The sequence below is a fragment of the Rathayibacter sp. AY1B7 genome, from assembly GCF_002932735.1.
Taxonomy (GTDB): Bacteria; Actinomycetota; Actinomycetes; order Actinomycetales; family Microbacteriaceae; genus Rathayibacter.
In genome coordinates, this window is record NZ_PSWK01000016.1 from 1 (window position 1) to 86,160 (window position 86,160).

Consider the following 86,160-nt stretch of genomic DNA (forward strand, 5'->3'; position numbering starts at 1 on the left):
GCCTCCCCGGCGAGCCGGAGCGGACCGCCGACCGCCCCCGCCGGTCCCTCCTCCGCATCGCCCTCATCTGGACGACGACCGCTCTGCTGGCCGTCCTGGTCGCGGCGGCGCTCCTGTTCCACGCGTCCGGCGGACGCTGGTTCATCGTGCAGACGCCCTCCATGGGCACGGCCGCCCCGGTCGGCACCCTCGTCCTCACCGAGCCGACGGCCCTCGAGGACGTCCGGGTCGGCGACGCGGTCAGCTTCCACCCCACCACCACGCCCGACGAGACCTACACCCACCGGGTCGTCGAGATCGCCGACGACGGCACGCTCCGCACCCAGGGCGACATCAACGGAGCCGTCGATCCGTGGGCCACCGGCCAGGACCAGCTCATCGGAGTCGTCACCACGGCGCTGCCGGTGCTCGGCTGGCTCGTGCGCGGCCTGCCGCTGCTGATCATCGGCGCCGTCCTCGTGCAGCTGCTCACCCGCTTCATCGCCTCGCCCACCCAGCGGGCGTCGATGCGGATCCTCGGCCTCTCGCTCGTCGCGTCCGTCACCGTCTTCGTGCTCCGCCCGCTGGTCGGCATCGTCGTCCTCGAGGCCACGGTCGACAGCGGCACGACGAACGCCACGCTCGTCTCGACGGGCGTCCTCCCCATCCGCGTGAGCGCCGAGGGCGCCGACCCTGTCGACCTGGTCTCCGGACAGGTCGGCCGCCTGCAGATCCCGGCGCACGACGGAGACGCCTACGCCCTCTCCTCCGCTCTGCACCTGCCGTTCTGGGGCTGGGTCCTCTTCGTCCTGCTCTGCGCGATCCCGGTGCTCTACACGGTCTTCGTCGGCCTCCCCGGCGAGCCGGAGCGGACCGCCGAGCGCGGCCGCCGCGCCGCCCGCGAGGAGGAGACGGCATGAGCCGGCACCGCCTCTCCGCCGCCTCACCGGCCGCGCGGCTGCGCACCCTCCTCGCCCGTCCGAGGTCTGCCGCCGCCGCTCTCGCCGCCGCCGCCCTGGCCGCCGTGCTGCTCACCGCCCCCGCCACCTCCGGCGCGTACACCGCCTCGATCCTGAACTCGACCAACACGGTCGGCAGCGCCGCCGCGTTCTTCACCTGCGACGGCGCCCTCGCCGCCGACCGCGGGGCCGCGCTCTTCTCCTACACGCTCGCGCAGCCGAGCGGATCGACGACCGCGCCCGACACGGACTCCGGCCAGTACCCGGGCACCTACCGCTCCACCAGCCTCTTCCCGACCGCGATGGTCAGCTCCGCCGCGACGCCCAAGGCCTGCCCGCGCGACGCGGGCGGCTCGTGGACGCCGAACGGCACCAACCAGTACCTGAGCACGCCGCTGGAGATCAGGAACCCCGGCACCTTCAGCACCGAGATCTGGTTCAAGACCACGAACGCCGGCGGCAAGCTCTTCAGCTTCAGCGCGGGCGCCACCGCTCCCGGCGGCCAGTACGACCGCCACACCTACATCGGCGCCGACGGCAAGCTCGTCTTCGGCGTCTACAACGGCGCCGCGCAGACCATCACGAGCACCCGAGCCGTCAACGACGGGCTCTGGCACCACGTCGTCTCCACGCTCTCGCCGACGGCGGGCATCGCGCTCTGGGTCGACGGCGTGAAGGTCGCCTCGAACAGCACGTACCGCACGGCCGAGAACACGACGGGCACCTGGAAGATCGGATACGACAGCCTGGGCGGCCAGTGGCCGAACGTCGGCTCCTCGTACTTCGGCGGGAGCCTGCGCTACGCCGCGGTGTACTCGACGGTCCTCACGCCGGAGCAGATCCAGACGCACTACACGGCAGGACGCTGAGCGAACGGCCCGGTCGGCGGCGCCTCCGCAGCCCTAGGGTGAGCGGATGACCGCCCCCGCCCTCTCGCGCCGCGCCCGCTTCCACCAGCGGTTCCTCGTGGAGGAGCGCGTGATGGCCCCGGAGGCGCGCCGCGGCCTCGACCGGGCCGGCTTCGGCCTCATCGGCGTCGGCGTCGTCCTCTTCGCGGCCTTCACCGCGCAGGTCGCGAGCGGCACCGGCCTCACCGTCCTCGATCCGGTCGTCGCCGAGTGGTTCCGCGAGAAGCGCTCCGCCGAGGGCACGGTCGTGATGGACGCGCTCGCCACCGTCTTCGGGCCGGTCTACCTGCCGGTCATCATCCTGGCGGTGCTCGTGCTCTGGTTCGTCCTCGCGCGGCACCTCTGGCGGCCGATCCTCCTGGCCGGCGGCATGCTCGTCGGGATGCTCAGCGTGCAGCTGGCCGCTCACCTCGTGATGCGGATGCGCCCGCCGGTCGAGTACATGCTGCTCGGGCCCGACGGAACCTTCTCGTTCCCCTCCGGCCACGTCACCGGCGTGAGCGACTTCTTCCTGATCACCACGTTCCTCCTCGCCTCCCGCCGCTCCTCCCGGAGCTGGATGATCGGGGGCTTCGCGCTCTCGCTCGGGATGATCGCCGGCCAGATCGTCGCCCGGCTCTACCTCGGCTACCACTGGCTGACCGACACGCTCGCCTCGGTGTCGCTCGCCCTGATCGTGCTCGGCTCGGTGATCGTGATCGACACCCGCCGGACCGCGGTCGTGCGGGGCCACGCGGACTGACCGGCGCGGCGCCTCCCTCTGCGGCGAGGAGCCGACCGCGGGAGCAGGCCCTGTCGTCAGCCCCGGTCGGCCGGATCCTCCTCGGTGACGATCGGCACCGGCTCCGTCACGCCGATCGTGCTGACGATCGGGACGATCCCGGTGCGGTTGAACGGCTCCTCGGCGGCCGGCGTCGGCTCGTCGGGCAGCGGTGCGGGGTCGACCGCGGCCGACGCCGACGGGTCGGACGCCGTGAGGCCGGATCCGCTGCCCGACGCCGTGGCGTCCTGTGCGGTGTCCGCCTGCCCGGCCTCGGCGCCGTCGGGGTAGAGGACGTCGGCGGCGAGGGCCTGCTCGATCCCGCGGTCCCGGCGGGTCCGGGCGCGGACCGGCGCCACCGCCCGCACGATCGGGGTGCGCAGGCGGCGGTAGGCGATCCGGCCGAGCGTGACTCCGCCGGCGAGGCCCAGCGCGATCATGCCCGCCTGGAGCAGGAGCTCGATCCCGGCGCTCGGGCCGGCGTTCGAGGTGAGGCCGAGGACGCCGCGGTAGAGGGTGAGGCCGGGCAGGAGGGGGACGATCGCGCACGCGGTCGTCACCACGGCGGGCACCCGCATCCGCTCGGCCAGCATCTCGCCGAGCAGGCCGATCGCCAGCGCCGGGAGGGCGTTGGCCATGAGCGGCGCGAAGCCCGAGGTGGTCAGCGAGTCGGAGACGAGGAACGCACCGGCGCCGGTGAGGGCGGCGATGAGCGCGGGCCGCGGAGGGGTGTGCGACGAGAGCGCCCAGGCGCCCGCCGCGACCCCGGCACCGAGCACCTGCACGGCGGCCGGCCAGGGGCGGGCGTAGGAGTCGACCAGCACCAGCTCGACCCCGAGCGAGCGCGCGCCGTCGAGCACCACGGCGATGCCGACGACGATGCCCAGCGTCAGCAGCCCGACCTCGAGCAGCCGGCCGCCCGCCGTGATCGGGAACCCGTTGATCGCGTCGTCCGCCGCTCCCACGAACGAGAGCCCGGCGAGGAGCACGACCACCCCCGACGCGACGACGAGCGCGGGCGGCAGCACCGCCAGCTCCACGGGCAGCCGCGGCACGACCGCGAGCAGCACCACCGCCACTCCGGTCGCCACCGCGGCACCGGCGATCTGCTGGAAGAAGGCGGGCAGGCCCCAGCGGGCGAGCAGCTGGTTGACCAGGTCGATCGCGGCGGCCGTCGCGGCGGCGAGGAGCACGACGAGGGGTCCGCCCCCGAGCAGGAGCGCGACGCCCGCCGCCATCAGCGCGAGCGTGAGGGTGACGACCCCGCGGCGGTAGCGGTGCGGCTGGACGAGGATCGCGTCGAGCCGGTCGTGCGCGGCCTCGAACTGGTGCCGGGCCTCCTCGCGGGCCTCGGCGGAGTCGACGGCATCGGCGACCCGCACCTCCGGCGAGCCCTCGGTGATGGCGGTGACGAGCGCCGTCACGCGAGCGAGCCGCTCGTAGTCGGCGCTGCGGGAGGGGACGACGCGCAGCACGCTCACGCTGGGGGAGTCGTCGCCTCCGTCGTGCACGACCAGGATCGACGTGAAGGTGAGGTCGACCTGGCACTCGATGCCGTAGGCGCGGCACACCCGCTGGATCGTCTCGGTCACCTCGGCGGCCGCGGACCCCAGCGAGAGCAGCGTCTCGCCCAGCCGCACGGCCAGCTCGAGCACTCCGCGGACCGTCTGCTCGGCGAGGAGCGCGCGCTGCGCTCGACGGCTCACCGGGGCCGCGGGCCGCTGCCCGCCGAGCTTGCCGACGACCTGCTGCAGAAGACGAGGAGAGCGCACCGTTCAGGGTAGGCACGCGGGGGCCGGTCCGGGGACGGGTTGCGGCGGCGGCTTCTGCGCGGATGCCCGGGCAGTAGTCCTCAGAAGCAGGCGAGCACCCGGGTCGTCAGCCAGAGGGCGGCCTCGAGCTCGGTATGCAGCTCCCGGCCGAGGGCGAGCCAGCGCTCCTCCGCCTCGGCGCTCCTCCAGCCCTCGAACACGTCGCATCCGGACGCCCAGAGCTCCTGCCAGCGGAGCAGCGGTCCGTGTAGGGCCTCCGGGACGCCGATCGCACCCGGATCGTCGATCGGGCCGTCGACCGCCCAGAGCGGATACTCCGCGCAGTGGTCCGGGTACAGGCGGAGGTCGGCGAGCCGCCCCTCCCGATCGGCCCGCGCGCGGGCGAGGGTGTCCTCCTCGGTCGCGAACGGCGGGACGATCCACTCGATCTGCGTGACGGGATCGACGACTCGGCGTTCCACGGCTCCTCCTCCGCTCCTCGATGCGCGCACGACGGTAGCAGGGCCGTTCCGCGCCGCATCGGAGGGGGCCTGCCTACACTGGCGAGCGACTGCGTCGGCGAACGGGCGGGCGGGGCGAGGGGTGGGAGCGCATGAGGGTTCACGAGCGCGCGGTGCGGCACGGGCGGCTCCGGCGGCGGTCCGGGGTGCGGACAGTGGTGGTCGGGATCGCGGCGGTGGTCGGCGTCCTCGCCGTCAGCGCCACCTCGCTCGTGGCGATCGCGACGGTGAGCATCAGCCGGAACGTCGCCGACAACGCGGTCGACCTGGGCGTCGCTCCTCCCACCGCCGGGAACGTGCAGATGGGCGCGGTCGAGGGCGGCTTCGACGTCCTGGTGGTCGGCACCGACAACGACGCCACGCAGGGCGACTCCTTCGGCGTCCGCGACGACACGCTCAACGACGTCAACATCCTGCTCCACGTCTCGGCCGACCACCGCAGCGCGACGGTGATCAGCTTCCCGCGCGACCTGATCCTGGACCGTCCCGCGTGCACCGACCCCGAGACGGGCGTCGTCACCGAGGCCGCCGCCGGCGTCCCGCTCAACTCCGCGTTCCAGTACGGCGGGCTCGCCTGCGTCAACGACACCCTGCAGCAGTTCACCGGCCTGACGGTGCCCTACGCCGGCTGGGTGTCCTTCAACGGCGTCATCGAGATGAGCAACGCCGTCGGCGGCGTCCCGATCTGCCTCACGGGTCCGATCCTCGACACCGACTCGGGACTCGACCTGCCCGCCGGCACCTCCACCGTCTCCGGGTCCATGGCCCTCTCGTTCCTCCGCAGCCGCCACGGCGTCGGCGACCAGAGCGACCTCAGCCGCATCTCGTCGCAGCAGCAGTACCTGGCCTCGCTGATGCGCACCGTCCGCTCGGCCGACACCCTCTCGAACATCCCCGCCCTCTACGGACTCGCGCAGGCGACCTCGTCGAACGTGCACCTGTCGACGTCGCTCACGAGCCCGGCGACGATGATCTCGCTCGCCCTCGCGCTGAAGGACGTCGACCTCTCGAAGATGGTGTTCGTGCAGTACCCGGCGCTCGACGACCCGGACTACCCGGGCAAGGTCGTGCCCAACGCCGAGGTCGGGGCCGAGCTCATGAACCGCGTCCTCAACGACCAGCCGGTGACCCTCGCATCCGACGCTCCGGCGGAGGAGGCGCCCGCGGCGGAGGCGCCCGCGGACGGCGGCGCGGCTCCGACGGATCCCGCTCCCGTCGCCGTCGACGCTCCGGGCCAGACCGCGGCGGAGGAGACCTGCGCGGTGCCGTCCGACTGACCCGACGGGTCTCGCGACGGCGAAGGCGCCCGGGCGGTGTGCCCGGGCACCTTCGTCGTCCGCGGTGCGTGGCCGTCTACGCGCGGCGGCGGCGCACCGTCAGGGCGAGACCGCCGAGGATGCCGAAGGCGGCCAGGGCGAGCGGCGCGGTCGTCGAGACGCCGGTCGAGGCGAGGACGGGGCGGTGGCCGCCCGTCTGCGCCGCGGGTCCGGAGCCGGCCGGGTGCCCTGCGGGCCCGGCGCCGACAGGGTGCGCCGTGACCGCGGCGACCGCGGCGGAGCAGTCGGCCTCTCCGGCGATCGGGTCCTCCTCCGTCAGCGTGTAGTCGTAGGAGGTGCTCGCCACGAGACCGCTCGACGTGCCGCGGGCGATGACGCAGTAGATCTCGCTCGCCGGGTCCTGCAGCGGGTACTCGCCGAGGGAGATCAGGCTCCAGCCCAGCGCGTCGACGCCGACCTCGCGGCTCGAGCCGCCGCCCGTGAGCGTCTGGCGCGCACCCGAGGTCGAGAAGACGCCGATCGAGACGGTCTCGTCCGCGCCGAAGCCGAGGAGTGCGCCACCGCTGGTGGGCTGTCCGTCCGCCGGGGCGGGCTCGGGCGAAGCCCCCTGGGGCCAGATCCGGATCGCGGTGCGCGAGGGGACCTGCTCGAGCGACGACGTCACGGAGCGTCCGCTGGTCTCTCCCGTGGCGGTGACGGTGAAGGTGCCCAGCTGGTCCGCCATGGTGTCGGCGTCGAGCAGGACGAAGGCCTCGCCCGAGAGCGGGGTCGGCGCGGGGGGCACGAGGGCGGAGGTGCTGCCGTCGGGCGCTGTGAGCGTGACGGACACGTCCTCGCCGCGGTCGAATCCGCGGAACGAGGCGACGACGCCGTGGATCCGGAACTCTCCGACCTGGATGTCCGCACCGGCCGGGAGCACCCCGCCGTCCTCCCGGTTCTGGAAGACGACGCTCGTGTCGGGCTGCGTCACGGTCAGCTCGACGGCGTCGGAGGCGACACGGGCGCCCGAGGCGTCGAGTCCCTCCGCGACGACGGAGATCGTCTCGCCGGGGAGCGGGAGGTGGGGGTCCACCGCGACGCCGTCCGCGTCGGTGGGGAGCCAGTCCTGGAGGCGGAGCTCGCCGGAGGCGGTGATCACGCTGGTGGTGACGGCCTCCTCCGAGTCGCCGTCGCGGAGCACGACGACGGCGACGGTGCCGGGCTGGAAACCGGTCCCGGACACGTCCAGGCCGCCGGCCCAGCCCTCCGCCGACGGGATCGCGGAGAACGCCGAGCCCGCTTCGTAGGTGGTGCGGTCGAGGGCGATCGCCAGGGGCGACTGCGCGCTCTCGACGGGCGTGATGGTCGCAGCCGGAGTGGGCGCCGGAGTCGAGGCCGGCTGCGGCGTCGCCGTGGGCTCCGGAGTCGCGGTCGGCTCCGCGGCGGGAGCCGGCTCGGCCGGTGCAGGACTCGAGGCGGCGTCCGGGACGACCTCGGTGGCCAGAGCGACGGACGGGAACGCGAGCGCCCCCAGCAGTGCCGCAGTGGTGATGACGGTGACGCCGTGGCGTCGTCGCGCAGAGCGCACGATTCCTGCTTCCTCCGAGCCGCTGATCGCGGTCGGCTTCCCCATGAGCGGGGGACGCTCGCCCCCTGTCGCTGAGTGTGTCCTATGCGGAACCTCAGCCGGTGCCGGATCCTGTAACGATCCGATCACGCCGCTCGGCGCGAAGTGACGGTCCGGTCACGGGCGCGCGCGGCGACCCGGACAGACTGGTGGGCGACGCTCCCCGGGGTCCTCAGACCGGCGGCACGACCAGCAGCACCACGCCGATCGCGGCGCTCATCGCGGCGACCACGCACCAGCGCTCCGCTCGGGTTCCCGCGGGTCCGCGCGTCCGCGCCACGGCGCCGAGACCGATCGCGAGCACGGCGATGCCGACCTGCAGCGCCACGGTGGTGCGGATCAGCGTCCAGGCCTCGAAGACGCTCGCTCCAGCCGATCCCGAGGCGAGCAGCGGCACTCCGCCGACGCCCACCGGTACCAGCAGCAGGCCGGATCCGATCGCGAGCGCCGCGACCAGGTGGGCGAGCACGTCGTCCAGCGCGGTCTGTGGGGGCGCGCCGACCGGCCCGAGAGCGGCGGCGCCAGGCCTCATCGCGACAGTGCGGAGATGCATGGGGCGAGCGTAGGCCCGGACCGCACCCGGGCGGACCCCCTGTGGAGGCCCCTGTCCGGTGGGCATTCCGGAGGAGGATCGGCGCTGGGCGAGTAGTCGAGGGCCCCGCCCTCCGGTCGCTCGTCGACGCCGTCCGGGCGGCTCGCTTCACGCCCGTCAGTCGCTGCTCCCGGTCCAGGTCCCTTCGATCACCTGGATCAGGTCGTGCCGCTCATCGGGGCCCAGATCCGGTTCGAACTCGGCGACGAGCCGGTCCGACCGGTAGACGTCCCTCGTGTTGTACACCGTCGCCTGGCGCGCGAGATCGAGGGAGTGGTAGCGGTGGATCGACGCCCCGGGCCCGTCGACGCCCTCCACGCACCCACGACGATCTCCGCAGGCCTCCCTGCTCGGAGCGGCAGCGCGCTCGAGTCCGTCCAGCTCCGCGCGGGTGACGTCCCGGATCGTGATCCTCGATCTCGAGTCGTCGAGGAGGAGCCCCGCTCCGAAGACGGCGGCTCCGCCGACGACGGCCCCGACGACGAGACCCGCAGCCCCGAAGACGACGGCGGTCCGGCCGACCGTTCCCGTGGCTCTGCTCGTCGCTGTCATGGAGGTCCTCTCTTCGGCCGGCTGCTCGGGCGGACGGCGGAGTGCCACCGCATCCGGAGAACCTCCCAGCGCTCATCGGCGGAGCCAAGAGCGCACACCTCGATGGCAGGAGATGTGGCGCGATCGTCGACGCAGAGGGTGCAGCAGCAGGCTCCGCATCCGCCCGGCGCCTCCGCCTCAGGCGCCGTCTCCGGCAGGATCAGGGGATGCGCCTGCAGACCCTCACCACCGGATCCGGACCGCGACACGTCGGGCTGGTGCACGGGCTCGGTGCGTCGGCGGCGACCTGGGGGCCGTTCGTCGAGCGGCTCGTCGCGACCGGCCGCTACACGGTCACGGCCGTCGATCTGCGCGGGCACGGCGCGAGCGCCCGGGCGGAGTCCTACCGGATCGACGACATGGCCGCCGATCTGGTCGAGTCGCTGCCGGCGGGACTCGACAGCGTGGTCGGCCACTCGCTCGGCGGCGCGGTGCTGCAGCGCGCCGTCGCAGGACTCGCGCCCGGCCGGGCCGTCTACCTCGATCCCGGGTTCGCCCTCGCGCTCCCGACGAGCGGCCTCGCCGGACGGCTGTTCTGGGCGGCGCCGCTACTGTCGCTGGGCCTCGCCCAGCTCGGACAGGCGCGGGCGAGCGCCGCGGTCCGCGCCGCCTACAGCCCGGAGACCCGCGCGCTCCTCGACGACGCGAAGAAGCGGTTCGACGTGCGGATGGCCGTCGGCGTGTTCCGGGACGTCGCCTTCCACCCGGTCCCGGTCGAGGCGCCGGCGGTCCCGTCGACGGTCGTGCTCTCCGACCAGTCGCCGGCGGTGCTGCCTGACGCCCTGGCCGCGCGGCTCGAGCAGCGGGGCTGGCAGGTGCGCCGGCTCCCGGGCGTGCACCACGACATGCAGCTCGAGGACCCTGACCGGACCTTCGCCGCGATCGCCGACGTGCTCTAGCCGGGCGCCCCCTCCGCGGGTCGGGCGCCGGTGAACGGGGATTCCGGGTGCATCCGTACCTCGTGGATCGAGACGGCGGGCGATCCCGGAGGCCCGCCCGCCGTCCTCCTGCGCCCGCCGTCAGCGGACGGTCGTCGCGGCGGTGTCGGCGTTGCTGCGCATCGACGGGTCCGGTGTCCTGACCGAGAACGCGGCGGCGAAGGCGGTCGCGGTGCCGGTGCGCGTGGCCGTGACGGTGATCCTCTCGGTGACGGTCTGCCCGTTCGCGAGACTCGAGCGCGGGAAGATCACGATGCTCCCGATGCGGCTGTACGAGCCCGTGGCGGAGACGAACTGCACGGTCGGGGGGAGGACCACCTTCGAGAAGACGGACGCCGACGTGGAGGGTCCGGCGTTCTTCGTGATGAGCGTGTACGTGAACGTCCTCCCCTTCACCGCGGTGGTCGGAGCGGAGACGTCGACGCGCAGGTCGGCCCTCGTGGTCGCCTTCTGCGGAGAGACGGTCAGCGTGCTCGCCGCCTCGACGGTGCCCGCCGGGTTCACCGCGCGGAGGGTGAAGCCGTACGTCCCCGCGGTGGTCGGGGTGCCGGTGAGGCGGCCTGAGCCGTCGAGGGCGAGCCCGGGAGGCAAAGTGCCCGACGCGACGGTGACGACCGGCGCCGGGGATCCGGTCGCCGTGTACGTGAAGTCGTAGGCGGAGCCGACCACGCCGGCCGCGGCCGTCCCCGAGAGGGTCGGAGCGGTCGCCGCCGGTCCGACGGTGAGGGTGTGCGGCGCGCCGGTGGTGGTGCCGAAGGTGGTGCGGGCGGACACGGTGAAGCAGGACGCCCCCTCGACGGTCGGGGTGCCGGAGAGGACGCCCGCGGAGGTGAGGGTCAGGCCGGCCGGGAGGGACCCGGACGCGAGCTCGAACGTCGACGCGCCGCCGGTGGCGAACGTGTAGGAGAAGGGCGTTCCGAGAGGCGCCGTCGCCGGAGGGGCGTCGGCCGTGAAGACGGGCCGAGCGCCGAGGGCGAGGCTGTGGAAGCTGCCGCCGGACACGGCGGTGGCGCCGGTGAGTCCCGCCGGCACGGAGGCCTCGCCGAAGCCGTCGTAGCCCCAGGCGGTGACGGTGCCGTCGCGGCGCACAGCGAGGCTGTGGTACCCGCCGGCGGCGACGGCGGTGACGTCCGCGAGGCCGTCGGGGACGTCGGACTGGCCGTCGCTGTCGCTGCCCCAAGCGACGACGGTCCCGTCCGAGCGCAGCGCGAGGCTGTGGGAGGCTCCGGCGGAGAGGGCGGTGACGCCGGTGAGTCCCGCGGGCACGTCGGTCTGCCCGAAGGCGTCGTCTCCCCAGGCGGTGACGGTGCCGTCGCGGTGCAGCGCGAGGTCGTGGAAGCGGCCGGCGGCGATGGCGACGACTCCGCTGAGCCTGTCCGGAACGGTCGCCTGGCCGTAGAAGTCGTATCCCCAGGCGGTGACGGTCCCGTCCCCGTGCAGGGCGAGGTTGTGGTAGCCGCCGGCAGCGATGGCGGTGACGTCGGCGAGCCCGTCCGGCACCGTGGCCTGCCCGTCGCCGTCGTCGCCCCAGGCGGTGACGGTCCCGTCCCTCCGCAGGGCGAGGCTGTGGTTCACGCCGGCGTCGACGGCGACGACGTCGTCCAGACCGGTCGGCACGGTGGCCTGCCCGCTGCTGTCCTCGCCCCAGGCGGCGACGGTGCCGTCGCTGCGCAGGGCGAGGCTGTGGGAGCCGCCCGCGGCGATCGCCGTCGCGTCGGTGAGCCCAGCAGGCGCAGCGACCTGCCCGCTGGAGTCGTCACCCCAGCCGACGACACCGGTCGCAGCGGGAGCCGCGGCGACCGCGGACAGGGGAGCCGTGGTCCCGAGGAGGAGCGCGACGGTCGCCGTCAGCGCGAGCAGGCCGAGCGCCGGCCGAGGCCTCGTCCTCTGCTCAGGGGTCGAGTGGGCCGTGCCGGCGTCCGGGTCGGTCGGGCGGGAGGCGGAGGGAGAGCGCATGCTGGAGCCTTCGATCGGGTCGACCGTGGGCGGCCGTCTCCGAACAGTGGCACCCGGTCCCACCGCCGACAACAGCCTCTAGCGGACATGTCCGCAACAGGGCAGGGGCCGGTGCGCGGAGGACGCGGTGGCCTCGTCTCGTCCCCCGCGGAGCATCCCCCACCGGTGCCCGGGGGCGGTCCCGCCGGATCGCGCGCAGGCGTCTCGCGCGGACCGATCGCGGCGAGACGTTCTCCTCCCGGCCACCCGTGCCGGACGGCCCGGCCCCTACCGTGGCCGCATGACAGCAGCGGAGTCAGGACGTCCCGGAGCCCGAGAGCGGAGCTCGAGCCGGATCCTCGTGGCCGGCGCCCTGCTGCTCGCCTCGGCCGGGCTGCAGCAGCTCGCGGCCGTCCAGCGCTGGGCCGTCGCCGGACCGATCCTGGGCGAGCAGGCGATCGAGGACCACCGGTACGACTACTCGTGGCCCGCCGATCCGTGGGAGAACGTCGGATCGGCAGCGCAGCTGCTCGGGATCGGGCACCTCCTCGTCGCTCTCGCCGTCCTCGCCGCGGTCGGTCCGGGACGGCGGCGCCCGGTCGCGGTGATGCGGACCGTGGTCGCCGCGGCGTTCGGCTGCCTCGGCCTGCACGCGGTCCTGTCCGGGATCCTCGGCGCACCGACGATCCTGCAGGCGATGCTCCCGGCGGTCGTGCTGGGACTGGTCGCGCCCACCGCTCTTCTCGCGCTCGCGGTCCTCGTGGCGAGGACGTCGCCCCTCCGCGCAGCGTCGTTCGTCCTCCTGATCGGATCGACGCTGCCCGGCTACCTCGTCGCGACGTTCGCGATCGCTCCCGCGCTCGTCGGCTCTCAGTCGTACGACACCACGCCCTGGACGGAGTCGGTCGTCGCCGCCTCGGTGGCGCTCGCCGGGGCGCCGCTCCTGCTCGAAGCGCTGATCCGCTCGATCGTGCATCGCGCGGGGGCCGTGCCGCGTCGCGAGTCGCCGGGAGCCGACGCGTCCTGATCGAACGGCGGGCTCACCCGGCCCGCTCGGTTGTGCCGATCCCCCCGGACGCGAGGAAGGGCCGCCCCGAGGGACGGCCCTTCCTGCGACTCCGTCGGCCCGCGCTCCTCCAGAGGAGCCGGGCCGACGAGTGCTCAGTGCTGGCGGATCTTGTCGATCAGCTTCCCGCCGAGGTCCTTGACCTTGTCGGTGATGGGGGTGCTCGACTTCGGGCGCTCGGTGACGGTGAACGGCAGGGTGATCGCCTTGCCGGTCTGGTCGCCGGTCACCGTGACGCTGTAGTCGCCGGGCGTGGTGGGCGCCTTCGCCGTGACGGTGAGGCCGCCGCCGGCGAGGTCGCGGGTCGCGGTGCGGTCCGTGAAGAGGGGCGCGGAGCCGATCAGCTGCGTGTCCCCGTTGAAGCCCTTCGCGGTGAGGGTGACGTCGGCTCCGGGGGTGAACGACGAGCCGGAGAGCTCGGCGGTGGCTCCGAAGCTCATCGAGCGGATGTCGCGGTCCACTCCGAGCGCGTTCGTGATGGTGAAGAACGTGTCGGTCTGGTCGGTGAGCCCGGCGACGTTCGCCGCGCCCGGCCCGTAGGCGGCGATGCGCAGCTGCGTTCCGGTGTGCTGCTGCGATCCGCCCTCGGCGGCCGTGCCGTACGACACCTTCATGGTGCTGCCGTCGGCGGTCTTCAGCGCGGTGCTGAGCGAGGTCGGCGGGGTCGAGTCGACGATCTGGCTGGAGTGGGCGTGGTCGGCGGTGACGATGACGAGGGTGTTCCCGTCCGCCTCGGCGAACGCGAGCGCGGCCTGGACGGCCTCGTCGAGGTCGACGGTCTCGCCGATCTGGCCGCACGCGTTCGCGGCGTGGTCCTGCTTGTCGATGCTCGCGCCCTCGACCTGGAGGAAGAAGCCCTTGTCGCCGGTGTCGAGGAGGTCGATCGCCTTCTCGGTCATGGAGCGGAGCGTCGGCTGCTCGGCCGGACGGTCGGGGTTCGCGGCGCAGGTCTGCGGGGCGGCGTCCGCTCCGCCGACCGTCGCCGGGGTGGGCGCGTAGCGGACGGGCAGGTTGCCGGAGTTGAACAGTCCGAGCACGGGCGCGTCCTGGTCGGCGACGGTCAGCGCGTCGAGCTGCGCGGCGGTGGCGGGAGTCGTGGCGTCCCCGAGCACCTGGAAGCCGCGCTCCGCGGCCTGCTGGAACAGCGGCTCACCGCTCCAGTCGCCGGCGCGCGCGACCTGCGCGAAGCTGGCCGACCCTCCGCCGAGGGTCAGGTCGGCGCGGGTGTCGAGGATCTGCTCGCTGATCGAGCCGAGTCCGCCGTTCTCCAGCGCGTCGTCGCCGCAGCTCGCGCTGTCGGGTCCGTAGCAGCTGCGGGCGTCGACGTGGGCGGCCTGCACGGCCGGGGTGGCGTCCTGGATCTCGGCGGTGGTGACGTTGCCGGTCTTCAGGCCGTTCGCCTTCGCGATCTCGAGGAGGGTGTCCTTGCGCTGCTGGTCGATGTCGACCGAGATGGCGTTGTCGTAGGTCTTGGTGCCGGTGGCCCAGGCGCTGCCGGTGGCGGCGGAGTCGGGCACGTAGTCCGGGGCGCCCTTGACGGCGCCCGTCGCCGGGTCGTCCGCGCGGTAAAGCGAGTAGGTCGTGTACTGGCCGGTGATCGGCAGGGCGTCGATCCCGGGGAAGCGGCCGGCCGCTCCGTACTGGTAGTTGCGAGCGACGGTGATCTCCGAATCGCCCATGCCGTCCCCGATGAGGAGGATGACGTTCTTCGCGTCCTGCTCCTTCACCGCTGCGCGCAGCGAGTCGGAGAGGTCGGCGTCGACCGGGGAGATGCGGGCCGCTCCGCCGGTGGCGGAGAGGTCGGCGGCACCGACGGCAGTGGCGGCGCCGGGTGCGGCCAGGGCGGCGGCGCAGACCAGAGCAGCGGCCGAGAGGGCCAGAGCGGAGCGTCCGCGGTTCGCGGAGCGGAACAGTCGTGTCACGTCGTGGACTCCTTGAGAGGTGAGACCCCGGAAAGGGGCACGCTCATCTCACTCCTGATCGCCGCGTCGGTGGGTGAACGGTGATGCATAGCTGAGTGAACTTTCCGACGAGTGCTCTCGGTCGCGGCGGCCCGCCGGAGCGTCCTGCCGACCGGCGTCCTGCCGACCGGCGCTCACCGGGAGCGTCGGTCGGCAGGGGCGCGGTCGCCGGGAGCCTTTCGGGTCAGCGCTGGACGAGCGGGACGGCGATGTCCGTGACGTTCGCGCCGATGGCGCCGAGCGGAGTCGCCGTGCCGTTCAGCAGTCCGATCTCGTAGAGCGACCCGTTGACGGCGGCGAGGCCGACCGAGCCGATGGAGCTGCCGTTGCGGAGGACGGAGTAGATGTCGAAGCCGGTCGCACCCGCTGCGTCGAGGCCGAGCTTCCCGGTCGGCGCCAGGGTGCCGGCGTTGGCCGGGGACTGGATGGCGATCTGGTCGAGGGCCGTGTCGAGGACGAACAGGGTGGTCGCGCTGTTCGCGTCGAGGTCGTTGTTCGTGTACGCGGCCCCGGCGACACCGGTGGCCACGGCGGGCGCGGCGTAGCTGAGCGTGCCGTCGGCGACCGTCGCGGCGCCCGCGGTGGCGAACGGCTGACGGAGGTTCTGGCCCGTGTCGCTGACCACGCGGAGCGCGTTCGCGGCGGGGTTGAAGTCGACGCCGAAGGAGGTGCCGCTCAGCGCCACGGTGAGACGGGTCACCTGGGTGGCCGCGCCGGTGGACGGGTTGATGGAGTAGACGCCGGCGCTCGCCGCGTTGTCCCCGACGCCGTAGAGGGCGCCGTCCTGGACCCGGTAGTCGATGCCGATGAGCGCGGTGTCGCCGCCGGTGAGGCCGGTGACGGCGACGCGGTTCGTGACCTTGCCGGGCTTGGTCGGGTTGAACTGCACGAGCTTCGTGCCGCCGTCGGAGAGTCCGACGACCCGCAGCTTCGCCGCCACGGAGCGGACCGCGTTGATCAGGTTCCTGTCCGACGCGCTGCTGGAGTCGCTGGTCGCCGCGGCCGGAGCGACGCTGCTCGCACCGGCGAGCACGGGTGCCACCGCCATCACGCCCGCGACGGCGACAGCTGCGATACCGACTCTGATGTTCCTGGTCATCGTGCACTCCTCGAGACTTGCGGTCGCCGGAGATCGGCGGCTCGGAGGGGGATACCGTCCGGAGCGCGCGAGCGTTCATCCGATCCGGAGATCCGTGCCCCGTCACTCCGGCGAGCCGTCGGCGAACCGTCGGAGCGCGGCGGCGTAGCGGTCCGGGTCCCGGTGGTCGCTGTCGGTCAGGATCAGCACCGAGCCGGAGACGGCGCGGGTGTACTCGCTGCGGCAGGGGAGGGTGACCACCGTCCTCAGTCCGGCCTCCCAGGCGGGGACGAGGGAGCCGAGGCAGCGCCGCTCGGGGGCGGCGTCCAGCGGGACGTCCCGCGCGTCCATCCGGGTGGATCGCAGCTCGCCGTGCCAGGCGCTGAAAGGCGCTCCGAGGGAGTCGTCGCCGAAGCGCTCCCGCCAGCCGGGGCCGCGCGCGAGGTCGAGGAGGCGTGCGCGCTCGGGGGATCCGTCGGCGGTGCTGGAGAGCTGCCGGAGGAGCGGGCCGGTCTCGACCGCCAGATGCTCGACGCAGTCCTGCCACAGCTGAGGCCAGGCGCGCTGCTCGTCGGCGCCGGGCTCCGCCGACCCGACCCGCTCCGGGGACCGCTCGAGCGGCGGAGGCCCGTCGACCGCCGGAGTGAAGCCCCACGCTTCGCGGATCCAGAGGAGCTCGAGCAGCGCCGAGGGGTTGTCCTCGACCGTGATGACCATCTGCGACGGCCAGGGGTCGCCGGGAAGAGGACGGGATGCGCGCATGGGAGGGGCTCCTTCCGAGGGGATGAGGTCGGATCGTGCCGGAGAAGGCTCCAGGGAGGCTGGGCTCGCGTCGGCCGACGCGCCACTCCTCCCGGCGACCGGCGGCATCGCCGATGATCGTCCCCGCCGGCGATCGAGGACGGCGCCGAGCGCCTCCCGAATGTCGGTGCCCCCGACCTACACTCGGACGCGTTCGAACACATGTTCGATGCGACGAGGAGGGAGCCGACCATGGGCGTGACCGTCGTGGAGCGCATCGCGACCCCGGCCTCGGACGCCGTCGCCGTCACCTTCCTCGTCACCAGCGAGGCCGTGGCGGCGGGGTTCCCGTCGCCGGCGCAGGACTACTTCGACGGGTCCCTCGACCTCAACGACCACCTGATCCGCGACAGGACGTCGACGTTCATCGTCCGTGTCTCGGGCGAGAGCATGGTCGGCGCGGGCATCAGCGACGGCGACGAGCTCGTGGTCGACCGGTCGATCACGCCGACGCACGGGAGCGTGGTCATCGCGATCCTCGACGGCGAGCTGACCGTGAAGCGCCTCGAGCTGCACCCCGGGGGAGTGGTGCTGCGGGCCGAGAACCCGGAGTACCCGCCGATCCACGTCGCCGAGCTGAGCGACCTCCAGGTGTGGGGCGTCGTCACCGTCTGCCTCCACCGGCTGCACCGTGCGCTCTGAGCGGCGCATCGCCCTGGTCGACGTGAACTCGTTCTACGTCTCCTGCGAGCGGCTGTTCGATCCGAGGCTCGCGGGCCGGCCCGTCGTCGTCCTCTCGAACAACGACGGCTGCGTGGTCGCCCGCTCCGACGAGGTGAAGAGGCTCGGGATCGAGAACGGCACGCCCTGGTTCCAGATCGAGCCGCTCATCCGCTCCGGTCGCCTCCCGGAGGTGATCGCCCGATCGAGCAACTACGAGCTGTACGGCGAGCTGTCCGCGCGCGTGATGGAGCTGCTGGGCCGCTACTCCGCCTGGCAGGAGGTGTACTCGATCGACGAGTCCTTCCTCGGTGTCGACGGCGACGTGGCGGAGCGGGCGAAGGTCGGCCGGGCGATGCGGGCGGCCGTCGCGAAGAACGTCGGGCTGCCCGTCTGCGTCGGCTTCGGACCGAGCAAGACTCTCGCGAAGTTCGTCAACAAGGGCGGAGCGAAGAAGCACCCGCGCCTGGGGGGCGTCTGCGACACGGACTGGTACACGCCCGAGCAGCTCGACGCGCTCATGGCCTCGCAGCACGTCACCGAGCTGTGGGGAGTCGCCGGCCGCACAGGGAAGCGCCTCGCGGAGCTGTCCATCCACACCGTCCGCGACCTCCGCGACGCGGACCCCGCGCTGATCCGCAAGAAGTTCTCGGTCGTCCTGCAGCGCTCCGTCTACGAGCTGCGCGGCGTCGACTGCATCCCGCTCGAGGCCGCCCGCACCGTCCGCGACCAGCTGATCTTCTCCCGGTCGTTCGCCACTCCCGTGACGACGATCAGCGACATGGAGCAGGTGCTCTCCGTCTACGCGCAGCGCGCCGCCCACCGCCTCCGCGCGCAGGAGTCGGTCACCAGGACGATGAGCGTGTTCGCGTCGACGTCGCCGTTCGCGGACGCGCCCTACGAGTCCGCCGGCGGCCTGGCCGGCTTCCCCGTCCCCACGGACGACCCGGTGGCGATGGTGAGGGCCGCGATCGGCACCCTGCGCCCGCGGCTGCGGGAGGGCGCGCGCTACGTGCGGGCCGGCGTCATCCTCACGAACCTGTCGCCCCGGAACTCCCACGCGCTGCTCGAGATCTTCGACACCGCCTTCGACACGAAGGGCCTCGGCGCCACCATCGACGCCGTGACCAAGCGCCACGGCCGGTCCGCGGTCGGCCTCGGGCTGGCAGGCATCCGCACGGGGCCGGTGTGGACGATGAAGCGCGACGCCCTCTCGCTCCGGGCGACGACGCACTGGGGCGAGCTGGCGACGGCTCACGCGCGGTGAGCCCGCCGGCGGGGAGATCGGGTCATCCGACGCGTAGGCGCCCGGGGCGCTCTCGGGCAGGCTCGTCGCCATCGACGAGTGTCGGTGCGGGGACGGCGGGAGGACCCATGGCCGAGAGCTGGCAGGACGCATCGGTGCGGGGCGTCGCGATGATCGAGAACGAGCTGGTCGTGCGCGACTTCCTCGAGGTGTGGAGCGCTCGCGACAGCCGCCAGCTCATCCCGTTCCTGCATCCGGAGGTCGTCTACAGCGCGTCGAGCTCGCAGGAGATCGCGGGGCGGGCGCGGGTCCTCGAGATGTGCGACGAGGTCCACCGGGCGTTCACCGAGATCCGGATCGCCCTCGTCACGATCGCCGTCGCCGGCAGCGTCGTCCTCACCGAGCACGCCCTGCACCTCCGCTCGGACACGGGGGAGGGCCACTGGCTCCGCTGCTTCGGGAGCTACGAGCTCCGCGGCGAGCAGATCGTCACCTGGCGGCAGCTCCATGGGTGAGGGCCGCGCGTGACGGCGGTGACCGGCCCCGCGCGCCTCAGGCTCGCCCTGGTGCTGCTGGCCATCGCCTCGGGCGCGACCGACGCGTTCGCGTTCCTCCTGCTCGGCGGCATCTTCACCGCGAACATGACGGGCAACCTGGTGCTGCTGGGGCTGTACCCCCGCTCCGCCTGGCTGACGACCGCGGCCGGAGCGGTCACGGCGATCGTCTTCTTCGCCGGAGCGGTCTACGCCGGGTTCCGCACGACGCGGGCGCGCACGTCGTCGACCGGCGACGGGAGACGTCCGCTCCGCGCGATCGCCCTCGTGGGGGTCGTCCTCCAGCTCGCCGTCGCGGTCGCCTGGCCGACGGTGCAGGGCGGCAGATCGCTGCTCGTGGACTGCGCGTTCATCGCGACCAGCGCGGCGGCGCTCGGGCTGCAGACCGTGCTCGCGAAGCGGATCTCCGGCGCCGCCGGCCTGACGACCACGTTCGTCACGGGCACGCTCACGAGCCTGATGCAGGAGCTCGCCGAGCGCTCGTCCGGGTCGAGGACCCTCCAGGCGCTCATCGTCGCGAGCCTCGCGGTCGGGGCCGTCGTCGGAGCGGCGACCGTGACGCTCGCTCCGGCCTGGGCTCCGACGCCGGCCCTCGTGCTCTCGGCGCTCGCCGTCGTGCTGCTCTTCGCACACCGGACGCGAGCCGTGCCCGCGGGAGCGGAGCCCGGGGCCCCGCGTCCCGCGTGACCGGAATCAGGCGTCGAGCGCCCACTTCGGCCGGACCCAGTGGCAGGTGTAGCCACCGGGGTGCTTGCGCAGGTAGTCCTGGTGCTCCTCCTCGGCGTCCCAGAACTCGCCGGCGGGCTCGACCTCGGTGACGACCGGTCCGGGCCAGCGGCCCGACGCGTCGATCTCGGTGATCGTCTGACGCGCGACCCTCTCCTGCTCAGGCGAGAGGAAGAGGATCACGGAGCGGTAGGCCGTGCCGATGTCGTTGCCCTGACGGTTCTTCGTCGTCGGGTCGTGCACCTGGAAGAAGAACTCGAGCAGGTCGCGGTAGGAGAGCTGCTCGGGATCGAACTCGATCTCGACCGCCTCCGCGTGGTCGCCGTGGTGGCGGTAGGTCGCGTTCGGCGTGCTGCCGCCGGCGTACCCGGCGCGGGTGCTGAAGACGCCCGGCATGTCGCGGATGAGCTCCTGGAGCCCCCAGAAGCATCCGCCCGCGAGGATCGCGCGCTCCTCGGCCATCAGACGCCTGCCTTCGTGTCGTGCGCGGACTCGCGCGGAGAGATCATCATGCGGGCAAGTCCATCACGGCCGGGGACGTCGCGGCGAGCGTCGGACGACTCTCGGAGCAGACCGTCGGCGGGGGAGCCGAGCGTGTCCCGCCCGAGCGCTCCGTCACTGCGATCGGTACGCCGCCGGAGATGCACCGGTGGGAACGAGTCATCTGACCGGGTCGCTCCGGGTGCCCCCGTTCCTACGCTCGTCGGTACAACCGAGGAGAGAGCGGAGCGGACCATGGAGCAGCCGAACGTCGAGACGCGCAGTGCACGGCGGGTGATCGAGACCCTGACCGCCAACGGCGTGAAGTACGTCTTCGGGATCCCGGGAGCGAAGATCGACGCGGTCTTCGACGTCCTCGCCGACGAGGGGCCGGAGCTGATCGTCTGCCGGCACGAGCAGAACGCCGCCTTCATGGCCGCCGCGGTGGGACGGCTGACGGGCAGCCCGGGCGTCGTCCTCGTGACCTCCGGCCCCGGCACGACCAACCTCGCCACCGGCCTGCTCACGGCCAACACGGAGCAGGACCCGGTCGTCGCGCTCGCCGGGGCCGTGCAGCTCTCCGACCGCCTCAAGCGCACGCACCAGTCGATGGACGCGGCCGCCTTCCTCACCACCGTGACGAAGTACACGGTCGAGTCGACGGATCCGGACGACGTCTCGGAGGCGGTCAGCAACGCCTTCCGCGCCGCGGTCACCGAGCCCCGAGGCGCCGCGGCGGTCGTCCTGTCGGCCAGCGTGATGGCCGCGCCGACCTCGCAGGTCATCACCCGGGCGGCCACGGGGCCGACGAGCGGTCCGGCGCGCGCCGAGGACCTCACGCACGCCGCCGACCTGATCAACACCGCGGAGCGGCCCGTCCTCCTCGTGGGACTCCGCGCGTCGGAGCCGGCGACCGTCGCGGCCCTGCGGGTCCTGATCAGCGAGACGGAGCTGCCGGTGATCGAGACGTTCCAGGCGGCCGGCCTCGTCTCCCGCGAGCTCGAGGACCACTACCTCGGCCGCGTCGGCCTGTTCAAGAACCAGCCCGCCGACCTCGCCCTCGCCGAGTCCGACCTCGTCGTCGCGATCGGCTACGACGCCGTCGAGTACGACCCCGTGATCTGGAACAGCGACGTCGACCGCCGGATCGTCCACATCGACTCCGTCGACGCCCCGCTGGACAACCACTACCTGCCCGCGCTGGAGCTGAAGGGCGACCTCGCGCAGACCGTCACGGCCCTCACGCCCCTCGTCTCCGGCCTGCAGCTCGACGAGGACGCGGCCGACCGGGTCGCCCGGCACCGGAGCGAGCTGGAGCGGATCGACGACGCGGCGCGGACGGCCGAGGCGGCTCCCGGGACCGTCGATCCCGCCCGCCTCGTGCTCCTGATGCGCGACCTGCTCTCGGACGACGCCACCGTGGCGTGCGACATCGGCTCGAACTACATCTTCATGGCCCGGCACTTCCGCGTGTACGAGCCCAAGCACCTGCTCTTCTCGAACGGGCAGCAGACCCTCGGCGTCTCCTTCCCGTGGGGCATGGCGGCGAGCCTCCTGCGCCCCGGGACCCCGGTGGTCTCCGTCTCGGGTGACGGAGGGTTCCTGTTCTCCGCGACGGAGATCGAGACGGCGACGCGGCTCGGCCTCTCGTTCACGCACGTGATCATGCGGGACGACACCTACGACATGGTCGGCTTCCAGCAGCTGCTGAAGTACGGCCGCAAGTCCGGGGTCCAGCTCGGCGACTACGACATCGAGAAGTTCGCCGCGGCGTTCGGCGCCACGGGCAGGCGGGTGAGCGGCCTCGCCGAGTTCGAGGAGGCCTTCCGCGCCTCCCTCGCCGAGCCGGGCGTCTCGATCATCGACGTCGCGGTGGACTACAGCCGCAACGTCGACATCGCCGCCCACCTGGTCGAGGACGCCTTCGAATGAGCACGCACACGGTCGACTCGACCGACGACTACGCGATCTACCAGAGCTCGACCATGGCCGCGCTGCTGGCCGGGGTGTACGACGGGGACCTGACGATCCGCGAGCTGCTCACCCACGGCGACCTCGGGCTGGGCACCTTCAACCACCTGGACGGCGAGATGGTGATCGTCGACGGCGTCTGCTACCACCTGCGCAGCGACGGCTCCGTCCAGGTCGCGGACGGCGACGACCGGACGCCCTTCGCCGCCGTGCTGCCCTTCCACGCGACCACGACGTTCACGGTCGAGGAGCCGACCGGTCTCGCCGGACTCACCCGGCTGATCGACGACGCGGTCGACGGCGGGAACATCCCCGTCGCCCTGCGGATCGACGGCCGGTTCACCGAGGTCCGCACACGGACCGTGGGCGCGCAGACCGAGCCGTACCCGCCCCTGATCGAGGCGACCGCCCACCAGAGCGTCACCGGCATCGCCGACACCCGCGGCACGATCGCGGGCTTCCGCACTCCGCAGTTCGAGCAGGCCGTGTCGGTCCCCGGGTATCACCTGCACTACGTCGACGACGCCCGCGAGAAGGGCGGGCACGTCCTCGACGTGACCGTGGCCGAGGTGACGGTCTCGCTCACGACCGTCGCCGGACTGCACCTCGCGCTTCCGGAGACGGACCAGTTCCGCCGGGCGGACCTGGCGATGAAGGACATCGCGGCGCAGGAGGCGCGAGCGGAGGGGTGAGGCGGGCGGGACCTCCGGGGAGACGGGCCGGCCGCGACCCGTCTCCCCGGAGGCCGGTCAGGGCGCGAGCTCCTCGCGGACGATCGCTGCTCCCGCGCTCAGCGCGCTGAGCTTCCCCCAGGCGAGGTCGCGGGGCAGCGGTGCCATGCCGCAGTTCGTGCTCGGGAGGAGCAGGTCCGCGTCGACGAACCGGAGGGCGCGGCGCAGGGTGTCGGCGACCTCCTCGGGCGTCTCGACGGTCCCGCTCGCCACGTCGATCGCTCCGAGCATGACCTTCTTGCCACGGACGAGCTCGATCAGCTCCATCGGCACGTGGGAGTGGTGGCTCTCCAGCGAGACGATGTCGAGCGAGGACTGCTGGAGGAGCGGCAACGACTCCTCGTACTGCCGCCACTCCGACCCGAGGGTCGCCTTCCAGTCGGTGTTCGCCTTGATCCCGTAGCCGTAGCAGATGTGCACCGCGGTCTCGATTCGGAGTCCCTCCGCCGCCCTCTCCAGCGCGGCCACGCCCCAGTCCTGCACCTCGTCGAAGAAGACGGTGAAGGCGGGCTCGTCGAACTGGACGATGTCGACTCCGGCGTCCTGAAGGGCTCGCGCCTCCTCGTTGAGGATGGTCGCGAACTCCCACGCCAGCTTCTCGCGGCTCCCGTAGTGCCGGTCGGAGAGAGTGTCGATCATCGTCATCGGGCCGGGCAGCGCCCACTTGATGGGCTGATCGGTCTGCTCGCGCAGGAACCGGGCGTCGTCGGCGAACACGGGCCTCTCGAGCCCTACGGCGCCGACGACGGTCGGCACGCTCGCGTCGTACCGGTCGCGGATGCGCACCGTCTCGCGCCGCTCGAAGTCGACGCCCGTGAGGTGCTCGATGAACGTCGTGACGAAGTGCTGCCGGGTCTGCTCCCCGTCGCTGACGATGTCCAGGCCCCGGTGGTGCTGCTCGTGGACGGCGGCGCGCAGGGCGTCCTGCTTGCCCTCGGCCAGGGCGTCGCCGGTCAGCCGCCACGGGGACCACAGGGTCTCCGGCTGCGCGAGCCACGACGGCTTCGGCAGGCTGCCGGCGATCGATGTGGGCAGGAGCGGGAGGGACGTCGAGGATACGCGGGCGCTCATCGGACCGCTCCCGCGTACCCGGCGGCCCACTGCCGCAGCCGCTCCCCGTGCGGCTTCATGAGGTGCTCCTCCGCGAACCGCCCCTGCTCGACCGCGAGCCGGCCGCGCTCCTCGCGGTCGTAGGAGACCGCGGGCCGCACGTAGTCCTGCTGCTCCAGGTCCGGCCGGTAGACGTCGGCGGCGGCCGAGCGCGCGCCGTAGATCTCGGGCCGGTAGATCCTCTGGAACGTCTCCATCGTGCTGATCGTGGCGATGAGCTGGAGGTCCGAGTAGTCCTCCAGCAGGTCGCCGCCGCAGTAGAACGCGAGCGGCGCCGTGCTGCCCGGCGGCATGAAGAAGCGGACCCCGAGGCCCATCTCCGAGAAGTACCGGTCGGTCAGCGAGAGCTCGTCCTGCCGGTACTCGACGCCGAGGATCGGATGGAGGGTCCCGGTGCGCCGGTACGTCCTGCTCGTCGAGACGCTGATGCAGATGACGGGCGGCGTCGACGAGAGCTCCGCGTACTGCGCGGAGTCCCGGAAGTGCTGGAAGAGCGCGCCGTGCAGGACGCCGAAGTCGTCGGGGACGGTGAAGCCGGCCTGCGAGGTGTTGACCGCCGGCAGCCGCACGCTGAAGTCGTGGTCGCGGAGGTAGGAGGAGAAGTTGTTCCCCAGTGTCCCCGGCTGACATCGGCCGGTGCGGCGGTCGAGGATCCGGGTGCGCAGGACCTCCAGCAGGGGGAACTCCCGGTCCTCGCCGTCCGCGGTGAGCCGCAGCCCGACGGAGACGATGTCGAGCCCGACCGTGTAGCGGCCGCGGCTCGGATCGTCGCCCGGCACGAGATCGTTCAACCGGTCGTCGATCATCCGCAGCGCGGTCCGGAGGTTCTCCCGGCGGCGCTCGCCGCGGGCCAGATTCGCGAAGTTGGTGGTGATCCGGGAGCTCTGGGCCGGCGAGTAGTCCTCGTCGAAGGGGGTGAGGGTGATGCTGAAGGCGGGTTCGTTCGTCATGATCGGCCGATCGGTAGGAGGGACAGGGGCGGGGGCACGATCAGTGCGGGTGGTCCTCGGTCAGCTTGAAGCCGAGTCGGCCGTGCGCGAAGGCGGCTCCGGCTCCGATGGCGGCCGCGACCCAGGCTGATTCGGCGAGCTCGGTCTCGGTCGCACCGGCGCGCACGGCGTTCTGGCCGTGGCCGTCGATGCAGTAGACGCACTGCTTGCTGATGCCCACGGCGTAGGCGATGAGCTCGCGATACTTGAGCGGGATCTCGCGACCCTGCGGAGCGAAGACGGCGGTGTCGAAGGCGGTGAACGCCGCAAGGACGTCGGGGGTCTCCTTCTTGTAGGCGGCGGTGTAGCGGCGGTCGGCTGCGCGGTCGTAGTAGGCGTCGGTCATGGTCTTCCTTCGGAGGTCGGAGAGGGGGCGGAGGGGATGAGGTCACGGCCGGGCGGGGATCTCCAGGCCGAGGTTCTCCCGCAGGGTCGTGCCCTCGTACTCGGTGCGCAGCGAACCGCGCTCCTGCAGCAGCGGCACGACGCGGTCGACGAACTCGTCCAGACCACCCGGGTGCAGGTGCGATCCGAGGACGACCCCGTCGCCGCCTCCGCTCTGCACGAACTCGTCGAGACGGTCGGCGACCTGCTCAGCCGTGCCCACGTACTCCGTGCGGTCGAAGACGGTCTCGGCGAGACCGCGGAGGGTGAGGTCGCGCTCCTGAGCGAGCGCACGCCAGGCGCGCACGGTCCCCGTGCGATCACCGTGGATCAGTGCGCGGCCCTCGATCAGCGGCGGCGCCTCGAGGTCGGGCTCGAGATCGGGTACCGGCCCGTCGACGTCGAAGCCCGACAGGTCCCGGTTCCAGACCTGCTCGAAGAGCACCTGGATCGTGCGCGGTGTGAGTTGCTGATCGCGGATCCACCGCGCTCTCTCCTCCGCCTCCGCAGCGGTGCCGCCGAGGACGACGGCGGCTGACGGGAGGATCCGCACGGAGCCGGCCGGGCGACCCGCCGCCGCGACCCGGGCCGCGATGTCGCGCGCGAACTCGTGCGCCTCAGGTCCCCGGTGGTAGGGGGAGAAGATCACGTCGGCGCTCGACGCCGCGAAGTCGCGACCCTGCGGAGAGACGCCCGCCTGCACGATCACCGGGCGGCCCTGCGGGCTGCGCGGCACGGTGAAACGGCCGGAGACGTCGAACTGGCTGCTCGAGACGGCGAACGACCCCGTCGACGAGTCGGCGAGGAACTCGCCGGAGGGGGCATCGGCTCGCACGGCGTCGGAGGTCCAGGTGTCCCAGAGCGTCGTCACCGCGCGGACGGCCTCCTCGGCACGGGCGTAGCGGTCGGCGCGGTCGAGGAAGCCGCCGCGGCGGAAGTTCGCGCCCGTGAAGGCGTCGAAGGACGTGACCACGTTCCATCCCGCTCGTCCGCCTGAGAGGTGGTCGAGGGTCGCGATCTGACGGGCGAGCTCGAAGGGCTCGTTGAACGTCGCGTTGAGCGTGCCGACCAGGCCGATGTGCTCCGTGACCGCGGCCAGCGCGGCGAGGAGCGGCAGAGTGTCCGGTCGTCCGGCGATGTCATGGTCGAACGGGCGCCCCGCGCGCTCCCGCAGGGCCAGACCCTCGGCGAGGAAGAAGTAGTCGAACCGCCCGCGCTCCGCGGTCTCTGCGACGCGGCGGAACGTCGAGAAGTCGACCTGGCTGCCGGCGTCGGGGTGCTCCCACAGGGTGTGCTCGTTCACCCCGCCCACGTAGGCGGCGAGGACGATCTGCTTCGGTCGCCGCGTCATGACTGCTCCTCGGAGGCGTAGCGGTTCGGGATCGACGTGGGCAGGCCCAGGGCTGAGCGGAGGGTGCGGCCCTCCTCCGTCCCGACGAGCAGACCGCGTCGGCGCAGCTCGGGCACGAGGTCGTCGGCGATCAGCGGCAGATCGGTGGCGAGAACCGCGGGTCGGAGGCGGACGCCGTCGTAGCCGAGCCGTGAGAGCTCGGCGATGCGGTCGGCGACGGACGCGGCCGACCCGGCGGCGACGGCGGCGTCGCCGGTGAGCGGTCGGCCGAGAGCGTCGAGGCGCGAGAGTCTGGCCGCGGCGGACTCCGCCGGGGTGTCGAGGACGACGACGAGGTCGGCGAGGACCCGCAGGCGCTCGCCCGTGCGCCCCGCCCCGCGCTCCGCCTCGGCGATCTCCTGGAGGATCCTCTCGGCGTCCGCTGCGTTCTGAGGCGTCGCGAACACGACGTCGGCCGAGCGCGCGGCGAAACGGTACGGGATGTCGGCGTGTGCGAGCGCGGCGACGACGGGCTGCCCCTGCGGCGGCCGGGGAGTGATCGCGGGGCCGCGCACCGAGAACCAGCGTCCTGCGAAGTCGACGCGGTGCACCTTGTCGGCGTCGAGGAAGCGATCGGTGGCGACGTCGCGGATCTCGGCGTCGTCCTCCCAGCTGTCCCAGAGTCTCCGTGCGACCTCGACGGCGTCGGCCGCCTCCTCGAAGAGCTCGTCGACGACGGCGCGGATCGCGGGGTCCTCGAGAAGGGGCGTGCCCGGCTCCGGCGGCACGATCGCCGCGATTCGTCGTCCGACGTGCGAGGCTTCGTCGACGCGTGACGACACCCTGACCTGCCAACCGCCCCGCCCCCGGCTCAGGTGGTCGAGCGTCGCGACGGCCTTCGACACGTGGAAGGGCTCCGTGTGCGTCACGGTGACCGTGGGCACGAGACCGATGCGGCTCGTGAGGGGGGCGACGTAGGAGGCGATCAGCAGCGCGTCGAGCCGGCCGCGGACCTCGTCGGTGCGGTCGTCGGCCAGGAAGGGGTCCGCCGATTGCAGGGCGAAGGAGTCCTCGATCGTCACGAAGTCGATCCCGCCGCGCTCCGCCCGCTGCACGATGTCCGCCCAGTACGCGCCGGTGAAGAGCGCGTCGGGACGGGCGCCAGGCTCGCGCCAGGACGCGGGGTGCCAGCCGGCGCCCTCGAGGGCGACGGCGAGGCTGAGGGGTGGGGCGGCGGTCATCGTGCTCCTCGGATCAGGGTGCCGGCTCGGACGAGCTCCTCGTCGTCGAGTGCGCGGAGGCGGCGCAGCAGCGCGCGCGCGACCTTGTCGTTCTCGCGGAACGACACTGCGTTCGTGCCCGGCCGGGAGAAGGCGCCGACGAACGGCGAGTCGGTGTACGGGCCGATCGCGTACCGGCGGCCGACGCGGCCTCCCGCCGTCGAGCGCAGCAGGGTGTCGTCCTGGTGCACGCGCAGCCTCCCGGTCGACAGGAGAGTGTCGCCGACGTCGACGAGGTCCTCGACCGCCGACCCCGACGCGACGAGCGCTCGCATCAGCGCGTCGTCACTCCTCGCAACGGACGTCCGGGGGAGGCGCGCGTCGACGAGAGCGTCAGCGAGGACGACCTGATCGGTCGCCCCGCCGCTCGCGACGAAGCGGCCCTCCTCTTCGGAGGTCTCCACACGGATGCCCGGGCCGAGGAAGTCGACGACGCCCGCGTCCGAGAGTGCGAGCAGCTCCTCGAGACGGTGCGCGGGCGGCCCGCTCGCGAGGAAGCTGAACCAGCTGAGCCACCATCCGTGCAGATCCTCGATCCGCGAGCGGGGCGTCCACCTCGCGGACGCGGTGAGATCGGCGACGAGGAAGTGGCTGCGCAGAAGCGCGAGGAAGAGCGCCATCGTGGCGCTGTGCTCCTGCCGGCTGCGCAGAGCCAGGTCGTCCCGGATGTAGGCGCGCACCGCCTCCTGCAGCGCCGAGCCGTCGGCGAACCGCACATCGGCGAACGGGCGGTCGAGATCGGGGAGGAGCAGCCTGTCGAGGCTGTCCGGCACAGTGTCCGCGACGAGCGCGGTCAGGGTCCGCGCATCTCCGAGGACCCGCTCGGCGTCGGCCCCGAGTGCGGGGAGAGCGTACCCCTGTCCCGCTTCGGGTCGCGGGCCGCGGGAGCCGGTGAGGACCGAGGCGCGCGGGTCGAGCCGCGAGAACACCTCCGAGAAGTGCGTCCAGTCGGTGCTCACCCGGTCGGGGTGCCCGGTGAAGAGCTCACGGTAGTAGCCCCAGAGCATCTCCTGGGCGATCAGGGGCCAGACGTCCTCGCTGAAGTCGAGCGGGCGGTGTCGCGAGCGCAGCTCCTCCACGACGGACGCCGAGAACCAGCGGGGCTCGGGCGCGGCTCCCTGGAGCGTCGAGCCGATCTTCGAGTGGTAGGGGACCCCGCGGCGGCTGCCGATCAGGATGCGCGGCTCACGTCCCGACGGGTGGTAGCGCAGTCCGCCGGCGTCGTCCCGTTCGAAGCGGCCGCCCCGGCCCTCGGTGAGCAGCACCAGGAGGTCGACCGCGACGAGGCCGAAGCCGCGCACGATCACGTCGCGTCCGGCGCGGAGGGATCCGAGGTCGGCGTCGGCCGTGAACGACGGCGGCAGGTAGGCGAGGCCGTGGCGCTCGGCGAACCCGGCCAGCCGGGTCTCGTCGACCGTCGGCAGAGCGCCGCTGTGCCCGAGCGAGAACAGGACCAGGTCCGCCTCGATCACGTCGCCGGAGTCGAGGACGACCCGCTGCGCACCGTCGTCGCGGCCGAGCACCTCGACGACACGCGCCGCGTGCTCGCGGACCTCGACGTCAGGGCGGAGAGCGGCGAGCGCCTCCCGGTGGAACCAGCGCAGATAGAGGCTCTGCAGCCGGCGGGTGGGGAAGCTGTCGGCGCGGAGCCCGTCGAGCTCGCGGCGCACGGCTTCGTCGCCCTCTGCGAGCGCGATCCGGCCGGCCCGCACCGCCTCCGCCCACTCGATCAGCGAGGGTCCGGGGCGCACCGGCCCCTCGATCGTCGCGCTCGCGTCGGTGAACATCGTCACGTCGGCTGCGAGCGAGTTGAGCTTCAGCAGCGGCGACTGCTCGTAGCGCCAGATCCGGCCGGGGCCGACGGGGTACGGGTCGACGACGTGGACGACGAGCGCGGCCGGCCCGAGGGCGTCCTCGGCGGCGTTCGCGGCGAGGCGCTCGAGGACCCCGACCGCGCGGGGACCTCCCCCGACGATCACGAGGGAGCGGGTCCCGTCCGATGGCGCTGACATGCGTCCACGATGACTCTTCCCCCGTGAGGACGCCGCTCTGTGACGACTCGTGACGATGTGAAGAAGTGTGTAGCGGCGGGTTGGAGCCGGGTGGCCGCGGACCCTAGCGTCGGCCCCCACGGCGTGCAGAACGGTGCGCCCCGACAGGCAGGAGCCTCGAGTGCCCATCGAATTCCTCGGCATCGCCGCGCTCAACGACGGCAGCGAGACACGAGCACGCAGCGGCGCGAGCTTCGACCCGGAGTACACGGTGCGTCTGGCCGCGGCTCATGAGGACAGCGGGTGGGACCGCATCCTGTTCGCCTACCACTCCGGAGCCCCCGACCCCGCCGTCGCCGCCGCTTTCATCGCGTCGCGGCTCGAGCGCATCCAGCTGCTGCTGGCGCACCGGCCCAACGTCTCCTACCCCACGGTCGCGGCGAAAGCCTTCGCGACCCTCGATCAGCTGAGTGGAGGCCGCCTGAGCGTCCACGTGATCACGGGCGGGTCGGACGCGGACCAGGCCGCGGAGGGCGACTACCTGAGCAAGGACGAGCGCTACGCGCGCACCGCCGAGTACATCAGAATCGTCAAGCAGGTCTGGACGACCCGTGAGCCGTTCGATCACGTCGGGGAGCACTACCGCTTCTCCCGGTTCGTCAGCGACGTCTGGCCGGTGCAGCAGCCTCGGCCGCAGATCTCGTTCGGAGGCTCCTCTCCCGCCGCTCTGTCCGTCGGTGCCGCCGAGAGCGACGTCTACGCGCTCTGGGGCGAGCCGCTGCGGGACACCGCCGAGCAGATCCGCAGCATCCGGGAGGCGGCGGCGGCGGCCGGCCGCGACGTCGCGCCGCGCATCCAGGTCGCCTTCCGACCCATCCTCGGGGCCACCGAGGAACAGGCCTGGGAGAAGGCGGAGGGGATCCTCCGCCGCATCGAGGCGCGCACCCGCGAGACCGCCCCCGGAGGCCTCGCCGCGCCGGAGAACACCGGCTCGCAGCGCCTCCTCGCGATCGCCGCCGCAGGCGACCGTTTCGATCGCGCGCTCTGGACCAGGGCGGGAGTCGCCGCGGGAGCGCGCGGCAACTCGAACGCCCTCGTCGGGACGCCGGAGACGGTGGCCGCCGCGCTGCTCGACTACGTCGATCTCGGGGTCGACATCATCTCGGCGCGCGGCTACGACTACGTCTACGACACCCTCGACTTCGGTCGCCACGTGATACCGCTGGTGCGCGAGGAGGTCGCTCGACGCGACGCCGCGGCCGCCCAGGCCGCCGAGGAGGCCGCTCGTGTCCTCGCCTGACACCGTCGCGGCCGACGAGTTCGTCCATGTGCGGGCCGATGACCCGCGGGCCCGGCCCCTGCTCGACGAGCTCGAGCGCGAGTACGACACCCGCTACGGCACCGCCTGGGGCGAGCCGGCATCGGCCGAGCTCGCGCGCTACCCGAGCGAGGTGTTCGCCCCGCCGGAGGGATCCTTCGTCCTGCTTCTGCGCGACGGCACCGCGATCGCCGGAGGCGCGCTGAAGAGATTCGACGACACGACCGCCGAGCTCAAGCGCATCTGGACATCCTCGGCGCACCGTCGGCAGGGACTCGCCCTGCGCGTGGTCGCCGAGCTCGAGGCGGAGGCCCGCCGGCTCGGCTACTCGACCGTCTACCTCACGACCGGGCCGCTCCAGCCGGAGGCGCAGCGGCTCTACCTCACCGCGGGCTACACACCGCTCTACGACGTGACCCAGCCTCCGGAGGTGGTCGTCCTGCACGGCTATGCGCGGACGCTCACCGATCGGCCGCTCGACGTCGCGAGGATCCGGACCGCGCACGACGACTCCTTCGCGCAGCTCACCGCGTCCCTGCCCGACGGCGGAGCACGCCTGCGCGGTGGCGTCACGGGGCGTGCCTCATGAGCGGCACGATCGCGCCGCCTCGACCGCGGGACACGTCCGGCCCCCTTCCCGGAGGCATCGACCTCGCCCGACTCGGCGAGCGGCCGGTGCTGCCGCTGCGCCACCCGGTGCGGTGGGTGGTCGCCGCACTGGTCCTCGTGCTCCTGCTGAACGCCGGACAGACCCTCTTCACGAACCCGTCGTGGGAGTGGCCGAAGGTCGGGACCTGGCTCTTCAGTCCGGCGATCCTGAAGGGGCTGCAACTGACGCTCCTCGCCACCGCCATCAGCGCCGTGATCAGCTTCGTCGGAGGCATCGTCGTCGCCGTAGCCCGGCTCTCGGGCAATCCGGTGCTGTCGACGCTCAGCTGGGTCTACATCTGGCTGTTCCGCTCGGTGCCGCTGATCCTCGTCCTCATCTTCCTGTTCAATCTCGGCAACCTGTATCCGACCGTCGGCATCGGCATCCCCTTCGGTCCGCAGTGGTCGGTGCCGACGGTGTCGCTGCTGCCTCCGCTCGCCCTCGGCGTGATCGGCCTGAGCCTGTCCGAGATCGCCTACAGCGCCGAGGTCGTCCGTTCCGGGGTGCTCGCGGTCGATCAGGGGCAGCACGAAGCGGCGAAGGCGCTCGGGATCCCGCAGCGCCGCCAGTTCACCCGCATCGTCCTCCCGCAGGCGCTCCGCTCGATCGTGCCCGCCTACGTGAACCAGATCATCGGCCTGCTGAAGGCGAGCTCGCTGCTGTTCTACGTCTCGCTGCTCGACCTGTTCGGGGTCGCTCAGAACCTCGGCAGCACGTACCCGACGGACATCATCCCCCTGCTCGTCGTCGCGACGATCTGGTACCTGGTGCTGACCTCGGCGATCTCGGTCGTGCAGTTCTACATCGAGCGCTTCTACGCCCGCGGCGCGCACCGGGAGCTCGCGCCCACGCCCCTCCAGCGGGTGCGGCGCTCGCTCGCCGGCCTGAGGAGTGCGCGATGACCGCCGCCATCGAGATCCACAACGCGACCAAGTCCTACGGCGACCGGACCGTGCTCCGGGGAGTCGACCTGCGCGTCGAGGCGGGCACCGTCACGGTTATCCTCGGTCCGAGCGGCTCGGGCAAGTCGACCCTGCTGCGGGCGATCAACCATCTCGAGAAGCTCGACGAGGGGTTCGTCTCCGTGAACGGCGAGCTGATAGGGGTGCGGCTGCGCGGCGGTCGGCTCAAGGAGCTGCGCGAGAAGGAGATCCTGCGCCAGAGGGCGAGGATCGGCTTCGTCTTCCAGAGCTTCAACCTCTTCCCGCACCTGACGATCCTCGAGAACGTCACCGAGGCGCCGATCTCGCAGGGGCAGCCGCCCGCGGAGGCCCGCGAGCGGGCACGCGCCCTGCTCGAGCACGTCCGTCTCGCCGACAAGGCGGCGGCCTATCCGAGGCAGCTCTCCGGCGGCCAGCAGCAGCGCGTGGCCATCGCGCGTGCGCTCGCGCTCGACCCCGAGGTGATCCTCTTCGACGAGCCGACCTCGGCTCTCGATCCCGAGCTCGTCGGGGAGGTGCTGCAGGTCATCCGGTCGCTGGCCGAGAGCGGCCGCACCCTCATCGTCGTGACCCACGAGATCGGCTTCGCCCGCGAGGTCGCCGACCGGGTGGTGTTCGTCGACGACGGCCTCGTCGTCGAGCAGGGCAGCCCGAGCGAGGTCCTCGACCGCCCGCAGAATCCGCGGACCCGCGACTTCCTCGGCCGAGTCCTCGGCTGAGCCCCCGCACTCCTCCTCTTCTCCATCCGCACGACAGACACAGGAATCGAATCATGACCAGACCGCACATCACTCGTTGGACCAGAGTCGGGGCGCTTCTCGCTGCCGCCGCGCTGACGACGGGCCTCGCGGCCTGCTCCGGTGCCGCCGCCTCCGACCCGGCCTCCCCGGGAGCCGCCTCCGGCACCACCACCGTCACCGTGGGTGCCCTCTCCAACGGAGCGGCGACCGAGACGGACATCGACGTGCCGGTCGTCGACGAGATCCGCGGCACGCTGCCGCAGGAGATCCTCGACCGCGGGACCCTGACGATCGGCGTCGGCGCTCTCCCCGCAGGCTTCCCTCCGCTCGCGTTCACCGGGACCGACACCGAGACCCTCACCGGCTCGGAGCCCGATCTCGGCCGCCTCGTCGCCGCCGTCCTCGGGCTGCAGCCCGAGGTGGAGAACTCCACCTGGGACAACCTCTTCGTGGGCATCGACACCGGAGGCAGCGACGTCGGCTTCTCGAACATCACCGTCACGGAGAAGCGCAAGGAGAAGTACGACTTCGCCTCCTACCGCGCCGACACCCTCGCGTTCCAGGTCCTCGCCTCGAACGACTGGGAGTTCGACGGCGACTACGAGAACCTCGACGGACTCACCGTCGCGGTCAGCAGCGGCACCAACCAGGAGAAGATCCTGCTCGAGTGGCAGGCCCGTCTGCAGTCCGAGGGCAGGTCCCTGGAGATCACGCGACTGCCCGATGCCAACTCCGTCACTCTCGCTCTCGGCTCCGGCCGGATCGACGCCTACTTCGGGCCCAACCCGACGACGGTCTACCAGAACCGGATCTCGGAGGACGGCGCCGACCCGACCCGCAACGCCGGCACGTTCTCCGGAGCGGGCGAATCGCTCGACGGGCTGATCGCGGCGACTGTGAAGAAGGACTCCGGACTCGCCGAGCCGATCGCCCAGGCCCTCGGCTACCTCATCGGGAACGGTCAGTACCAGGACTGGCTGTCGGCCTACGGCCTGCAGGACGAGGCCGTGGACGAGGCCCTGGTGAACGCGCCCGGGCTCCCGCTCGACAACAGCTGAGCCGCCCCCGCCTCGGGCGCCCCGATCGACCAGCGGGGCGCCCTCCGCCCGCTTCCCCGAGGACTCCCATGCACCTGTTCGACTCGCTCACGCGCGAACGACTCGACCGCCCGACGAGCCGCAAGTGGAGCCTCCGCCCCGGCACCATCGGAGCCTGGGTCGCCGAGATGGACTTCGGTACGGCGCCGGCCGTTCGGAGGGCACTGCACGACGCCGTGGCCGGCGACGTGCTGGGCTATCTGTCCCCCTCGACTGCGGGCGAGCTGGGCGAGGCCGCCGCGGAGTACCTCGCTGAGCAGTACGCGTGGACGGTCGACCCCGCCCGCGTGCACTCCGTCTCGGATGTCATGGCCGCGCTCGGAGTGGCCGTCACCGAGTTCTCCCGCCCCGGCTCACCGGTGATCGTGCCTACCCCCGCTTACATGCCGTTCCTCACCTACCTGTCGGCCATCGGACGCGAGGTGATCGAGGTCCCGGGAACGATCGTCGACGGCCGCTGGGAGCACGACCTGGACGGGATCGATGCGGCCTTCGCGCAGGGAGCGGGCGCCCTGGTGCTCTGCAATCCGCACAACCCGACGGGCTCGGTCCTGCCGCGGTCCGAGCTCGAAGGTCTCGCCGCTGTCGTCGAGCGCCACGGCGGGCGGGTCTTCGCCGACGAGATCCACGCGCCGCTGCGGTTCGACGGCGTCCCCCACATCCCTTACGCCTCGGTCTCGGAGGAGGCCGCCCGGCATTCCGTCACCGGAACGAGCGCCTCGAAGGCGTGGAACATCCCCGGCCTGAAGGCCGCGCAGCTGATCACCACGAACGACGCAGACGAGGACGTCTACTCGCGCTTCGGGTTCGCGGTGCAGCACGGCGCTTCGAATCTCGGCGTGATCGCCTCGACGGCCGCCTACCGGGAGGGCGGAGCGTGGCTCGACGAGGTCGTCGACTACCTCGACGGCAACCGGCGCCTCATCGCCGACTTCCTCGCCTCCGAGCTGCCCCGGATCGGGCACCGCACCCCGGAGGCGACGTATCTCGCCTGGTTCGACCTGGGTGCTCTCGGCCTCGCCGATCCCGCGCAGCACCTGCAGCGCGAGGCGGGAGTGACGCTCACCTCCGGACGCCTGTGCGGCGCCGGCTACGCCGACCACGTGCGTCTCGTCTTCGCCATGCCGCGTCCCCTCCTCCTCGAGACGCTCGAAGCCGTGCGGGCCGCCGTGTGAACGGCGGAGCGCCTTCGCGGGGACTCGACGAGGTGGGACGGCGGAGCACCGAGGCGGGCGGCATCGCACGACAGTGGCGAGGAGCCGTCCTTCAGCGCCTCCGCTCCCTCTGCACCCCCGATGAGGCCGGGCCGCCGGCGGTGGACCGGGCGGCCTCGCGTGTCGAGGCTGTGCAGCTCGCCCACGAGATCGAGCACGGATTCTTCCGCCCGGTGCCTGGCCGGGCGCAGGATCCGGAGTGAGACGGGGCGGACCCCCCTACGTCCCGAAGAGGTTGGCGCGGGTCCCGCCGGGAGCGAGCTCGTCGCGGAGGATCCCGCGGCGGCGCAGCACGGGGACGAGGTCGTCGAGCATCCGGTGCAGGGTGACCGGGTGCAGGTCCCCGGAGAGGAGGAGCCCGTCGCTGCCGCCGTCGTCGCCGAGCTCCTCGACGAAGTCGGCGAACTCCTCCGCGGTGCCGACGAAGCCGGCGCGCTCGGCGACGCGGCCCTTGCGCGCCTTCCTGATGAGCAGCTCCCGCAGCGGAGCGTCCTCCGTGCCGCCGTAGAGGCCGGCGATGGTGCCGTGCGAGACGTGCTCGCCGAACACCGACCGCGGGACGGGGAGGTCCAGGTCCAGCCCGGTGAGGTCGGTCTCCAGGTCGCTCGACCAGCCGAGCGCGATCCGCCGCAGCGCGTCCTCGTCGGGGTGGCGCGACGCCTCGACGACGCGCGCGGCCTCCTCCGGGCTCGACACGATCTCGGGCTTCACGACGAAGAGCACGCGCAGGTCGTCCGCCGTCCGCCCGTGCTGCTCGGCCGCGGCGAGCACGCGCGCCCGGTAGTCGCGGACCGCCCGGGCCTCCAGAGGGGCGAGCGCGAGCTGCACGTCCGACTGCGTGCCGGCGAAGGCCAGCCCGCGGGGGGAGCCGCCGGGGGAGACGACGATCGGGTCGCCGTTCGCAAAGGGGACGGCGTTCAGGGGTCCGTCCACGCGGAAGTGCTCCCCGCGGTGCCGGAACGCGTCGATCCGGGTGCCGTCGGCGTAGCGGCCCGACTCGGGGTCGGCCACCAGCGCGCCCTCCCCCCAGCTGTGCCAGAGCCGGCGGACGACCGCCATCCACTCGTCGGCCCGGTCGTAGGCCGCGTCGTGCGACAGCGGCTCGAGGCCCACGTGGCGGGCGCTGCCGACGTCGGTGACCAGGTTGATCCCGAAGCGGTCGGAGCTGAGGTGCTGCAGCGTCGCCGCCTGCCGGGCGGCGAGGTACGGGGGCGTGATGCCGGCGTTGATCGTCGGCGCCAGCCCGATCCGCTCGGTCGCCGCGAACAGGTACGGCGCCAGGAGGAGCGGATCGTGCTTCGGCCCGCCGTACGCTCCCCGCACCCGCAGGTCGAGCGTCTCCGGGGAGCCGAGCGAGACGGCGTCCTCCATCACGATCAGCTCGAAGCCGGCCTGCTCCAGCTCGCGGGCCGACTGCTGGTAGAGGCCGGGCTTCGTCCAGTCGTGGTTCCACTCCCGGTAGGGGTGCCCCCATCCCTGCGGTCCGAAGCCCCGGGAGAAGAACCAGCCGAAGTGCTGACGGCGCGCCACGCTCACACCTCCGCGAGCGCAGGGAGGGCGCGTGCGCGCACCGCGGCGAGCCCGCGCTCGAGGTCGCGGAGGAGGTCGTCGACGTCCTCGATCCCGATCGACAGCCGGAGGAGCCCGGGGTGGATCCCGGCGGCGGCGCGCTCGGCGGGGGTGCGTCCGGCGTGGGTGGTCGACGCGGGGTGCAGCACCAGCGAGCGCACGTCGCCGAGGTGGGTCATGTGGCTGAACAGCTCGACGGCGTCGATGAAGGCGGCCGCGCCCGCCTCCCCACCGGCCACGGTGAAGGAGAAGACGGAGCCCTGCCCGCGGGGGAGCAGGCGCTGCGCGAGGGCGAACGACGGGCTCGACTCCAGGCCGGAGTAGTCGACCGACACGACCTCGGGCCGCCCCTCGAGGAAGCGGGCGACGGCGAGGGCGTTCGCGGAGTGCCGCTCGACCCGCAGCGACAGCGTCTCGACGCCCTGCCGCAGCAGGAAGGAGTTCAGCGGTGACGGCGTCGGTCCGAGGCGGGAGACCACGATGTCCCGCGTGTACGAGACGAAGGCGCGCCGGCCGTGCTGCTCGGTCCAGCTGCGGCCGCCGAACGACCGCTCCTCCTGGTTGAGGTGCGGGAAGAGCGCGGGGCGCGCCGCCCAGTCGAACGTGCCGGCGTCGACGATCACGCCGCCGAGGGCGGAGCCGTGCCCGGCGAGGAACTTGCTGGTCGAGTGCACGACCACGTCGGCCCCGTGCTCGATCGGGCGGAGGAGGTACGGGGTCGCGAGCGTGTTGTCGACCACGAACGGGAGCCCGTGCCGGTGCGCGATCGCGGCCAGCGCCGGGAGGTCCAGCAGATCGTTCTTCGGGTTCGGGATCGGCTCGCCGAAGAGGACCCGGGTGTCGGGCCCGATCCGCCGCTCCCACTCGCCGAGGTCCGACGCGTCGTCGACGAAGTCCACGCCGATCCCGAGCCGACCGAAGTTCTGCACCAGCAGCCCCCGGTTGCCCTCGTACAAGCGGCGCGACGAGAGCACCCGGTCGCCGGCCTGCAGGATCCCCAGGAGAGCGGAGGCGGTGGCCGCCTGGCCGCTCGCCACCAGGATCGCCTCGGCGCCGCCCTCGAGATCGGCGAGCCGACGCTCGACCTCCTCGGTGGTCGGGTTCCCGTTGCGGGTGTAGAGGTAGCCCTCGTCCTCGCCGGCGAACCGCTCGCGGGCGTGCTCGAAGCTGTCGAACACGAAGCCGGCGCTGAGGTGCACGGGCGTGACGCGCGCTCCGTGGGCGCCGTCGGGCGCGGCACCGGCGTGCACCTGGCGCGTGGAGAAGCCGGCCGCCGCGGAGGCGCGGGATGCGGGCGCGGAGGTCATGGTCGCGGTGGTCGCCGCAGCAGTGGTCGCGGTGGTCGCCGGTGCAGTGATCGTCACGGTGTGCTCCTGTCCAGACGCCCGGAAGGCGGATGCCGGGAGCCTGTCAGGCCGAGGGGAGTGCGCGCCGGATCGTGACGGAGTGTGACTGCGCGGGTCGTGGACGTCGACCGCTCGGCGTCCACGGGTCGTGCCTCAGCTGTGCGTCGTGTTCGCCCGGATCTCCTCGACGGACAGCTCCGGCGCACCGCCCGCCGCAGCCGCCGGGTCCATCCAGACGAAGTCCCAGTGGTGGCCGTCGAGGTCGTCGAAGCTCTTCGAGTACATGAAACCGTGGTCCTGCTCGCCGGCCGGGGTCGCGCCCGCGGCGAGGGCCCTGCCGTGGAGGGTGTCGACCTCCTCCCTGCTGTCGGCGCTGAGGGCGAGCTGCACCTCGGTCGAGGTGGTGGCGTCGATGATCGGCTTGCTGGTGAACTCGGCGAAGAACTCCCGCGTGAGCAGCATCGCCGTGATCGTGTCGCTGATCACCACGCTGACGGCGTTCTCGTCGCTGAAGCCCTCGTTGATCGAGTAGCCGAGCGACTCGTAGAAGGCCCTCGCCCGGGCGAGATCGGCGACGGCCAGGTTGACGAAGAGCATGGTGGGCATCGGTGCACCGTTCCTGTCGGGACGCCGGTGGCGCGCCGCCGCCGGTCGTGACTGCATGATGATGACCGGCCGGCGGCGGTGTCAAGGAAGCGCTGCCGAGACGGCGGTGGATGCCCGGTGCGGGGCGACCGGAGGAGGATGCGGCGCGCGAGCGGGGAGCGGCTCATCGTCGTGAAGCCCTTTGGGAAGGGTCGTCACGGCTCCGCGTGCGCGCCAGTTCTGGTGGAAGCCGCGCCTGTACGGAGAAGGCTGTTGTTCCCTCGGCCGCTCGAACCTATGGTCGGCGATCGTGACCGCGGCGGCGGGGCTCCTCCTCCGTGACGGACCGCTCGGAAGGGTTGACCATGCGACGAAGCAGAACGTTCCACCTCTCGATCACCGCTGTGATCGCCTGCCTGACCGTCGGGACGGTCGCACCGGCCCCAGTCGCTCCTGCCGCCTCGACGAGTGTCCCGGTCGTCGTGAGCCGCGTCGACGGCATGTCCGCGGGATTCCTCAGCGGTGTCGACGTCTCCTCCGTCCTCTCCCTCGAGGAGAGCGGGGTCGTCTTCCGCGAGAGGAGCGGCTCTCCGGCGGATCTCTTCGCCGTCCTCGCTGATGCGGGCGTCACGGCGGTCCGGGTCAGGGTGTGGAACGATCCGTTCGATGACCGCGGCCGAGGCTACGGCGGCGGGAACGTCGACGTCGGGCGAGCCGTCGAGGTCGGCAGACGCGCCACGGCTGCTGGACTGGGAGTGCTGGTCGACTTCCACTACTCCGACTTCTGGGCGGACCCCGGTCGTCAGCTGGCTCCGAAGTCGTGGGCCGGCTCGACGCCGGAGGCGACGGCAGCAGCCGTGCGAGGCTTCACGGTCAGCGCGCTGCGGAGGTTCGAGGACGCCGGCGTCGACGTGCGCGTCGTTCAGGTCGGAAACGAGACGAACACCGGGATGGCCGGCTACTCCCGCGACGCCACATCGATGGACGCCTCCCTCGCAGCGCTCTTCGCAGCGGGTGCTTCCGCCGTGCGGGAAGTGCTGCCGCATGCTCTTGTCGCTCTGCACTTCACGAACCCGGAATCCGTCGGGCGGTACTCGGCGATCGCCGCGGGGCTCCACCGCTTCGGAGTCGACTACGACGTCTTCGCGAGCTCCTACTATCCGTACTGGCACGGCTCGACCGCGAACCTCACCGAGGTGCTGGCCCAGGTCTCACGGACCTACGGCAAGAAGGTGATGGTCGCCGAGACCTCGTGGCCGTACACCCTGACGGACGGCGACGGGCATCCGAACGTCATCGCCACTGCTCCCTCTTCGAGCCGGTACCCGATCAGTGTGCAGGGCCAGGCGACGGCTCTCCGGGATGTCGTCGCAGCAGTGCGCGATGTCGGATCGACGGGCATCGGCGTCTTCTACTGGGAGCCGGCCTGGCTGCCCGTCGGTCCTCCATCGGCTCTCGCCGCGAACCGGTCGCTCTGGGAGCGCTTCGGCGCGGGATGGGCGACGAGCCGCGCCGCGGGCTACGACCCGGTCCACGTCGGCGGGAGTCACGGCGGATCGGCCTGGGACAACCAGGCCCTGTTCGCTGCGGACGGCCGTCCCCTTGAATCCCTGCGCACCTTCGAGTACCTTCGCGGCACCCGCGGTTCCCGCGAGGTCTCGACCTCGGAGTGAAGCAGGTGGTCGATCCTCAGTGGTCCCGCCGCACGACCCGGACGCCCTTCCCCGGAACGACCACGGTCCCGTCCACGGTGCTGCCGGTGATGAGCTCGAGCGTGCCGGGGCTCGCGACCGCCGCGTCCGTCTCGGCATGGTTGATGAGGAAGGTGAAGTCCGCGACGTCACCGTGGCGGACGACGACTTCGAGCCCTTCCATTGTCTCGGCGGGTGGAGTGATGCCGGCGTCCGTGAGCAGGGTGTCGACGAAGTCCGCGAGGTCGTCGCCCCGGAGCCGCGTGGAGAGGTACCAGGCCGATCCGTCGCCGAGCACGTTGCGGGTGATCGCCGGTCCTCCGGCAGCTGGTCCGGTGGCGTACCGCGCTCTCTCGACCGCGCCCTCGAGGGCGATGTCGTCGGTCCAGCCGCTTCCTCGCGCTCCGGAGTCGAGCTCGACGACCTCGCCGTCGCGGAGCGGCAGGAACTCGGGGATCGAGAGGCCGAGGACCTCGCGAAGGGCGCCGGGGAAGCCGCCCTCGTGCACGGCGTCGTTCTCGTCGACGATCCCTGAGAAGTAGGAGGCGGCGAACGTGCCGCCGGCGCGGACGTACTCGGTCACGTTCGAGGACGACGTCCGGTCCATCAGGTAGAGCGAGGGGGCGAGGACGAGGCCGTAGCCGCTGAGATCGGAGTGGGGGTGGGCGAAGTCGACCGTGACACCGCGCTTCCAGAGCGCGGAGTAGAAGGCCTCGATCCGCTCGCGGTGATCGAGCTCGACCGAGGGCCGCCACTCCAGATCGTGCGCCCAGAAGGACTCGATGTCCCACAGGATCGCGACGCGAGTCCGGACGACGGAGCCGAGGACCGCTGAGAGGCGGTCGAGGTCGGCGCCGAACTCGACGACCTCCTTCCAGACCCGCGTCCGCGCCCCGGCGTGGGGGAGCATCGCGGAGTGGAACTTCTCGGCTCCGTACCGGGAGGCCCGGAACTGGAAGAAGAGGACCGCGTCGGCCCCGCGCGCGAGATGGCTCGCGGCGTTGCGTGCGAGCTCACCGGGGCGTTTCGCGATGTTGCGCGGCTGCCAGTTCACCGCCGACGTCGAGTGCTCCATGAGGATCCACGGACGCCCTCCGGCGAAAGATCGCGTGAGGTCGGCGTCCATCGCCAGCAGCACGTGGTTGTCGTGGCGCTCTGCGGCCAGGTAGTGGTCGTTCGAGACCAGGTCGACCTCGCTGCTCCATCTCCAGTAGTCGATCGAGGGGCAGTTGGTGGCCATGAAGTTCGTGGTGACCGGCTTGTCCGAGTAGCGCTTGATCGCGTCGCGCTCCGCCGTGAAGCAGGCGAGGAGCGCGTCCGAGGTGAAGCGGGCGAAATCGAGCCGCTGCGTCTGGTTCACGACGGTGGCCGCGACCCGTGGCGCGTCGATCTCGTCCCACTCCCCGTACACCTGGCCCCAGAAGAGCGTGCCCCACGCCGCGTTCAGAGCGCCGAGCGTCGCGTACTTCGCCTGCAGCCAGGCGCGGAAGGCCGCGACAGAGTAGTCGGAGTAGTCCTCGCTGACCGGAGCGCCGTACTCGTTGTGCACGTGCCAGAGGACCACCGAGGGATGCGCGGCGTAGCGCTGCGCGAGCTGCTCCGTGACGGCGACGGCCGCCGCCCGGTACTCGGGCGAGCTCGGGCTGACCATGCCGCGCGAGCCCCGGCCCAGGGTGACGCCCTCCCGGGTGACAGGGTGGGAGTCCGGGTACGCCTTCCAGAACCAGGCGGGCGGGACGGTCGTCGGGGTCGCGAGGTCGACATCGATCCCGGCGCCGTGCAGCAGATCGAGCAGCTCGTCGAGGAACCCGAAGTCGTACCGGCCCTCCTGCGGCTCGAGCAGTGCCCAGGAGAAGATCCCGACGCTGACGAGGTCGACGCCCGCCTCGCGCATCAGGGCGACGTCCTCCGCCCAGACCTCCCGCGGCCACTGCTCGGGGTTGTAGTCGCCTCCGTAACGCAGCCCCGGCCGCCCCGGGATCCACGGAGCACGGGGGAGCGGACGCCCGTCGGCTCCGGGGAGCCGGTAGCGGAAGGCGGAGGGGGTGTCGCCGGTAGCGGTGGTCATGCGAGCTGTCTCCTTCGGCTGTGCGCGGTCCCAGTGTCGTGCCCTGGTGCGGGTGGCTGCGCCACTGTTGACAGGACCATACACGTATGGCTAACTGTAACCGCTCACAGGGCACGCCGCCGTCCTCCTCCCGAGCGGAGGCGCCGGGGATCGACGAACCAGCTTCTTCAAGGAGGACGAATGCACATCCCGTTCCGCAGGATCCGCTCCCTCGGCGCCGCCGCTGTCACCGGAGCGCTCCTGCTCACCGGTTGCTCCACCGGCTTCGACGACGGAGCCTCGGGCACTGTCGAGCTGACGTATTGGGCCTGGGCGCCGAACCTCGATCAGGTCGTCGACATCTGGAACGAGGACCACCCGGAGATCCAGGTCACCGTCAGCAAGCAGGACGGCGGCGACCCCGCCATCACCAAGCTGCTCACCGCCGTCAAGGCGGGCAGCGGAGCCCCCGATCTGGTTCAGGCCGAGTACCAGAAGATCCCCACCCTCGTCGCGGCGGATGCTCTGGCCGACATCTCCGACGAAGGCGCCGGCGATCTGGAGGGCAGCTTCTCCGACGGCACCTGGTCGGCCGTCACGCTCGGAGGTGATGCCGTCTACGCGATCCCCCAGGACTCGGGGCCGATGATGGCCTACTATCGCGCGGACATCCTCGAGAGCCTCGGCCTCGGCGTCCCGACGACGTGGGAGGAGTACGCCGCGGCCGCGGAGGCCGTCCACGCCTCCGACCCGGCCCGACACCTGGGCACCTTCTCCTCCAACGACGCGGGCTGGTTCGCCGGCCTCGCGCAGCAGGCCGGAGCCTCCTGGTGGTCGACGGACGACCGGAGCTGGGGCGTCGACATCGACGCCGGACCGACCGAGAAGGTCGCGGCCTACTGGGGAGAGCTCGTCGAATCCGGGGCGATCGGCAACACGCCGATGTACACGCCGGAGTGGAACGCAGGGTTGAACGACGGTTCGCAGGTCGGCTGGATCAGCGCCGTCTGGGCACCCGGCGTGCTCAGCGGCAACGCCCCCGACACGAAAGGCGCGTGGATCGCCGCAGCTCTGCCGCAGTGGGACGCCGCGAACCCCTCCAGCGGGAACTGGGGAGGAAGCACCACGGCAGTCACCAGTCAGACGAAGAAGACCGCGGCCGCTGCCGAGTTCGCGACCTGGCTGAACACGGATCCGGTGGCGGTCGCGGCACTCGCCGAGGTCGCGGGCGTCTACCCGGCGGCGACCGAGGCGGCGAGAGCAGCGCTCAGCAGCCCGCCCGACTTCTTCAGCGCCCAGGGGGACTTCTCCGACATCGCCGCCGCCGCCTCCGAGTCGGTCGCTCCGTTCACCTACGGGCCGAACGTGAACGTCGCCTTCAGCGCGTACAACGACGAGTTCGCGAAGGCCGCCGCCGCGAGGACGCGGTCCGCCTTCGTCGACGCCGTGGCCGAGATGCAGCGGATCACCTCCGACGACCTCGTGAAGAGCGGCTTCTCCGTGGAGTGACCGGTGCGCGGCCCGCGTCCACCATCGGGCCGCGCGCCTCCCGGCGGCGAGGATCCGGCGCCGCTTCCCGACCGCTCTCGTTCCGAAGGACTCGGCATGGCTCCCCCACCCCTGACTCTCCCGACCGCGCCGCCGAGGAGAGGTCGACTCGGCACCGGCTTCCGCGCCCGAGTACTCGCTCCCTATGCGATGCTCGCACCGGCGATCGTGCTCTTCGCCGCCTTCATGGCCGCGCCGATCCTCTACACCGTCATGCTCAGCTTCCAGAAGAAGCAGGCCGTTGGGCTCGGCCTGGGTTCCGGCGGCCGGAAGCAGGTCTTCGCCGGCATCGAGAACTACCTCGGGTCGCTCAGCGATCCGGAGTTCGGGGCCAGCGTCGGACGGGTGCTCCTCTACGGGCTCGTCCTCATCCCGTGCATGCTCGGTCTCGCGCTCCTCTTCGCTCTCCTCCTCGACGCGAGGCGGGCCCGTGCGGTCTCGTTCTCGAGGGTCTCGATCTTCCTGCCTTACGCCGTACCGGCCGTCATCTCCTCGCTGCTCTGGGGATTCCTCTACCTGCCGGCCGTCTCGCCTTTCGCGTACGTGATTGAGCGGCTGGGCGGGGAAGCCCCCGACATCCTGTCCTCCGGCGCCGTCGTCTTCGGGATCGCGAACATCGCGCTCTGGGGCGGCGTCGGATTCAACATGATCGTCATCCACACCGCCCTCCAGGCCATTCCCTCCGACGTCTACGAGGCGGCACGGATCGACGGGGCGAGCGATCTGCAGATCGCGCTGCGCATCAAGATCCCGATCGTCACCCCCGCTCTGGTGATGACGGCGCTCTTCTCGATGGTCGCAACTCTGCAGGTGTTCGCCGAGCCGACGACGCTGCGACCGCTGACCAACAGCCTCTCGACCTCCTGGTCCCCGCTGATGCTCGTCTACCGGGACGCGTTCACCCGCGACGACATCCACTCCGCCGCCGCGACCTCCGTCGTGATCGCGCTCGCCAGTTTCGCCGTCTCCTTCCTCTTCCTCCGGGTCGTGCAGAAGCGAGCCTTCGGACAGGAGGACTGATCCGTGCCCGGCATCCTTCAGCGGCCCCCGCCCGCGCCGTCGGGCGGACACGGTCCAGGACCGCACGCCGCGACCCCGATCGCGGACGTCCGGGCTGGATCGCGACGACGATCCTGCTGATCGGCGCCGTCTACTGCCTCTTCCCCGTGCTGTGGGTGGTGACGGCGTCCACGAAGAGCGGCGGCGAGCTCTTCTCCACCTTCACGCTCGCGCCCGGCTCGCATCTGATCGACAACGTGGTCGCTCTCGCGCAGTACCGGGGAGGTCTGTTCTGGCGCTGGATGCTGAACACCGCGCTCTACGCGGGCGTCGGTGCAGTGGCCTCTACCTGGGTATCGGCACTGTCGGGATACGTGCTCGCGAAGTTCGACTTCCCAGGCAGGAAGGGCGTCTTCGCCGTCCTGCTGATGGGCGTCCTCGTCCCCGGCGTGATCCTCGCGATCCCTCAGTACTTCCTGCTAGCCGAGGTGGGGCTGACCAACTCGTTCTGGGGAGTGCTGCTGCCGCAGATCATCAGCCCCTACGGCATCTACCTCGCGCGGATCTACGCCGCGGCCGCCGTGCCGACGGAGGTCATCGAGGCCGCCCGGACCGACGGCGCCCGGGAGATGGGGATCTTCACCCGGATCGCCGTTCCGATGCTCCTGCCGGGGCTGGTGACGATCTTCCTCTTCCAGTTCGTCGCGATCTGGAACAACTTCATGCTGCCGTACATCATGCTCGGCGACGACTCGCTCTTCCCGCTCACGGTCGGCCTGAACGGGCTGCTCAACCAGGGCGCCTCCGCGCCGGCGCTCTACACGCTGGTCATCACCGGGGCACTCCTCTCGATCCTGCCGCTGATCGCGATGTTCCTCGTCCTGCAGCGGTTCTGGCGGGTCGACCTGGCGGCCGGGGCGGTGAAGTGACGCGGATGCCTTCGCGCGGAAGAGGCGGGACGCCCTCACGCCCCACGATTCAGGACGTCGCTGTCGAGGCCGGTGTCTCGCGCGGGACGGTCTCGCGCGTGCTGAACGGCGGAAGATGGGTCAGCCCCGAAGCGCACGCGCGAGTGGAGGCGGCGATCACGAGGACCGGCTACCGCGCCAATCCCCACGCCCGGAGCCTGTCCCGCAGCCGCACCGACACGGTGGCCTTCCTCCTCACGGAGGACGCGCGCTCGCTCTTCGAGGATCCGAACTTCGCCACTCTGCTCCGAGGCGCCTCAGCCGCACTCGCGGAGCACGACGTCGCCCTCGTCCTCATCCTCGCGGGGACGGAGCACGAGCAGAGGCGAGCCCTCGCCTACATCGACGCGGGCCACGTCGACGGGGTCCTGCTCATCTCCGCCCACGTCGGCGCACGGCTGCTCACGGACATCCAGAGATCCTCAGTGCCGGCCATCGCCTGCGGCGTGCCGGTCGGCTACGAGAAGCGCATGGGCTACGTCGCCGCCGACGACGAGGAGGGAGCGCGGGAGATGGTCGCTCATCTGCGGAGCCTCGGACGCTCGCGCATCGCCACGATCGCCGGACCGCCCGACACTACGGGAGGGATCGCGCGGCTCGCGGGCTACCGCGCGGAGGTGGGCGGTGCGGAGGCGGTGGAGTTCGGCGACTACGGACGGGCCGGTGGGGCCACTGCGATGGAGGCGCTTCTCGCCGCGCATCCCGACATCGACGCCGTCTTCGCCGCCAACGACCGCATGGCAGCAGGCGCTATCGACGCACTCGCCCGGCTCGGCAAGCGTGTGCCGGAGGACGTCGCCGTCGGCGGATTCGACGATTCGGCCGTCGCCCTCACGACGGACCCGCCGCTGACGACCATGCGGCAGCCCTTCGAGCGGATCAGCGCGGAGATGGTCCGCCTCCTCCTGCAGGCGATCGAGGGGGAGCGCCCGGCTGCCATCACCCTGCCTACGGACCTGGTGAGGCGCGGGTCGACCCAGCCCGGCGTGAGCCCCTGACGACGGCGGTGCCGGTCTGGGCCTCGCGATCACCCGGGCGATCCTCGCCCGGGCAGGCGGGACCGTCACCGTCTCGACGTCGTTCACCCGGCCCGCCGGGGGCCGGTCTTCACGGCGACCCTCTCGGTACCGGCCTGACGGCGACTGCCCGGCAGCGGTCATCATGGGAGGCGTGCGCCGGTGGTCGGGTCCGACACCGCAGCACGGGCAGGAGGGAGCGGGAGTGGTCCGGACCCTCGTCCTCACCGCCGTCGCGGCAGCCCTCCTCGCCGCCGCCTGGCACGCGATCGGACCCTCGCGCCCGGTCTTCGCCGCGGTCGCGCAGATGGTCCTCACCGGCTGGGCGGCACTGACCTTCGGTGCGCGCACCCGTCCGCTCGAGCAGTCCTGGTTCGACGTGGGCCGCCGCGAGCCGACGGTGCTGCGGGCGCTCGGGGTCGGCGTCTTCGGTCGGCTGCTCGACGTCGTCGGGTGGAACCGCCTCGTCACCCGCGAGCGCGGCTTCGACGGCACGCGCGCGGGGCTGGCCGCTCTCGATCAGCACACCCGCCGCTCCGAGGCGGTGCACGTCGCGTGCACGGCCGTCGGAGTCGCGCTCGCCCTCGCCGCGACAGTCACGGGTGCGACGGGCGGCGCGGCCTGGCTGCTCGGGTCGACGATCGCCGTTCAGCTCTACCCCGCGCTGCTGCAGCGGCTGGTGCGGGCGCGCATCCAGCGGGCGGGGCGGGCTGGAGGAGGCGCGTCCTCCGTCGCAGGGGCATGAGCGCTGATCCGTCGGGGACTCAGTCGTCGCTGTCGCCGCTGGGCGCGGGTGCCTGGTCGGTGCCGGTGGTGGAGTCGGACCAGACGGCCTGCGCCCCGGAGTCGCCGATGCGGACGACGTCGATGGTGGCTCCGACGGAGACGGCGATCGCTGCGACGGCAAGCACGATCCCGACGACAGGGCGGCGGGTGGTGGCGTGGTCATCGCTCCGTCGCGTGCGGCGGAACCAGAGCCACTGCACCAGGGCGATGACGAACAAGCCGGCGGCCCAGGGGAGCAGGTGATCGCCGAGCTCCGTGTGCAGCTCGAGGATCGCGGACGGCTCCGTCCGGCGTTCGAGGGCTTCGCCGGCCTGCGTGGTGAGCGGGACGGCGATCAGCGCGGCCAGGGCGATGATCGGGGTGAAGATCCCGAACCTGCGGCGGGCGGCGGGCCAGACGCTGCCGAGGACGAGCATCAGTGCGGCGAGGGGGAGCAGGACCACGACGGCGTGCACGAGGAGCGGGTGGAGAGGGAGGCCGTTGATCTGCCAGTCGTTCATCGGGGGCGCCTTCGGTCGAGGGGTGCTGTCCTCGTGACGCTACGCGCCTGTCCCGCGCGCTCCGCCGGATCGACGCGTTCGTGTGAGCCCTCGAACGATCGCTCGCCCGTCCTCGGAGCCCACTCCCCGCTTCACCGCCGAGCTGCGAGGCGCCGACCGGGCGGAGTCAGTGCGTGCGCTCGCTCGCCGGAGCGATCAGTCGTCGGAGCCGGTGGCCTCCTGCGATCGGTCGTCGAGGGCCCGGCTGTCACCGCTCGGGCAGCACCATCGTCACCGCGACTCCGCCGGAGCTGCGGTTCTCGAGGGCGACCGAGCCGTCCGCGATGTCGACGAGCGCCGCCACGAGGGCGAGCCCGAGCCCGCTGCCGCCGTCGCGGCTGGTGCGCGCCTCGTCGGGCCGGGAGAAGCGCTCGAAGGCGTGCGGCACGAACTCCTCCGGCACGCCGTGCCCGGTGTCCTCGACGTGCAGCTCGAGGCCGGAGTCGTGCTGGCGCAGACGGAGGGTGATGAGTCCTCCCGGCGGCGTCGCAGCGATCGCGTTCGCGCCGAGATTGTCGAGGATCCGCGAGAACGCGCTCGCCGAGAGCGGGTAGGGCGCATCGGCCCGCTCGATCGCGGTGTCGAGCTCGATCTCGGGGCCGGCGCCTCCGGCGATCGTCCTCAGCCGGTCGACGGAGTCCATCAGCTCGGTCTCCAGCTCGCGCGCCGTCGCGCGCGCCGCGACCGGCGGGGCGGCGTCCAGGCGGGAGAGCTCCAGGAGGTTCGTCGCCAGCCGGGACAGGCGAGCGAGGGACCCCTCGGCGGCGCGGATCTCCGTCTCGAGGGCGTCCGCGTCGCCGAAGTGCCGGTGCGCGAGTTCGAGCTGGGTGATGACGACGGCCAGTGGCGTGCGGATCTCGTGGCTGGCCGCGGACACCATCTGCCGTTCCCGATCCGCCGTGTCCCGCGTCCGGGCGAGGAAGGCGTTCAGCGTCTCCGCTAGGTCCGACAGCTCATCAGTCGCCGAGCCGACGGGGAGCTCGCCTCCGTCACGATCGCCGAGCGAGGCGGCGGTGCGGCGCATCCGCTCGACCGGACGCAGGGCGACGCCGGTGAGCAGCCATGCGGCGAGAGCGGACAGGATCACGAGGGCTGCGGCGCTGACGAGCAGCGTCCGGTCGAGGGCCGCGACGGTGAGGTCGCTGCCGGCGCCGCTGCGCGCCGCCCAGAGCTCCCACGTGCCCGCGCCGGTGTCGAGGGTCCGCGAGACGACGGTGAACCGCACGTCCTCGTCGGTGACGACCGTCGAGGCGCCGTCGTTGCCGCTGCTGCGGTCCAGGACCTCGTGGACGTCGTGCGGCATCGTGTCGACGGGGACCGCACCGCCGGGAGCGCGCGCGAAGATCAGGATCCCCTCGGCCGGCGGGTCAGGGGTCTCGGTCGGCTCCGAACGCAGATCGGCGAGGTACGGGGCGAGGTCGCCCTCGGCGAGGGTCACCTCGGAGGCGACCACGATGCTGCGGAACTGCGCGTGCAGTACGAGGGTGGTCGCACCGACCCCGATCAGCGCGACGAGGAGGCTGCCGAGAGTGATCCGGGAGCGGATCGAGAGGGAGCGCAGCAGCCTCACTCGGCGCGCTCCAGCCGGTACCCCGCGCCGCGGACCGTCGTGATCCGAAGGCCCGTATCGGCGAGCGCGAGCTTCTTGCGGAGGTAGCTGACGTACTGGTCCACGAGAGTCGGCTCGAACGTCTCCGACGACCCCCACACCTCGGTGAGGATCCCCGTCCGGGTCAGCACCTCGTCCGGCCGCAGGGCGAAGAAGCGCAGCAGGGTGAACTCCTTCACGCTCAGCGCGAAAGGGCGGTCGCGGACGGTCGCCCGCACCGCCAAGGCGTCCAGGCGCAGCGCTCCGATCTGCACCACAGGCTGTGGGCCGCTGGTCCGGCGGCGGATCTGCGCGCGGATCCGCGCGCTCAATTCGCCGAAGTGGAACGGCTTCGTGACGTAGTCGTCGGCGCCCGAGTCCAGCCCGAAGATCCGGTCCTCGACGGCGTCCCGCGCCGTGATCAGCACCACCGGGACGGTGCTGCCCGATTCGCGCAGCCGACGGCAGACCTCGAACCCGGTCATCCCCGGCAGCATGACGTCGACGACGGCGACGTCGACGTCTCCCGCCGTGAAGGCGATCAGCGCATCGACACCGTTGTCGACCAGATGCACGTCGTAGCCGTCCTCCTGCAGCCCCCGCTCGACGAGGGCACCCATCTGCGGGTCGTCCTCGACGACGAGGATCCGGGGCATCAGATCGCGCCGGACGTGCCGAGCAGCGACCCGATCAGGAACGTGGCAGCGAGCGCCAGAGCGCCGCCGACGACGATGCGGATCATCGGCCGCAGAGCCCGGCTGCCGCCGACCCGGGCGCTGATGAACCCCGTCGCGACGAGGGCGATCAGCACCACAGCGAAGGTCACCGGAACCCTCTGTTCCGGCGAAGGGAGCAGGATCGCCAGCAGCGGCAGCGCGGCGCCGAGGAGGAACGACAGTGCCGAGGCGCCGGCGGCGGCGAGCGGACTGGCGACCGCCTCCTCGCTCAGGCCCAGTTCCACTTCCAGATGCGCGGTCAGAGCGTCGTTCTCGCTCAGCTCGCGGGCGACCCGATGCGCGGTCTCCGGGGTCAGGCCCCGCGCCTGGTAGAGAGAGGCGAGCTCCTCGAGCTCCCCGGCGGGATCCTCTGCCAGCTCGACGCGCTCCTTCTCGATCAGTGCACGCTGACTGTCGCTCTGGCTGCTCACCGACACGTACTCGCCCAGCGCCATCGAGATCGCACCGCCGACGACCCCTGCGACGCCCGCCGTCAGGATCGGTGCCGTGGCGGTCGTGGCGCCGGCGACGCCCACGACGAGAGCGGCGACCGAGACGATTCCGTCGTTCGCGCCGAGCACGCCCGCCCGCAACCAGTTCAGCCGCCCCGAGATCGCACCGTCGTGAGGTTCCGCGCGGGGCGAGGAGGGCGGAGGCGCGGACGGGGTCGACATGAGGGCCATGCAAGCACCAGCCCCGCTGACGCGCCAGCAAGGAGAGGCTGCCCGATCCTTCCGACGCCGCCCGGCTGAGAGGAGACGCAGGGGAGGGGCAGAGGTCGGCGCAGGCCGCACGCTACGGTGCGACGACCTCCCCGGACCCGAAGGAATCACCATGCCGCTCATCCGCATCGACCTGATCGAGGGCCGCTCCGACCAGCAGATCACCGCACTCGGCGACGCGCTGATGCGCACCCTCGTCGAGGTCTACGGCCTCCCGGAGCGCGACCGCTTCCAGATCGTCACCGAGCACAAGCCCGGCCGGCTCACCGCCCTCGACGTCGGTCTCGGCATCGAGAGGTCCGAGCAGGTCGTGGTCATCCAGATCTTCACTCAGACCGGGCGCACCACGGACGAGAAGCAGACGTTCTTCGCCGCACTCGCCGCCGCGCTGGAGGAGATCGGCGTCGACGGCGCCGACCTCGTCGTCGGCTTCGTCGAGAACACCGCGGCGGACTGGTCCTTCGGCTTCGGTCGAGCGCAGTACCTCACGGGCGAGCTCGCAGCGCCCGGCAGCGCGTCATGACGCCGTCCCGGCGGGGAACGGCTCTCTGAAACGCGTCGCGACCCACTCCGGTCGTCGGGCCGCCACTCGGGCAGGGCCCAGCGGGCGCGGCCGACGGAACGCGACCGATCAGCCGGCGGGCCTGCTGAACAGATTGACGACGTTCCCGTCCGGGTCGCGGACGAGGGCGGAGCGGTTGCCCCACGGCATGGTGCTCGGCGGGAGCACCACGTCCTCGCTCCGGGGTGCGAGCTCGGCGAAGGCGCGGTCGACGTCGGGCACCTCGAACTCGAGAAGGACGGAGCGGTTCGACGCGGGGACGACGGCGCCGTCGAGCATCGCGACCGTCGAGGTGCGGGCGATCGCGAGGGTCGCACCCGCTCCCGTGAACTGCGCGAAGACCGGCGCCGGGCGCTCGGCCGGTCGGCCGACGACCTGCTCGTAGAAGGCGACGAGGCCGTCGAGGTCGTCGGTGACGATGCGGAGGGAGGTGAACGACATGGGGCTCCTTCAGGGCCGGGATGAGGTGATGGCACCAGGCTCGCCGGTCGTCGCGACACCGTCCTGTCGGTGTTTCCGAAGATCGTCCGCGACTCCGCGAGGTCCGCGGCGGCCGTCCCCGGAGCGGGTCAGTCGTCGACGACGGACCGCAGCCGTCCGTACTGGAGCGCGAGGTCCTCGGCTCGCAGGGTGCGCTGCGGAGGCCGCTCGTCGGTCACCTCGACCGACAGCATCCGGTCGCCGCGGAACGCCCGGACCCCCTCCCGCAGCCGGCACCACGCGATCAGGTACCAGTGCTCCTCCTTCCCGATCGAGCCGAGCGGTTCGACGTCGCGGACCGACTCCGCGCCGCTGCTGTCGCGGTAGCGCAGCCGGACGACACGATCCGCTCGGAGGGCCGTCGCGAACTCCGCCGGGACGACCGCCTCCTCCTCGCTCTCGAGGAAGTGCACCCGGGATGCGACCGCGCCGGCGCGGGCGGCCACGTCGTCCGGCAGGACCGCGAGCGTCTTCCGGGCGGCGGTCCGGGCCGCCTGCCGGAACGGACTGCGCTGCAGCGCGCTGAGGCCGATCAGCACCGCGACGGCCTCCTCCACCGTGAACCCGGCCGGACCGAGGGTCGCGGACGCGTCGATGACGTAGCCGCCCGTGCGGCCGGGCTCCGCCCAGATCGGCAGACCCGCCTGCTGCAGCGCGGACAGGTCCCGCTCGATGGTCCGCACCGACACCTCGAACCGCTCGGCGAGACGGCGCGCGCTCCGCGGCCGGGGCGAGACCGCCCGCAACTCCTCGACGAGCCCGTACAGACGATCGGTGCGGTTCACCCGACCATCATCCGCCCGGGCCTTCGGGGTGGCGTCCGTCGCCGGACTCACTGCGGAGAGATCTCCGCGGCAGCGGCCGCCGCGGGGCGCCTGCGGGAGGAGCCGTCCTGACGGTGGGCCGCCCCTGGGAGTCGCCCGTCTACTCCGCGAGCGCGCGCAGGTGCACCGCCGCCCAGGAGCGGAACGGCGTCCACGTCTCGGAGATCTCGTCGATCGACCGGTCGTCGCCGTAGCGCTTCGCGACTTCGTCGCTCAGCCTGCCCTCGTTGCGCGGCAGGACGTCGGGGAAGTTCGCGCCGCGGATCACGACGAGCTCGGCCGAGAACGGCCCCATCCCCAGGATGCTCTGCACCTGGACGAAGGCCTCGGCCGGCTGGAGCGAGCGCAGGTGGGAGCCGGAGAGCTGTCCGTCGAGGGCGGCCTCGGCGATCGCCTGCAGGTACTCCGCCTTGCGGTCGGGCAGGTCGAGGGACGCCGCACGCAGGACGGCCGGGGACGGGAAGGCTCCGTCATCACCGAGCTGCTGCGCGAGACGCGTCCTGACCGCCGCCGCCTGCCGGATCTGCAGCCGACGCGACAGGACCGTCCAGACCGCCGCCTCGTAGGGCGAGAAGAAGCCGCACGGCCGGAACCCGGGGAGCCGAGCCTGCACGTCCGCGATGACCTCGTCGCGCGCCGCGACGTCGGGCCAGCTGCGCCCGTCGATGTCGATGGACAGCAGCCGACGGACCTGCTCGGTCGCGGCGTCCAGGTCGCCCGGGCCCTCGACCACGATGCGGGCGGACGGCCCGTCCTGGGTGACCACGACGTCCACTCGCTGCCAGTCGGCATCGCAGAGGAGGGCGGAGCGGATGCCCGCGGCCTGCGGCTGCGACGCGAGCCGGTTCGGGGTGAAGCCCTCCCAGAACCGCTGGGTGGTGGCCAACGACCAGGGCCCGAGGATCTCGTGAACGGTCTCGAGTCGAGTCACGGTCGGGCCTCGGGGCTCTGAGCGGCGGCAGGACCGTCGGTCCCGGAGGGGGTGGACGAGCCGTCGGGCGGTTCATCGGCGGGTGCCGCATCGGTCGACCGTACTCCGAAGAGGAAGGCCTCGCCGTCGGAGTAATGGCTGTTCACGCTCAAGTGCTCGGCGAAGCGCTCGTCCCCGAACGCCGCTGTCAGGTCGTCGGCCGAGCGCCACTGCACGTACTCGATGATCCGATCGCTCCGGAGGTCGCGGAAGAAGCTCGTCGAGACGAAGCCCTCGAGCGTTCTGATGTGACCGCGCGTCTCGCTCTCGTTGTACTCGGCCATCCATGCCTGCTTGCCCGCGACGGGCGCCAGTCGGATGATCTCGTGGGCCGCCGTCGGGGCAGCGCGCACCGGATCGACGGGAGTCGCGTCGTCCGGGCTCGCCGTCGCCGAGGTGGTGAACCGGTAGATCCCCTCGTCCACGACCCACGTCGATTCAGCGCGGCTCAGTTCCGCCGCGAAATCCTCGGCGTCGCGGCGGCTGCGCCAGAAGAGCAGCCCTAAGAGGAGCTCGGTGCCGGGGGAGGAGGGCGGGCCGAGCACGCGGCCCTGCGCCAGCCGGATCGCTCCGCCGTACCCCGTCCTCGGACGTGCGAGCGCTGCCGGCGAGGTGGCCGGATCGGACCGTTCCGACCCCGCGCCGCTCGGGTGCGCTTCTGCGCTGACCACGACGACGAAGGGGGACGCGTCACCGTCGACGGTGGTACTTCGTGGGGACACTGACATGGGAGGACCTCCGGGCTTCGAGGACGCCGGAGGTTTTCAGCCCCGGATCGACACCGCCGGTGAGACGGGTCGACCACTCCGATGAGAATCGGTCAGGCGATGACGGTACACCACTTCCCTCCCGCCGCCCCGATCCCGGACGCCCGATTCGCATCCCTCGGGTGAAGCGGTCGGTCCCGCTCGGCGGTGACGGGGACAGCCGCCCGACCGGCGACCGCGGCTCAGTACTGCGCCGGCTCGTGCACGTCGACCGAGCCGTAGAGGGGGGCGCGTCGGGCGTACCGCACGGCGTCGTCCCGGGTCGGGCAGTCGAGCAGGTAGTAGCCGACGAGGGCGGACCGCTCCTCCGCTCGGGACGGGGCCGGAGTGCCGCCTTCTCTTCGCGCCGCGGTCAGATCCGTCTCGACGGAGACGTCCCCGGAGGCGTCGGCGAAGCGTCCGGAGTCGACGAGGACGCCGTCCGCCTTCAGCGACGCGTCGTAGTCCGCCCAGGCCGCGTAGTCCTCGGGGGTATCGCCCCCGGCGTAGCTGCCGTCGGACCGCATCACGAGCATGACCTTCATCGCGCCTCCTGGTTCATCCGACCACCGTTCCCTCGGCGGCCGCCTCCGCGGTCGGATCGCCCCCGGGAACCGGCGCGCCGAGTCTCCGACCATTCTGGGTCGAGGCGACCGTGCGGGGAAGGGATCGCTACGGAGCGGGATCGTCTGCGTCGAGGGCCTGCTGGAGGAGCCGGAGCGCCTTCGGCCCGACTCCGTGGAGGGTTGCGAGACGGTCGAGGCCCACCCGCCTCACGTCGTCCACATCGTGCACGCCCGCGTCCTCGAGCGCACGGGTGGCCGGGGCGCCGACGGCGGGAAGCGGTCGCGGATCCATACGTCCGACACGACGAACCGGACGACCGTGCCGACAGCCGATCATTCGGCGACTTCTGGCGGCGGGTGATTCCGGCGGCTGTCGTCACGGCAGCAGCGGCGGCGAAGGCGACCATCGTGCCCTCGTGGTCGTGGTCCCGGGTGGATGGAGGGCCCCCGGGCGAGGTCGTCCGCTCAGGCCGCGGGAGTCGGACGCGGAGGCGCCGTACTGCCGCGTTCGACGATCTCAGGGCCGAGGAGGCGCACGACGTACGCCTCCTCGGTGTCGGTCGCGCCTTCGATCCGGCGGACGAGCTGACGCACCGCCATGCTCCCGAGCCGGTCGGGTGCGCTCTCCACGAAGGAGTAGGGGAGCGAGAAGGTGCGCGCGAACTCCTCCGAGAACCGGCCGAGCACGGAGACGTCCTCCGGGCTCCTCGTGCTCCGTGCTCCCAGAACGCTCGGAAGTGCCGCTGCGGCCGCTTCGTTGTTGACGAGCAGCCCCGTCGCCCGAGGGTGCGCGTCGAGCAGATCTCCGAGCGCTCGGCCGACGTCCGGCTGGGTGGAGGGCGCGAACGACGTGTGCAGTCGGATGCCGTGGGCATCGGCGGCCTGGAGAGCGGCGTCCTGCAGGCGCCAGACGTAGGCGCCGCCGCGATCGACGACGTGCTGGGGCGGGGACACGAGCACGAGCTCCCGATGCCCGAGGGCGTGGAAGTGGTCGATCATCGCGCGACCGGTCTCCTCGAAGTCGAGGTCGAAGACGTCGACGCCGGAGCAGTCCCTCGGCAGGCCGACGAGGGCGCCGGGCTGCCGGGCGTTGCGCAGGATGTCCAGCCGCGGATCGTCCACGGCGACATTGAGCAGGACGATCCCGTCGACCATGCGGGAGTCGCTGATGCGTCGCAGTGCGCTCGTGCCGTCCGCGTCGGTGACCAGCAGGATGTCGTATCCGAGCTCGCGGGCCATGTTCGAGACGCCGAGGGTGTACTGCAGCATCGCGGGGGCGAACTCGTCCTCGAGGAACTGCGCCAGCAGGCCGATGACCCGGGTCTGCGAGGTCGCCAGCGATCGCGCGCCCGCGTTGGGCGTGAACTCCAGGCGACGAGCCGCAGCGAGCACTCGCCGGCGCACCTCGGCCGAGATCGGGCGGTTGCCCGAGAACGCGTAGGACGCGGTGCTGCGGGAGACGCCCGCTTCGCGGGCGACGTCTGCGATGGTGGCCACTGTCGTTCTCCTCGGAGGCTGTCGGACGGCGAGGACCGGTCGGACTGCTGCCGGCTCTCCGCTCAGGTGCAGGAGAGCACGCGGCGGTCGCACCTCATGCTCCTGCATCCAGGGGCCGCTGCCGGTCCGGGCGGGGGACGCCTTCCCTGTGCCCACCCTGCCGTGGCATGCCCCGCACACGCTCGAGGCGCCCCGTACGGATACGGGGCGCCTCGAGGTCCGGGTCAGTTCAGGGTGAACTGGACGGTGGTGGTGTTCCCGGCGACGTCGTGGACGACCATGGTGTTGGCACCCTTGACCGCGCCGAAGACGCCCGGCTTGATGAAGTTCACGTCGGACCACGCGTTGTCGGTGAGATCCTTCACGCGACCGTTGATGACCGCCCTGTCGATCCTGCCCGCGTCGTACAGCTTGAAGCTCACCTGGTCGTAGACGCCCTTCTCACCGGTGGTGAAGGAGGGCTCGGTCTTGACCGTGGCCGTCGGCGCCGTGCTGTCCAGCGTCACCGCGAAGGTCTTCGTGGGAGCGATGTTGCCCGCGAGATCCTCCGCGTTGTACTTGACGGTGTAGTTCCCGTCGGGCAGCTGCACCGTGGCCGAGTGCGATCCGGTCCTCGCTCCACCGGCGACCGGGGACTGCGTGCTCGTGACGAGCTTGCCGTCCTTGTAGATGTTGGCCACGATGCGCTTCAGTCCGCGGTCGTCCGTCGCATCGACCTGAACGGCCAGTGCGGAGAAGGGTCCGGCCGTGGTGGGTGACACCAGCGTGACCGCCGGCTTGGTCGTGTCGGCGACGGCGACCGGCGTGAGCGTCCAGAACCGGTCGGCGGTCTGGGCGTCGGTCGCGGTGCTGGTGGTGGCCCCGTCGGTTCCGAGCACGATGGTCCCGTTCCGGTTGTTCCCCGAGGAGTCCTGGAGCGCGGCTCCGGACGCCTCGTCGAACGCGTACTGCGCGACGGTGCCCGCCGCCGCCCGGCCGCCGGCCAGAGCGGCCACGTCGGCCGCGGACAGCGCCCGGTCGTAGACGGCGAAGTCGTCGATCGCGCCGTCGTACGCCGGGTCCCCGTACTGCGACTTGCCCAGGTAGTTCCGGTTGGTGTTCCCGAGAGCCGACGGCTTCACCGTCATGTTCGGGTTCGTGGCGACGACCGTGCCGTTGAGGTACATCGTGCCCTGCGTGCCCGAGACGGTGACGACCACGTTCGACCACTGGTTGAGCGGGAAGTTCTGACCGCCGTAGGTCAGTCGCTGCTCGCCCCCGGCGCCGGTGTTCGTGATGGCGAACCGCGGTCCGGCACCCCCGGCGTTGAGGGTGAGGAACATGTTGACGTTCTGGCCCGTGCCGAAGTCGAAGACGCGGGAGTAGTTCGTCAGCGACGCCGGCTTGATCCAGGTCGAGACGGACCAGTCGCCGGTGAGTCCGCTGACGATTCCGCTGGGGAGCGACCCGTACGACGCCGTCTTGCAGAAGTCCAGTGCCGTGCCGAACCTGCCCGGCTGTCGGGCTCCGCTGACCTGGCAGTTGGAGGTCGGTGCGCCGTCGGACCACTGGATGACCGCAGCGCCCGCGTCCTTGCTCAGGTTGAGGACGCCGAGCGTCTTGCCCGTCGCGTAGTTCGCGAGGCGGACCTTCCCCTTCCCGTCGGGGATGAGCTGCCAGAGCTGCTCGTCTCCGCCGTTCACGTCGGCGATCACCGCGGCTGCTCCGTTGGACGCTGCGGCGCCGGCGATGGTCAGGGCGCGTCCGCTGGGGGTGTGGACGACGCGGTAGAGGCCCTGGCCCGCTGCCGTGATCCTCCACGCCTGTCCGGTCGCGGTCGCGGAGTCGGCCTGGACGACCGGCGTCCCGTTCGCGGTCGCGCCGCCCTGCGTGGCGAGCTGCAGACCGGAGTTCGCGTTGCCCACGGTGTAGTCGCCCGCCAGGCTGGTCGGGCTCTTCTCCGGGGTGACGATCACCTGGTAGCCGTAGGTCGGGTTCATCACGATGGGCACCGTGATCGATCCGTCGGCGGCGACCTCGTAGGTCGTGTTGGAGATGGTGACCGGGCCGTCGGTCTTCACCGTGCGGCCGTAGGAGGCGGTGAAGTCCACCTGGACGTCGACCTTCGAGCCGAGCGACAGCTCGTCGAGCCCGTTGACCTTGATCGACGTGGCTCCCGTGTTGCCGCCGGCGATGACGCGCACTTCGTCGCCCTCGTCGCTGACGGAGGCGGCGCCGTCGAGCGGGCTCTCGTTCGACGGCGGCGTGGTGGTCACCATCTGGCCGCTCATCTGGGCGTACCAGGTGTAGAGCCAGTACGCGCCGTTGGGGTCGCCGTTCCGTCCGGTGAGGAGGTCGCCCAGGGCGCCCGACTGGTTCCAGAACGGGAGCTCGGCGCGGGTGATCCCGTAGCGCTCGAGCTTCGCGATGTACCCGACCAGCGGGCCGGACAGGCCGACCTCGGCGGGTGCCGCGTACTCGGTGATGTCGATGGGCGGCTCGGGGAGGTCGAGGTCGTCGAGGATGGCCCGGACCTTCTCGACGTCGCCCTTGATCTTCGAGGAGCGGATCAGCTCGTGCCACTCGAGGACGTCCGGGAGGGTGTCGGTCGCCTTCGCGTGCTCGTAGAACGCGCGCATGTTCGTGATGTTGTCGGAGTAGGCGGGGCCCTGGATCGGCATCTCGGGGTCGAGGGTGCGGATCAGACGGTAGGTCTCGGTCCAGAGATCGAAGAAGGAGCCGTTCGACGCCTGCCAGGTGATGTCGGGCTCGTTCCAGATGGCATAGGCGACGATGTTCGTCTTGCCGGATGCCTGCGTGTCCTCGACCATCTTCTCGACGGCCGGGAGCCAGGAGGCCTTGTCGTATCGATAGGGCCAGCCGGGCAGGTAGTCCACCAGGCGGACGACGACGCCCGCACCGGCCGACTTCGCGGTGTCGGCGACCGACAGGGCGTCACCGGTCGGCTGCTGGGTGCCCCCCTCGGGCTTCTGCACGAAGGTGTGCGGCTTGATGGGAAGGATCTTGTCGAGGGACGGGACGGCGGCGCTCGCCAGTCCGTACAGGGACCCGCTGGCCATGTGAGTGACGGGACGGAAGGGCTGGTCGGCCTCCACGACGAGCGTGGCTGCGGCTCCGGGTGCCGCTTCCGCGGGAGCGCCCACGGCGAGGACGCTCCCCGCTGCGACGACCGCCGCTGAGACGACTGCTGCGAGGACACGACGCCCGCGGGTCCGACGGCGCTGTCGCCGGTCGGCATCCGTGGGAGGCGTCTCGCGTAGAGCGATGGATCTGTTCATCTGCTGTATCTCCATTGATCGAGCGATTGGTCGAACCTGTCCGCACAGTGCTGCATAGATCATCGAACCGGTTCGATGTGAATCAAAGCATTAACTGGCCGAGGCCTCAATACCTCTGAGCTCTTCGAGCCTTTCGCGCCTGATGCGATGTGATGCGTTCGTATCTTTCCGACACCTCTGCACCAGAAGTTGCGAAAGCTTATGAGGAGGACCGCGAGTGACTCGGGAAAGAGCTGTCGACGGCGTTTTGTCCTGGGCGCGCGTCCCACGGGGGAGGACCGTGCGGGAGCGGATCCCCGGCTGTGCCGCATCGTCGAAGGTCTCGACCCGGTCCGTTCACCGGGGCGGGGTCGAGGGAGAAGCCCCTCCGCCGCGACGAGCGGCAGAGCAGCGACCCTCAAGCGGTTCGGACCTCTACCGTTGCACCCGTGCCCCTCCTTCTCGCCGACCTGCTGTCGTGAGGGCGCTCGTCGCCTGGCTCGAGCACCGCCAGATCCCGCTCTACCTCGCCGCGATCGCCGCCGGCGCCGCTCTCGGACTGCTGCTGCCCGCCGCGCACCACCTCGAGGTCGCGATCGAACCGGTGCTCGCGCTGCTGCTGTTCGCCACGTTCCTCGGGGTCCCGTTCGCCGCGATCGGACGGTCTCTGCGCGACGGCCGCTTCCTCGCCGCGGTCGGGGTGCTGAACTTCGTCGTCGTGCCGCTCGTCGCCTACGGGCTGTCCCGATTCGTCGCCGACACTCCGGTGCTGCTGTTCGGGGTCCTCCTGGTGCTCCTGACGCCGTGCATCGACTACGTGATCGTGTTCGCCGGGCTCGCCGGAGGGGCGTCCCACCGGCTGCTCGCCGCCGCACCGCTGCTGATGCTCGCGCAGATCCTCCTCCTCCCCATGTATCTGCTGCTCTTCATCGGTCCTGCGGGGGTGGCGGTGGTCGACGCCGGTCCGTTCGCGCGGGCGTTCCTGCTGCTGATCGTGGTGCCGTTGTCTGCGGCCGGGCTGGTGCAGGCCCTGGCGCGCCGACACGTGTCCGGCCGGATCGTCGAGTCCACGATGCTCGGGCTCATGGTGCCGCTCATGACGGCCACGCTCTTCATCGTCGTCGCCTCCCAGTCCGGCGCCGTGGGCGCCTCGGCCGGTCGGCTTCTCGTTCTCGTCCCGCTCTACGCGGGATTCCTCGTGGTCATGACCGCTCTGGGGCTGGGTGCTGGACGCGTCTTCCGACTCGACGTGCCCGCGACGCGCGCCCTCGTGTTCAGCGGCGCGACCCGCAACTCGCTCGTCGTGCTGCCCCTCGCACTCGCGCTCCCGGCACCGCTGTCGCTCGCGCCCGTCGTCGTCGTCACGCAGACCCTCGTGGAACTCGTCGGCATGGTCGTCCTCGTCCGACTGCTCCCTCGGCTCGCCCGAGACCGAGCAGTGCGGGCCGGCCCGGTCTGACGCGGACTCACCAGCGCCCGAGACGACTCGGGCCTGCAGAAGGGTCGCCCGGGGAGTCGCCCGGGAGGTGCTCGCTGGTCAGTCCTTCTCCGGTCTGCCCGCAGTCCCCGCGTCAGCGGGCTCATCGGCCGGGGCGACAGGAGCTGCGGACTCGACCGCGGTGGGCTGGACCTCGGCTGATCTCGCATTCCTGGCGGCGAGGCGCTTCTTCTGGGACTTGCCGGTGCTGAACGGGCTCACCCACAGCCAGGAGAAGCGCCGCAGCGACTGGAAGATGAACAGCGACGCCCAGAGGGAGAACACCGTCAGGGCGACCGGGAAGACCGTCGCCGGAAGGGTTGGGACATTCGTCTCGCCGAGCAGGGGGACGAATGCGACGACGACCGCGATCACGAAGAGGTGCAGGAGATAGATCTGGAAGCTCTGCTGCCCCATGGTGACGAAGATCTTCAGTGCGCGGACCTTGACGAGGTACTGGGAGCCGGCGATGCCCGCGATGATCGCGACCGAACTGGCGATCAGGATGACGCCCGGAATGCGGTTGGCGTCGAAGGCGACGATCACCGCGATGATGCCGAGGTAGGCCACCGCGAGCGCGAGCGCCTGCCAGAGCTTCACACGAGCGGCGAAGCGGTAGAACGTGCGGGGGATGAACATCGCCACGAGGAAGAAGATGAAGTTCTGGAGCACCCGGTCCCAGCCGATGTTGTCGGTGTCCAGCAGGCCGGTGGTCGTCGCCGCGACGGCCAGCAGCCCGGCCACCGAGAGCTGGATCCATCGGGGCACCTTGCGGATCAGCCAGGCGAGGATGCTGAAGATCGCGAGAGCCCAGATGAACCAGTAGCTGCTCGACGGCAGGATGGGGAGCACCAGCACGTTGAGCGGGTCCGTCGGCGAGGTCGCCTCCGACCGTGAGAACGGGACGATGAGGTAGAAGACGACCCGGATGAACGACCACAGCAGGTAGAGGTACACCAGCGCGAGCACTCGGCGGCGCCACAGTTCGGCGAACGTCCACGTCAGCATCCGGGCGGCCGTGAGGCCCGCGATGAAGAAGAACACGGGCATGGGGAAGTAGAGGAGCACGGTGCGGAGCTTCGGGACGTACCCCGCGAGGTCGAAGAATCCGAGGAACAACGACGAGTGGTAGAGCACGACGAGGCTGATCGCGACGCCCTTGGCGAAGTCGATCCACTCCCGCGACTCGGGGCGCTTCACCACGGCGCCGGTCGCACTCGACCCGGTCATCCGCCGCTCCTCGCGTGGGCGCACACGGCGCGATCACTGTTCACCGATTGCTGCGGATCCATTGCGCCCCCAAGATGCTGAATACGAATCGGCTGCGAATGAGCCCCGATTCATTCCCCGTACGGGTTTTGAGAGTACGGGAAAGAATCCGATCGCGGACGAATCGCTGGAGCATCGAGGCGGCCGGGGGGGTCCGGACGCCTCGCAGACACCGGACGACGTCCTGTCCGTGGAGTCGCCCGCTCCACGCCGGAGGGCCTTCGGCTCGATCCGAGCGACGTCGGTCGGTCCGCGACCGCAGACGAATGAACCGTGGAGGGACGCCGTGACGACACTTTCGTCCAGTTCCACAGGTTCGCGACCCGAAGGATGAGATGAAATCGGCCCGCGGCCAGGACACCCCGACCTCTCCGGCATACTCCATGACGTGAACGACGCCACCACTGCCCCCAGTCTCGACGGCCGCGAGTTCGTGATGACCTCCTCGACCAACAGCGCGGTCGACCCGGAGTCGCCGTCGCGGTTCCGCTACTCCGAGCGCGACGGAGTGGTCTGGGGCGACTACGTCGGCGACACCGTGACCTTCGGCCGGTTCGTGGGCACGCGCACCGGCGACGCCCTGCAGGTCTCGTTCGTGCATCAGCTGATCGACGGCGGGACCGTGGTCAGCGGTACCGGCGGCAGCCGTGTCGAACTCGACGGCGAAGGCCTGCTGCGGCTCGTCGAGGAGTTCGAGATCGACGGCGACGACCACGTCAGCATCTGCGTCGAGGTCTGACGCTCAGCGCGCCGCGTCGCGGCCGTTCCCCGCGGTGGTGAACCGCGTCATGCCGAGCCGGTTCGTCGATCCGGAGCGGTCGGGGATGTCGGAGGGCAGCAGGTAGGCCTTGCGCACCACCTCGTCGAGCACGACGACCGAGACCACCGACTTCACCTCGGGCCGGGCCGCGACCACGCCGGTGACGAAGTCGTGCACGCCGCCGATGTCGAGCGAGCGGACCAGGAGCATCGCGTCGTGCTCGCCGGTCGTGATGCAGCAGTACTCCACGTCGGGCATCTGGAGGATGCCCTCGCGGAACCGGTGCCACGACTGCGGATGCACCGTCACGAACACCAGGGCGCAGACGTCGAGCCCCACCTTCCCCGGATCGACCAGGGCCGAGAACCCGGTGATGACGCCGGATGCGGTGAGCTGCTCGACCCGGTTGTAGACGCTCGCCCGCGAGACGTTCACCCGCTCGGCCAGGGCGGACATCGAGATGCGCCCGTTCTCGCGCAGGACGGCGAGGATGCGCAGATTGAGGTCGTCGAGCCCGCCCGCGCTTTGTCCAGCGACCGCACCGGCGGCCGGATCGGTGATCGACATAATCCACTCCTTCGTTGCTGCGGGAGGCAGTTCGTCCACGATAGCGGCCCTCAGGAAACGGAGTGCGTCGCGATGTGCCATCGTTTCGCAACACGTCCAGCCGAACCCTCGCCAGGAGGCCTCCATGGTTGTCCGCTCCACCCGCACCCCGCGCTCCGCCCCGACGCGAGTGGTGATCGCCGCTGCGGCGGTCTCGCTCGCCCTCCTCGTGGCGGGCTGCTCCTCGGGCCGCGTCGACACCGCCGACGGCAGCCGCGCGACGCTCACCATCAACAAGGCGTTCGACCTCAAGACCGCCGACCCGGGCCGCATGTACGAGCCGACCGGCCAGATGGTCGACAAGGCGCTCTACGAGACCCTCCTCACCTTCGAGGGCGGCGACGTCTCGCAGGTCGTCGACGGCCTCGCGAGCCTCGAGCAGTCCGACGACGCGAAGACCTTCACCCTCACCCTGAACGGCGAGCACACCTTCTCGGACGGCACCGCGATGACCGCCGACGACGTGGTGTTCTCGCTGCAGCGCGTGATCGGCCTCAAGGGCAACCCCTCGTTCCTCCTCGACGGCGTCACCGTCACGAAGAAGGACGACACGACGGTGGTGCTGACCACCGAGAACCCCACGCCCGCCCTGCCGGCGATCCTGGCGAACCCGGCGCTCGGCATCCTGAACTCGAAGGTCGTGAAGGAGAACGGCGGCACCACCGACGAGACCGACACCGCCGAGACGTTCCTCAACACCACCTCCGCCGGCTCCGGCCCGTACGTGCTCGACACGCTCGACCTCGCCTCGCAGGTCGTGCTGACCGCGAACGAGAACTACGACGGCGACGCCCCGGGCTACGGCCGCGTGGTCATCCAGAACGTCGAGGGTGCGACCCAGAAGATCAACGTCGAGGGCGGCAGCGCCGATGTGGCGCTGGACCTCTCGGGCACTCAGGCGGAGGCGCTCGGCGACTCGGTCGCGGTGACCAGCGACCCGTCGGCGAACGTGATCTTCCTGCTGCTCAACCAGAACCCGAGCGTCTCGGCGATCACGTCGAACCCCGACTTCGTGAAGGCCGTGAAGGAGGCCGTCGACTACGACGACCTCGTCTCGATCGCCGGCAACGGCACCGCCCAGGCGTCCGGCGTCATCCCGAGCATGCTGCTCGGCGCCCTGCCCGAGAGCGGCGCGCTCACCCAGGACCTCGACGCCGCGAAGGCGGACCTCGCGAAGAGCGGCTACGCCGGCGAGTCCGTGACGCTCAACTTCCCGAGCGACATCAGCCTGAACGGCATCGACTTCCCGACCATCGCGCAGCGCATCCAGTCGCAGCTGAAGGACGCCGGCATCACCGTCGAGCTCGCACCGGCCCCCGTCGCCACCGAGCTCGACGCCTACCGCAACGGCACCGAGACCATGGGCCTCTGGTACTGGGGCCCGGACTACCCGGACCCGAGCGACTACCTCGTCTTCACCCCGGGCGACGTCGTGGGCCTCCGCTCCGGCTGGACCGACGGTGCGGCCCCCGCGATCTCGGCGCTGGCCGACGCCGCGGCCACCGGCGGCAGCGACGACGAGCGCCAGTCGCGCTTCGAGGAGCTGCAGACCGCGCTGAACGCCGACGGCCCCTTCATCCCGCTGCTCCAGCCCGGCAACAACATCGCCGCGGCGAAGGACGTCTCGGGTGTCGTCTACAACGCGGTGTGGACCATCGACATCGCGGCCCTCGCCGCGCAGTAGCCCGTGTCCACCACCACGACGGCCGTCCGGACCCCGCGTCAGCGCGGGGGCCGGGCGGCCCACCCGTTCCTCCGCTACGCGCTCCGCCGCGTGCTCACCTCGCTGCTGCTGGTGGTGGGCGTGACCCTCGTCACCTTCATCCTGACCAACCTCGTGCCGGGCGACCCCGTGGCGGCCGCCCTCGGCCAGCGCGCTGCGGAGGATCCGGAGATCGTCGCGCAGTTCCGCGCCCAGTACGGTCTCGACCAGCCGCTCGTCGTGCAGTACTTCACCTACCTCGGCAACCTGCTGCACGGCGACCTCGGCGTCTCCACCACCACGCACAACCCGGTGGTCGCCGACCTGGCGAAGGCGCTGCCGGCCACCCTCGAGATCGCCTTCGGCGCCATCGTGCTCAGCGTGATCGTCGGCGTGCTGTTCGGCACCGTCGCCGCCTACCGGCGCGGCAGGGCCTCCGACCACGTTCTGCGCGTCGTGTCGCTGGCCGGCCTCAGCGTGCCGACCTTCTGGCTCGCGCTGGTCCTCTACTACGTCCTCTACTTCCAGCTGCGGATCGCGCCGGGATCCGGCCGGCTGAGCAGCGACTTCACCACGCCGCCGACGGTGACGGGCCTCTACACGGTCGACGCCCTGCTCGCCGGCCAGCTCGACACCTTCCTCGACGCGGCGTCGCACCTCTTCCTCCCCGTGCTCGTCCTGACGCTCTACACGGTGGGCCTGCTGACCCGGTTCGTGCGCACCGCGGTGCTCGAGATCCTCGACCAGGACTACGTGCGGGCCGCACGCGCGAAGGGGCTGCCGAACCGCGCGGTCACCTTCTCCTACGTGCTGCGCGGGGCGAGCATCCCGATCCTCACCGTCGTGGGCCTCGCCTTCGGCAGCCTGCTCAGCGGCACCGTGCTCGTCGAGGCGGTCTTCGGCTGGCCCGGGATCGGCTCCTACGCCTACCAGGCCGCGTCGCACCTCGACCTGCGCGGCATCATGGGCGTCGGCCTGCTCATCGGCGTGATGTACCTGCTCGTGAACCTGATCGTCGACCTGCTGTACGGCGTGCTCGACCCGAGAGTGAGGCTGGCCTCGTGACGGATCCGCGAACCACCCGGTCCGACCCGCGCGACGGCGCTCCGGCCGGTCCGCGCGACGGCGTCGGTGCCGGAGTGCTCGACCCGGTCGCCGCCCCCGGCCTCCGCCTGCGCCGCCCCCGCCTGCGCCTGGGCCGCTGGTCGGCGCCGCTCGGACTCCTCGGCGCCGCCGTCGGCGTGCTCTGGATCCTCATCGCCGTGCTCGCCCCCGTCATCGCCCCGCACGATCCGCTCGCGCAGGACCTGCCCCTCCTCCAGGCGCCCGGCGAGGGCACGCTGATGGGGACCGACGCGCTCGGCCGGGACGTGTTCTCGCGGGTGATCTGGGGTGCTCGGGTCACCATCCCGCTCGCCCTGCTGCTCGTCGTGATGTCGGTGCTGATCGGCGCGATCGTCGGATCCGTCGCCGGATTCCTCGGCCGTGCGGTCGACGAGGTCGCGATGCGCATCACCGACCTCGTGATGGCGTTCCCCACGGTCATCCTGGCGATGGTGATCGCGGCCGCGCTCGGAGCGTCGCTCCTGAACGCGGTGCTCGCGGCGCTGATCGTGTCGTGGCCGTCCTACGCCCGGCTGACCCGCGGTCTCGTGCTCGGCCTCCGCTCGTCGAACTACGTCGTGTCCGGACAGCTGCTCGGCTTCTCGCCGCTGCGCTCCCTCGTCCGCGACATCGCGCCCAACATCGTCGGCCCGGTGCTCGTCCTGGCGAGCCTCGACATCGGCACGGCCATCCTCCTGCTGTCGGGCCTGTCGTTCCTCGGGCTCGGTGCGAAGCCGCCGACCGCGGAGTGGGGCTCGATGGTGTCGGACGCCATCCAGAACTTCGACGCGTGGTGGATCGGGGTCTTCCCGGGCCTGGCCATCCTCACCGTCGTCATCGCGTTCAACTTCGTCGGCGACGCCCTGCGCGACGCCCTGGACCCGCGGTCGCAGACGATCCGCGGAGGAGGCGCCACGCTGTGAGCGACGCACTGACCATCAGCGGGCTGCGCATCCGCACCCGCAGCCATGCCATCGTGGACGGCATCGATCTGGCGCTGCGCCGCGGCGGCATCCACGGTCTCGCCGGCGAGTCGGGCTCGGGCAAGACCATGACCGCCCTGGCGGTGCTCGGACTGCTGCCCGGATCGATGACGGCCAGCGGGAGCATCCGCCTCGCCGACGACACCGGCGACGGCACGACGGAGCTCGTCGGCGCGTCCCGGCAAGTGCTCGGCGCGCTGCGCGGACGCCGGGTCGCCATGGTCTTCCAGGACCCGTCGACGAGCCTGCACCCGCAGCTCACCGTGGGACGCCAGCTCACCGACCACCTGCGCCACCACCTCGGTCTCGGCAAGGAGGCCGCGCGGTCGAGGGCCGAGGCCCTGCTCGAGCGGGTGCGGGTGCCGGACGCCCGGGCCTCCCTCGGGCGCTACCCCCACCAGTTCTCCGGAGGTCAGCGGCAGCGCATCGCGATCGCGGTGGCGCTCGCGTGCGAGCCCTCGGTGCTGCTGGCGGACGAGCCGACGACCGCGCTCGACGTGACCGTGCAGGCCGGAGTGCTGCAGCTGCTGCGGGAGCTGGTCGACGACGGCGGGCTGAGCATCCTGCTCGTCACCCACGACCTCGGCGTGATGAGCGCCGTGGCCGACGAGGTGACGGTGATGCGCCAGGGGCTCGTCGTGGAGTCGGCTCCGCGGGAGCGGCTGTTCACCGCGCCCGAGGACGAGTACACGCGGGCGCTGCTCGCGGCTCTGCCCGGCTCGAGCTTCGAGGAGAGCCCGGAGGAGCTGGTCGCCGAGCTCGTCGAGGGGCACGAGAGGGCCGCCGCCGCGGACGATCCGGGCGCGGCCGCGGCAGGCGACGTCGAGAGGGGTGCGCGATGAGCGCGGGAGTGGTTCTCGAGGCCGACGGCATCGTCGTCGAGTACGGGCGGAGACCGCCGCTGCGTGCCGTCGACGGGGTCGGCTTCCGGGTGGCGGCCGGCGAGGTCGTGGCGCTGGTCGGCGAGAGCGGCTGCGGAAAGTCGAGCCTCGCGCGCGCCGTCGTCGGCATCGAGAAGCGCCGCGGTGGCGACGTGCGCCTGAACGGCGTCGACGTGCCCGCGCTCGGACTCCGTCGGCGCAGTCCGGCGATGACCGGCGTGCAGATGGTCTTCCAGGATCCGAACTCCTCGCTCAACCCCCGTCGCCGCATCGGCGAGCAGATCGGCGACGGCGTCCGGGCGGCTCTCGCCCGCGGCGCCGAGGGCTCGGACCCGGCCGACTGGCTGCGCCGCGTCGGGCTCGACCCCGCGATGGCGAGCCGGTTCCCGCACGAGTTCTCCGGCGGCCAGAAGCAGCGCATCGCCATCGCGCGGGCCCTCGCGGCGCGGCCGCGGATGCTCGTGGCCGACGAGCCGATCTCGGCCCTCGACGCCTCGACCCAGACGAGCGTCGCCGCGCTGATGCGCTCGCTCAGCGTCGAGGCCGGCGCGGGCATGCTGTTCATCTCGCACGACCTCTCGGTGGTCCGGCGCATCGCCGACCGGGTGCTCGTGATGTACCGCGGCCGGGTCGTGGAGTCGGGGGACACCGAGACGGTGTGGCAGAGCCCGCTGCACCCGTACACGCGGGCGCTGCTCGCGGCGATCCCGCTGCCGGACGGGCTGGGGCGGCTGCCGCTGGCCCCGCTCGACGCCGACCGGGCGGCCTGGCTCGAGGAGCTGCCCGAGGCGCTGGAGCGGACGGGCGCGTGAGCGCGGTGGAGGAGGCCCGGGCCGAGGAGTCCGCTCTCTGGAGCATGCCGAGGGCCGTGAACCGCAGTCCGCTCCCCGGGGACGGCGCGTTCATGACCGCCGGCTGGGCCGATCCGGAGCCGGTGATCGACCCCGACGACCCGGTGCTCGCCTACACCGCGGAGCGCCGGTCGCGACTGGCGCAGGCGCTGCCCGCCGAGCTGCTGATCATCCCCGCCGGCCTGCCGCGGGTGCGCTCGAACGACAGCGACCACCGCTTCCGCCCGGGCACCGACCACGTGTGGGTGACGGGCAACGGAGTCGCCGAGAGCGTGCTCGTCGTCGACACGACGGGAGGGGAGGCCGGCTCGATCCTGTACCTGCGTGCTCCCTCCGGCCGCGACGGCGACGAGTTCTGGCAGAACGACGCGCTCGGCGACCTCTGGGTCGGGCCGCGGCCGTCGCTCGCCGAGACGCAGGCGGCGCTGGGCATCGAGACCCGGCCGCTGGCCGACTTCACGCGCGACGTGGAGCGGGCCGCGCGGCGGGCCCGGCGCATCCGGGTGCTGCCCACCCTCGACGAGAGCGTCGACGAGCTGGTGCGGAGCATCTGCGGGCCGGAGCTCGGACCGCACCTCGTGCTCAAGTCGACGCTCGACGAGCTGCGCCTGATCAAGAACGACTGGGAGATCGGACGGCTGCAGCTCGCCGTCGACGGCACGGCGCGGGGATTCGACGACTGCCTCGAGGCGTGGCCGGTCGCCCGCGCGATGCCCCGCGGCGAGCGCTACCTCGAGGGCACCTTCGCCCGCCGCGCCCTGGTCGAGGGACAGGGGCCGGCCTACGGATCGGTCGTCGCCTCGGGAGAGCACGCCACGACCCTGCACTACACGCGGAACACCGGGCCCCTCGCCGACGGCGACCTCGTCCTGATGGACATGGGCGTCGAGCTGCCCTCGCTCTATGCCGCCGACATCACCCGCACCTTCCCGGTCAGCGGCGAGTTCACGCCGCTGCAGCGGGACGTGTACTCGATCGTGCTGCGCGCGCAGCAGGCCGGCATCGACTCCCTGCGCGCGGGAGTGCGCTTCCAGGACTACCAGGACGCGTGCGGGCGAGCCCTCACCGAAGGGCTGATCGACCTCGGCCTGATCCGCTGCTCCGTCGACGAGGCCATGGCCCCGTCCGCGTCGTACCACCGCCGGTGGAGCATCTCCCGCGCCGGGCACATGCTCGGGATGGACGTGCACGACTGCAACCACGCTCCGCACGAGACGTACCTCGGCGGAGTGCTTGCGGCCGGCCACACGCTCACCGTGGAGCCGGGCCTCTACTTCCAGCCGGGCGACCTGACGGTCCCCGCCGAGCTGCGGGGGCTGGGCATCCGCATCGAGGACGACCTCGTGGTCACGGAGACGTCGTCGATCCTGCTCTCGGCGGCGATGCCGCGCACGCCCGACGCGGTGGAGGAGTGGATGGCGAGGCTGGCGGGCTGAGAGATCGGGCCCTCGACGCGATCGGCCGACGCGGACTACGGGAGCTGCGGGGGCGCGATCAGTTCGAGGAATCCGCCGAGGGCACCTTCGAGGTAGATGATGCGCGTGCCGGCTCGGGCGCCAGCGGTCATCCGGTGAGGTGTCCCGACCGGTCTCCAACCGTGTCCAGCGCAGAGCTCGAGGACACGATCGAGGTCCGAGACCGTGAGCGCGATGTGCACCGTGCCGACCTGTGCGGGCGAGCCGGCGGACTCGAGCTGTCGGGGCGGGTCGTACTGCAGCAGCTCCACACGGTGGGGGCCGAGGGTCACCGTCGCTGCGCGGATCACGGCTCCACGGACGCCGGTGGTCGCCGCCGTGACCTCCACGTCGAGCGTGAAGGTGCGCTCGAGCACGAACCCGAGACCGGAGCACCACAGCACCAGCGCGTCGTCGAGGTCGGCCACGGTGAGACCGGAGTGAGCGACGTCGGAGACGAGCGGTGATGCCATGACATCAGTATCGAGCTCCGACACTCCTGCCTGAGAGAAGAGGGTCCCGGCACCCGATCCCCCTACGGACGCAGGCCGCGCAACGAGCAGAGATACTCTTTCCGGATGTCGTTCCCATCCATGCTCCACGAAAGCGTCGATGCTGCCGAGGATCGATTGCTGGACGCGATGCGCGCAAGTGACGTCGATGCGCTTGGTCGACTGCTCGCACCCGAGCTGATCTTCACGACACCCGAAGGCTCGATCATCAGCCGGGACGAAGATCTCGGAGCACATTCGTCGGGCACAACGAAGTTCGAGTCGATCGATGAAATCAGTCGCAGCACGCTGGCCGTTGCCGGCGGCGCCCAGACCAGGTCCGTCGTAGACGTCGTTGTGATCGACCACGGCACACGGATCGAGGCTCGGCTTCACTACGTCCGCGCATGGCGACGAATCGCCGGGCGCTGGATGGTCGTCTCCGGAAGCGCAACACTCGCACCCGCACCGAACGCCTGATCGTTCCGCTGAAGGATCCTCATACGGAGCAGTGCGCGTGAGCTCGAGGATCATGAACGCGATGGCGGCGGCGAGAGGGGCGCACGCGGTGATGGTGTTCACTCGAATCAGCCCCGTGTGGTTCCACCGCTCCTCGTCAGTGCTCATGAGTGACCTTCTCGCACCTGCTCGTCGGTGCGAGTCACGAGGCCCTTCGAGCTTCATGGCAAGAGAACGCCGTCTCGATTGAGGATCGTCGGTCGGGGTTGAGCGTCCAGTGGCCAGTACCGCAGGCCGTAGGACGGGCTGAACGAAACGGAAGGGGTGAGCGATGGCGGCAGGGTTCACAAGTGGACGCTCGGCGTCCGAGGTGCGACTCACTCAATGGAACTGGTTCAGTCGCGCAGGAGCGCCGACGGAGCGTGTTCTCATCGGAGTCACTGTCGTTGCGATCATCGGCGGCAACGTCATCTTCGACGCACTGAATCCGGACGCCGTTCCCCTTGCTGCTCGCCTGGCGGTACTCGTCGGTGCGCTCGTGGTGTTGAACGTTCTGCCGCTCGTCGTGCACGCCATTCGCCAACCTGCACCGTACGCCGACCTGTCAGCCGAGACGGTGCGCGTGCGCTCACGGGTCACGCCGTTCGCGTCGTTCACCACGGCACGGAGGATCGAGACCGGTCGGTCGAAACAGGTCGTCCTCGAGGTGTCGGCGCCGGGCCAGAAGGTGCTCCTCGAACTCCGCGACAGGCTGGGCCGAGCCACCACCGACCCCACAAAGGACGCGATCGTGACGTTCCTCCAGGGAAGCAGTGTCGCGATGCCGTCCTCTTCGGACGATCCCGCGGGCCGGTTCGCTCACGTGAACTTCCCGCAGCACCTCACCCGCGAGCAAGCCATCGAACTCGCTTCCGACCCGCTGACTGTCCCCGACTTCGGCGCCGGCCGCGATGACGTCGGGACGGCATCGCGCGGCGAGTCGCCGTACCAGTAGGGGATGGTCTACCGGGTGCGGACGTTCAGCGTGTCAGGCGTTCCTCTCGAAAAGGCTGCCGGAGTGCGCCGACGAGCCGGCCCACGCTTCGCGTGCGTTCACTCGGCCAGCGAAGAACGTGGTCCAGGTCTGCTTCGAAGCGGGCTCGGGGAACGTCGTGACTGCTCGGGTAGGCGGCTCCTGCTCCGATGTCGATTCCGAAGAGCCCGATGTAGAACGCGTGGACGAGTAGGAAGCCGGGAACTAGATGCACGCCGACGGCGGCCACAGCGAGCATCGCAACCGGAGTGCGCGGATCGCGTTCCTTCCGAATCGATGACCGGTGATTCACGCGGAGAACACCATGAGAGCTCGTGCGCGTTCCACGACGAGTCGGGGCGTTGGTGATGCTCCTGAGGCGACGCGGGTGCTGGCAGCGATGCCTGGCGATGCCCGTTCGCGGCGCTGCGGCGTCACTGTTCCGTGGTGGAGGGCGGCACTCGAGCGGCTGCGAGCTGACGGGTGCCGGGATCACCGACACCCAGGATGAGGACGCTCTCGATGCTGCCGATCGTGTCGGGATCGATGATCTGCAATTCCTGATCAGCATCCGCTGTCAGCGAGCCGACCTCGCTTCCGACGTCCGCAGGGAACCTCAACTCGCCGTCGTTGTCCTCGAGTGGTGCGCTCGTGAGAAGGACTCGCGGTTCCACTGCTCCGGTCAGGCTCAGCCCGCTGAAGGACAGCCACACCGTCCCGTCCTCTCGCTCCTCGATCAGGAGATCGCCGCTCGCATCGTTGGACACGCTCTCGAGTGACGTGCGGATGGGCAGCTGCTCCAGAAGCGACTTGGCGGCGGGAGCGTCCGTTGCATCAGAGTCATCCGTGGGGCTGTTCGTAGGAAGGCTGGGAGCGGTGGAGGTGGTCGAGGGGCTGGTGACGGCGGTTCCATCGAGGGGTGCCGTGCACCCGGCCAGGGCGAGAACGAGCGCGGTCGCAGCGGCCATGACGGATAGCCGGCTGATCGCGTTCGTGTCTGTCATGGTGTGTGCTGCTCCGTCCGCCGAACTGTCGCTCAGCCTACGCAGGGCGCGATTCTCATCGCCCTGTCGAAGGGTCTCTGCGGGGCCAGTGGTGTGAACGCCTCCCGATCGGATCGTCGTTCGAGCAACGACCGGGCGTCAGTCGCGCTCCACCCCTGTCCCTCTTGGCATCGTGAGCCAGAGGATGAAGGTGAGGAGGAGGCCGAGGATGCCGCTGACGACCAGCGCAGCGACGGCGAAGGCGGGACCGCCGAACGATCCCTGAGCATCGTTGCTCGTCTCCACCGGCACGAACCAGTAGACGACGGCTCCGACGATGAACAGCAGGCTGACGACGAGAGCGCCGATGCAGGTGTCCCGCCGGACCTTCTCTTGGGAACCGTCGCCTGAGAGGTTGACGAGCCACAGGATTCCGATGACGGCCGGAGCGCCAGCGAGGAACGCTAGAAACACGGGTGCTCCTGGTCGATGACGGGCCGCGACAGTATCCGCAGCTGGGGCAGGAAGAGCGCCGTGGCCGATACGGCGACCATCACGCTCCTCCGTCGAGGGCGACCGAGTGGCTCGCGGTCATCGGGCGGCAACGGTGAGATTCAGGTCCTCACCGACGCGGAGGATCTCGTCCGAGGGGAACCGGAACGGGTTGAGGTAGAACAGGTCGTCGGCCGTCATGCCGAATCGTCGGGACCGAAAGACGCGGCGGGGATGACGAGCTCGTCGGATGTCAGGGCCAGTCGGCCGTCCGCCGCGCTCAACTGGACGGCGCCGGTGGTCCCGTCGCTCCTGGTGAACGTCGCCACGCCTAGATCGCCGGTCAGCGGGGAGGTGAAGCCGTCGTCCGTGTTCGTCGCCGGTGGCGGAGTCGGTGGTGCAGGCTGCGCCGTGCATCCCGTCACGACCGCCAGGCATGCCGCGACCGCGACCGTGTTGCGCACTTTCGAGAACGTCCCCACCGGCTCAGGTTAAGCGACGTCACCGCTTTCCTCGTGGTCGCGTCTCGGCCTGAAATGCTCAGCACGGTTCGGAAAGGGGAACGTCTGTCGCGGGCCAGCAGGAAGCCCAACGGCTCCTAGGCTGACCCGATGAGTTCCCCGGCACCGACCCGCCCATTCGTGGGTGTAGCGCGCATCGCGGTCGGTGCAGCCGCGGTCGCGGTGATCCTCCACACCTACGCGCTGAGTATCGTGGCCGGCGAGTCGAATCCGTTCGACTACTTCGGCTACTTCACGAATCAGACCAGCCTCCTCGCGAGCGCGGTGCTGATCGTCGCCGGATCGGTCGCGCTCGCCCGCCGTCCGACGCCGGTGTGGCTGAGCTACGTCCGCGGCGCGGCGACGGCCTACTCGATCGTCGTCGCCGTGATCTACAACACCCTCGTCCCCGGTACCGGGACGGCTCCGCCCTGGGTCAGCGCCGTCCTGCACGTGGTGCTCCCCGCGCTCGTCCTCCTCGACTGGATCGTCGTCGCCGACCGCGGACCGCTCTCCTGGCGCCGGCTGTGGGTGGTCCTGCCCTACCCGATCGTCTGGGTCGTCGTCGTGCTCGTCCGCGGAGCGTCCGACGGGTGGGTGCCGTACGGTTTCCTGCTCCCCGAGAACGGAATGCCGTCGCTCGTCCTGCACGTCGCCGGGCTGACCTGCGCGGTGCTCCTCGCGGGCGCGCTCGTCTGGGCACTGAGCCGACGCCGCAGATCGGCCGGTTGATGTCCTGTTCTCCGTCGCCGTGAATCATGAGGCGTGCTGATTCCCGACGTCGGGCGCGTCACCTCTCGTGCGCCGCGGCTCGGCCGCAGCGGGCTCTGATCACGCGCGACACGAGATCGATGACCAGCAACCCCGACATCAGTTCAGTCTCGCGAACCCGAGCGCCTTGTGCGCGTCCCGTATGGGGATGGTCCAGCGGGCGTCCGGCAGGGCGTCTCCATGCCGGACGACGAGCGGCCCGCTCGCAGGGGGGGCTTAGCGACGCGCGGATAGTGTGCACTGCGTGGTTGACGTCGCTCGGAAGGGACCCCTGAGTCCGGTGATCGCCGCGATCGCCGTCCTCGGGATGATCGTCGCGCCCGTCATGCTGACCTACCTCTCCATCAGCGAGAGAGGAATCGGCATGGGATTGATGCCCACCGACGAGGAGGCCGCAGCAGGGAAAGCCTTCCTCCTCGCGGCTGGCATCGTCGCCCTCACCAGCGCTATCAGCGTCTGGGTCCTCACCGTCATTCGCGCGACAAGCGGGGCCCATGCTCACCACGGGTGGGAAATCGTCTGGTGCATCCTGGCGTTGCCGACCGCACTCGTCGGCTTCGCCCTCGCGGCCATCGCCTCCCACATGCCTTAATGCCGTCCCTCGACTCCCGAGCGATGATCACGGCGGCGCGATGCCAGGCCGACCGTCGCGCGCGGATGATGATCTGGCGGGCGTCCGGTAGGGGATAGGTCACAGAGGCACTGTCGAACCGACAAAGTTCGTTGATGACGCCTGAGACGAAACCGTGCTCTGAGGGCATTCACTACTGAGGGGGTGATGTCGGATGGTCGGTGCTGCTGAGGTGACGCTGGTAAATCGTCTTCGCGGCGGTGACCCTTCGGCGCTGGATGCTCTCTTCCGGATGCACGGCCGCGCGGTCTACCGGGCCGCGGGAAGCTTCCTCGCGGACGCCGGTCATGCCGAGGACGTCGTGCAGGAGAGCTTCTTCCTGCTCTGGCAGCGCCGCTCGGGCGTGCGCATCGTGGGGGAGTCGGTGCTGCCCTGGCTGCTGGTCACGGTACGCAACCTCAGCTTCTCGACCAACCGCCGCGAGCAGCGCCGACGCCACCTGCCCCTCTCCGACGACACCGCCTCTCGCGGCGTCGACGCGGAGACGAGCGACCGGCTGCTCGACGTGCGGCGTCTGGTCGAGCAGATGAGCGCGACGGACCGGGCGATCTGGACGGCGTGCATCGAGGACGACCTCAGCTACAGCGATGCCGCTCGCTCCCTCGGCCTGTCCCACGGGACTGTCCGCAACCGCCTCTCGCGGGTGCGGACATCACTGGCGAGAACCCTGACGGAACGGACAGAAGACCATGGACGATCATGACCTGAGCGACGAGCAGCTCGAGCGCATCAGCGCACGCCTCGCGCACCGCATCCGCCGCCGCCGACGTCTCGGCCAGGCCGCGGCGGTGACCCTCGCCGGCATCGCGGGCGCGATTCTCAGCGTCGCTGTCCTCACGGCGGTGACGACGGAGCGCGGCACTCCGGTCGCAGCGCCCGTCACCTGCTGGGAACAGGACGGGCAGGGCGTCGCCCTGTCGGGCGAGATTCAGACGCCCGCGAAGCAGTCCACTGCGTCGCTCGCAGCGGCGTGTGCTGCGCTCGCTGGGACCGACGCAGACGGGACGGACGCCGCCTTGTTCTCCCTCGCAGGAACGCAGGTGTGCCAAAAGGGCGGCCGGATCGAGATATTCACGGGACTGACCACCGCGGTCGACTGCACCAACCCGCCCGCGACGCAGACCGGAGTGGACCAGTGACCGTCAGGCGGGCGAGAGTCCTCCCCCTCATAATCCTCTGCCTCTCCGCGGCGCTCCTCGCCAGTGGATGCGCGACGAGCGCCAGCAGCCCCGGGTCGCCGTCGACGGCGCAGCTGCCGGGTGAACTGCTCAGCGCCGAAGACGCGACCAAGCCCGTCTACGAGACCACCGCTGTCATCGGCGATCAAGGATCAGGCGGATGGCTGCTCGATCACCCCGTCAGCCTTCGCATCACCGGCACCGACGGCCGGTCGCAGCTCAGCGTCGACGGTCCCTGCAACACGCTCACCTACGACCTCCAGTCCGCCGGCCTGCAGACCTCCGTATGGGTGGTCACCGGAGGCCCCGCGACGACGTACGTCGGCTGCCTCGACGCCGCCGACGAACGAGAGCAGTGGCTCATGGACGTGCTGGGCGCCGAGGACGTCAGCCTCACCCAGACCTCCACGACGATGCGCATCCGCTCCGGCCCCGTCACCATCGACGCCACCGCCAGCACGACCCCCATCTCCACCGAGACGCCTGCCGAACCAACAGAGATGACGGAGTCCCTGACACCCACCGTCCCGACGGAGGGCCCACCGGGCACCCCCATCGCCACCGCCGCCTCTGAGGGGCCGATCATCGACGTCCAGCAGCTGACGAACCCGGCGCTCGACCTGGCCAACGGCACCGGAGTCCAGCTCTCGACGCTCAGTACGGAGGAGAAGAAGCAGTACCCGATCTACGCGGTCGGAACCACGTACGAGGAGCTCGCCGCTTATGACCCCGCTCTCGCGGACCACTACTGGGTCGCACAGGACGAGCCGGTCTGGGCGCTGACCGTGCACGCGCCCGCGGAGAGAACAGACGTGCCCTATGGCTTCGACCTCCATCGGGTGGACGTCTTCACCGCCGTCTACGACGGGATCAGCGGAGAGCTCCTGACGTCACAGGGCGATGTCGACCTCGCGTCTCTCGGTGCGCCCGGCGAGCTGATCACCGCCGGATAGATCCTTAGTTACCGTCCGTATGGGAATCCCCAAACGGGACGCCAGAGGCGATGCGGATGAGGCGAAGCGCGCGATTGCTTGGTGGCGCGCTCGCTACGCTCACGTGATGGTCGGCCTCTCGCAGTGGCGCCGGCGAGCTGACGCTCGCCGTTCGCGCCGCGCCCGGTTCCGGGTTCTGCTCGCTGAGGTTTGTGGTGAGTGCTCGCACCCCTGGGTGGAGCACCTCGCGGACGCCGGCCTGGTCGGCAGCCCCGTGTGCTCGGAGTGCGTCTACGAGCTCGAGCATGGGTTCAGTAGCGGACCGATTTGTCACCGACCGGTTCCGATCGATGTGTTGAGTCGCGCTGATGCCGCTGCGGCGGCGGCAGGGCAGGGCGGCAGTGATCAATTGGTCGGAGGAGGCCAGATTCGGGTCGCAAAAGAAGACCTTGACGCCTCATGTCAGCGTCCGGCGAGAGTGGTCAGCAGGTCCTGGATGCTCGTCTTCTCGACAACCGGGTCGGGGCTGCCGGCGCGGACGGAGGAGAGAACGGGGTCGATCTGCTGGTCGACGTAGGTCCACGTCTGGCAGTTCGCGGCGCTCAGTGCGGGCTCCGCGTCGTCCCAGGCGGTCTCAAGGTCGGTGGCGCGGGCTTTCGCGCCGGCCTGATCGCCGCTGGTGACGAGGGCGAGGGTGTCGGCGGTGATCGTCTGGAAGTTCTGCACGTCGGCGGAGGGGAAGTCGGTCTGAACGGATGCCTTCGCGTCAGCTGCGGACAGCGTTCCCGACGCATCGCAGGCCGGGGCTGCGCCTTCCGGTGCCGGACTGGTGTGCGGCTGGCTGTTGGTGAAGGCGAGCAGCCCGACGACGGCGACGGCGAGGACCGCGAAGGCGACGAGTGAACGGCGTTCGCGGGCGACTGGCGTGGTGTAGTGCTCGGATGCGCCCTTGTCGACATCGGCCTTGCTGAGGGAGAGGTAGACGACGGTGGCGAGGATCGCGAGCAGGAAGATGATGCTGGTGACGAAGGTGCCGAGCCCGAGGCCCTGCTCGTCGGGGGACAGGCCGAGCCAGTCGCCGATATTGGCGCCGAGGGGGCGGGTGAGGATGTAGGCGATCCAGAACGCGAGGACCGGGTTCGCGCCGTAGCGCCAGAGGCCGGTGACGATCGCGAGCAGCGTGAGGGGCAGGAGGATCGAGACGCCAGGGCCCCAGCCGGTGAGCTCGAGAGTCCAGTCGCCGAGGGCGGTGCCGAGCGCGAAGGTGACCAGGACGGTGACCCAATAGAACGCCTCCCGCGGGGTGGTGTCGATGCTGTGGATCGAGAGGGTGCGCTCCTTCGAATACCAGACGCCGAACACGATCACGAGCAGCAGCGAGAAGACGAGGGAGCTGGCCCAGAGAGGCACTCCGAGCTGGTCGGTGAGGATGTCGGTGAGCAGGGTGCCGGTGACGCTCATCACCACGACAGTCAGCCAGTACGCGGCGGGCACGTAGCGTCGCAGCCGCATCTGCACGGCGAGCACGACCGCGGTGACGATGATGAAGATCACAGCCGTCGCGATGAGGCCGACGCCGAGGACCATGTTGATCCAGTCGGCGAAGCTCTCACCGACCGTGGTGCAGAGGATCTTGATTATCCAGAACCAGATCGTGACCTCGGGGACCTTGCTGAGCAGCCGCCGGCCGCGGGACGGTGCTGCCGTCGTTGAGATGTCCATGCCCGCAGAGTCCCAGCCGGGACGTGGGCGGCGGCTCGGGATGCGCCGTGCTGCGTTGTGTTTGCTCACAACGACCCGAAGCTCCGCGGTTCGACCAGGTCGGTACCGAGCCGATGGGCTCAGGTTCTGTGCTTTCACAACGGATGCGGGGGAATCCTCCGCACCCGGAGCCCGCGCATTCGTAGCGTGGACTCCTCCGGCGTGCTGCGCGCCGAGCGAGGAGGACGGAACTGATGCCGAACAGCGGACCCCTGGCCGATGGTGCGATCGCCTATCGGGCGGCGCGACGCTGGCCGCTGATCTCGGCGGGCCTCGCGGTGCTGCTCACGGGACTTCTGGCCGCGCTGATCTTCTACCGGGAGCACGACAAGCCGTTCGGGTTCGACACCGCCTGGATGAACGAGATCATCGAGCACCGGTCGACGTTCTGGTTGGTGCCGTCGCTGGTGATGAACAGCCTCGGCGGCGGGATCGTCGGCACGATCGTGATTCCGCTCGTCGTGTTCGTGGGGCTGCTGGTCTGGCGGGGTCGGTGGGCGGCGACGTACTTCGCGATCGCCGCGCCGCTGAGCGGGCTGCTGGTGCAGATCCTCAAGAACGCTGTCGGTCGTCCGCGGCCGCCGGAGATCCTCGTGAACGCCGACTTCGGCTCGTTCCCCTCCGGCCACAGCGCGAACGCCGCCACGACCGCGATGGTCCTCGCGATCGTCTTCCCGCTGTGGTGGGTCCGCATCGCCGGAGCCCTTTACACGGTGGCGATGATGCTCAGCCGCACCTACCTCGGTGCGCACTGGATCTCCGACACCGTCGGCGGGCTGCTCCTGGGCGCCGGGGTGGCGTTGATCGTCTGGGCGCCGCTCGCGGTCAGGCTGCACACCGAACGTGCTGCATCACCGTCGTTCCGTTGGCGGCGCTTCTCCGGGCACCGTCCGACCAGATGACGGCGGAAGGCAGCGGGCAGCGCTGCCGGTGAGCGGGTCGCTGTGCGCTTGTTCAACGGACCCGGCGAAGCCCCCAGCCCCGGGTACCGCAGGCTGCCCGAGCATGGCGGCATGATGCACCTCACCGATCAGCGCCGCCCTCCGCTCCCTCGGATCCGCTCACATCTCGTCGCCGGCCGGTACGCCGCCTCGACGGTGCCCGAGGCGACGGCGCTGTTCTGGATCCTCAAGGTGCTGACGACGGGGATGGGCGAGACGGCGTCGGACTTCCTCGCGACCGCGTTCGACCCGGTGATCGTGGTCGGCGCGACCGGGCTCGCGTTCCTCGCGGCCCTCGGGCTGCAGTTCGCGGTCCGCCGGTACATCCCGTGGGTGTACTGGCTGGCCGTGCTGATGGTGAGTGTCTTCGGCACGATGGCCGCCGACGTGCTGCACGTGGTCGCCGGGGTCCCGTATCTCGTCTCCACTCTCGGGTTCGCGCTGGCTCTCGCGGCGGTCTTCGTCGTGTGGTGGCGGGTGGAGCGGACGCTGTCGATCCACTCGATCACGACGCCGCGCCGGGCCGCGTTCTACTGGCTCGCCGTCTCCGGGACCTTCGCGCTCGGCACGGCCGCGGGCGATCTGACCGCGTCGACGCTCGGGTTCGGCTACCTGCCGTCCGCGGTCCTGTTCGCGGCGGTCATCGCGGTGCCGGCGCTCGCGCACCGGTTCACGGGGCGGAACGCGGTCCTCGCGTTCTGGGCCGCCTACGTCGTCACTCGACCGCTCGGCGCCTCGGTCTGCGACTGGCTCGCGGATCCGGTCGACCGGAAGGGCCTGGGCCTGGGCACCGGCCCGGTCACGCTCGCGGCCCTCGCGGTGTTCCTGCTGCTGGTCGCGGTGATCGCGCTCCGCCGACCGCGCGCGGCCGTCACGGCGACCCCCTGAGCGCTGGGCTCAGGCGTCGCGTCCGGCGCGGTTCTTCTGCCGCCAGTAGGTGAGGGCGATGCCGGCGAGGCTGATCACGACGATGCCGACGAGGACGATGTCGATGTACTTCCCCACGAAGTCCGCGACGCCGGGGATCTGCCCGAGGAAGAAGCCGAGGAGGATGACGCCGGTGGACCAGACGGCCGCGCCGAGTGCGTTGAAGCCGACGAAGTGGCCGTAGTGCATCTTCCCGACGCCCGCGGCGACGGGGGCGAAGGTGCGCACGACCGGCACGAAGCGGGCGATGGTGACGGCCCAGCCGCCGAACCGGTCGAAGAACGACTGGGTGCGGGCGACGCTCGAGCGGCTGAAGAGCCCGCTGTCCTTGCGCTCGAAGATCCGCGGCCCGCTCGCGCGGCCGATGACGAACCCGAGCTGGTCGCCGAGGAACGCGGCGGCGGCGACCATCAGGATCACCAGCGGCACCGGCAGGGAGATCACGCCGGTCGCGACGAAGACACCGGTGAAGAAGAGGAGGGTGTCACCGGGGAGGAAGAACCCGATCAGCAGGCCCGTCTCGACGAAGGCGATCAGGCAGACCAGGGCGATCGCCCAGGGGCCGGCGCCGTCGAGGAGGGATTGGGGGTCGATCATCGGTTCTCCTTGTGAGAGGTCGGGTGGGGCTGCGTCGCGGGGATGCGGACGTCGACACCGAGGCCGTGGGGGGCGAGGTTGCGGAGTCGGAGCTCGCCGCCGGCGGCGCGGCTGAGACCGGCGACGATCGCGAGCCCGAGGCCGGCGCCGCCGTCGCGGGAGCGGGCGGCATCCGGGCGGGTGAAACGGTCGGTCGCGACCGCGAGGAACGCGTCAGGAACGCCCGGGCCGTCGTCGTCGACGGAGAGGACGATCTCTTCGGCGCGCTCGACGAGGGTCGCGCTGACGCTGCCGCCGTCGGGCGTCGCAGTGACGGCGTTCGCGAGCAGGTTGTCCAGGATCCGGCCGAAATCGGTCGGGGAGATCGGGTACCGGGCGGCGACGATCGAGGCGGGGGCGACGAAGTCGATCGCGAGGTCCCGCTCGCGGGCGAGCATCCGGGCGCGGTCGACGCTGTCGGCTACCTCCTCCCGCAGAGCCGCCGAGGAGGCGTCGCCGGTAGCGATGCCCGCGTCGATCCTCGACAGGATTAGCAGCCCGTCCGTCAGGGACTGCAGGCGGTCGATCGAGCGGCGCGCGTCGACGACATCGGCGTAGAGAGCCGCCGGATCGTCACGGACCCGCTCAGCGAGCTCGAGCCGGGTGCGCAGCGCGGCGAGCGGGGTGCGCAGCTCGTGGCTCGCGTCGGCGACGAGCCGCCGCTCCCGGTCCGCCGACTCCCGCAGGTCCGCGATCAGCGCGTTCAGGGTCGAGGCGAGGTCGGAGAGCTCGTCGCGGGCGGGCCCGACCGGGAGCAGCTCGGTGGAGCGTCCCTGGCGCAGCCGGTCGGCGATCGCGCGCATCCTGCCGACGGGGCGCAGCGCGAGGCCGACCAGGACCCAGGACGTCACAGCGAACGCGACGAACAGGATCGCGAGGGCGATCAGGAGCGTCGTGCTGACGCCGCCGACGACGGCCTCGGCGGTGTCGCGGCTCTCCTCGATCAGCGCCTGCGACGCTCCCGAGCGGACCAGCTCGATCGTGGAGGCATCGAGGATGTGGTCGAGCTGCTCGCGCACGACGACCGCGACGATCCCGAAGAACAGCATCGCGACCAGCAGGCTCGACACCGTGATCCGCACCCGGATCGACAGGGACCGCCACCTCACGGCGTCACCCCGAGGCGATAGCCCGCACCCCGTCGGGTGAGGATCTCGACCGACGCCCCGCCCGCGGCCAGCTTGCGGCGGAGGTAGCTGATGTACTGCTCCGCGATGTTGTGGTCCACGAACTCCGCCGACCCCCACACCTCGAGCAGGATCTCCTCCCGCGGCACGAAGTCCCCGGCGCGCGCCGCGAGCGCGCGGAGGACGCCGAACTCCTTGGGGCTCAGAGGCAGGACGGCGCCGTCGACCGTCGCGGCGTGCGCGTAGGGGTCGACGCGCAGATTTCCCAGCACGACCGGTGCCCGGTTCGTGAGGTGCTCTCTGCGGATCATCGCTCGGAGGCGGGCGGAGAGCTCCTCGAAGTGGAACGGTTTCGCGAGGTAGTCGTCGGCGCCCGCGTCGAGGCCGAACACGCGGTCCTGCAGGGCGTCGCGGGCGGTGAGCATGATCACCGGGAGCGTGGCACCGCTCGCGCGCAGGTGCCGGCAGATCTCGAAGCCACTCATCCCCGGGAGCATCACGTCGAGGATCGCCGCGGAGTAGTCCGCTTCGCGCGCCGAATTGAGCGCGTCGACCCCGTTCGAGAACAGGTCGACGTCGTAGCCGTCGCCGGTGAGGCCCCGCTTGATGAGCTCGCCCATCTCGACGTCGTCTTCGACGACCATCACCGCGTCACGCATCCAGGCCTCCTACGGTCATGCTCGCACCCGTGGCGCGGCGGAACCGGCCTACTCCGCGGAGATATGCGGCTTCTCAGCGGTACGCACTGCATACAAAGGCAGCACGTGCGGCCCGATGGAGCAGCACGCCCCTGGTGCGCAGACGATCTCGGACGCGGGCACCGACATGGACGCCGACCTCCGGTCGACGCGGTGCTGTGCGCTGTGCGCATTTTTGCCTGGAAGCCTTCGGCAACGTACGGGCCTGCGGCGTCCACGCAAGCCGCTGCGCGGCCGGCTCCTCCGAGGTTCTCGGCACGCGGTCGCTGCGCTCCCTCACATCGCGCCGACAACCTCTCCTCCTCCGCCCTCCGGGTTGCGCTCCCACCTCCGACCCTGCTCGGCACTACGTGCCTTCCAGGCAAAAAAACGCTGGGA

At 71.3% G+C, this 86,160-nt stretch carries 84 protein-coding genes; 42 read left to right on the forward strand and 42 right to left on the reverse strand.

Annotated elements, in window-relative coordinates:
* The 3 genes from C5C95_RS17460 to C5C95_RS10055 form a co-directional block, all read left to right on the forward strand.
* Positions 1–899: S26 family signal peptidase (locus C5C95_RS17460; protein WP_104324360.1), on the forward strand; the 899-nt coding region annotated here is incomplete at its 5' end.
* Positions 896–1,807, forward strand: a complete 912-nt coding sequence (locus C5C95_RS10050; RefSeq protein WP_104324361.1) for a LamG domain-containing protein — start codon at positions 896–898, stop codon at positions 1,805–1,807. The genes C5C95_RS17460 and C5C95_RS10050, both read left to right, overlap by 4 nt.
* Before the next feature lie 46 nt (positions 1,808–1,853).
* Positions 1,854–2,588, forward strand: coding sequence for a phosphatase PAP2 family protein (locus tag C5C95_RS10055; RefSeq protein ID WP_104234004.1), 735 nt, complete (start codon positions 1,854–1,856; stop codon positions 2,586–2,588).
* A 56-nt stretch (positions 2,589–2,644) separates the two neighbouring features.
* Here the strand turns inward: C5C95_RS10055 and C5C95_RS10060 are convergent, their stop codons facing one another.
* Both C5C95_RS10060 and C5C95_RS10065 read right to left on the reverse strand, forming a co-directional pair.
* Entirely contained in the window at positions 2,645–4,378 is a 1,734-nt protein-coding gene (locus C5C95_RS10060) for a threonine/serine exporter ThrE family protein (protein WP_104324362.1), read from the reverse strand.
* Positions 4,379–4,458: 80 nt separating this feature from the next.
* Positions 4,459–4,839 carry a hypothetical protein gene (locus tag C5C95_RS10065; RefSeq protein WP_104324363.1) on the reverse strand — a complete coding sequence of 127 codons (381 nt, stop codon included), beginning with the start codon at positions 4,837–4,839 and terminating at the stop codon, positions 4,459–4,461.
* Positions 4,840–4,970: 131 nt separating this feature from the next.
* Here C5C95_RS10065 and C5C95_RS10070 point away from each other — a divergent pair, with 131 nt between their 5' ends.
* Entirely contained in the window at positions 4,971–6,155 is a 1,185-nt protein-coding gene (locus C5C95_RS10070) for an LCP family protein (RefSeq protein ID WP_104234001.1), read from the forward strand.
* Positions 6,156–6,231: 76 nt separating this feature from the next.
* On the opposite strand, the gene C5C95_RS10075 is transcribed toward C5C95_RS10070, so the two are convergent.
* From C5C95_RS10075 to C5C95_RS10085, 3 genes are all read right to left on the reverse strand, one after another.
* Entirely contained in the window at positions 6,232–7,722 is a 1,491-nt protein-coding gene (locus C5C95_RS10075) for a hypothetical protein (protein ID WP_146087071.1), read from the reverse strand.
* Positions 7,723–7,933: 211 nt separating this feature from the next.
* Entirely contained in the window at positions 7,934–8,314 is a 381-nt protein-coding gene (locus C5C95_RS10080; RefSeq protein WP_146087072.1) for a hypothetical protein, read from the reverse strand.
* 156 nt (positions 8,315–8,470) lie between these two features.
* Positions 8,471–8,905 (reverse strand): hypothetical protein, encoded by a 435-nt coding sequence (locus tag C5C95_RS10085; RefSeq protein ID WP_104324366.1) that lies wholly within the window; start codon positions 8,903–8,905, stop codon positions 8,471–8,473.
* 206 nt (positions 8,906–9,111) lie between these two features.
* On the opposite strand from C5C95_RS10085, the gene C5C95_RS10090 reads away from it, so the two are divergent.
* Positions 9,112–9,843, forward strand: coding sequence for an alpha/beta fold hydrolase (locus C5C95_RS10090; RefSeq protein ID WP_104324367.1), 732 nt, complete (start codon positions 9,112–9,114; stop codon positions 9,841–9,843).
* 120 nt (positions 9,844–9,963) lie between these two features.
* Here C5C95_RS10090 and C5C95_RS10095 read toward each other — a convergent pair whose 3' ends face one another.
* Positions 9,964–11,838, reverse strand: a complete 1,875-nt coding sequence (locus C5C95_RS10095) for a DUF11 domain-containing protein (protein WP_104324368.1) — start codon at positions 11,836–11,838, stop codon at positions 9,964–9,966.
* Between the two features lie 280 nt (positions 11,839–12,118).
* Between C5C95_RS10095 and C5C95_RS10100 the strand changes: the two genes are divergently transcribed.
* Positions 12,119–12,844, forward strand: a complete 726-nt coding sequence (locus C5C95_RS10100) for a hypothetical protein (RefSeq protein ID WP_146081503.1) — start codon at positions 12,119–12,121, stop codon at positions 12,842–12,844.
* Between the two features lie 134 nt (positions 12,845–12,978).
* Here the strand turns inward: C5C95_RS10100 and phoA are convergent, their stop codons facing one another.
* The 3 genes from phoA to C5C95_RS10115 all read right to left on the reverse strand — a co-directional run bounded on the left by phoA (position 12,979) and on the right by C5C95_RS10115 (position 16,684).
* Positions 12,979–14,805 (reverse strand): alkaline phosphatase, encoded by a 1,827-nt coding sequence (phoA, locus tag C5C95_RS10105; RefSeq protein ID WP_258072655.1) that lies wholly within the window; start codon positions 14,803–14,805, stop codon positions 12,979–12,981.
* A 223-nt stretch (positions 14,806–15,028) separates the two neighbouring features.
* Positions 15,029–15,943 carry a DUF4394 domain-containing protein gene (locus C5C95_RS10110; protein ID WP_219814753.1) on the reverse strand — a complete coding sequence of 305 codons (915 nt, stop codon included), beginning with the start codon at positions 15,941–15,943 and terminating at the stop codon, positions 15,029–15,031.
* Positions 15,944–16,045: 102 nt separating this feature from the next.
* Positions 16,046–16,684, reverse strand: coding sequence for a hypothetical protein (locus tag C5C95_RS10115; protein WP_104324369.1), 639 nt, complete (start codon positions 16,682–16,684; stop codon positions 16,046–16,048).
* Positions 16,685–16,915: 231 nt separating this feature from the next.
* On the opposite strand from C5C95_RS10115, the gene C5C95_RS10120 reads away from it, so the two are divergent.
* The 4 genes from C5C95_RS10120 to C5C95_RS10135 all read left to right on the forward strand — a co-directional run bounded on the left by C5C95_RS10120 (position 16,916) and on the right by C5C95_RS10135 (position 19,870).
* Positions 16,916–17,365: a LexA family transcriptional regulator gene (locus C5C95_RS10120; RefSeq protein WP_104238880.1), complete on the forward strand. Its 450-nt coding sequence runs from the start codon at positions 16,916–16,918 to the stop codon at positions 17,363–17,365.
* Positions 17,355–18,650 carry a Y-family DNA polymerase gene (locus C5C95_RS10125; protein WP_104315379.1) on the forward strand — a complete coding sequence of 432 codons (1,296 nt, stop codon included), beginning with the start codon at positions 17,355–17,357 and terminating at the stop codon, positions 18,648–18,650. The genes C5C95_RS10120 and C5C95_RS10125 overlap by 11 nt, the downstream gene beginning before the upstream one ends.
* Before the next feature lie 107 nt (positions 18,651–18,757).
* Positions 18,758–19,144 (forward strand): nuclear transport factor 2 family protein, encoded by a 387-nt coding sequence (locus C5C95_RS10130; protein ID WP_104247117.1) that lies wholly within the window; start codon positions 18,758–18,760, stop codon positions 19,142–19,144.
* Positions 19,145–19,153: 9 nt separating this feature from the next.
* Positions 19,154–19,870 carry a YoaK family protein gene (locus C5C95_RS10135; RefSeq protein ID WP_104268982.1) on the forward strand — a complete coding sequence of 239 codons (717 nt, stop codon included), beginning with the start codon at positions 19,154–19,156 and terminating at the stop codon, positions 19,868–19,870.
* Positions 19,871–19,876: 6 nt separating this feature from the next.
* Here C5C95_RS10135 and msrA read toward each other — a convergent pair whose 3' ends face one another.
* The gene (msrA, locus tag C5C95_RS10140) at positions 19,877–20,371 is read right to left on the reverse strand and encodes a peptide-methionine (S)-S-oxide reductase MsrA (RefSeq protein WP_104226547.1); all 495 of its coding nucleotides are present in this window, start codon (positions 20,369–20,371) and stop codon (positions 19,877–19,879) included.
* Between the two features lie 273 nt (positions 20,372–20,644).
* On the opposite strand from msrA, the gene alsS reads away from it, so the two are divergent.
* On the forward strand, positions 20,645–22,321 hold the full coding sequence (gene alsS, locus C5C95_RS10145; protein WP_104324370.1) for an acetolactate synthase AlsS: 1,677 nt from the start codon (positions 20,645–20,647) through the stop codon (positions 22,319–22,321).
* A complete protein-coding gene (gene budA / locus C5C95_RS10150; RefSeq protein ID WP_104223295.1) occupies positions 22,318–23,052 on the forward strand; it encodes an acetolactate decarboxylase in 735 nt (244 codons plus the stop codon). The genes alsS and budA overlap by 4 nt, the downstream gene beginning before the upstream one ends.
* Before the next feature lie 57 nt (positions 23,053–23,109).
* On the opposite strand, the gene C5C95_RS10155 is transcribed toward budA, so the two are convergent.
* Genes C5C95_RS10155 through C5C95_RS10180 form a run of 6 tightly spaced genes read right to left on the reverse strand, consistent with a single transcriptional unit; the run spans position 23,110 to position 30,196 of the window.
* Entirely contained in the window at positions 23,110–24,162 is a 1,053-nt protein-coding gene (locus C5C95_RS10155) for a methionine synthase (RefSeq protein ID WP_104324371.1), read from the reverse strand.
* Positions 24,159–25,151, reverse strand: coding sequence for a putative oxygenase MesX (locus C5C95_RS10160; protein WP_104226543.1), 993 nt, complete (start codon positions 25,149–25,151; stop codon positions 24,159–24,161). Before C5C95_RS10160 ends, C5C95_RS10155 begins: the two co-directional genes overlap by 4 nt.
* A 40-nt stretch (positions 25,152–25,191) precedes the next feature.
* Positions 25,192–25,536, reverse strand: coding sequence for a carboxymuconolactone decarboxylase family protein (locus C5C95_RS10165; RefSeq protein ID WP_104223293.1), 345 nt, complete (start codon positions 25,534–25,536; stop codon positions 25,192–25,194).
* A 42-nt stretch (positions 25,537–25,578) separates the two neighbouring features.
* Positions 25,579–26,925 carry an NtaA/DmoA family FMN-dependent monooxygenase gene (locus tag C5C95_RS10170; RefSeq protein WP_104324372.1) on the reverse strand — a complete coding sequence of 449 codons (1,347 nt, stop codon included), beginning with the start codon at positions 26,923–26,925 and terminating at the stop codon, positions 25,579–25,581.
* Positions 26,922–28,145, reverse strand: a complete 1,224-nt coding sequence (locus C5C95_RS10175; RefSeq protein ID WP_104226542.1) for an LLM class flavin-dependent oxidoreductase — start codon at positions 28,143–28,145, stop codon at positions 26,922–26,924. The genes C5C95_RS10170 and C5C95_RS10175 overlap by 4 nt, the downstream gene beginning before the upstream one ends.
* Positions 28,142–30,196 carry an FAD/NAD(P)-binding domain-containing protein gene (locus C5C95_RS10180; protein WP_104324373.1) on the reverse strand — a complete coding sequence of 685 codons (2,055 nt, stop codon included), beginning with the start codon at positions 30,194–30,196 and terminating at the stop codon, positions 28,142–28,144. Before C5C95_RS10180 ends, C5C95_RS10175 begins: the two co-directional genes overlap by 4 nt.
* A 160-nt stretch (positions 30,197–30,356) precedes the next feature.
* On the opposite strand from C5C95_RS10180, the gene C5C95_RS10185 reads away from it, so the two are divergent.
* The 6 genes from C5C95_RS10185 (at position 30,357) to C5C95_RS10210 (ending at position 36,095) form a co-directional block, all read left to right on the forward strand.
* Complete coding sequence (locus C5C95_RS10185; RefSeq protein ID WP_104324374.1) at positions 30,357–31,475, forward strand: LLM class flavin-dependent oxidoreductase; 1,119 nt, start codon at positions 30,357–30,359, stop codon at positions 31,473–31,475.
* Positions 31,462–32,082 (forward strand): GNAT family N-acetyltransferase, encoded by a 621-nt coding sequence (locus C5C95_RS10190; RefSeq protein ID WP_219814754.1) that lies wholly within the window; start codon positions 31,462–31,464, stop codon positions 32,080–32,082. Before C5C95_RS10185 ends, C5C95_RS10190 begins: the two co-directional genes overlap by 14 nt.
* Entirely contained in the window at positions 32,079–33,044 is a 966-nt protein-coding gene (locus C5C95_RS10195; RefSeq protein WP_104233982.1) for an amino acid ABC transporter permease, read from the forward strand. Before C5C95_RS10190 ends, C5C95_RS10195 begins: the two co-directional genes overlap by 4 nt.
* On the forward strand, positions 33,041–33,802 hold the full coding sequence (locus C5C95_RS10200) for an amino acid ABC transporter ATP-binding protein (protein ID WP_104223287.1): 762 nt from the start codon (positions 33,041–33,043) through the stop codon (positions 33,800–33,802). Before C5C95_RS10195 ends, C5C95_RS10200 begins: the two co-directional genes overlap by 4 nt.
* A 53-nt stretch (positions 33,803–33,855) precedes the next feature.
* Positions 33,856–34,881 (forward strand): transporter substrate-binding domain-containing protein, encoded by a 1,026-nt coding sequence (locus C5C95_RS10205; protein ID WP_104324375.1) that lies wholly within the window; start codon positions 33,856–33,858, stop codon positions 34,879–34,881.
* Between the two features lie 68 nt (positions 34,882–34,949).
* On the forward strand, positions 34,950–36,095 hold the full coding sequence (locus C5C95_RS10210) for a MalY/PatB family protein (protein WP_104324376.1): 1,146 nt from the start codon (positions 34,950–34,952) through the stop codon (positions 36,093–36,095).
* A 258-nt stretch (positions 36,096–36,353) separates the two neighbouring features.
* On the opposite strand, the gene C5C95_RS10215 is transcribed toward C5C95_RS10210, so the two are convergent.
* The 3 genes from C5C95_RS10215 to C5C95_RS10225 form a co-directional block, all read right to left on the reverse strand.
* Positions 36,354–37,664 carry an LLM class flavin-dependent oxidoreductase gene (locus C5C95_RS10215; protein WP_104283987.1) on the reverse strand — a complete coding sequence of 437 codons (1,311 nt, stop codon included), beginning with the start codon at positions 37,662–37,664 and terminating at the stop codon, positions 36,354–36,356.
* 2 nt (positions 37,665–37,666) lie between these two features.
* Positions 37,667–39,010, reverse strand: coding sequence for an O-acetylhomoserine aminocarboxypropyltransferase/cysteine synthase family protein (locus C5C95_RS10220; protein WP_104324397.1), 1,344 nt, complete (start codon positions 39,008–39,010; stop codon positions 37,667–37,669).
* Between the two features lie 192 nt (positions 39,011–39,202).
* Positions 39,203–39,655, reverse strand: a complete 453-nt coding sequence (locus tag C5C95_RS10225; protein ID WP_104238888.1) for a VOC family protein — start codon at positions 39,653–39,655, stop codon at positions 39,203–39,205.
* A 344-nt stretch (positions 39,656–39,999) separates the two neighbouring features.
* Between C5C95_RS10225 and C5C95_RS10230 the strand changes: the two genes are divergently transcribed.
* Positions 40,000–41,307, forward strand: coding sequence for a glycosyl hydrolase 53 family protein (locus tag C5C95_RS10230; RefSeq protein WP_104324377.1), 1,308 nt, complete (start codon positions 40,000–40,002; stop codon positions 41,305–41,307).
* A 16-nt stretch (positions 41,308–41,323) separates the two neighbouring features.
* On the opposite strand, the gene C5C95_RS10235 is transcribed toward C5C95_RS10230, so the two are convergent.
* Positions 41,324–43,393 (reverse strand): beta-galactosidase, encoded by a 2,070-nt coding sequence (locus C5C95_RS10235; RefSeq protein WP_104324378.1) that lies wholly within the window; start codon positions 43,391–43,393, stop codon positions 41,324–41,326.
* 180 nt (positions 43,394–43,573) lie between these two features.
* Here C5C95_RS10235 and C5C95_RS10240 point away from each other — a divergent pair, with 180 nt between their 5' ends.
* The 5 genes from C5C95_RS10240 to C5C95_RS10260 all read left to right on the forward strand — a co-directional run bounded on the left by C5C95_RS10240 (position 43,574) and on the right by C5C95_RS10260 (position 48,648).
* The gene (locus tag C5C95_RS10240) at positions 43,574–44,881 is read left to right on the forward strand and encodes an ABC transporter substrate-binding protein (protein WP_104324379.1); all 1,308 of its coding nucleotides are present in this window, start codon (positions 43,574–43,576) and stop codon (positions 44,879–44,881) included.
* Between the two features lie 96 nt (positions 44,882–44,977).
* On the forward strand, positions 44,978–45,940 hold the full coding sequence (locus tag C5C95_RS10245) for a carbohydrate ABC transporter permease (RefSeq protein WP_104223278.1): 963 nt from the start codon (positions 44,978–44,980) through the stop codon (positions 45,938–45,940).
* A gap of 98 nt (positions 45,941–46,038) precedes the next feature.
* Positions 46,039–46,848: a carbohydrate ABC transporter permease gene (locus tag C5C95_RS10250; RefSeq protein ID WP_258062243.1), complete on the forward strand. Its 810-nt coding sequence runs from the start codon at positions 46,039–46,041 to the stop codon at positions 46,846–46,848.
* A 5-nt stretch (positions 46,849–46,853) separates the two neighbouring features.
* Positions 46,854–47,885 (forward strand): LacI family DNA-binding transcriptional regulator, encoded by a 1,032-nt coding sequence (locus C5C95_RS10255; protein ID WP_104223277.1) that lies wholly within the window; start codon positions 46,854–46,856, stop codon positions 47,883–47,885.
* A gap of 223 nt (positions 47,886–48,108) precedes the next feature.
* Positions 48,109–48,648: a hypothetical protein gene (locus tag C5C95_RS10260; RefSeq protein ID WP_104223276.1), complete on the forward strand. Its 540-nt coding sequence runs from the start codon at positions 48,109–48,111 to the stop codon at positions 48,646–48,648.
* Positions 48,649–48,667: 19 nt separating this feature from the next.
* Here C5C95_RS10260 and C5C95_RS10265 read toward each other — a convergent pair whose 3' ends face one another.
* The 4 genes from C5C95_RS10265 to C5C95_RS10280 form a co-directional block, all read right to left on the reverse strand.
* Entirely contained in the window at positions 48,668–49,189 is a 522-nt protein-coding gene (locus C5C95_RS10265) for a DUF2231 domain-containing protein (protein ID WP_104223275.1), read from the reverse strand.
* A gap of 247 nt (positions 49,190–49,436) precedes the next feature.
* A complete protein-coding gene (locus C5C95_RS10270) occupies positions 49,437–50,798 on the reverse strand; it encodes a cell wall metabolism sensor histidine kinase WalK (RefSeq protein ID WP_104223274.1) in 1,362 nt (453 codons plus the stop codon).
* Complete coding sequence (locus C5C95_RS10275; RefSeq protein ID WP_104223273.1) at positions 50,795–51,472, reverse strand: response regulator transcription factor; 678 nt, start codon at positions 51,470–51,472, stop codon at positions 50,795–50,797. Before C5C95_RS10275 ends, C5C95_RS10270 begins: the two co-directional genes overlap by 4 nt.
* On the reverse strand, positions 51,472–52,206 hold the full coding sequence (locus C5C95_RS10280; protein ID WP_104223272.1) for a VIT1/CCC1 transporter family protein: 735 nt from the start codon (positions 52,204–52,206) through the stop codon (positions 51,472–51,474). The genes C5C95_RS10275 and C5C95_RS10280 overlap by 1 nt, the downstream gene beginning before the upstream one ends.
* Before the next feature lie 160 nt (positions 52,207–52,366).
* Between C5C95_RS10280 and C5C95_RS10285 the strand changes: the two genes are divergently transcribed.
* Positions 52,367–52,777 carry a tautomerase family protein gene (locus C5C95_RS10285; RefSeq protein ID WP_104223271.1) on the forward strand — a complete coding sequence of 137 codons (411 nt, stop codon included), beginning with the start codon at positions 52,367–52,369 and terminating at the stop codon, positions 52,775–52,777.
* Positions 52,778–52,885: 108 nt separating this feature from the next.
* On the opposite strand, the gene C5C95_RS10290 is transcribed toward C5C95_RS10285, so the two are convergent.
* The 8 genes from C5C95_RS10290 to C5C95_RS10330 form a co-directional block, all read right to left on the reverse strand.
* Complete coding sequence (locus tag C5C95_RS10290) at positions 52,886–53,257, reverse strand: VOC family protein (RefSeq protein WP_104324381.1); 372 nt, start codon at positions 53,255–53,257, stop codon at positions 52,886–52,888.
* A 128-nt stretch (positions 53,258–53,385) separates the two neighbouring features.
* Positions 53,386–54,081 (reverse strand): YafY family protein, encoded by a 696-nt coding sequence (locus C5C95_RS10295; protein WP_104262256.1) that lies wholly within the window; start codon positions 54,079–54,081, stop codon positions 53,386–53,388.
* 139 nt (positions 54,082–54,220) lie between these two features.
* A complete protein-coding gene (locus tag C5C95_RS10300; protein WP_104324382.1) occupies positions 54,221–55,051 on the reverse strand; it encodes a DNA-3-methyladenine glycosylase in 831 nt (276 codons plus the stop codon).
* Entirely contained in the window at positions 55,048–55,818 is a 771-nt protein-coding gene (locus C5C95_RS17465; protein ID WP_181125645.1) for a hypothetical protein, read from the reverse strand. Before C5C95_RS17465 ends, C5C95_RS10300 begins: the two co-directional genes overlap by 4 nt.
* 221 nt (positions 55,819–56,039) lie before the next feature.
* Positions 56,040–56,381, reverse strand: coding sequence for a YciI family protein (locus C5C95_RS10315; RefSeq protein ID WP_181125647.1), 342 nt, complete (start codon positions 56,379–56,381; stop codon positions 56,040–56,042).
* A 127-nt stretch (positions 56,382–56,508) separates the two neighbouring features.
* Positions 56,509–56,694 (reverse strand): DNA-binding protein, encoded by a 186-nt coding sequence (locus C5C95_RS10320; protein ID WP_104223264.1) that lies wholly within the window; start codon positions 56,692–56,694, stop codon positions 56,509–56,511.
* 173 nt (positions 56,695–56,867) lie between these two features.
* Positions 56,868–57,899, reverse strand: coding sequence for a LacI family DNA-binding transcriptional regulator (locus C5C95_RS10325; protein WP_104324385.1), 1,032 nt, complete (start codon positions 57,897–57,899; stop codon positions 56,868–56,870).
* A 224-nt stretch (positions 57,900–58,123) separates the two neighbouring features.
* Entirely contained in the window at positions 58,124–60,958 is a 2,835-nt protein-coding gene (locus C5C95_RS10330) for a LamG-like jellyroll fold domain-containing protein (RefSeq protein ID WP_219814755.1), read from the reverse strand.
* 676 nt (positions 60,959–61,634) lie between these two features.
* Here C5C95_RS10330 and C5C95_RS10335 point away from each other — a divergent pair.
* Positions 61,635–62,615 (forward strand): arsenic resistance protein, encoded by a 981-nt coding sequence (locus C5C95_RS10335; RefSeq protein ID WP_104324387.1) that lies wholly within the window; start codon positions 61,635–61,637, stop codon positions 62,613–62,615.
* A 78-nt stretch (positions 62,616–62,693) separates the two neighbouring features.
* On the opposite strand, the gene C5C95_RS10340 is transcribed toward C5C95_RS10335, so the two are convergent.
* Positions 62,694–63,863, reverse strand: a complete 1,170-nt coding sequence (locus tag C5C95_RS10340) for an acyltransferase (protein ID WP_104226527.1) — start codon at positions 63,861–63,863, stop codon at positions 62,694–62,696.
* Between the two features lie 427 nt (positions 63,864–64,290).
* Between C5C95_RS10340 and C5C95_RS10345 the strand changes: the two genes are divergently transcribed.
* Positions 64,291–64,641, forward strand: a complete 351-nt coding sequence (locus C5C95_RS10345; protein WP_258059427.1) for a hypothetical protein — start codon at positions 64,291–64,293, stop codon at positions 64,639–64,641.
* Between the two features lie 3 nt (positions 64,642–64,644).
* Here the strand turns inward: C5C95_RS10345 and C5C95_RS10350 are convergent, their stop codons facing one another.
* The gene (locus C5C95_RS10350) at positions 64,645–65,229 is read right to left on the reverse strand and encodes an Lrp/AsnC family transcriptional regulator (RefSeq protein WP_104223259.1); all 585 of its coding nucleotides are present in this window, start codon (positions 65,227–65,229) and stop codon (positions 64,645–64,647) included.
* Between the two features lie 124 nt (positions 65,230–65,353).
* Here C5C95_RS10350 and C5C95_RS10355 point away from each other — a divergent pair, with 124 nt between their 5' ends.
* Genes C5C95_RS10355 through C5C95_RS10380 form a run of 6 tightly spaced genes read left to right on the forward strand, consistent with a single transcriptional unit; the run spans position 65,354 to position 72,225 of the window.
* Positions 65,354–66,952 carry an ABC transporter substrate-binding protein gene (locus C5C95_RS10355; RefSeq protein WP_104324388.1) on the forward strand — a complete coding sequence of 533 codons (1,599 nt, stop codon included), beginning with the start codon at positions 65,354–65,356 and terminating at the stop codon, positions 66,950–66,952.
* Positions 66,953–66,955: 3 nt separating this feature from the next.
* Positions 66,956–68,035: an ABC transporter permease gene (locus C5C95_RS10360; protein WP_104226525.1), complete on the forward strand. Its 1,080-nt coding sequence runs from the start codon at positions 66,956–66,958 to the stop codon at positions 68,033–68,035.
* Positions 68,032–68,997 (forward strand): ABC transporter permease, encoded by a 966-nt coding sequence (locus C5C95_RS10365; protein ID WP_258063303.1) that lies wholly within the window; start codon positions 68,032–68,034, stop codon positions 68,995–68,997. Before C5C95_RS10360 ends, C5C95_RS10365 begins: the two co-directional genes overlap by 4 nt.
* Complete coding sequence (locus C5C95_RS10370) at positions 68,994–69,899, forward strand: ABC transporter ATP-binding protein (RefSeq protein ID WP_104324389.1); 906 nt, start codon at positions 68,994–68,996, stop codon at positions 69,897–69,899. Before C5C95_RS10365 ends, C5C95_RS10370 begins: the two co-directional genes overlap by 4 nt.
* Positions 69,896–70,750, forward strand: a complete 855-nt coding sequence (locus C5C95_RS10375; RefSeq protein WP_104308034.1) for an ATP-binding cassette domain-containing protein — start codon at positions 69,896–69,898, stop codon at positions 70,748–70,750. Before C5C95_RS10370 ends, C5C95_RS10375 begins: the two co-directional genes overlap by 4 nt.
* Complete coding sequence (locus C5C95_RS10380) at positions 70,747–72,225, forward strand: aminopeptidase P family protein (RefSeq protein WP_219814756.1); 1,479 nt, start codon at positions 70,747–70,749, stop codon at positions 72,223–72,225. The genes C5C95_RS10375 and C5C95_RS10380 overlap by 4 nt, the downstream gene beginning before the upstream one ends.
* 35 nt (positions 72,226–72,260) lie before the next feature.
* On the opposite strand, the gene C5C95_RS10385 is transcribed toward C5C95_RS10380, so the two are convergent.
* The gene (locus tag C5C95_RS10385; RefSeq protein WP_104223254.1) at positions 72,261–72,716 is read right to left on the reverse strand and encodes a VOC family protein; all 456 of its coding nucleotides are present in this window, start codon (positions 72,714–72,716) and stop codon (positions 72,261–72,263) included.
* A 105-nt stretch (positions 72,717–72,821) separates the two neighbouring features.
* Between C5C95_RS10385 and C5C95_RS10390 the strand changes: the two genes are divergently transcribed.
* Both C5C95_RS10390 and C5C95_RS10395 read left to right on the forward strand, forming a co-directional pair.
* Positions 72,822–73,214 (forward strand): nuclear transport factor 2 family protein, encoded by a 393-nt coding sequence (locus C5C95_RS10390; protein ID WP_104324390.1) that lies wholly within the window; start codon positions 72,822–72,824, stop codon positions 73,212–73,214.
* 310 nt (positions 73,215–73,524) lie between these two features.
* On the forward strand, positions 73,525–74,187 hold the full coding sequence (locus C5C95_RS10395; protein ID WP_104324391.1) for a hypothetical protein: 663 nt from the start codon (positions 73,525–73,527) through the stop codon (positions 74,185–74,187).
* A 452-nt stretch (positions 74,188–74,639) separates the two neighbouring features.
* On the opposite strand, the gene C5C95_RS10400 is transcribed toward C5C95_RS10395, so the two are convergent.
* The 3 genes from C5C95_RS10400 to C5C95_RS10410 all read right to left on the reverse strand — a co-directional run bounded on the left by C5C95_RS10400 (position 74,640) and on the right by C5C95_RS10410 (position 76,162).
* On the reverse strand, positions 74,640–75,209 hold the full coding sequence (locus C5C95_RS10400; RefSeq protein ID WP_104223251.1) for a hypothetical protein: 570 nt from the start codon (positions 75,207–75,209) through the stop codon (positions 74,640–74,642).
* Between the two features lie 138 nt (positions 75,210–75,347).
* The gene (locus C5C95_RS10405) at positions 75,348–75,662 is read right to left on the reverse strand and encodes a hypothetical protein (protein ID WP_104223250.1); all 315 of its coding nucleotides are present in this window, start codon (positions 75,660–75,662) and stop codon (positions 75,348–75,350) included.
* A gap of 215 nt (positions 75,663–75,877) precedes the next feature.
* Positions 75,878–76,162: a hypothetical protein gene (locus C5C95_RS10410; protein ID WP_104223249.1), complete on the reverse strand. Its 285-nt coding sequence runs from the start codon at positions 76,160–76,162 to the stop codon at positions 75,878–75,880.
* A 129-nt stretch (positions 76,163–76,291) separates the two neighbouring features.
* Between C5C95_RS10410 and C5C95_RS10415 the strand changes: the two genes are divergently transcribed.
* The 5 genes from C5C95_RS10415 (at position 76,292) to C5C95_RS10435 (ending at position 79,713) form a co-directional block, all read left to right on the forward strand.
* Positions 76,292–76,912, forward strand: coding sequence for a Pr6Pr family membrane protein (locus C5C95_RS10415; RefSeq protein WP_104324392.1), 621 nt, complete (start codon positions 76,292–76,294; stop codon positions 76,910–76,912).
* Positions 76,913–77,231: 319 nt separating this feature from the next.
* The gene (locus C5C95_RS10420) at positions 77,232–77,543 is read left to right on the forward strand and encodes a hypothetical protein (protein WP_104260257.1); all 312 of its coding nucleotides are present in this window, start codon (positions 77,232–77,234) and stop codon (positions 77,541–77,543) included.
* Positions 77,544–77,736: 193 nt separating this feature from the next.
* Positions 77,737–78,285, forward strand: coding sequence for an RNA polymerase sigma factor (locus C5C95_RS10425; protein WP_104308041.1), 549 nt, complete (start codon positions 77,737–77,739; stop codon positions 78,283–78,285).
* Positions 78,272–78,721 carry a hypothetical protein gene (locus C5C95_RS10430; RefSeq protein WP_104324393.1) on the forward strand — a complete coding sequence of 150 codons (450 nt, stop codon included), beginning with the start codon at positions 78,272–78,274 and terminating at the stop codon, positions 78,719–78,721. Before C5C95_RS10425 ends, C5C95_RS10430 begins: the two co-directional genes overlap by 14 nt.
* A complete protein-coding gene (locus tag C5C95_RS10435; RefSeq protein WP_104324394.1) occupies positions 78,718–79,713 on the forward strand; it encodes a hypothetical protein in 996 nt (331 codons plus the stop codon). The genes C5C95_RS10430 and C5C95_RS10435 overlap by 4 nt, the downstream gene beginning before the upstream one ends.
* A 441-nt stretch (positions 79,714–80,154) precedes the next feature.
* On the opposite strand, the gene C5C95_RS10440 is transcribed toward C5C95_RS10435, so the two are convergent.
* The gene (locus C5C95_RS10440; RefSeq protein WP_104226509.1) at positions 80,155–81,414 is read right to left on the reverse strand and encodes a hypothetical protein; all 1,260 of its coding nucleotides are present in this window, start codon (positions 81,412–81,414) and stop codon (positions 80,155–80,157) included.
* 233 nt (positions 81,415–81,647) lie between these two features.
* Between C5C95_RS10440 and C5C95_RS10445 the strand changes: the two genes are divergently transcribed.
* Both C5C95_RS10445 and C5C95_RS10450 read left to right on the forward strand, forming a co-directional pair.
* Positions 81,648–82,355, forward strand: a complete 708-nt coding sequence (locus C5C95_RS10445) for a phosphatase PAP2 family protein (RefSeq protein WP_181125649.1) — start codon at positions 81,648–81,650, stop codon at positions 82,353–82,355.
* A gap of 111 nt (positions 82,356–82,466) precedes the next feature.
* Positions 82,467–83,282 carry a hypothetical protein gene (locus tag C5C95_RS10450; protein ID WP_104226508.1) on the forward strand — a complete coding sequence of 272 codons (816 nt, stop codon included), beginning with the start codon at positions 82,467–82,469 and terminating at the stop codon, positions 83,280–83,282.
* Positions 83,283–83,291: 9 nt separating this feature from the next.
* Here C5C95_RS10450 and C5C95_RS10455 read toward each other — a convergent pair whose 3' ends face one another.
* Genes C5C95_RS10455 through C5C95_RS10465 form a run of 3 tightly spaced genes read right to left on the reverse strand, consistent with a single transcriptional unit; the run spans position 83,292 to position 85,743 of the window.
* Entirely contained in the window at positions 83,292–83,918 is a 627-nt protein-coding gene (locus C5C95_RS10455; RefSeq protein WP_104250829.1) for a DedA family protein, read from the reverse strand.
* Complete coding sequence (locus C5C95_RS10460; protein WP_258072656.1) at positions 83,915–85,066, reverse strand: cell wall metabolism sensor histidine kinase WalK; 1,152 nt, start codon at positions 85,064–85,066, stop codon at positions 83,915–83,917. Before C5C95_RS10460 ends, C5C95_RS10455 begins: the two co-directional genes overlap by 4 nt.
* Complete coding sequence (locus C5C95_RS10465) at positions 85,063–85,743, reverse strand: response regulator transcription factor (protein WP_104223238.1); 681 nt, start codon at positions 85,741–85,743, stop codon at positions 85,063–85,065. The genes C5C95_RS10460 and C5C95_RS10465 overlap by 4 nt, the downstream gene beginning before the upstream one ends.
* Positions 85,744–86,160 lie beyond the last annotated feature (417 nt).

Excerpts from the sequence above, each read along its gene's own strand:
- C5C95_RS10050 (WP_104324361.1), top strand. The coding sequence starts at position 896 with ATGAGCCGGCACCGCCTCTCCGCCGCCTCACCGGCCGCGCGGCTGCGC.
- C5C95_RS10055 (WP_104234004.1), top strand. The coding sequence starts at position 1,854 with ATGACCGCCCCCGCCCTCTCGCGCCGCGCCCGCTTCCACCAGCGGTTC.
- C5C95_RS10070 (WP_104234001.1), top strand. The coding sequence starts at position 4,971 with ATGAGGGTTCACGAGCGCGCGGTGCGGCACGGGCGGCTCCGGCGGCGG.
- C5C95_RS10080 (WP_146087072.1), bottom strand. The coding sequence starts at position 8,314 with ATGCATCTCCGCACTGTCGCGATGAGGCCTGGCGCCGCCGCTCTCGGG.
- C5C95_RS10085 (WP_104324366.1), bottom strand. The coding sequence starts at position 8,905 with ATGACAGCGACGAGCAGAGCCACGGGAACGGTCGGCCGGACCGCCGTC.
- C5C95_RS10090 (WP_104324367.1), top strand. The coding sequence starts at position 9,112 with ATGCGCCTGCAGACCCTCACCACCGGATCCGGACCGCGACACGTCGGG.
- C5C95_RS10095 (WP_104324368.1), bottom strand. The coding sequence starts at position 11,838 with ATGCGCTCTCCCTCCGCCTCCCGCCCGACCGACCCGGACGCCGGCACG.
- C5C95_RS10100 (WP_146081503.1), top strand. The coding sequence starts at position 12,119 with ATGACAGCAGCGGAGTCAGGACGTCCCGGAGCCCGAGAGCGGAGCTCG.
- C5C95_RS10110 (WP_219814753.1), bottom strand. The coding sequence starts at position 15,943 with ATGACCAGGAACATCAGAGTCGGTATCGCAGCTGTCGCCGTCGCGGGC.
- C5C95_RS10115 (WP_104324369.1), bottom strand. The coding sequence starts at position 16,684 with ATGCGCGCATCCCGTCCTCTTCCCGGCGACCCCTGGCCGTCGCAGATG.
- C5C95_RS10120 (WP_104238880.1), top strand. The coding sequence starts at position 16,916 with ATGGGCGTGACCGTCGTGGAGCGCATCGCGACCCCGGCCTCGGACGCC.
- C5C95_RS10130 (WP_104247117.1), top strand. The coding sequence starts at position 18,758 with ATGGCCGAGAGCTGGCAGGACGCATCGGTGCGGGGCGTCGCGATGATC.
- msrA (WP_104226547.1), bottom strand. The coding sequence starts at position 20,371 with ATGGCCGAGGAGCGCGCGATCCTCGCGGGCGGATGCTTCTGGGGGCTC.
- alsS (WP_104324370.1), top strand. The coding sequence starts at position 20,645 with ATGGAGCAGCCGAACGTCGAGACGCGCAGTGCACGGCGGGTGATCGAG.
- budA (WP_104223295.1), top strand. The coding sequence starts at position 22,318 with ATGAGCACGCACACGGTCGACTCGACCGACGACTACGCGATCTACCAG.
- C5C95_RS10155 (WP_104324371.1), bottom strand. The coding sequence starts at position 24,162 with ATGAGCGCCCGCGTATCCTCGACGTCCCTCCCGCTCCTGCCCACATCG.
- C5C95_RS10160 (WP_104226543.1), bottom strand. The coding sequence starts at position 25,151 with ATGACGAACGAACCCGCCTTCAGCATCACCCTCACCCCCTTCGACGAG.
- C5C95_RS10165 (WP_104223293.1), bottom strand. The coding sequence starts at position 25,536 with ATGACCGACGCCTACTACGACCGCGCAGCCGACCGCCGCTACACCGCC.
- C5C95_RS10170 (WP_104324372.1), bottom strand. The coding sequence starts at position 26,925 with ATGACGCGGCGACCGAAGCAGATCGTCCTCGCCGCCTACGTGGGCGGG.
- C5C95_RS10175 (WP_104226542.1), bottom strand. The coding sequence starts at position 28,145 with ATGACCGCCGCCCCACCCCTCAGCCTCGCCGTCGCCCTCGAGGGCGCC.
- C5C95_RS10180 (WP_104324373.1), bottom strand. The coding sequence starts at position 30,196 with ATGTCAGCGCCATCGGACGGGACCCGCTCCCTCGTGATCGTCGGGGGA.
- C5C95_RS10195 (WP_104233982.1), top strand. The coding sequence starts at position 32,079 with ATGAGCGGCACGATCGCGCCGCCTCGACCGCGGGACACGTCCGGCCCC.
- C5C95_RS10200 (WP_104223287.1), top strand. The coding sequence starts at position 33,041 with ATGACCGCCGCCATCGAGATCCACAACGCGACCAAGTCCTACGGCGAC.
- C5C95_RS10205 (WP_104324375.1), top strand. The coding sequence starts at position 33,856 with ATGACCAGACCGCACATCACTCGTTGGACCAGAGTCGGGGCGCTTCTC.
- C5C95_RS10210 (WP_104324376.1), top strand. The coding sequence starts at position 34,950 with ATGCACCTGTTCGACTCGCTCACGCGCGAACGACTCGACCGCCCGACG.
- C5C95_RS10220 (WP_104324397.1), bottom strand. The coding sequence starts at position 39,010 with ATGACCTCCGCGCCCGCATCCCGCGCCTCCGCGGCGGCCGGCTTCTCC.
- C5C95_RS10225 (WP_104238888.1), bottom strand. The coding sequence starts at position 39,655 with ATGCCCACCATGCTCTTCGTCAACCTGGCCGTCGCCGATCTCGCCCGG.
- C5C95_RS10230 (WP_104324377.1), top strand. The coding sequence starts at position 40,000 with ATGCGACGAAGCAGAACGTTCCACCTCTCGATCACCGCTGTGATCGCC.
- C5C95_RS10235 (WP_104324378.1), bottom strand. The coding sequence starts at position 43,393 with ATGACCACCGCTACCGGCGACACCCCCTCCGCCTTCCGCTACCGGCTC.
- C5C95_RS10240 (WP_104324379.1), top strand. The coding sequence starts at position 43,574 with ATGCACATCCCGTTCCGCAGGATCCGCTCCCTCGGCGCCGCCGCTGTC.
- C5C95_RS10245 (WP_104223278.1), top strand. The coding sequence starts at position 44,978 with ATGGCTCCCCCACCCCTGACTCTCCCGACCGCGCCGCCGAGGAGAGGT.
- C5C95_RS10255 (WP_104223277.1), top strand. The coding sequence starts at position 46,854 with ATGCCTTCGCGCGGAAGAGGCGGGACGCCCTCACGCCCCACGATTCAG.
- C5C95_RS10265 (WP_104223275.1), bottom strand. The coding sequence starts at position 49,189 with ATGAACGACTGGCAGATCAACGGCCTCCCTCTCCACCCGCTCCTCGTG.
- C5C95_RS10275 (WP_104223273.1), bottom strand. The coding sequence starts at position 51,472 with ATGCCCCGGATCCTCGTCGTCGAGGACGACCCGCAGATGGGTGCCCTC.
- C5C95_RS10280 (WP_104223272.1), bottom strand. The coding sequence starts at position 52,206 with ATGTCGACCCCGTCCGCGCCTCCGCCCTCCTCGCCCCGCGCGGAACCT.
- C5C95_RS10285 (WP_104223271.1), top strand. The coding sequence starts at position 52,367 with ATGCCGCTCATCCGCATCGACCTGATCGAGGGCCGCTCCGACCAGCAG.
- C5C95_RS10290 (WP_104324381.1), bottom strand. The coding sequence starts at position 53,257 with ATGTCGTTCACCTCCCTCCGCATCGTCACCGACGACCTCGACGGCCTC.
- C5C95_RS17465 (WP_181125645.1), bottom strand. The coding sequence starts at position 55,818 with ATGTCAGTGTCCCCACGAAGTACCACCGTCGACGGTGACGCGTCCCCC.
- C5C95_RS10315 (WP_181125647.1), bottom strand. The coding sequence starts at position 56,381 with ATGAAGGTCATGCTCGTGATGCGGTCCGACGGCAGCTACGCCGGGGGC.
- C5C95_RS10320 (WP_104223264.1), bottom strand. The coding sequence starts at position 56,694 with ATGGATCCGCGACCGCTTCCCGCCGTCGGCGCCCCGGCCACCCGTGCG.
- C5C95_RS10330 (WP_219814755.1), bottom strand. The coding sequence starts at position 60,958 with ATGGCCAGCGGGTCCCTGTACGGACTGGCGAGCGCCGCCGTCCCGTCC.
- C5C95_RS10340 (WP_104226527.1), bottom strand. The coding sequence starts at position 63,863 with ATGACCGGGTCGAGTGCGACCGGCGCCGTGGTGAAGCGCCCCGAGTCG.
- C5C95_RS10350 (WP_104223259.1), bottom strand. The coding sequence starts at position 65,229 with ATGTCGATCACCGATCCGGCCGCCGGTGCGGTCGCTGGACAAAGCGCG.
- C5C95_RS10355 (WP_104324388.1), top strand. The coding sequence starts at position 65,354 with ATGGTTGTCCGCTCCACCCGCACCCCGCGCTCCGCCCCGACGCGAGTG.
- C5C95_RS10375 (WP_104308034.1), top strand. The coding sequence starts at position 69,896 with ATGAGCGCGGGAGTGGTTCTCGAGGCCGACGGCATCGTCGTCGAGTAC.
- C5C95_RS10385 (WP_104223254.1), bottom strand. The coding sequence starts at position 72,716 with ATGGCATCACCGCTCGTCTCCGACGTCGCTCACTCCGGTCTCACCGTG.
- C5C95_RS10390 (WP_104324390.1), top strand. The coding sequence starts at position 72,822 with ATGTCGTTCCCATCCATGCTCCACGAAAGCGTCGATGCTGCCGAGGAT.
- C5C95_RS10395 (WP_104324391.1), top strand. The coding sequence starts at position 73,525 with ATGGCGGCAGGGTTCACAAGTGGACGCTCGGCGTCCGAGGTGCGACTC.
- C5C95_RS10400 (WP_104223251.1), bottom strand. The coding sequence starts at position 75,209 with ATGACAGACACGAACGCGATCAGCCGGCTATCCGTCATGGCCGCTGCG.
- C5C95_RS10415 (WP_104324392.1), top strand. The coding sequence starts at position 76,292 with ATGAGTTCCCCGGCACCGACCCGCCCATTCGTGGGTGTAGCGCGCATC.
- C5C95_RS10425 (WP_104308041.1), top strand. The coding sequence starts at position 77,737 with ATGGTCGGTGCTGCTGAGGTGACGCTGGTAAATCGTCTTCGCGGCGGT.
- C5C95_RS10430 (WP_104324393.1), top strand. The coding sequence starts at position 78,272 with ATGGACGATCATGACCTGAGCGACGAGCAGCTCGAGCGCATCAGCGCA.
- C5C95_RS10440 (WP_104226509.1), bottom strand. The coding sequence starts at position 81,414 with ATGGACATCTCAACGACGGCAGCACCGTCCCGCGGCCGGCGGCTGCTC.
- C5C95_RS10445 (WP_181125649.1), top strand. The coding sequence starts at position 81,648 with ATGCCGAACAGCGGACCCCTGGCCGATGGTGCGATCGCCTATCGGGCG.
- C5C95_RS10450 (WP_104226508.1), top strand. The coding sequence starts at position 82,467 with ATGATGCACCTCACCGATCAGCGCCGCCCTCCGCTCCCTCGGATCCGC.
- C5C95_RS10455 (WP_104250829.1), bottom strand. The coding sequence starts at position 83,918 with ATGATCGACCCCCAATCCCTCCTCGACGGCGCCGGCCCCTGGGCGATC.
- C5C95_RS10465 (WP_104223238.1), bottom strand. The coding sequence starts at position 85,743 with ATGCGTGACGCGGTGATGGTCGTCGAAGACGACGTCGAGATGGGCGAG.